The organism is Vibrio sp. SCSIO 43009, assembly GCF_023716525.1.
GTDB lineage: Bacteria > Pseudomonadota > Gammaproteobacteria > Enterobacterales > Vibrionaceae > Vibrio > Vibrio alginolyticus.
On sequence record NZ_CP071842.1, the window covers coordinates 3,110,326 to 3,225,668 of the forward strand.

A 115,343-nucleotide genomic window follows, 5' to 3' on the forward strand; every position below is an offset into this window, starting at 1 on the left:
TGATGGACATAACATCTTTAATCACCGCTTCAACTGAAGAAGTATTAAAGTAATGCGTAACGGCATCGTAGTCCGTGGGAGTAGCAATCACAACATATTCTGCGCCTTGATAAGCTTTCTGCTTATCTGTCGTTGCAATGAAGTCTAGTTCCCTGTTTTCAAGGAAATGTTCAATCTCAGCATCAACAATTGGAGATTGTTTTTTGTTAAGCAATTCAACCTTTTCAGGAACGATATCTAGTGCAACCACTTCGTGATTTTGAGCTAACAAAATCGCATTAGAAAGCCCAACGTAACCTGTACCAACGATAGCAATTTTCATAATTTTACCCTAGTTCTAAGAGTTATACTTATTAGAATTAAGCAACACAACTCTTAAGCAATCTAAAGATCTTTGTTATCAGTGACTAAGTGGCATCAGTCAATAAAAACAAACGGACACTAAGTGTCCATTTGAGTCTATTCGTTTACAACGAGTTCTGTATCAACCAGATTTAATTCCAACTGATTATGGCTCCAGACTAAATCGCCAATACCATCTGTAGGATTAAAACCAGTAGGAGCATTTAACAATAATGCACGGATATTCTCGTGATCCATATTATGGCAGGCAAAGTCGAGCTCGCTCAACAACAAATCATATTCTTCTAGAGGTAAATGAACCTCATGAGCAGTCATGATTCGCTCATGCGCTGTCTGCTTGACATTATCACCGATGAGTAATTCTTCATAAAGCTTTTCACCCGGACGAAGGCCCGAGAATTGAATCTCAATATCACCATGTGGATTGTTCTCAGATTTTACCTCAAGACCCGATAACTGAATAAGATTGCAGGCTAAATCAGTAATTTTTACTGATTCCCCCATATCCAAAACAAAAACATCACCACCTTTGCCCATCGCACCTGCCTGAATTACTAACTGCGCAGCTTCGGGGATCGTCATGAAGAAACGGGTGATTTCTGGATGAGTGACCGTTACCGGTCCACCAGACGCAATTTGCTTTTTAAAGACGGGGATCACTGAGCCTGAAGAACCGAGAACATTACCAAAGCGTACCATGCAGAATCGAGTGCCATTTGGTTTTGCATTTTCCTGATCAGCAAGAGCCTGTAAACCTAGTTCTGCCATTCGTTTAGTTGTGCCCATTACGTTAGTAGGGCGAACGGCTTTATCAGTAGAAATCAAAACAAATGATTCAACGCCGGCCTTAATTGCTGCGCATGCTGTATAATAAGTCCCATAAATATTATTACGCACACCTTCAATTACGTTAAACTCGACCAATGGAACGTGTTTATATGCTGCTGCGTGATACACCGTTTGGACTTTAAAAGAAGACATTGTCGTTTCTAGACGATGTTGACGCTGTACAGAACCCAATAAAGGAATAATGTCGCAAGTGAGCCCTTTTTCAATCTTTAGTTGATTTAGTTCGCGATCAATTTGATATAGACCAAATTCAGACAATTCAAATAATATGATAGACTTGGGTAATTGCTCCACTATTTGACGACACAATTCAGAACCAATAGAACCACCAGCACCTGTCACCATGACTACTTTGTCTTTGATGTTAGCTTCCAACAATACTTGCTGAGGAGCGACTGGGTCACGACCCAGCAAGTCCTCAATCGCGACATCCTTAAGCTCATCAATTTTGGCTTTACCAGAGACAATATCTGTCATATCGGGAACAGTAAGCACTTCAACAGGCAGCTTAGCCAATTCATCAAGAATTACTTTGCGACGAGAACGCTTAGCACTAGGTACCGCAAGTAAGACTTGAGAAACGTCATATTTATTGATGAGGGGCATTGCATCTTCAATAGCAATAACAGGTAAGCCTAAGATCATGGTATTACAGAGAGTGGAATCACCATCAATAAATGCTCTTACGCGGTAGTCTCCACTACTTCTCAATGCCATTGCGAGTTGTCGGCCACCTGAGCCAGCACCGTAAATAAGAACCTCTTTACTTTGTGTAGAATAGCTTTGTGCAATCAAGGAGCGGACTATAACGCGAGGGCCACCACAAAAAAGAGCAAGAAACGCAGCATAAATTATAGGAACAGTTCTTGGAAACGGGTCACTCATGTAGAAACTTAAAGCTGCAACAAGTGTTGCGGATATGATTGCACCAGCAGTAACTACAAACAGTGCTTGAAAAGTTAAGTAGCGAAGCACTGCTCTATAAAGCCCCAATCGAGCAAAGACTGCGATTGTAACAATTGCCACTCCAATTTGAATGCCCCAAACAGTAGGGTATGTGAAGTAGTTGGTTTCACCTGAGCGTACTAGTATCGCCAAATGGAAAGCCAAAGAGATCAGAACCACATCAATCAGTACACTGACAATCCTTTTGTACGTTCGAGAAAGCTGCCATATAAATTGTAGACGTTGCATAAAATATCTTTTTTAGTAAGTAGGCAGGGTTGAAACTAAAAACGTTTCGCTCCGAGTTAGGTTAGTATTGTAACGGAAATTTCTATATGACATACATACTCGTTACCTGCCGTTTATCACAATAGGTTGTATGTTAACGATCAAAATGAAAGTTAAACTACAATCCTCTGAACTCTTGCAGTCAACTGACTAAGAAGCTCGTAAACTGATTGACCGGATATATTAGAAACCGTACTTATGTCTAATCCATCTCCCCAAATTGTAACGAAGTCACCAACTTGAGCCTCATGATTCAAACCCAAGTCTATCATTAACATGTCCATGCAGATAAGTCCTATTATTTTACACAACCTACCCCCAACTAAAACATGACCGTCATGACCCATGCATCGCGGATAGCCATCACCATAACCAATAGAAACTGTGGCAATACAACTATTTTCCTTCGCCTTCCACGTGCCATTATAGCCCACTTTCTCTCCGGCCTGGAGTTCTCTAATAGCTATAATTGGAGCCTGCAAAGACATTACAGTGCGTAGTTGAGATTGATACTGTCCGCAATTAAATGGACTGATGCCATATAAAGACAACCCGGCTCTAATGTAGCTATACTCTGAGCTACTAACCTTTACAGGACTGTCTAATGCAGCTGCAGAATTGAAGATCGATGTTTTCAAATTGCATGGTAGGCTATTTTTAATAGCTTCAAATACTCGATATTGCTCTTTAGCATCACCAGCTCCTCCTTTTTCTGAATCAGAAAAATGCGAAATCAATCCGATTATGTTGATATTCCCCTGTATCTCTACTGAACGATATAGATTAAAGAAACTCTCTGAACTTACCCCTAACCTATTCATTCCAACATTGAGTTTTAACCAAACATCAATAGAAACTTCCAAGTTTAAATCACCAATAATTTCAACTTGAAAAGGGTTATGAATAACAACTTGCACATTGTTTTCGGAGCACCAAATTATATCTTCTTTTGAATAAACACCTTGGAGAACAACAATATCACCAAGTTTACTATATTCCCTTATATTTATTGCTTCTTCAACCCTAGCAACTGCGAAACATCGAACCCCATGTTCAAGCAATATGTCAAACACTTCCATCAACCCATGTCCGTAGGCATTCGCCTTTAGTACTGGGATCACTTTAGACGGAAAGTTTGCGTTTGTCAGAAAGTCGTAATTGTGAAGAAGCGATTTTTTATCAATCGTAATTCTAGGAGAGCTCATTTTTATCCAAAATCACATTCAGTATCAATTCAACGCAATTATCTGGCTGTTTTAACAAAGAATAGCCTTCTCCGAATTTTTGATCAGGTGACTCATCAACAAATGACATAATAGTGCTTTCTAAGCTATTATAATCATTAACTTTATCTGCTACTCCCATTTTTACATAATCGACAGGGAATTTATCGTTACCGTAATTGAGTACAATTAGTCGTTTATTTTGTATAATAGCCTCCATTCCAACACTAGAGTAAAAGGTAAAAACACCAATTGAATTTGATATTATCTCTTTACTTTCTGTAGATTTTGATAAAGAAAAGTTATTTGGGAATTTTTTAGTGAGCAACTCATATTTCTCAAATATCTCGTTAGGATGAGGCTTTAATAAAAACATTACATGCTTCATCTTTAATGATATTTTATGTAAGTCGTCCAGAATACTTTCTATATTGAAATTACCTGGTTGAGTAAAGATGGCGACTATTTTATTTTTTACTTTTTTATTACTCCCCATATTTTCATACATGAAGTTGGGATTACCAGTAATATTAATTTTTTTTAGGTGTTCATTGCTTTTTAACGCATAATTATATGCAAGTTCATTAGTAACACATAAGGTGCAATCATAAGGTATGGTTAGATTTTCTATGACTAAGTCCAACAATCTAATAACCTCAATTCCCAAGCTATTAGCAACTTTGGCGATAGATAATTCCATACGTTGACCACACGTAACAAAAACCTTGTCAGGTTTCATTTCTAAAAGTAACCTTCTAGAAAAATCTAATGGTTCAAATATTTTCCTGCCATAGGTATCAAATAAACTTTCCGTTTTTTCCAGACCAAATTCACTAATTAGCTCACAAATTGACACTCCGTAATAAAAAATTGTGTCTTTATCCGTTAAAGAAAAGTGTAAGGACGAAAATTTAGTTCCGTAAAAGTCTATCTTATCAAGTTCTTCAGGTGTATAAAGATTTCGATATTGAGAAATCTTTTTATATGGCAAACCAGATTTATCTAGTTCTATAGAACTACTCGTTAGAGCCAATATATCTACACAAACATTAGAATGAAATTTTTTCAGTGCGTCAGCAATTGGAACTATAGCTTTTACATGTCCGGCACCGTAAGTCGGAAAAAACACTTTCATATATTTTTCCTAGAAAGGATTGTAAGAGCAGTGTCGACCATAACTTCCGATATATCGATCCCTTTTTGAATAAAGAAAGGGTATGCACTACCATTAAAACCTGTAACAATGACAGAGTTCACTTCCAAAATATAAATAAGCTCATCTTTAACTATAAAGTCTACTCTCACTAGACTCGGGATATCAAATTCTTCAATAAGCTTCCTCGATAAATCACAGATTTCCTCTTCCTGTAACTGGCTCATTTTTACAGAGTCAGCACCAGAGAACCCCTTCAGGTTATACTCCTTTGCCTTGCTGTAATAGGTCACTCCAAAATCTTTCGTAGAACCACATGAGTTTCTTACAGCGACAGTACAATCATTTCCATCAATAAACTGTTCGACTAGCGCTTTAGCACCGCTGGAAAGAATATGTTCTACAATTTTTGAAAGTTCGGCAAAGTTAAAGATTTTCTCTGGTTGGGTTGTATCAATATGGGATTTCACAACCAAAGGATAAACTAGAGCTGCCTTAATCTTTACCAAATCTTCTTTTTTTTCTACTACATAATAGTCTGGAGTAAGGTAGCCCCGATCAAGCATCGCCTCTTTAAACTTCACTTTATCTTTCAAAAGCAAGCACTTTTCGTAACTCAGGTTAGTAATAATTCCATTCTCTTCCAATATCGGAATGAGGGATATAGCAAGTACATGCCCGGTTGCTATAACAACCATGTCTACACTACTCTCAATAAAGAACTGAGTAATTTCACTAGTATTAGACAAATCAGTAACTAGTTTTTTTGTATAACCTACATTACTGGTTTTATCGCCAAACCCAAATACGACTACAGTATCATAACCTCTTTCTGACAGTCTCTCTACTATAGAGTCACTACTACTACCTGCGATAACACCGATTGTTTTATTTTTCATTTTATATATCCTAATTTGCTGAAGAGCGAGTAATAACTTTGATCACTGTAAGTATCAGAATTTTACAATCGAGTTTAAATGAAATATTTTTCGCATACTCGAGCTCTAAAGCTCTCTTTTTCTCTGGAGTTAAATCACTGCGTCCTGATACCTGAGCAAGGCCTGTAATTCCAGGTTTGACCGTGAAAATATCAGACTTTAAGTCTCGACCTGTATAATACTTCTTAATCCCAGGTCGAAACCCTATTAAGCTCATATCCCCTTTAAGTACATTCACTAATTGAGGAATTTCATCTATGCTAGACTTTCTTAAGTACTTCCCAAAAGTCGTAATTCGACTATCACTTTTTGAAGTTCTTTCTAAACCAATCTTATCCGCATCTTTGACCATAGTTCGAAATTTAATAACATTAAACTCACTACCGTGTTTGCCAACTCTTTTTTGAAAATAAAAAATAGGGAAACCGCTATGTATATAAATTCCTAAGCTAACTAATAACAATATCGGAAATAAAATTAGCAGAATAGCGGCCGAAAGAACCCTATCTATAGATGGCTTCACGATTGAAGTATACACGCTCATTTTGGATTAACCTTGTTTAAAATCAATTTCCTAAAGTGCTCAGAATCATCATTAACCTGAGTATCAACAATTCTGTTCCAGTAATCCCTTAATCCCTGTACTTTTTTAGAGTATGAAATTAAGAATTCAGCTTCGTTATCGTATTTATCACGCTGAGAAAAACTGCGAGATAGGATACACATTCTAGAACCTAATTTAAAATGTTCGTTTAACACAAGTTCAGCGGGGATATCGCCTTTACCGATCTCTGCTACTCCACCAATACCAAACTTAATATCATTACTTCTAAACTTATTAACCAAATCATCAACGATACCATTAACAAAAGGCTCAAACATGAAATTAAGTTTATAGGATAAATGCAGATCATTAAGGCCAATATGAATTGCTTCATAAGAGTCCTTTAAGTCGATGATTCTGTCAATATCTTCAACTGCTTCTTTGTTTTCTAGCAATAGGATAATTTTGACTCTTCCTCTTACTAATTTAACAATAGCCTCTACATCTTCTTTGCTTTTAAAATAAGGAAGCATTATTATGTCTGCACCGTAATTAATTACCGATTCAATCTCATAAAGAGAGTCATCATTTATTGGATTAACTCTGACAAGTAATTTAGAGTTTGAAACAACTTTACGGATTTTTCCGACATCTTCAATTCCATGTTTAGAAATGACGGTATCTAAATGTCCCTGCCTTAATTCTTTGCCTAAAAGCTCCAAGTCAACAAATATATAGTCCACACCTGATTTATCGGCTTGTTTAGCTAACTTACAATCGTTAGTAATACACATCAACTCAAGCTTGCTCATTTAAAAACCTTTTTTTTTATAACTTTCAAATTAATCTCGCTAACTTCTCTAACTCTAACTAATCTCAGCAAAAGTAAATATGTACAGAGTAAAGTTATCGAACCTATCGAGAAGCCTGTAATGTCATTCGTAGATTCACTTAAAGACGGAATTAATTGTTCCCCTAGAAAGGCGCAACTTAATGAAACAAACAACACCTTACTAAACAATAAAAATATACCTTTCGTTTCCATTTCAAAATTATTTGACTTATAGCTATTGAACATCAAAATACAAATTAATGTACTAGATATCAATGTCGCCATTGCTAGCCCTTTAATTCCAAAGTATCTAGATAAAATTATATTTAAAACAATATTACAAAACACCCCAAACATAGCATTCCACATAGGTGTTTTTGTATCTTCCATAGCATAAAAGTACCGCGACACTATTTGTCTAAGAGCATTAAAAAATATAGTTAATGAATAAATAGAAAGTAATGATGAAGTGATAAAAACATCCTCTTTAGAAAACTCACCACGTCCATAAACTATATTCACAATCTCGTAAGAAAACGTTGAAAAAAACACTGATACCGGAAGGGAGATAATTATAACAACTCTAATTGATTTTTGAATGAACTCATTAGTTTCCACTTTACCTTTTTCCGAAAAAACTTGAGAAGCCTTACTGAAAACTACTAGTATAATCGGAGAAATTAGTATCCCTTCTACCAAGAGGACTAATCTTTCTGAGTAGTTAATAATTGATATACCCCCAGGCATTAGAGTTGAAGCTATATTTTTATCTACAACTCGGTTTACCTGCTCAACACAAGAACCTATTACTGCTGGGATTGCCAATAAAAATATGTTGCTTATTTCACCTAAATTTCTTTTGATCTTAAAGTCAATATTAATTCTGTTTTTTATAGAGAAAAATATTAGCATAGATACCTGCAATATTGATGCAGCAATCTTTCCTATCGCTAAGTATTCTACGCCATGTTTGACGGAAAAAAAGACTGAAGCGAGTAAAATTAAATTATATGGTACATTTGTAAAGGCAGTGAAAATAAATTTACTTTTTGCATTTAAATATGCATTAAATAGGAACGTTAACGTATATAGCACGATACCCAAACAACATATTTCCGTTAGTTCAATAGCCCATAGCTTTGCTTGCCCTTCTAATCCTGGAGCAAAAATAAAAACTACTGCTTCTGAGAAATAAATCAGAATAAATGTAATTAGTAAAGAAAGAAAACAAAAGTACAAGCTCAACGTACTAAAGAAACAATCTGCAGCTGCGCTATTCTTTGTCTCTTTTATCCTATTATATACTGGAATCAATGTAGTTGAGATCGATATTCCGAATAAAGTAAGAAAGAAGCCAGGTATCGACTGAGCAACATTGAAAGCATCAGTAACAGGTGATACGCCATAGTAGTAAGAGACAAACAACTCTTTTGTGAAGCCAACTATTTTAGAGAGTAAGCTAAAGATAAAAATAAGAATAACCGCCTTCTTCATATATCACCTTAAGAAGACTTGTTATAATACATTGCGTTCCTCATGGAATATATGATTTTTATTATATTCCTAAATTTCATAAGCGCCATAAAATAAGCTCTATATAAAAACTTACTTTTTATTTTATCTTTAAAATACTTGTTATTTCTAAATTCTGGGAATAGCTTAGTAAACTCTTCAATTATGTCACCAGCTTTTTCATGTTTAACAGGATAAAACTTTCTGTAGCAACCTATTGTGGTATTTATTAAGTATATGTTAATAATGTAAAACTCAAGTTCACTCCTATATCTATCGTAGAAACTATCATTTCTAACTTCATCTATTAACAATTTTGCTGTAATAATTCTCTCAAAAAACTTATCATTATTAAAAGTTCTTGTGACTGATATATTCTTCATATTGTAATTTATCAAAGACTTTTCAACTTTTGATATCTTATCTGCATTACAAATTATAACTGGAACTATAAAGTTATCTTCATAAAAAACTCTTTCAGGAAAGCGAATCTCTTTAACTTTAAATATTTCTGATGAGTATAGTGCAGTCCAAATTGGACTTGGAGCCAAAATTAATTTCCTTTTTATCTCATCTAGGTTATCTTTATCCCAATCAACATTATTTCGACAAACAACCCTGTCAAGCGCAGGATCATTGTTCCGTGTAGTATAATTACAGTAAACTATTTCATTCTTAATACCTGTTGTTCTAGATATAAGAGATTCAATTAACTCTGGCTCAACCCAATCATCACTATCTATAAAATATATATAGTCTCCTGATGCAAACTCAATCCCTGCATTTCTAGCACCTCCTTGTCTTACATTAACCTTCAAGTCGATTACTTTCACTCTTGGATCAACTTGCTGAAAGTCATATAACAACGACAGACTATTATCGGTAGAGCAATCATTAACACAAATGATTTCAATATTATGATATGATTGAGATAGAACACTATTTATACATTTTGTAAGATGCTCTTCCATGTTATAAACAGGAACAATAATACTTACTAACATTTTCCTTATATTCCTCATAATTTTTGAATAACCTGATAATTCCATATTTTTTCATTACTAAAGTTTACACTCAATATAAAAAAACAAAAAGAAATTATAAACAACAACATTAAAGTTCTACTAGAACCGGATTTAAAATAGAAAACTAAATTTGCTAGCAATATAACATCAAGAACTTTAAAAAAAAGGTTTATTCTAGTCGCAAGAAGGGAATTGTTAAAGAAGATACTATAGAAAAATATCGACAATACGTACAATTGCATTATCTTTTTTTCCTCTAGAGACATACGGTCATATACAAAAACAAGAAGCGAGATAACAAAAAGCCTTATTAGATAACTAACATAACTAACACTGCCTTCAAAAATATTACTATATGAAGCCATTTTATCTGCTATTGAAACTATAGGTAACTGTACAATCAAGGAAGATATTTGAGAGTTTAAGATCACCAAGAAGCAAGAAAGCGCAATAAAAGATATTAATCTAACCTTAGTTGCTTTTATATTCAAAAAGAAAAATGATATTATTATGAATATGCCTGATGAATGCATTAAAAATGCGACGGCCGATATCAAGCATGTTTTTAGCATTTCTCTATTCAAAATGTACTTCAGAGAACAAAGGTAAAAACCTATAGCTATCCCTTGACCTATTGCATTAAAGTTCATTGGTATCATATACAAGCAAAAGTATATTAACAGTGATAATCCAACGGCTCTACTATGATTTGATATACCTATATAAACCATAACTATGCTGACTAATCCAAATACTGCCATTATATATTCAGGGCTAATATCTAGAAGCCTTAAAAAGTAAACAACAATAGAGAAACCTGGTTCGAAATTAACGTCAAATATATTATCTCTTTCTCTTCCAAAAAAGTCATAATATGCAAAGTAGTCAGTACCTACATCATAGCGGAGAGCGACCATCAAAAATAGCCCAAACGCAACCAAAATATAATGAAATTTAAATTTAGGTTTTAGCGTGTCTATTACACTAATTAAGGAAAGCCAAATATATGTATATATATATATCAAAACGAATAAAACTCCGCTGTGCAATTAAAGGGATCTACATGGTTACATATATTGTAGCCCTATGCTTATATTTAGAAAATAACTAGCGTTGAGGCAGTTGATATCTATGACAATCGATTTAAGAAAAACTCTGCCATGTCGAAATCGATTTGATTATCAATATCAATCGATGCGTCATTTGGCATCTTGTAAGCATATGTATCTTCTCTATATGCCATTTCACCTATAGCTAATAGTCTATGAAGATCATATACGTATATCGCACCATTTAAGCGGAATGCTTCGCCAAGATCTTGAGAACGTTTTCCATCACCCAATCGAAGGAAGTCTTTCATCGAACCGTTGTCTGGTAGAGTGTTTGCCCATTGAGGTGGGTGCTCGCATGGTGTCACTGACACAACAGAAAAAGCGGACTTTTCAACCAAAGACTCTATAGCCTGATCGATATGGTCAGAGCTACGAAATGGTGATGTTGGCTGAAGTAAAACGACAATATCGGCTTCCTTGGCGTACTTCTCTACTGTATAGAAAAGAACGCTTTGAGTGGTTGCGGTATCTGTTGATAGCTCTTCTGGCCTTAGCTCAGGCACAGCTATGCCAAACTGACTCGCTACATCTGCAATTTCTTGGTCATCAGTACTGATAAAAACATCATCTACATAAGTACTATTTTGCGCAGCTTCAATTGTCCAACCGATCAGAGGTTTTCCTCCCAATGGAAGTATATTCTTCCTTGGCAGACGCTTGCTGCCCCCCCTAGCAGGGATTACAGCAATTACTTTTTTACCATCTAACATTACTCTAGCCCCAGAGACAGTATATCCATCTGCGCACGGTTAAAGTCATCCATACGGCCAATATCAAGCCAATATTCGTGAATTGGGAACATCAATACTTTTTGTCTCTCTTCCATGTGTTGCTCGAGCAACGTAGGCATGTCGATTTTCTGATTCTTTTCTACTGATTGAATCACTCGAGGAGACACAACATAGATACCAGCGTTAACAAAAAAGCGTTGAACTGGTTTTTCAACCATGCTGGTAATTTGATTACCGTCCCCATTAATAACACCATAAGGAATTTGGTAGTCGTACTCTCGAACACACATTGTTGCATCTGCATCATTTTCCATATGGAAATTTAACAAGCGCTGGAAATCTACTTTGGTCAACACATCGCCATTGATCATAATTAAAGGTAGGTCTCTTGGCATATCTTCAGGTAGCAAGCCGAGAGCACCACCGGTACCCAAAGGAGTCTCTTCGTGTACATATGAGATGCTAACCCCCAAATCAGTACCATCACCAAAGTGTTGGTGAATTTGTTCTGGCATGTAGTGCGTTGAAATGTAGAAATTGGTGAAGCCCGCTCTAATAAAACTCTTGATTACAGTTTCTAGAATAGGTTTATCACCAACTTTTAACATTGGTTTAGGGCAGTTGTCCGTCAGCGGTCGTAAGCGAGTACCAAAACCACCAGCCATAATGAATACTGGATTCTGATATTTATCTTTACTCAGCGCACTGTGAAGAGTTTCCAAACCTACGACTTTGTTGTCTTGGTCAAGTAATGGAACCGATAGAATTTGCTTTTTTTCCATTAACTCTACAAGATGCTCTTTTGATGCGCCTTGCTCTGCGGTAATTGGCGCAGAATTCATTACCTTGGCAACCGAGTCGGTTAACACCAGATCATTTAATAAGCCACGTCGAATATCACCATCAGTAATCATGCCTCGAAGCTTTTTATCTTGATCAACAACCACAGCTACACGCAATGCTTCGCTATTGATGATTTCTAATGCCTGCTTGATTGTACTTGATTCTAATATCAGCGTTTTTTGCCAACAATGACTCATATTCTACCTTTTGTTTTCTAAGAATTTGTTTTAATTACTGCCCTAGCAGGATATGCAATGGTATTTTCTTCTAAAGACTGAGTTAGACTAGTACCAGCCCCCACGATAGCGCCACTGCCAATAGATATCCCTTGGATAACCGTTGAACCAGCTCCAACATAGACACTTTCTTTTGTCTCGACTTGACCACATAACGTTGCTTTAGGAGCAATATGGTTATAAGCACCTATTTTACAATCGTGTTCAACCAAGGCACCCGTATTGATTATACTATGGCTCCCTACTGTAGCCCCAGTCTGAATCATCGCCATAGGTAAAATCTGAGCACCAATTTCAATTTTAGAAAAAGGTGAAACGAATGCACTGTCAGCGATGACCGTCTCAAATTGATAGCCTAATGATAGAAAGTATTCATTAATTTTTTTCTTAAAGCCGGATTTGGGCATCATTCCAATACCGTTGACCAAAAGAATCTTGTCTTTGTCAAACCTCAGAATATCTTTGTCCTTTTCAAGAATGGAAATTCCTTTAAATACAGAACGTTGACTGACATCTTCAGGGCTTATCACAGCAAGTATGTCTCTTCCCTGCGTAAGCAGTATTTCAGCAAGAACGGAGGCATGACCGCCTCCACCAATCATTACAATAGGAAGATTCACCTCATCACTCAATGATCAACTCTCCTGCTTTGTATCCTTTGGTTGCTTTAGTGCCAAGAAGTTCCCAATAGCGATAAGGGGACGAACCAATGCCTGGACGCTTAATTGTGAGGTTAGATTCTGTTAACGCTTCGCCCTTTTCAATATCCTTTGCTGCTACTAAGCTTTTGCGTGCTACGGATTTGTTTTTCACTTCAGAAACTGTAGGAGTTTTTACTTTAGAGCCTAATGCAATCTCAATCTGACGGATGGCTTTTACCATTGCCTCTAGCTCTTGTGGCTCTAGAGAGGCTTTGTGATCTGGACCTTCCATGTTTTTATCTAACGTAAAATGCTTCTCTATAAGAACAGCACCGCGAGCAACAGCCGCAATTGGAATCGTAATTCCTTCACTATGGTCCGAATAGCCTGCCGCCAAGTCAAATGCTCGCCCTAGCGTATCCATTGCTCTTAGGTTGATTTCTTCCATTGGAGCGGGATATTCCGTCGTACAATGAAGAATTGTTACTTTCTCTTTTAGCGCTTTTTGACCAGCTTCTGATGCATAAGCTTCTTGGAAACCTAGCATCGAAGGTTCTGCTTTTGCATCTGTTGTATAACCGAAAGCAATCACTCCAAGAGCTGTCTCAATTTCGGAAAGTGTTGCCATACCTGTTGATACAATAAGATCACAACCAGTACGAGCATGAGCCAATACAAGAGGAGCGTTCGTTAACTCACCGGAAGGCAACTTCAAGCGCGTTAAACCAAGATCATTGACTAAGAAATCTAAACTTTCTAAATCGAAAGCTGTTGATAGAAACTCAATACCAAGCGAACCACAGTATTTGACGAGATCATGGTGGGTCTCGTACGACAGTTCTAAACGGCTTAACATCGCTAACTGAGACTCTTGCTTTTGAGTATTTGTTACTTGATATTCAGCTTGCTTAGCCTCTTCGGTAACTAGGTTTTTTGCTTTAAAAGTTTGGAACTTTACTATATCCGCTCCAGCTTTGTGAGCAGCATCGACCAACGAAAATGCTAGTTCTTCTTGACCGTTATGGTTTACACCCGCTTCGGCAATAATCAAAGTCATTATTGTCTCACTCTACTTTCTTGTTTAAGTCAGGTTCAATGTTTACATCATAAAAAGACTTACAAGGATCAAAATCCAGTCCTTTAATCATCTCTATGACTTGTTTGCTACTATCACCTTGCCCGTAGGGGTTAGCAATATTTTCATCTTCAGCTTTATACTTTCGGCTCACAGCGAGGCCAATCGCGTTACTGATGGATTCTTTCGTAGCAGTGGTTTTTAAAACACTTTTTGCGGCCAAGCGTCCTTTTTGTCTAGCCCCTATATTCACTGTAGGGACATCAAAAGCTGGTACTTCAATAATACCACTCGACGAATTACCAATAACTGCAGCCGCATGCTTTACCGAGCTCAAATAACGCACTTGCCCTAGTGATGGGATTGCCAAGACACGTTTTGGTTGACTTGCCGCATAATCTTCTAGCATTGGGATAATGCGTCGACCACCGTCATCTGCGTTAGGGTAAGTTAATATAACTTGATGATCAGGGTATTCATCCAATGCGTCTAAAAGTGATTGAAAGCTTTCCTCTGGAGATTCATCACCCAGAGTAACAGGATGATAAGTAACAACAAAGTAAGGTTTTGTGAGCTCAAAACTTAGTGATTCACTCAACTCAGAAACCGTCATAAAAGACGCTCGGTTTAGGTGGTCTAAGCCAATTGCACCAATATTTCTTACACGGGCTGGTGATTCACCAAGTTGAATCACTCGGTTTCGGTATTCATCTGTCGATGTACCATGTAGGTAACTCAACTTGGTAATCGCATGACGAATTGCATCGTCATAAGCACCTTCTGTTATTTCACCACCATGAAGATGAATGATCGGAATACGAAGTATCATAGCCGTTTGCGCTGCAGCGAGCGCCTCAAAGCGATCCCCAAGAATGACAAGAACATCTGGCGCTAATCGCGACAAGGCATCGGCAAACCCTAAGACACCCAGCCCCATACTTTTCGCTGTACCTACAGCGGAATCAGAAGACAACAAAATCTCTATTTTCTCATCGATATTGAAGCCATCTTTTTCAATTTGTTTGTAAGTATCACCGAATTCCGGTGATAGGTGCATACCAGAAACAAGCAATTGAAGTGTTAGGTCAGGATCGCTTTGTATGTCCTTTAAAAGCCAAAAGAGCAGACCATACTCTGCTCTTGTACCAGTAAAGACCGCAACCTTTTTATGTGTCTGCGTCATGTATGAATTAAACCTACTTAGCTTTTGATTTCCACTGGGGTACTTGGAAGATTGATTAAGTGCGCCTCAATAAACTCTGAGTAAGTTAGATCACCACGTATTGCATTCTCAAACATAGGTAATCTGTGCATGAGCTGCCAAATCGGTCGAGTCATCACGCCTGAACCGTTTGTGCCTTTAAGTACCTCTTCGCGACTTTCTTTATCCGGACAAATGATCGCATTTAACCAATAGTTTGACTTCGCATACCCTGGCTCAGTGACAAAGTTAAAATCTGTACCTTTGAAGAAGTTTTTATAGCGTTCTGCAAGCAATCTCTTTTGCTTCAAATACTGCTCGATAACTTCCATCTGTGCACATCCCAGAGCAGCATTCAGGTTAGGCATGCGGTAGTTAAAGCCAGGTTCATCATGGAAGAACTCATAAGGATGAGGAACTTTTGCTGTCGTCGTGACATGCTTAGTACGCGCACCTAATTCTTGAGTCTTACATAACACCATGCCACCACCGCCTGTGGTGATGATCTTGTTGCCATTAAAGCTGACAGCACCAAAATCACCAATAGTGCCGGTGTGTTTGCCCTTATAGAACGAGCCTAGGCTTTCTGCGGCATCTTCAACCAACGTGATGTTCCATTTCAAGCAAACGGCAACCAGTTCATCAAGCTCTACAGGGTGACCAAACGTGTGCATTGGTACAACGGCTTTGATTCTTCTACCTGTTTTTTTATGGATACACCCCGCGTCTGTGACTTCAGCATTCTCTTCTAAAAATGCATCCACAGCCTTAGGGCACAACCCTAAACTCACTGGAGATACATCCAGAAAAATAGGCTCAGCCTCCATATGATAAAGGGCATTGCAGGTTGCAACAAAAGTCAAAGCTTGCGTGACGACCAAGTCGCCTCTTTGAACATCAGCCATGTACAATGCAGCATGCAATGCTGCTGTGCCATTCACTGTCGCTACAGCTTTAGCCGTACCAGTGTAAGCTTCAATTTTTCTCTCAAAATCATCAACAAATTTACCGACGCTAGATACAAATGTACTTTCAATCGTTTCCATTACGTACGCTTTTTCGTTGCCATCGAACGTCGGTGCATGTAAGGGAATAAATTCGTTTGTTTTGTAAGTATCTCTCACAAATTCAACAATAGATGTCGCTTTCATTGAATGCTCCACTTACATCTTGCTATCGAGGTATTTACCCGTTTCTTTGTGCCCAAAATCAGGGATCATGGTAAAGAACAGTTTCACAATCTGCTCTTTAGTCCAAGCTCGCTCACCTTTCATCTCAGAGATGCTGCTTTCAAACAAAGTAAGAAGCTCTTGCTCATAAAGAGGTTCATTTTTGATGATGCCCAGATTTTCGAATCGAGACATATCTAGCTCTTCTTTATCTGTGAAAAACTCTTCAAAATCTTTCTCGCCAGTAGTATCACTCGTCGTGAACAAGCATGGCCATTTCCCTTGCTCAGGAAGCGTATGTGCAAGTTGGCGAGCTTCTTCTTCTGTTTCACATAGGTGGGGTTCAAAACCAAGTTGCTCTAGGTATTTCACCGCAATATCTGCAAATGAAACAAGGTGCAGAGCTTCACTCAGTTTCGGGAAGAAAATGTCACGATTTTCACCAAAGACACAAGACATTAAACATAGTTCACCCGACTCTTGAGGAGTAACAAAATAACGCTTGATGTCGTTTGGTGCCACGATAGGTTGGCGCTTTTGGATACGTTGGTTAAATCCGTGTAGCAGCGAACCATCAGAGAATGCAACATTTGCAAAGCGAGCTGTTGAGATTGCCATTTGCTCACTTTTACGCATTAGGAACATTTCCATAATACGTTTTGACGCACCCATCATATTGACAGGGTTTGCAGCTTTGTCAGTTGAAACACAGAAGTACTTTTTCGCACCCGCATTAATAGACTGTTGGATCGTTTTATCGGTATTAAAAACGTTTACATCAATCATACGCATCAATGTATAAGGATCTTTTTCACTTCTAACATGCTTAAGCGCAGATAGGTTCAACACATAATCAAACTTACCATCGGCTTCAATGAATGCATCGTACTCTAAAGAACCAATGTCCAGAGCAAATGTTTGGAAGTCACCATCAATATAACCAAATGAGCTACGGATATCTCGAACAAGCTCCACCATATTGTTTTCGCTAATATCAACAACATGTAGCTTCTTAGGATTACGTTTGAAGATTTCTTTAGTTACAGCTTGTCCAATTGAGCCTGCACCACCCAAAACAAGGAAACTTGAATCGGAAACAATGCGTGACAGTTCTACTTCATGGTTTTCAATATCTTGTGTAAAAAGCGCTGCGGTGCGGCCAATCAGTGGCAAAATCTGACTCATTCTCGATACCTAACTTAAATTAATTACTTCTTCTAAAACTTTTCCACAAATTGAAATGCTTTTATTCAAAATGTGGTACCGCTTTCATTATCTCATTTTAACTTACTGGGCTTACCTATTACCCACTCCCGATTAGTGCGAACAGCTTGAAGCTAGTCCATACATTCTTCTTTACGGAAGGTAAAATTTACCAGAACAACTGCTATACCAAGCATGCCACCGAGTAAAGTACCTAACATACAGATCAGGGCACGTTTGGGTCCATCTTTAAGTTCAGAAACAACTGCTGGGTCAACAACTTTAAAGATGAATTCTTCCTGTACCTCGGCCAACATTAAACTTTTGGTTTGTTCTTCAATAAGCTTATAGAATGTACTTTGCATATCGGCTATTGCTGTTTTTTGCAATTGAGCATTAAGGTAGTTTAAGTTTTGCGATGTTTCGGAAATAGTACGTTCTCGCATAACTTTATTAATATCCTCAATTAACCAATCTACCCAATGTTTCGCAATGTATGGTGAATAATGCTTGACCGAAACTGTGTATAAACCACTTTCTTTGTCCTGGTTAATACTTAAAGTTTCATTTTTGAACACTTCATAAGCTTCTTGTGCCGTTGGTATTGCACCACGCATGCCATTAGGCTCACGTAACCATTCGCCTGTATTTGAGTTATATAGCTCCTCATCTAAGATCAGCTTGTTGTTTGCTAAATCCCAATCTTTTGCTGCCATTAGAGGCACTAGCAAATCATGTTCGTTGATAAATGCCTCTACAAACTGGCGAGACTTCATAACTTGTACTGCCAGATCTGTTTGCGAAGATTCTCCACCTCCAAGATTAACACCAGCCAATGCAGCCAAACCACCAAGCTGACCTGCCATTTTTGATAAGCCACCTCCATTAGAACTTTCTGCAGGCGCAAGTAATGCATCTGATTTATATATATTTGGCAGGCTAAGTGCGTATAGCACCGCACCGACTGCAAAAATAAATGTGATAGCAATGATGATCCACTTACCTTTCCACAAGGCTTTGAAAATTCCACGCAGATCGATTTCATTGTCACTATGTTGTGGGTTGGGTGGATATGGTAGGTAATTTGGGTTGGATTCTTTTTGTGGTTCCATTAGTCTTTAATCCTAATCTCTGAATTTCGCGCTATTAGATTCAGAGGTTGGTGAAATTTGATAGGTTATTCTCCGACTCTCAATACACAACCGCGTTTTGACAAGATTCCTAGTCTCGCTTCGGCTCGCTGAAATGACGGGCTACGGCTTAACAATGCCACTATTGGTGTTAAGAGTAGTATTTGCCGTTTTGATTAATAAAATTGAGCTTATGTAACTTCAATCGTTACATAGGCTCTTACTATTATTGTATTTCTAATCTTGTTTTAAGCTGATCGGAATAACCTTGTCGTTCCTTACTTCAACGCGTTGATCGCTACACCTGTTTGGTAAAGGATCTGCGTGGCAGCAGTCCAAGTACTTAATGCATCGCGGTAGTCGGTATCAATTGGTACAACAATAGTATCGCCTGCTTTTAGCTCTTCATGATTATTACCGAACCAGTAGCCTGATGTTGGTTTGTAAACCGACCCGTCTGCGCGTACAACGAAGATACGGTCTTCGTCTGCTTGTTTTTTAGCGCCCCCCGCTTTGTTCAGGTAATCATCCACATCTAGCTTGTTATCCAGCAGATATGTAATTGGAACTTGAACTTCACCCATAATCGAAACTGTATTTCGGAAGGTCGGTACAAATAGGAAGTCACCGTCTTCTAACATAAAGTCCGCAGAACGCTCGTCTTTTAGGATACGATTAAGCTGTACGACCATACGTCCAAGGGCTTTACTGCGGCTTGCTTCTTCAACAAACTTGAGTGTTTTATCAGGGTCTGAGATCACCGACCCCATATTGCTGTCTGCACGGAAGGTTTTCTTCGCGGTTTCTGCTCGCATATCTGCGGCATATTGGTTTAATAGCTTTTGCTCTTTAAGACGTAAAGCCTCACGAGTAAAGATAGCCCCTTGCGGGTGTGCAAATTCGGTTAGACCACCAGCACGTTCAAGCAACTCGCCTAAGGTCTCGCCTTGACGGACAGTATAAGTACCAGGGAAGCGAACTTCGCCTTGCAACGTTACTGTGCTTTGCAGTTTGACATTTGGCTTCTCAAGAATGTTTAGGCGATCACGACCAGCAATAACGACATCGTCAGCAGAGCTACCCTTGATAGCTTGGCGTAAATCAATACGCTCAACATCAATAGAAGCGCGCTCATCTCTACTGTTTATTACTGTACGAGCTAACTCGGCGTTAATGGTGAATGCGTTATAAGTTAGACCACCAGCAGCTTCAATCAAGGTAGAAATCGTCATACGTGAGGTAATTGGGTAACGCCCTGGGTGTTTTACCTCACCGAAGACTTCTGCAATCTGCGGAGCCAAACCCAAACGCGATTGCTGTTGAAGCTGTAGCAAAACAGGAGCAAGTAACGTGCGGCGCGTATTTTGTTTTAATGCTTCAAAATCTTCTTTGGTAATTTCTTTGCCACGGAATATGATTTTCGGCTGTTCTGATTCTTCAGTTGAAGATTGCCCCTTCGACATATTGTCTGTCGCTGAAGATATTGCTACAGAAGAGCTCATAACTTCTTGCTCTTTTTGTTGGTCCAGCTCGGCTTTAAATTGTGCTTGCTCAAGAGTTTTCGCTTTCGTAACCGTATCTTGATCTGCAAGGGTATCTAAATCTTCATTGTTGAAACGGTTAAATACCAGCACTCGGTCACGTGAGTTTAGCTTTAGGTTATCTTTGCTGCTCGGCGAAAGAATCGCGTTAGCAAGATTGACCTGATAAACCTCGATGTCACGTTGTGGGTTAACCTCACGAACAACGACAGCATAGTTTACATCTGCAGTAGAATTAAATGAGGTATCAACGGATTGGAATAAGTCTGCGATTCGCAGACCGTTCTTCCACTCAATAAAGCCCGGATGACGAACATCACCTTCAATTTGTACGTAACGGGTCAGTTCTTCATTTTTCTTAAGCACATTAACCGCATCGCCATCTTTGACTTTAGTTTGCTGGTCATTTAACTGGCTAAAGTTCAGTGTTAATACATCGCGAGCACCTTTAGCAGCGTAACGCTTCACTTCGATTTGATCGCTATAAGCGTTAGCCGTAAAACCGCCAGCCATTTGAATCGCTTGCTTATAGGTTTCACTTGGTTTGATTTCATAGATTGCGGGGCGGTTTACTTCACCATCAATCGAAATCGTGTTACCCAATGCGCCGATAAAGACCACATCACCTGGTAACAAGCGGATGTCGTTACGTGCATCGCCTTTCAACAATAGGTCGTACATATCAAGTTTACGAATAACCTGACCATTACGCTTAAGTTGCACGTTACGCAGGGCACCACTCTCACTAAAGCCACCACTGTAATAAATCGCTTGAGAGATTGTGGTTAGTGCACTAACTGTGTACGCACCTGGTTTGTACGCATCACCCATAACAAAAACTTGCATGGTGCGCATTTCACCTAGCGAAATGTCGCTGCGCACACCAATCATTTGCTCTTTTACTCGCTGGTTTAGAGAATCACGCACATTAGAGAATGTCATGCCGGCCACTTGAACAGGACCAAGGGAAGGGAAGTTGATGATGCCTGCACGATTAACACGAAGACGATGCGTTGTGTTCTCTTTACCAAAAAGTTGGATAACGATTTCATCACCAGCTCCTACCGTGTAGTCAGCCGGAACAGGCACGTCACTAATTGGTGCAAATGTCGTCGGTGAACCCGCAAATAAATCTAAACCAAAACGCTTTAGACCTTGTTCGTCTTTTTCTGAGTCGTTTACTTTTGCTTCAGTCGCGCTGCTAACAGCCGGACGTTGCTCAATCACTTGAGGGTTTTGGTAATTACTTGGCTGAGAAGATGCGCCGGATGGAATAGAGATGCCATACTTACTCGCCAGTGCTTGTTGCTGATCAGCTGGTAAGCTCTGAAACATCTGAATTTGTTCTGGGGTTGGAGTCTGCGCATGAGTAAGCGGCGCAAATAGGCTTGCTAGAATGCAAGCACCTATCGAGAAATATCCTTTGAGCATGATAATTCGCTATTTAAAGTCGGGGGTTAAAAATCCTAGCCACAAAACTAGGCGCTAGGTCTTTAATTAAAACCGGTGTTGAAAGCCAAGAGTAAGTGCGTTCAAGCGTGCCTGGTCTTCAGATATGCTATCAACAAACTCAAAAACAACTGCATTCTGCTTGTCCAAAGCATAATGCATACCCAAGCCAAAGCTAAAGCCTTGATCTTTATTAGGGCCTACATTTTGTTGGTCGATCTGGACACTAGAATAACCGGCAAGTCCGTAAAGTGCTACACGCTCGGAGACAGGCATATTCAACTTAATAAAACCACTCGCAAGACTATCTAGTGCAAGTCCGCTATCTCGTTGTACAGAAGTTCCGTAACGTGCTTCAAAAGCGAGGTAATCATTGAAGAAGTAACCAGCTTGCGCTTGAAGAAGGAAAGGGGTTCCCTCGGTTACTGGAGAAGAGGAATGATGAAATTCAGCGTTAGAGTAACTTACTAACGCACCAGCATAAAAATCTGCTGAGGCAGAAAATGAGCACAAGCCTAAGCTGATTGCACTCAACGCCCCTAGCCATGGTCGTTTATTAATCACGTAAGTGTTCCTTGGGTGTCGACTGACCGCTGCACATTATGAACGACGCGCGCAGTGAATGTCTGTTAACTTTTGTCAATTTTGCTTGTGCGTTTACACGCTACCGCCCGGCGGCATTACGCGTTAGCCACTGTTCGCTGATTCCCGATCCATTCGGTTTATTGATATAAATATTCTTTTTAAGCCTCACTTTTGCGACTAACCGTTCAAAAAAACAATCTTTTATAAACTCAACACAAAAGTTGGCAAATTATGCATGTATTAGCGCAAAACGGCAAGGGGGCAAAAACGTCTCAGATTTCCGTTTATGGTTCGTAAATTCTCACGAATGAGAAAAACACTGGCTGTCAGCCGCTTAAAATAGAACACCATTACGGATGCATTGAATAAAAATGTGAACGTTTGCGTAAACTCAGAGGTGGATTGAAGTAACACAGTAAAAATAAGCGTTTTGATTAAATACAACTATCAAACCTAAGCAATTCTCTATTCTCTATTCTCAGTCTTGCAACAATCTTTTCTTTAGCGTTAGGTAAATTCACATAGGAAACTGTTTACATGCTGCTTGTTTTTTAACTAAAATGAACGATGGTATGTTCTAAACAGACCAAACATCGATGTTTTAAAATCTGAAATACAAGGATTAATAATGAAGAACACAGCTCTAGCTATTCTTATGGCTCTAAGCGCATCAACTGCATTTGCAGCTGAAGAGGCAGGTTCTGCTGGTGCAGCATCTGCGTCTGCAACTGGTACAACTGCAGTAGCGGTAGGTGCAGCAGCAGCAGTAACTGTAGTAGCAGTTGCAGCGTCAGACAGCGATTCAACGTCTACTTCTACTTCTACTTCTACTTCTACTTCAGTAACTAAATAATTTTTTAGTTTTGTAGATATTGAAACAATCGCCCTGATCTATTCAGGGCGATTTTATTTGTAATGAGGGAATGATGAACACCTTTCTATCGCAAAAATGGATGCGCTTACTTATTGCCCTACCATTACTGAGCTCAATCTTTGGCTGTACACAGAAATTCAATGATGTCTCGGCGACTGTTCAAGAAGCTTATGGCAACTACATCGATGTCGAACTAACGCCAGAAGAGATTGAAGCGGTTCCTTATGCCAGCGCTTACCTGAAAATAGGCAACCAAAAACAGGTTTTTGTAGTGTTAGCCTTCGCCGAGCTAAATCCATTAACCGGCAATACACAACTAAAGTGGGTCAGTGCAGACAAAGCAATGGTGATAACAGAGAATGGCCATATTGTTAAAACCATTGGATTGCAAACCACTAACCTAGCTGGTATCTACGGTCATGTACCTGCTTACTCAAAATCATCTGTTCAATATGCGCTGTCTTACGATTGGTCTGAGCAATACCGTTACGGTTTTCAAGCTCAGGTAGAGCGATCACGTCAAGGTAAAGAAGCCGTCATAACCCCTATTTCATCTACCGATACTGATGTTTATACAGAGGTTGTAACGTTTACCAGCTTAGAAAAAAGTGTAGAGAACCAATACTGGGTAAACGGTAAAGGAGAAGTAGTGAAAACACGTCAACACTTAGGTCCAAATATGGTGCCTGTTGAATTGACGATTCTAAAAGGGTATAGCAAATCATGAATAAGCCACGACTATCTTTATTAAGCCTAAGTTTAACGGCAACGATTCTGGCGACACCTACTGCCGTTCAAGCTCAAAATCACACCTCATCACCGCTCAATATAGAAGTTGTCGGAACGGGCAAAGCATTGCAGTTCCAACAAGCGGCACGTTTAGAGAGCGTACTTAAGCATGCACAAGAACAACAAGTCGCCCTGCAATACCCTTTAGCTGTGACTCTATTTGATAATTCCGAAACAGCAGTGCAAGAAAGTACTGCCTTAAAGAATTCGGTGTTGAGTCAAATGATTCAACATAATTTAGTTGCGCACCCATTTTACAAGTTTATCCAACAAAGCCAGTTTGCACCTCGCGTACTGTCGTCCATTGATATTGATCGCATCCGTCTGGATAAATTTGATAACCCCCTTTTACAAGGTCAACTTGCGTTAAGTGCACCAAAACGCAAAGAGAAAGTGTTGTATGTGGGTAACTTGGAAAAAGTCTACGCAGTAGAAAACCAAGCGGGTATTCCTCTGCACGAACAGATCACTAATCTACGTTCAAGCGATATTGGTGAACTTGCTTATCCGCCAATCCTGATTTACCCAGATGGCAAGGTTGTTCATCCTCACCATGGCAGTTGGTTAACCACTCAATATTACTTACCACCACTTACCATGGTGTACATCCCATTTGATGAGTTCGAAAAATCACAAATGGATAAAGATATTGTTGCTCTGCTTGCACAACGTAAGCCAACCTCGTCGAAGAATTAAATATGAACCTGATCAGAACCAGTTTATCTCTTTCTTTAATGGGTCCAGCGTTGGTTTGGGCTCAAGATATGCCTTTTGAAGCACCACCATTGCAGCCATCACAGATGGACTTTGGTGGTGTCGGCTTAATGCAGATGCCAACCGGTCGTATGGCACCTGAAGGCGAGTTTAACTTTGCTGTTACAGGCAGCGATGAGTACCTTTTCTATAATGTCACACTACAAGTGATGCCCTGGCTAGAAACTACTATTCGCTACACAACAGTAAAAGACATTCTATACAATGATAACCCAGACTTTTCCGGTGATAACAAATACACTGACAAAGGCATCGATTTTAAGGTTAGACTTTTGCAAGAATCTGAGTACTTACCAGAACTTTCTGTTGGTGTACGTGACTTTGCAGGCACCGGCCTTTTTGATGGTGAATTTGTTGCCGCGACAAAACGCTACTCCAGCCCAAATCTTGGTACCTTTGATTTTACTTTAGGTATAGGCTGGGGTTACTTAGGAACGCGTGACAACATCAGCAACCCAGCCTGTAAATTATCAGACAAATTCTGTGAGCGCCCTTCAGACTACAAAGGTAATGGCGGTAGTGTAGATTTCGAGCGCTGGTTTAAAGGCCCCGCAGCTTTATTTGGTGGTATAGAATATCAAACTTTACATGCACCGCTGCGCTTTAAACTTGAATATGACAGCAACGATTACAGCGAAGATTTCCCTGTGGTACATGGTGGTGTAGACATGACACCTCATACGCCTTGGAACTTTGGTGTTCTATATCGTTTAGGGCATATGGCAGATTTGCGCTTGAGCTACGAGCGCGGTGATACGTTAGTTGCAGGCGTAAGCCTTTACACAAACTTCAATGATATGCCATCTTTCTGGCGTGATACACCAACACCAGAAGTTGAAGACAAGCAGCCAGAGCAACTGTCTGATGTAGATTGGGAACGTGTTACCGAGGAGCTGGATAAAATTGCTGGCTATCAAAATACCCAATTCTATGTTAAAGACAATACCATTTCGGTTGTCGGCGAGCAGAAAAAGTATCGTGATCGCAATGAAGCTCATGAAAAAGCGGCGGCAGTCCTTTATAACGAAATGCCAGACAACATCGATTCCTTTACTATCAATGAACGCAGTCGCGGTCTGATCGGCGCTCAAACGGTTATCTCCAAAGAGAAATACCGTGACTTTGCAGAAGTTAACTACATCAATCCAAATATCGAAGATGCAACATTAACCTCGAGCGATAAACCGCAAGATAAACCTGCTTACGATGGTTTTGAGCGCTTTGATTGGGGCTTCTCACCAAAACTGGCTCAGACCTTAGGCAACCCAGAAGAGTTCTATCTGTTCAGTGTCGGTTTAAGTGGCAGCGCGTCTTACTGGCTGACAGATAACCTAGAAATTGGTGGCTCGCTATACTGGGATTGGTACAACAACTACGACAAGTTTAACTACGTCACCCCACCAGACGGCACTTCGATTCCTCGTGTACGTACAATGTTCCGTGCTTATCAAAATGAACACGCGGTAACCATGTCCAACCTGCAGTTAACTTGGCTCCAAGAGTACTCAGATACCATGGATCAGCAATTCTACGCGGGTTATCTGGAGAGCATGTTTGCTGGAGTCGGTACCGAGTTTCTTTACCGTCCACAAGGAGCTAACTGGGCGATTGGCGCTGACGTCAACGTAATTTCTCAACGTGATCCACAAAGTTACTTCGGTGTTTACGATGAGAAATGGCAAAACGTGCCAGAATATGGACGTCCGTTCCAAGTTATTGATAAAGGCTTCACTGGTTTTGTATCTGGCTACTACTACCCTCAATGGGAATTCCTACAAGATTTGATGATCCAAGTCGATGTTGGTCAGTTCCTAGCTGGTGATGTTGGTACACAAATCAATGTTTCTAAGCAGTTCAAGAGTGGCGTAATTGCTGGTGCCTTTGCGTCATTTACAGACTTGTCTGCGGATGAATTTGGTGAAGGTAGCTTTACCAAAGGTTTCTACTTGTCGATTCCATTTGACATCATGACCGTTAAGCCAAGCAACAATCGTGCGAACTTTAGTTGGCAGCCTCTTACTCGTGACGGAGGACAGAAACTCGGACGTAAATACAGCTTGATTGAGTTGACCGATGAGCGAAACCCTTGGTATCAAAGGCCTAACCGTTCGGATGTGGAATAATAAAGTAACCAAGGGAGCTTCGGCTCCCTTTTTCATATCTAGATACTGAGTCATAGAAGACTCAAACCTATCTTCCTGCTTCCAATAGCGCTACTTTTCGTTTCTTGCTAGAATTCCTGAGAAAATTTTAATCTATGGTGGAAGTTCTATGATCATCGTAACTGGTGGCGCTGGCATGATCGGCAGCAACATTGTTAAAGCACTAAACGAAGCTGGTATTAACGATATCCTGGTTGTCGACAACCTAAAAAATGGCAAAAAGTTTAAGAACTTAGTTGATCTGGACATCACAGATTACATGGATCGTGACGACTTTCTGACCCAAATTATGGCGGGCGATGATTTTGGTCCGATTGAGGCAATTTTCCACGAAGGTGCTTGCTCTGCAACGACTGAGTGGGATGGTAAGTACATGATGCTAAACAATTACGAGTACTCTAAAGAGCTGCTGCATTACTGTTTAGATCGCGAGATTCCATTCCTATACGCTTCTTCCGCAGCCACTTACGGCGATACAGAGACTTTCGTTGAAGAACGCGAATACGAAGGCGCACTGAATGTATACGGTTACTCGAAACAGCAGTTTGATAACTACGTTCGTCGCCTATGGCAAGACGCTGAAGAGCATGGTGAGACCCTTTCTCAAATCACCGGCTTCCGCTACTTCAACGTATATGGCCCACGTGAAGACCACAAAGGTAGCATGGCATCAGTTGCGTTCCACCTAAACAACCAACTTAACGCAGGTGAAAATCCTAAATTGTTCGCGGGCAGCGAATCATTCAAACGCGACTTCGTTTACGTTGGTGATGTATGTAAAGTAAACCTGTGGTTCTTAGAAAACGGCGTATCAGGTATTTTTAACTGTGGTACTGGCCGTGCTGAATCTTTTGAAGAGGTAGCAAAAGCAGTTATCAAGCATCATGGCAAAGGCCAAATTGAAACCATCCCATTCCCTGAGCACCTAAAAGGCGCTTACCAAGAATTCACACAAGCGGATCTGACCAAACTGCGCACCGCAGGTTGTGATGTTGAATTCAAGACAGTTGCAGAAGGCGTTGCCGAATACTTGACTATCCAAAACAGTTAAGCACCATAAGGTGGTAGAACCATAACCTGCCACCTTTACTCAAGTGCAATAGCCTGTATCATTCCTAACTATCTTTTTCTCATTTAAACCACTTCGCCCGCACACGAATAGGTAACTAGACACGCCATGACCATAAAACGTGATGACTTCGACCCTAAAGCATATAACCCTGAGTTTAAGCGCCACTTTCTGTCGCCTAAGTACTGGGGCACGTGGTTAGGTGTTATCTTATTTTTACCGTTATCATTAATGCCTCTGGGTTTACAAAAGTGGTTAGCGAAAACCATAGCCAAAAAACTGTGTAAATCCCACAAAGGTCCAGCTCACCGAGCGAGGGTTAACTTTGAGCTGTGTTTTCCGGAAAAGTCGTTCCAAGAACGTGAAACTTTGATAGAAAAAACACTCTATACAGCAGCCATGTTCTTTTTTCGCTTCGGGTTACTAAGTTTACGCTCACCAAAATGGCTTCAGAACCGTTGCCAAATTCGCGGCCTAGACATTTTACGACAGCACATTGATAACAACGAAAATGTGATTTTAATGGTTCCCCATTCTTGGGCCATTGATGTGCCTGCTATCTTGCTCGCGTCAATGGGAATGCCAGTTTCTGCAATGGCGAAGAAACAAAAGAATGATATTGCTGACTGGCTAATGCACAAGCAAAGAGTCCAATACGGTGGCCGTGTTTATGAACGCTCAGGTGGCATTAAGCCTTTTCTGAAATCCATTCGAGATGGCTATGTAGGGTATTATCTACCCGATCAAGATCACGGCCCAGAGCATAGTGTGTTTGTAGATTTTTTTGCAACACGTAAAGCAACGCTACCTGGTTTAGGCAAAATTGCGAAACTATCACGCTCAAAAGTACTGCCTCTATTTGCGTCGATGAACACTGAAGATGGTACGTTTGACATTGAGATTTTACCAGCGTTTGAGCTGGATAAAGGCGAAGAGCAAGACGCTCGTACCTGTAATGAAGCCATTGAATATTTTGTCGGTGATAAACCCGAACAATATATGTGGGTACTACAGTTGCTGCACTCTCAAGAAGACGGCAATAACTATTACAATATCTTCAAGCCTAGATATGATACTGATTGGCAAGTAAATAAATGAAAAAGATTTTAGTTATTGGCCCTGCGTGGGTCGGCGATATGGTAATGTCGCAATCGTTATATATCGTATTAAAGCAACGCCATCCAGATAGCCAAATTGACGTTATCGCTCCAGGATGGTGTAAACCGATTCTTGAGCGTATGCCAGAAATCCACCAAGCGATTGAAATGCCTATCGGTCATGGTGAGTTTAACTTATTAGGCCGCAGGGAAATTGGTAAATCAATACGTGAAAAGCAATATGACCACGCCTATATATTGCCTAAGTCAGCGAAATCAGCACTGATCCCATGGTTTGCCAACATTCCTCTTCGTACTGGCTGGAAGGGAGAAATGCGCTTTGGTTTATTGAACGACTTACGCCCTAACATGAAGTCTTTTCAGTACATGGTAGAGCGCTATGTAGCGTTAGCTTATCCAAAAGCAGAAATGGTGGATTCTAACTCTCTCGGCGGGCTTGAAACCTTGCCTCGCCCACGCCTTGCAATCAACGCGGCAGAGCAACAAGCCACGCTCAAAAAGTTCAACTTAGCCCAAGACCAACCAACCATTGGACTATGCCCAGGAGCAGAGTTTGGTCCCGCCAAAAAATGGCCCGAAACACACTACGCTGAAGTTGCGACGCAAATGGCTCGATCTGGGCATCAAATCTGGTTGTTTGGTTCTCAAAAGGACTTAGAGACTTGTAACAATATTCGCGCACTTGTTCCGACGCAATTCCATGAGCACATTCACGTTCTAGCAGGCCAAACCAGCTTAATTGAAGCGGTCGACCTACTTGCTGCATGTAAGACTGTTGTCGCGAATGACTCAGGCTTAATGCATGTGGCAGCTGCGGTTGGTTGTAATGTTGTTGCAGTGTATGGCTCAACTTCACCGAAGTACACACCCCCACTCGCAGAAAAAGTGGAGATTGTTCATACCGATATTGATTGTCGCCCTTGTTTCCAGCGCGAATGTCAATACAAACACCTTAAGTGCTTGACAGAACTTTCGCCTAAGCAAGTGCTAGATAGCATCCAAAAACTTGACGCCATTACGATAAGCTCATGTTAGTTCGTATTGTTTATACCTTACTACTCGCTCTAGCGTCACCGCTGCTTTTATTTGGTTTGTACAAGAGCAAACCAAATAAGCCTAAGTTCGGCTCTCGCTGGAAAGAGCACTTTGGTATCACTCCCAAGCTAAAAAGCAACGACAAACCTATTTGGATACATGCCGTATCTGTTGGTGAAAGCATAGCAGCAACACCTTTAATTAAAGCCCTTAAGGAACAAAACCCCGAACAATCTATTCTAGTTACTACAACAACAAGTACCGGAGCTGAACAGATTGCTAAGTTGGGTGATTTAATTGAACACCGCTATATGCCAATTGACTTTGGTTTTGCTATCAAAGGTTTTCTTAAAGCAGTACAACCAAAACAGATGTTGATCATCGAGACTGAGCTGTGGCCAAACACGCTTCACAATGTTCACAAAGCGGGTATCCCTATAACTGTCGTGAATGCACGCCTATCTGAAAAATCGTGTCAGAACTACGCCAAAATACAGCGGCTTTTTAACCAGCTTCATCCATGCCTAACTCAAGTACTCTGCCAAACGGATTCAGATGCAGAGCGCTTCGAACGCTTAGGCGTTGAGAAAAAGAAACTATCCGTTACTGGCTCGATTAAGTTCGATATTCAAATATCAGAGCAAGTGAAACAGCAAGGACAGCAACTTCGAGCCCAACTTGGAAACGATCGTCCGATTTGGATTGCAGCTAGCACCCACAAAGGCGAGGACGAACAGGTATTAGATGCACATAGACAAGTTTTAAAATCTCATCCAAATGCATTACTTATTTTGGTTCCTCGCCATCCGGAACGATTTGATGATGTATTCACGCTTTGCCAACAGCAAGGATTTAAAACTGTGCGTCGTACTTCAACGCATGCAGTAGAGACGAATACTCAAGTATATCTCGGTGATACTATGGGTGAGATGCTAACTTTGATAGGCGCAGCGGATATCTGCTTTATGGGCGGAAGCCTAATTGGAGATAAGGTTGGTGGGCACAATGTATTAGAACCCGCAGCACTGGGAGTCCCTGTAATCACGGGACCTAGTTATTACAACTTTACAGAAATCGTTAATATTCTTAAAAAACATTCGTTCTGTGATGTCATTAAAGAAAAAAATGAAATTCACACATTGATAGAGAAACAGTTTTCATCTAGTGTAAATTCTAAAAAATCAGACAGTGAAAGATTTATCACTAATTATAAAAACATTGTAAACAAAATAGTAACAGTAATCTTTGAGAAAAAATAGTGAAAAGCATTATTACGTATAAGAGGATTCAATCTAATTATGAGAACGTATGTTACGTAAACTCAATTTTTGCACTTTTTTTATACTTATATATTAATAAAGGCAGCCATAATACACTGTTCATTAGTCATGTAGATTTCCAAGGCCTGTTAGCGAATAGTAAATTAGACAATGTAGTTATTATAAACACTAAACTTAATAAAAATTGGGACTCATTGCTTTACAAATTTGGAGTTCTAAAATATGACATCACGACTCTAGTTAAAAATAAAAAATTCTTTGGTCATGACCATCTCACTTATGCATTTCTATTTGATTTATCTCACGGTTCAGTACTAGAAGATGGCGCCGGAAACTATAATGGCCCAATATCATTCAAAAAAAGAGTAAAACGCGCTTTAAAAGGCAGAGTTATTTCTCCTTTAGGCTATAGTAATAAAATAACCAGTGTTTACTTATCTAAGCCAGAGCTTGTGGACTCTCAATTACAAAACAAAGCAAAAGCATTCGATGTAGTTGAAATGTTGGACTACACAAGAAGTTTTGGTTTAAAAATGATACTAACACATAACTTCGAATCTCTTAGTGGAAAAAACATCTTATTTACTCAACCTATCAGCGATCTAGTAACGGAAGATGGAAAAATAGAGCTGTACAAAGAAATTTATGAGAAATATAACATTACAGTAATAAAGCCACATCCTCGTGAATGTACAGATTATACTGAGCACTTTTCTTGTTTAGTTATAGATAAGTTCATACCAGCTGAAGTTATTATTTCCCCGAATGATAAGAACGTTCACCTTTATACTTTGAACTCAACCTCCGTACTAAACCTAAAAGAAGTCAATGACAATATACAGGTTGATTTACTTGCACTGGATCTACACGATTTCCTTACACAGTGGAAAAAAGAAAAAAAGAAAAAATATTAAAAATATTAAAAATATTAAAAATATTATGTCATATAATGCGTTGTTACAAGGCATTATATGACATAAGGAAATAACAAACTTGAGTGTTATCGTAGTTCTTGAGAATCAAGAATGTAGCGCTCCAAAGTAGTCTCATCTAAAATAAAACTTAGAGATTACTTTGTAGAACAACCTCATAATACCAATTACCGACAAACAATATCTCTCATATCTCAGCTGTATAATTAGCTGTATTGATGCTCTAAATATACAGTTTAGATAGTTCTTTAAGCGAGCGCCGCTCTTCTGCATTTATTTTAGAGGCATTAGCGCTAATATCAATATATTTACCTAAACTGCTCGCTAGTTCATCAAATGTAGAAAAACTACAGAGTTCAACATTTTGTGCATCTTTAAAAAACAGTTCATTGTGACTTCCTTTCGCCACATAAACCTTACCTTGCCCCCACTTCATCAGTTGACGGGCGGTACTAGCCCCACCTCTGGGTTGAAGCACAAGATGGGTGCACGACATCACAACAGCCGTGTAAGCTAGTGGGGGAAGTGAAGTTATGACAGACACATCGACTGTTTGCTTCTTTATCTTTTGCAAATAGGTTAAATAAAGATCTAAAAGAAGACGTTTTCGCCACTGCTTTACAGGCCACATCACAACAAACTTGTATTCCTTGTGCACTCCAGCTTTTATGAATGCACGCAACATCGCTTTAATGTTTTGATATTTAAATGCATTAGGTTTAGTACCTAAAAGGATACTTTTTTTCTTATTTTTTTCGTCTGCATAAACAGAAATCGCCAGAGTCTCAGCAGATTTAGTGGGTAATGTGTCGAAGACAACACTAGAATCAACAAGACAAAAATCACACCTTTCTAATACTTGGCTCAACTTCTCACGAAACGCACTATTTAAAGCAATAAACTGCTCTTGTTGACTTAAAACCCAAAGATCATTCTCTGTAATGTTAAGCTTAACATCTGTAACTAAGCGTCCATGTTTATCTTTGCACCAAAGCCATCTGTCAACCTCATCATCCGTGATAAACATATAACACTTGCTCTTCATTTGTGGACTAAGCTCGAGAACCTCTCGAATTTGAGCAGAGTTAAGTGCACTCAGAGAGAAATAAGTTATCGTTGAAGCGTTCAAAAAAATAGAGTTGTTCACCTTCTCGTAAGAAAAGTAAGTGACTCCATCAATTTTCTTAGGGTACTGAGATTCAATATCACCACATCCGAAAATGACGACACCTAACGTCTCGTGATTAATGCCAGCTTTCTCAATTAAGGCATCAATAAACAGAGGGGAAAAGTAGTCTGTGCTAGACACTAAAAAAATATGTTTAATCTCGTTGCTTTGCATTTTTACAATTCCATGCGCCCTAAAACATTTTTTATAGCATTAATAACATAAGACTGCTCACTATCACTCATATTGAAGTACAGTGGTAGTCTTACCAAGCGCTCACTTTCTTGTGTCGTATATATATCACTGCCGACAAACCGACCAAACTGTTGGCCAGCTGGTGAGCTATGCAATGGAATATAGTGAAACGCAGAAACTATGCCCTCTTCACGAAGCATTTCAATAAACTGGCTTCTCAATTCCAGATTTTCCAGTTTCAAGTAGAACATATGCGCATTGTGCTGACATTCAAAAGGAACAGTTGGCACTTCTATATTGTGTTTTGCGGCAAGAGGCGTAAGCTCATCTAGATATTTTCGCCAAATTTGTAGCCGTCTTTGGTTAATCCTTTCAGCTTCTTCAAGCTGTCCCCAAAGGTATGCTGCTTGTATCTCACTTGGAAGCAAACTACTACCAAGATCAACCCAAGTATATTTGTCTACCATGCCACGGAAGAACAAGCTTCGGTTCGTCCCCTTCTCTCTGACAATTTCTGCACGCTCCACAAAAGATTGGTCATTAATAAGAAGTAGTCCACCTTCACCACCGGACGTATAATTTTTCGTCTCATGAAAACTATATGCACCTAGATGGCCAATTGCCCCCAACGCTTTTCCTTTGTAAGTAGACATCACACCTTGAGCTGCATCTTCAATAACAATGAGTTTATACTTCTCTGCAATACTCATGATCGTGTCCATCTCACAAGCAACACCAGCATAATGTACAGGTACAATAGCAACCGTTTTTTCAGTGACTGCAGCCTCAATTTTGGTTTCATCAATGTTCATCGTATCTGGACGAATATCAACAAACACCACTTTTGCACCACGCAGTACAAATGCATTCGCAGTGCTAACAAAAGTGTAGCTTGGCATAATCACTTCATCACCAGGCTGAATATCGATCAGTAAAGCGGCGAGTTCAAGCGCATGGGTACATGAAGGCGTTAACAAAGTCTTAATACAGCTCGCTCTGTTTTCAAACCAACTCTCGCATCGTTCAGAAAGTGGCCCATCTCCCGAGAGTTTACTTCCTTGGATAGCTTGCTCAATAAAGCTAAGCTCTTTACCTACAACTGGGGGCTTATTAAATGGAATCATTAATCTATCTCTCTGGGGTTACAATCAATAGAATTTCATTCTAAATTTATTGATCGGCAAGAAATCTCGAGCTTGGTTTTCTTCCTTCACTACTGCTTTGGTGATTTTCAACAAGCCTTTACCACAAATTACAACGGGGCAGCCATTTTCAACAAATATCACTTTACCAACATGCCTATGCTCACAAACCACATCCTGTACTACTTCAGCATCCAAGACCACCACTTTATTCTCATCAACATTAGTAATAGCCCCAGAATATGGGTACCCTACAGAATCAATAAATCGTTTAATGTATGTAGAACTTTGATTCCAATCGATCTCATAATCAGATTCGTCTCGCCATATTGAATATGTCGCTAATGACTCATCTTGTTGTGAGGATTTTATTTCTCTTCCGGAATGTAAACTATTAAATATCAAATCTGCCAGTTTTATATAATTGAGGTTATTCACTTCAATTGCATCAGATAATTTCATTGGATAGTCAATAAATGAAGCAGCTTGTGCAATAATATCACCTTTATCATACTCATCTGAACCAAATAGAGCTGTAACACCAATTTCATGCTCACCATTAATTAAACTATTCACTAGCGGAGCAAAGCCTCTATATCGAGGTAAAATAGAGTCATGGAAAACAATTAACTTGCTATCTTCGATACTTCTAATCATCCAGCGCCATGACACTGCTAACACATAGGATTCTTGAGGTATTGTGTAAGTGTCATTATGATAATAATACTGAACACCGTTGTTGATAGCTAATTGTCTCAAATTTTCACTATAATCATCTTTAATATTTTTATCTTTTCCTATAACAAGGAAATCAACAATTTCTCGATATTTTTCAAATAAAAGGGTAGCAACTTCATACCCTTTTTTAGTCATCGCATGTAATACTATTTTTTTACACATAACAATACCTGAAGCTTGGACTCGTTTTGGGTAATCTCTATTTAGCTTGATGAGCAATCATCACAAATAATTTTATTTAAGTATTGTCCATAGTCATTTTTTAACATTGGTTGAGCAAATTGGATAACTTGAGAAGTAGATAACCACCCATTGCGCCACGCAATCTCTTCTAAACAGGCAACTTTAAGACCTTGAACATTTTCAATGGTTTGAACAAACGAAGAGGCTTCATGCAGGCTTTCATGTGTTCCAGTATCTAACCAAGCAAAGCCGCGCCCTAGTAATTGAACATTCAGGTCACCTTGCTCAAGGTACATTTGGTTTAGCGTCGAAATCTCTAACTCACCACGAGATGAAGGTTTGACTTTTTTTGCCAATTCGACGACTCGGTTATCATAAAAATACAGCCCAGTGACAGCATAATTGGATTTAGGCTTTACTGGTTTTTCTTCAATCGAAATCGCCTGCATATTGGCATCAAATTCTACAACGCCAAATCGCTCTGGATCTTTAACCTGATAACCGAATACCGTCGCACCACGGCTCTTCATCGCAGCTTGCTGAAGAATAGGAGTGAACCCTTGCCCATAAAAGATGTTGTCACCCAGCACCAAACATACTGAGTCATCGCCAATGAATTCTTCACCAATGATGAAGGCTTGAGCTAAGCCATCTGGGCTTGGTTGAATCGCGTATTGCAACTCAATGCCAAACTCTGAGCCATCACCTAACAAGCGCTGAAAACCTTCTTGGTCTTCTGGTGTGGTGATGATCAAGATTTCACGAATGCCAGCAAGCATAAGTACCGACAACGGATAGTAAATCATTGGTTTGTCATAAACCGGCAGTAACTGCTTAGAGACACCGCGTGTAATAGGGTAAAGGCGAGTGCCCGAGCCACCTGCTAAAATAATGCCTTTCATTATTCGCCCGCTCCTAATCGCTCTAAACTGTATGAACCATCAAGCACACGTTGCCACCATTGTGGGTTGTTTAGGTACCATTCGACGGTTTTGCGAATACCGCTTTCAAACGTTTCTTCTGGTGTCCAGCCAAGCTCTTGAGCGATCTTGGTGGCATCAATTGCGTAACGCACATCATGACCGGGGCGATCTTTCACATACGTGATCAAAGATTCATAAGACTCGACCCCGGCCGGCTTGTTTGGTTGCAGCTCTTCAAGCAAAGCACAAATGGTTTTCACCACTTCGATGTTGGCTTTTTCGTTATGGCCACCAATGTTGTAGGTTTCACCGACTTCACCTTCGTTGACCACTTTGTACAGCGCGCGAGCATGGTCTTCCACAAACAGCCAATCTCGGATTTGCATACCATCGCCATACACAGGCAACGGCTTGCCATCGAGGGCATTTAAAATCATCAGAGGGATCAACTTCTCTGGGAAGTGGTACGGGCCATAGTTGTTGGAGCAATTCGTGATAAGTGTTGGTAAACCATAAGTGCGTTGCCAAGCGCGAACCAGGTGATCGCTCGAAGCTTTAGATGCAGAATATGGGCTGCTCGGCGCGTATGAGGTGGTTTCGGTGAACAAATCATCCGTACCCTCTAGATCGCCATACACTTCATCCGTAGAAATATGATGAAAACGGAATGCCGATTGGCGCGCTTCATCTAAGCCCGACCAATATTGACGAGCCGCTTCAAGCAAATGGTAAGTGCCCATCACGTTAGTCTCAATAAAAGCAGCAGGACCATCAATAGAGCGATCGACATGAGACTCGGCGGCCAAATGCATCACCCTATCGGGTTGATGCTCTGAAAACACGCGATCTAGTTCAGCTCGGTCACAGATATCTACTTGCTCAAAATAGTAACGTTCACTCTCTGAGACATCAACCAGTGATTCTAGATTCCCTGCGTAGGTCAGTTTATCTAAATTGATGACGGTATCTTGGGTGTCACGAATGATATGTCGGACAACAGCTGACCCAATAAAGCCTGCTCCACCGGTTACTAATATTTTCATTACAAATGTTACCTACGTTAATTTTTGTGCCATCAGATACACATGAATACTTTATGATTATTGTAGTTTATAGACTCACTCGAGCATCGTTAGACTCAAGAAGGCTTACTTAGAGCAATCAACATAAAATGATAAAAAACTCAATTAAGATTGAGAAGCATAACCGTCCTGAAAATGTTCAAAATCGGATTCTTGCCAAATAATCTGTCGCTTTAAACGCTCTTTATTAAATGAACGCAGAAGTCTATTTAGATTTTGATGCTTCCAGTCACCAGAAGTTTCAAAACGACACTTATCAAAATCGATAATCCATACCTTATCTTTGTCGTCGATCAAGATATTGTGGATATTCAAATCAGTATGGTTAACGCCAACCTGATGCATCTTGGCAATTTCTTGCCCTATTTTATGATACATTTCTACCGATAAAGACTGTTCTTGCAAGATACTAACCAGATCTCTGGCGTTTGGGATTCGCTCACTTAATAAATCAGCTTGATAGAAGAGTCCTGACTTTACGGCTCTTGCTGCAATAGGACGAGGAACGTGCACCCCAGCCTCAATTAGCGCCAACAAAAGCTGAAACTCTTGCGCACAACGGGTGTTATCCCAGCCAGAGAACCAATAATGATCGTTAACTAACTTCCCAAACAAACCGCCACGACGGTAATGACGTAGTGCCGCTTGCATGTTCTCTAGTTGGATAAACCATGTCGTGCCTCGCCCCGTCGCACTGCCAACCACCTTGTCGGAGGACTGCCAGTATTCCTCATCAAATATCGGTTGGCTAGGGTCTGTAATGATCTCGTCATCAAACCAGATCACTTGGTTGTTGTTTTTATACTGTCGAGTCATACGCTCACCCTCTAGCCTAAATACCGGCTGGCTAATATATACAACCAAGTAAATGCGGCAAACGCCAAAGCAACCATAACGGCAGCAGAGCCTATATCTTTAGCTCGACCACTGAGTTCATGCCGTTCAATACCGATACGATCCACTACCGCCTCAATTGCTGAGTTTACAAGCTCTACAATCAAGATTAATACCACGACCCCGATCATTAAGATACGCTCAACCATGCCGACATCCACTAGCCAAGCCAAAATCACGGCGATACTCAACAGAGCCAACTCTTGTCGAATGGCAGCTTCATGCTTAAAAGCCGCTTTTAATCCTTGGATCGAATAACCCGTCGCTTTAACGATGCGCTTTAGTCCGGTATTACCCGGCTTGCCAGATTCTTGCGATTGATGTGGTGTTGTCTTTGACATTGCAGAACACTTATCAGTACTTAGCTATATTCGAGCCGTGTATTTTACATTTATTGGGGATGTCTGCATAATTTACCTGCCTCTATTCATCGAATCAGACAATAATTATGTTCACTTCTGCCCCATCGTCACTATGCGTCTTGCGTTTGTCCGCTATCGGAGACGTTTGCAATACTATCGCCACCATTCAAGCTATTCAGAAACACTGGCCTTCGACCCAGATTACTTGGATAACGGGTAAACTTGAAGCCCAGTTATTAGCCGCCATCGATGGTGTAGAAGTGATTGTTTTTGATAAAAAAGCGGGACTTGATGGCTACAAATCGCTTTGGCGACAGCTGAAAGGCAGAGAGTTTGATGCGCTATTGCATATGCAGTACGCGATTCGAGCGAGTGTCGCAACGTTGGGCATTAAAGCAAAATACAAACTTGGTTTCTCTTCTGATAGAAGCCAGGACTTTCAAACACTATTTACCAATGTCAAAGTGCCTTCCCCGCAATCTCTGCATGTCGCAGATGGCTTAATGGCCTTTGCCCATCAAATTGGGGTACCAAAGGCAGAACTAGACTGGGTACTTTCTTATTCAGACCGTGACCAAGCTTGGGCAGAGTCTCATATTTCTCGTAGTAAACCTAACCTGCTGATTGTGCCTGGTGCGAGCAAAGCTTATAAAAACTGGAACGCGGAAGGTTATGTGGATGTGATTCATCACGCCAGAGCAAAAGGCTGGAACGTGATTCTGGCAGGCAGCCCGGCTCAGGTAGAATTGGACCTGGCAGAGGCCATTCAATCTCGCTTGGAAGAACCGTGTCTAAATTTAGTTGGACAAAGTTCAATTCTGCAAATGCTTGCGTTAATAGATAAGGTTGAAATGGTCATCGCCCCCGATACCGGACCAGCACACATGGCGAATGCCATGAAAACGCCAATCATCGGGCTCTATGCACACCATAATCCGCTGCGAGTGGGACCTTACCGTTATCTAAAATACGTTGTCTCAGTGTATGAAGAAACGATCTTTGCGGAAACAGGTAAAAACAGTCACGAGTTAAGCTGGCGAACTCGCGCTAAAGATGAAACGGCAATGAACCGCATTACCAGCACTCAAGTAATGAGCATGTTCGATCAAGTCTTAGAAGATTTGTATCCTCAATACCAGTAAACTTACTGTCTTGATTTGTTAAGAAGGAAATGACCTTGTCCAAACCAACCTTAGCCGTTGCCTTAATTGTAAAAAATGAAGAGAAGCACTTACAAGCTTGTCTAGACACAGTAAAAGATTGGGTCGATGAGATTGTCCTTCTAGACTCGGGCAGCACTGATCGCACTGAAGAAATCGCCCGACAATACACAGATAAGTTTTACACCAACCTAGATTGGCCAGGATTCGGTAAACAGCGCCAACTGGCGCAGCAATACGTTACGGCAGACTACGTTTTATGGCTTGATGCGGACGAACAAGTCACTCCAGAGCTAAAAGAAAGTATCTTACACGCGGTATCAGCCAATAAGCCGAACGTTTTATACAAACTTAATCGACTAAGCTCAGCGTTTGGTAAGTTCATCTACCATTCTGGTTGGTCTCCAGACTGGATTGTGCGCTTATATCGCACCGAATATACGCAATATAATGATTCGCTCGTTCATGAAAAAGTTGATGAGAAAAACTATCAAACTGAAAAACTGGATGGTCGACTGCATCACTACACTTACGAGCACCTTCATCATTACATCAATAAAACCACTGGCTACCTCAAGGCCTGGACAGATGAACGGGAAGGTAAAAAGAAAGCGGGGTTAACGACCGCTATCGTTCACGCTCTTGCGAGCTTTGTGAAGATGTATGTGCTCAAACGAGGTTTCCTTGATGGCAAACATGGCTTCATTCTAGCTTGGCTAAGCATGCACTCTACTTTTGTAAAATACATCGATCTCTACTTACGTGAACAGGCAAAAAAATCATGAAAACGACTTTAATTATCACCACTTACAACTGGAAAGAAGCATTAAAAGCGGTGTTAGAAAGCGTGAAACGTCAAACCGTTTTGCCTGACGAAGTCATTGTTGCAGATGACGGTTCTCGAGACGATACCAAAGCAATGATCGACCAACTGCGTGACGGCTTTCCAGTACCACTTATTCATAGCTGGCACGAAGATAATGGCTTTCAACTTTCAATGAGCCGCAACCGTGCGATCGCAAAAGCATCAGGTGACTACCTCATCATGATTGATGGCGACATGGTGCTGTCCCAAACGTTTATTGAATCACATAAGCAAGTCGCAAAACCAAATTGGTTTGTGCAGGGGGGACGTGTGTTAACGGATGAAAGCTGCAGCAAGGCCATCATGGAAAACGGCTTAGTGCCTTCCATTTTCAGCAAAGGCATTCGCAATCGTAAAAACTGCATCACCAACGCCTTGCTATCGAAATGGTTCTCTTACGAGCGGAATAACGATAAAGCCACTCGCGGTTGCAACATGGCGTTTTGGCGACAAGATGTCATCGAGGTGAATGGCTTCAACCAAGATTTTGTTGGATGGGGACGCGAAGACAGCGAGTTTGTTCATCGCATGTTGAATGCGGGTAAGTCACGTCTTTACCTAAAATTCGCAGGTGTAGGCTACCACTTGTACCACGTAGAAAACTCTCGTGCGTCACTCGGACAAAATGACGAGATTTTAGAGAACACCATTAAAAACAAGCTTAAACGCTGTGAGAATGGTGTTGATCAGTTTATTTCAGAGGATTGCAGCTATGAATAAAAAAGTGATCTATCCTGGAACTTTTGATCCAATTACTAATGGCCATCTAGATTTAATCGAACGTACAGCAAAAATGTTCGACTCAGTAACAATTGGAGTTGCAGCTAGCCCTTCGAAAAACACCATGTTCTCGTTGGATGAGCGTGTAGACCTGGTCCACCAATGCTGTCAACACTTAAGCAATGTCAACGTTGTCGGCTTTAGTGGTTTACTTGTGGATTTCGCCAAAGAACAACAAGCCTCGATCCTAATCAGAGGGCTTCGCACAACAATGGACTTTGAGTACGAGTTTGGTTTGACGAGCATGTACCGTAAGTTACTACCCGGACTAGAAAGTATTTTTCTTACCCCTTCTGAAGAGTTCGCGTTCTTGTCCTCAACAATAGTAAGAGAAGTAGCGATTCATGGCGGAAATGTCGCCCAATTCGTTCCGAATCCTGTAAACACAGCCATCTTAGAAAAACTACGTTCAGCATGAAAAAGTTAAAGTATTACTTATCTAACGGAATACTCGCTTATTTACCTTCTTTTTTGTTTCGTTATTCCGCAAAAAAACTGTTAGTACGTGCTCCAAGCTATGATGAAGAGTACTTGCGTGAACGAGTTAATTACTACAATAAACATACCACGAGCTTCGAACTGACTCCTCCAGATCTTACGAAAGTAAAAGACTTTAAAAAAACGGGCGGCAGCGCTTATTACTATGATCTGTTGAAGGTTATTAAATGCTTCCCTAAAAAGGCCGTCTTCAAATATGTCAATGGCGATGTCATTGATGTACCAAACGAGCCGAGTTTTTTAAAAAGTCGACCTATTGAAGGAGAGAACACTAACTCGGTCCTACTAAAGCTAAACGCCGTTAGACACTACTTTTTTGTGGATAAAGACAAGCCGTACCAAACTAAAAAAGACATGATTGTATGGCGTGGGACGGGATTTCGACCAAATCGAAGAAAACTACTTTCTCGTCATTTCTATAATCCTCGCTGCAACATCGGTCGAGTGGATACGCAGGATAAAGATCCAGAACAACTGAGCTACGTGACCCCTTCAATGAGTATCTCAGAACAACTTGAGTACAAATTCATTCTGAGCTTGGAGGGAATGGACGTCGCAACCAATCTTAAGTGGATCATGTCCTCCAATTCTTTGTGCTTTACCCCTAAACTGCGCTACGAAACATGGTTTATGGAAGGGAAATTAAAAGCGGGTGTGCACTTTGTTCAAGTCAAAGATGATTTTTCTGACCTAGATGAAAAAATGGACTACTACTTGGAACACCCTGACAAGGCAGAAGAAATTATACAGAATGCTCATCAGTGGGTTGAGCAATTTAAAGATACTAAAAGAGAAAGGTTGATTTCTCTATTAGTCGCAGAGAAGTATTTTAATCTTGCAGAAACAAGAAGGGTTACCTAAATCTATTAGGTAACCCTGAAACAACTAGTAATCGTACTTAACTTTATTGATAACACGCTGAATCATATTAAGGGGATTAAAAGTCTTTTTCCCCTTACGTTTATTAGCAATGCTAGTCAGGTTATCTTCTCTTTTCGCTACCACTATTGGGCTGATGTAACCATAACAACCACTTAATTTTGGAATCGATAACCACTTGTCAATTGGCACCGCATAAGCCGTTTTTTTCATGCTGCTTAATAGATCTCTAGCTCTTAATGGTGTAATGCCATAGCACACAGTTGGAAACGGCTTCTTTTCTTTTACATCTGATATTTTAAACGGTTTTTCTGGGTCTAAAATGTAGCAGAAGTTAGTAAAGTTCACTAAGCCACAACTTTGGATATAAGCTAGTACGTCATCAGCAAGTAACCTTGATGCTTCACCGATGAACTCAATATTGTCTTCAATAACAATCGCAGGCGTTCCTGACGCAACAATCAATTCCCATGCTTGAGAGTGTGTCTTAAAGCAACCAATCTCTCCAGCCATGATCGCTTTTTGGCGAAACTTATGAGAGTAACTTTCATACTCTTTCTCTAGCTTAAGAAGATCATCATAAGAATCTGAGTAAACAAATTCAAAATCGATACCCTTTAGGTAATTTTGAATGCGATTTACTCGCTCTTCATTTCCAGTTGTAATAACAAACACTTTCAATGGTGTATTACTGCTTAGTTCCACCGTTAAACCCTCAGCTGATTTAGTGCAGCTCAGTATAGTATCTACCCCAATAATTATTAGCAAGGATACTCATTGTTGAGCGAGAGCTATCAATAACTCTGCAAGCCTATTACTTCTGACACTCACTACAAAAGAAGGTATTACGCTGGCCAATCTTTAGCTCTTGAAGTCGTTCGCCGCACTCTGGGCATGGCTCTCCGGCTTTTCCGTAAACTAGTAACTCTTGTGCAAAGTAACCCGGCTTTCCATCGGCTTGCGCAAAGTCTTTCAGCGTAGTCCCACCTTGCGTAATGGCAATCTCAAGTGTCATTTTGATATTTTCAACAAGTAACCCCCACTCTTGAGAAGTCAACTTACCTGCGGGCCTTGAAGGGTGAATTCGAGACTTAAACAACGACTCATTCGCGTAGATGTTCCCAACACCAACCACGACTTTGTTGTCCATGATGAACTGCTTGACGGCGACACGCTTATTTTTAGCTTTCTCCGCTACATATTCCGCATTGAACTCTTCAGTTAAAGGCTCAGGCCCCATGTTTGCTAGCACAGCATGTGACTCGCCAGGAGCACACCACAGCCATGCCCCAAAACGACGCGGATCGTTATAACGCAGTATTTTTCCACTGCTTAGTTTGAGATCCACATGATCGTGCTTTGCTGGCGGAAAGTCAGCATCTAGGACACGTAAAGACCCAGACATGCCCAAGTGAACAATGGCTGTACCTGTGTTTGTCTCGATCAGTAAGTATTTCGCACGACGGCTAATCGCACGGATCACCTGCCCTTCCAATTTTTTAAGCTCTGTAGGAATATCCCAGCGCAATTTAGGCGTTCGAAAAGTAAACGACTGGATCGTTTGTCCAACCATGTGGGGGCTAATCCCCATACGACTGACTTCAACTTCTGGCAACTCAGGCATTAGATTCTCCAATTCACCGGCTAATAGTTCTCGCTGCTAGCATAATCGAAAAGAAAAACGATAAATAGGGAAGCTTATTAGGGGTATAGACGCAAAAAGGCTTTACTCTGGCATAAGGTAGTTCCCATCAACGGAGATAGCTACCCATTTGTCTTGCCAGGTTTTAAATAGCCAAAAATCAGGTAAACGAAAGAAAGTCACCCGCTGCGGCTCTTCGAGATCCTGATACCAGACTTCTACCGTTTCAGGTACCCCTAGGTTAGGTTTTAAATGGTCGTACTGTTCTGAGGTAAGCTCGGTCCCTTCCAATGATTGCCAGCGTGATACAAGTTCACTGATCGGTGCATCAACTTTGATGTTGGATTGCCACCGTCCATCATGCAGCTCGAACTCCCAGCCACTATAGTACAAAGACTCCACCGTATAGTCGGAGCGAAGTACATTTGGGTAAGGGTCTGCTTGGTCTGTTAATAGGTAAGTTTTGATCCACATCGGCGCATTTAAGATCACTATAAACGCGATAATGCCCAGAATAAGAATATTGTTCCATCGGCGGCGACGAGCCGGACTCACACGCATAACCATCTCTACTCTCTTATCGTTATGAGTAAATTACCAAAGAGTATTGAGCTTGACTAGAACGACGGTGTCCAAGTGTGTAGGGAAGTGGTGACTAAGCGGCAGAGGCGATCAATCAAAAATTCGAGTATAGAGTGGGACCAGTAGAATAACTTCAGCAGTGCCTTATAACCCGATGACGTACTGAACCTTTTCTTCAGCACTTTTATTCACGTAATAAAAAACCCAACTCGAAAGTTGGGTTTTTTAATTCATCAAAGAGACTGAAACCAATTATTTGATTTTTGCTTCTTTGTACATAACGTGCTGGCGAACTACTGGATCAAACTTTTTGATCTCAAATTTGCCTGGCATGTTACGCTTGTTCTTATCAGTTGTGTAGAAGTGGCCTGTACCTGCAGAAGATACTAGACGGATTTTCTCACGAACGCCTTTCTTTGCCATTGCTTATTTCCTCTTAAACGTTTTCGCCACGTGCACGCATGTCTGCAAGAACAGTATCAATACCTTTCTTGTCGATGATGCGCATACCTTTAGCAGATAGACGTAGTTTAACAAAACGTTTTTCGCTCTCTACCCAGAAACGATGAGTTTGTAGGTTCGGCAGAAAACGACGCTTAGTAGCATTTCGTGCGTGTGAACGGTTGTTACCCGTTACTGGACGCTTACCAGTTACTTGGCATACTCGTGACATGAATGTCTTCTCCAAAATCGTTTCAGCTCGATATCAACCTTGGTGGCCGAACCTCTCTATCTCTCGAAAAGAAGTTAGAGGTTAAGAACCGCTATGGAAAATCCATACAAGGCTATCAAAGGTCGCGCATTATACTAACTTGATATGCATTGCTCAAGACCCGAACAGATCCTTTTTACAGGTTTTCGTGATCTTTTTTTAGACAGCAGATTTTTTTAGCAGTCCAAGCTGAATTCAGTTAAAAATTTAGTGGCGTGGATGATAGCAGATTTTTAGCAACTAACAACCTAAAAAACGCACAGTTATATCCAGCCTCTTTCAGCAAAAGAGACACTTTCCCCATCTCCGATGACGAAATGGTCCAAAATACGAATATCCACCAATGCTAATGCGTCGGTGAGACGCCTTGTAATCCTTCTGTCAGCTTGGCTCGGCTCAGCAACCCCTGAAGGATGATTGTGCGCCAAAATCAAAGCCGCCGCGTTATGATGCAGAGCACGCTTGACGACTTCTCTCGGATACACCGACGCTGCATCCAACGTTCCTTCAAATAAAATTTCATCTTTTATCACTCGGTGCTGGTTATCGAGAAAAAGAATATAAAAAGCCTCTCTTTGCCGATCCCTTAAAATAGAAGACAGATATAACTTAGTTTGGTCGGGGCTGGTTAAGGCATCACCACGCTTTAGCGTCTCCGCCAAGTAACGTTGTGTCATTTCTAGTACCGCTTGCAACTGAACATACTTGGCTTGCCCTAATCCTTTGTGACGACAAAACTCTTCTTCTGATGCTGAAAATAGTTGTCTGAGCGAACCAAAGTCTTGAATAAGGAAGTCTGCAAGCTCAATCACGTTCATTCCGCGGGTGCCTGTGCGCAAGAAGATGGCCAGCAGTTCGGCATCGGTCAAAGCTTGCGGCCCTCGTTGCAACAACTTCTCTCTGGGCATGGACTCAGTTGGCATAGCTTTCAGTATCATCTGATGTCTCTTTATATGGAAAGTGCCCCTATTCCACAAAACAAAAAGCGAAAGTCGAGTATGACTTTCGCTTTCTTCGTACCATCAGTGCTTTCCATGCAACTTAACAGTTCATCAGAGTTTAAAGTTGCCAACCAAGCCGTGAATTTCCGTTCCAGACTGTGATAGCTGCGTGCTGATTAACTCGGCATGCTGCAACGTCTCATTAATGTTGTTCACGATCTGTTGAATAGCCACTAAGTTTTGGTTGATGTCTTCTGCAACCGCACTTTGTTCTTCTGCGGCAGACGCGGTTTGAATACCCATATCTCGAATTGTTCCGATAGAATGATGAACACCAGAAAGAGATTGCTGAATGAGCGCGGACTCTTCCGCCGTTTTTACACCTCGTTTTTGGCTCACCGACATCGTACTGACCGCTCTTGATACACCATTTTGTAGCTGCTTGAGCATGTCGCCAATTTCATGAGTACTATTTTGTGTACGACTGGCTAACGAGCGCACTTCATCCGCAACGACGGCAAACCCTCGACCTTGCTCACCGGCTCTAGCCGCTTCAATCGCCGCATTTAGGGCCAACAAATTCGTTTGCTCGGCTATCTCGCCAATCACATCCAGCACTTTGGTTATTTTTTCGGTCTGTAAACTCAACTCAGAAATTGCATCTGACGTGCTGTCTATCTCCGTCACGAGTTCGGTAATGCCTTCTATTGCTTGCTCGACCTCATGCTGAGCAGCGGTGACTTGACTGTTGGCATCGTCAATTGCCTGCGCGGTCGCATTAGTATTGCTGGCTACTTCTTTGGCAGTCATGCTCATTTGCGTCACTGCCGTCACGACTTTGTCCGTCTCTAAACAGTGATCCTGCATTTGACCGCTCGCTTGGCTGGTCTGAGTGTTCAGGCTTTGGGAAACGGTCTGTACTGTCGTCGCAGAGCGATGAATGTCCTGCATCAGTGGGTGCAGCTTATCCATAAAATCATTAAACGCGGCCGCCACTTCACCGACTTCATCCTGACTTTCGACTTTTAAACGAGCCGTTAAGTCACCGCCGCCTGCGGCAACATCTTTTAATGAAGCCGCGACATGTTGTAATGGCTGAATACCTTTAGACACCACGATACTGGTGAGAACACTGGTAATGATCAATCCAATAGCGGAAATCAACACGGCAGATAACGTATGCTCTTTTAGCTCTTGAGTCTTTAACTCTCTGTGCATCGCAACTTGCTGGTCGATGTCATCAATATAAACGCCAGTACCTAAAACCCAGTCCCATTTCGATAGATATTCTGCATAGCCCAACTTAGGCGCTTGTGCGTCAATGGTCGGTTTGTGCCACGAGAAATAGAGGAACCCATCCCCTTTTTGAGAAGCGTCAATCAAGCCCGCAATAACTGCGACCCCATTTTCATCTTTTAAGTCGTAAAGGTTTTTACCCTCTAATGCAGGTTTGATGGCGTGCAACGTATTCACACCTTGAGAGTCGTAGGCAAAAAAGTAACCATCGCTTTCAAAGCGCATGGCTTTCAGAATTTCTTTTGCTGCCTCTTTATTACTTCCATTTACATCCGCGTCGTATAACGGTTTTATCGCCGTCACGCCCATCATCATATAGGCTTGTAACTCTTTCTTTTTCGTTTCGATGAGCTCTTGCCTGTCTCTTGCTAACTCCGCTTCCAAACTTTTACTGCTGTTGATGTAATACACCACTGAGATCAACGTAGTGATCAACAGCAGCGGAATTAGGGTTATCAGCAGCAATTTGTTTCGACTTTTCAACACCATGGTTTCCACTACCTCTTTTTCTTTTCAGACTTGCAAACTCCGCGCAACTTGTCTGTGAGGTAGGCGAGAATTTTCCCTTCCTCGGTCAGATTAATACTCTGGAGTTTGATGTGAATTATCTTCTCGTTATATATGCTCGGGCGGTCAGACTTTGAATTGTGTTAAAATCCGGTCATCAAATTGGAGATCTCACATGCAAACACTAGCAGGAAAGAAAATTCTACTCGGCATCAGTGGCGGTATTGCCGCGTATAAATGTGCGGAGCTAACCCGTCGCCTCATAGAGAGAGGAGCGCAAGTTCAAGTTGTAATGACGAAAGCCGCAAAAGAGTTCATTACCCCTTTAACCATGCAAGCCGTTTCGGGCCGTCCTGTCTCGGACAGTTTACTAGACCCAGCAGCGGAAGCCTCTATGGGCCATATTGAATTGGCCAAATGGGCAGATTTAGTGCTATTAGCGCCCGCGACCGCGGACTTAATCGCGCGCATGTCCGCAGGCATGGGGAACGATTTACTTACTACGCTCGTGCTCGCGACGGATTCCCCTGTTGCTGTTTCTCCGGCGATGAATCAACAGATGTATCGCAATATCGCAACCCAAGAGAACATCGCTACGTTAGCGCGTCGTGGTATGCACATCTGGGGCCCTGCGGCAGGAGAGCAAGCCTGTGGTGATGTAGGACCAGGTCGAATGCTGGAACCAATGCAGCTAGTACAGCTATGTGAACAGTTCTTTCAACCAAAATTGCTAGAAGGTAGGTCGATACTCATTACCGCCGGACCAACTCGCGAAGCGATTGATCCAGTGCGTTACATTACGAACCATAGCTCCGGGAAAATGGGCTATGCATTGGCGAGCGCCGCAGCGCAGATGGGAGCAAAAGTCACCCTCGTGAGCGGTCCTGTCAGTTTAAATACGCCCGTAGGTGTTGAGCGCATAAATGTTTCCAGTGCACAAGAGATGCACGAAGCCGTTATGACACATGCAAACCAGCATGATGCCTTTATTAGCTGCGCTGCCGTTGCCGACTACCGCCCACAAACGATCGCGTCTCAAAAGTTGAAAAAGACAGAAGACAACGACGAAATGGTCATTAATATGGTTAAAAATCCTGATATTGTTGCATCTGTGGCAGCAATGACGGAGAAGCGTCCGTTTACCGTCGGTTTTGCGGCTGAAACCAATGATGTAGAGACCTATGCTCGAGGCAAGTTAACAAAGAAAAACCTCGATATGATCTGTGCAAACGACGTTTCGGTTGCAGGGCAAGGATTTAACAGCAACGACAACGCAATTACCCTTTACTGGCCTGAAGGTGAACTTGCGCTCGCTTTGGAATCAAAAGAAGCATTGAGCTTTAAAATTCTCGAAAAAATGCATCAATTGATGTAACTAACGTTTGAAAACCCTGCCAATTTTTTACAAAAGCTGGCATAAATTTGGTACAAAAATGACAACTAAGGGTGTTAAATCTCCCATTCCACCCTTAGTGGTCTAGTTTGAGGCGAAATAGCGTCTTATAATCCCCTCCGCTCAACTTTGTATTTTGAAAGGAAGTAACTAATGGCCGGCAGTAAAAAATCCAACCGTCGTGAAGAAATCTTACAAGCATTGGCAGAAATGCTTGAATCAACAGATGGCGCTTCACGCATTACTACGGCAAAACTGGCCAAGCAAGTCGGCGTTTCAGAAGCCGCGCTGTATCGTCATTTCCCAAGTAAAGCGCGCATGTTCGAAGGGTTGATTGAGTTCATTGAAGAAGCCTTGATGACACGTATCAACCGTATTCTAGACGACGAAAAAGATACACTAGAGCGTATTCGTATGGTGATGCACCTTATTTTGGCGTTCTCTGAACGTAACCCAGGTCTGACACGCATTTTGTCGGGTCATGCTCTAATGTTTGAAAATGAACGTCTACGTGAACGCATCAATCAACTCTTTGAGCGTATAGAAACACAATTGCGCCAAATCCTGCGTGAACGTAAGATTCGTGAAGGGAAGTCTTTCCCTGTCGAAGAGCGCATCCTAGCCGCGCAAATTCTGGGACAAGTTGAGGGGAGCCTAAACCGCTTTGTGCGTAGCGACTTTAAATACCAGCCGACTGCAAACTTTGACGAGTACTGGGCGCTTTTGAGTGCACAAATAAAGTAAAAGACTATGAGTAAAGACAAATACACGCAGCCCGAGTTTTCTCTTTCACTTCTTCACCCTCGTAACTGGGGCGTATGGCTTGGTTTTGGTCTGTTGGCCATCCTCGTCAATATTCTTCCTTATCGGCTGCTGCTTTCATTAGGTCGTTCACTCGGTAAACTTGGCATGCGCTACGGTAAAAAGCGTGTCCACGTTGCTCAGCGTAACTTAGAATTGGCCTTTCCAGACAAAACACCTGAAGAGATTCAACATATTGTTGAAGAGAACTTCAAAAATACCGGTATGGCACTGATAGAAACCGGAATCACTTGGTTCTGGCCGACTTGGCGCTTTAAAAACCTGATCGTCGAGAAAGATCTCGGCGCACTGCGTGAAAAAGCCAAAGAAGGTAAAGGCGTCCTACTTTGTTGTGTCCATGCTCTAAATCTAGAGATCACTGCGCGTGCTTTCGCCGTGTTAGGCGTGGCCGGGTACGGCGCGTTTCGTCCGCATAATAATCCTGCTTATAACTTTATCCAGTATTGGGGACGGACACATAACGGCAATAAACTGATTGATCGTAAAGATGTAAAAAAGATGATTCGTGTTTTACGCAGCGGTGAGCGTCTGTTCTATTTACCGGATCACGATTACGGTCGCAAAAAATCAGTATTTGTGCCCTTCTTTGCCGTAGACGATGCGTGTACGACAACAGGCACGAGCATTCTGGCGTATACCTCAAAATGTGCGATCATCCCAGGCTCAGGGTTTCGCAATGACGAAGGAAAATACGACATCATCGCCGATAAGTGCATTGAAGCCGATTATCCACAAAAAGACGAAGTCGCCGCTGCCGCTTATATGAACAAGTATGTGGAAGAAGTCATTCTACGCGCTCCAGAGCAATGGATGTGGCTCCATAAACGCTATAAAACCATGCAAGATGAGCATGTCGAGAAAGGCATTCGCTATAAGTAAGTGGTCAAGGCGATGAATCCAAAAGTAAATTACCACCTTCTAAAGAAGGTGGCTTTGTGTGAGCCCCCTAAAAGGGGGCCTTTGTTTAGTCCAGCGCCAATTGCTGCTGCTCTACTCGCTCTTGCTTCTCTTGATGTCTTACATATCGGCGTATTATTTCTTCATTGATTCCAACACTATCGACAAAATAGCCTCTTTGCCAAAAGTGATTACCCCAAAGCCTGTTCTTCCTAAGGTGAGGAAACTTGCTAAATAGCTTTAAGGCTATTTTGCCTTTCAATACCCCCATCAACTTGGATATCGAAAGCTTTGGTGGGACCTTTACAACTAAATGTACGTGGTCAACTTGTACGTTTAGCTCTACGACTTCACATCCAAGTTGATTACAGTAAACATAAATACATCGATAAACTTCTTTACCTATATTGTTCTTCAAGATCCTAAATCGATACTTTGGCGTCCACACTATATGGTATTGACAACGCCAAAATACGTGGGAAGCTTGATTGTATCTACTCATGTTATTTGTCCTCTTTGACTTCTGGAAAAATCAAAGACGCATTTAGCATGAGTAGTTTTACAGGCAAAGCCGAAACGGATGATAACCACCTACTGAAGTAGGTGGTTTAGGGCTGAAAACAAAAAAGGGCAGATGAATATCCATCTGCCCTTTTTACTTTTTCAGAAAAAGTAACCAATTAAATGCCGTATTCTGCGCGGTATGCTTTGACTGCTTCTAGATGCTCTTTGTCTGTGCCTTTCTCTTCAAGGAAAGTCACAAGGTCAGTCAAGCTAACGATCGAGATGATTGCACAACCAAAGTCACGCTCCACTTCTTGAATCGCAGACAACTCACCTTTGCCTTTTTCTTGGCGGTCAATCGCAACCAACACACCAGCAAGGTCTGCGCCATTTGCTTGAATGATTTCCATCGATTCACGAATCGCAGTACCTGCTGTGATTACGTCATCCACTAGCATGATACGACCTTCAAGCGCAGAGCCTACAAGGTTACCGCCTTCGCCGTGATCTTTCGCTTCTTTACGGTTGAAGCAGTAAGGCGTGTCGACGTCATGATGATCCGCCAGCGCGACTGCTGTTGTCGTCGCGATTGGGATACCTTTGTACGCCGGGCCAAACAGCACATCAAACTCAATGCCAGAATCAGCAAGCGCTGCTGCGTAAAAACGACCAAGACGCGCTAGGTCACGACCAGTATTGAAAAGACCAGCGTTAAAGAAGTACGGGCTTTTACGGCCAGATTTCAAAGTAAACTCACCAAACTTAAGAACTTCTTTCTCAAGTGCAAACTCAATAAATTCACGCTGGTATGCTTTCATTATTTTCTCTCTATGTCCTTGGTTTCTTGTGTCTCTTCTCGACAATCATTCATTTCTCTATTGTCGAGATAAAAAAATAGCCCCCATAATGGGAGCTATTTAAATCAATTGGCTAACGCCGCCTTCTGCGCTGCGACAATTTCCGTAATGCCGACTTTCGCCGACTCTAGCAGAGCCATCAGCTGCTCGTGACTGAACGGTTCACCTTCTGCGGTGCCCTGAATTTCAATCATCTTGCCTTCTTCTGTCATTACCACGTTCATGTCTGTGTCTGCCGCTGAATCTTCAACGTACTCAAGGTCACACAGAACATCATCACCTAGCAAACCAACTGAAACTGCCGCTACGTGGCCTTTCATTGGGTTTGCTTTTAGCTTGCCGCTATCTACTAGGTGTTGGAATGCATCGGCCATTGCAACACTTGCGCCGCTGATGGATGCAGTACGCGTACCACCGTCAGCTTGGATAACGTCACAGTCAACGGTGATCATGAACTCACCCATGGCTTTTAGATCGACAACTGCACGTAGGCTTCGCGCGATAAGACGCTGAATTTCCATCGTACGGCCGCCTTGCTTTCCACTTGCCGCTTCACGACGAGTACGCGAATGTGTTGCTCGAGGTAGCATGCCGTATTCAGCTGTAACCCAGCCTTTACCTTGACCTTTTAGCCAACGTGGCACAGATTCTTCGACGGTCGCATTACACAACACTTTGGTGTTACCGAACTCAACTAGCACTGACCCTTCAGCGTAAGCTGTGTAGTTACGAGTAATTTTGATAGGGCGAACTTGATCCGCCTTGCGATCGTTTGGACGCATGGGCATCTACCTTAAATATGAGGAGAAGACGATTTGGTTGGGCGAAGATTATAACGGAATCGATTCCGGATTCATAGGTTACGCATCTGGCACAACATAAACAATCCATACATCCCGCGCACCTATCGACGCAGCGTGATACACTCTTGAAGTAATTTTCAAAAAATGAAGACAGGAAAATTCGATGATTTACAGTATGACAGCGTATGCACGCAAAGAAGTAAAAGGCGATTGGGGTTCTGCGGTATGGGAAATCCGCAGCGTGAACCAGCGTTATTTAGAAACATACTTCCGCATGCCAGAGCAATTTCGCGGGTTAGAGCCCGTTTTACGTGAGCGTTTTCGTAAGCGCTTAGCGCGAGGCAAAGTAGAATGTAATCTACGTTTTGAAGCAAACCCTGCCGCAAAAGGTGAGCTTAGCATCAATGAAGCGCTTGCTAGCCAGGTAATTAAAGCCGCTGAACAAGTCATGCACATGACTGGTGAACTGAGCCGAATCAATCCATTTCAAGTTATGCAATGGCCGGGGGTAATGGAAACGCCAGAGCAAGACATGGATGCGGTAAATAAAGTGCTACTAGAAGCGTTTGATGGCGCAATGGATGAATTTATTGAAGCGCGCGCTCGTGAAGGCGAGAACATGAAGGCGCTGATTGAGCAACGCCTCGAAGCGATCACATCAGAAGTTGTGAAAGTGCGCGCACGCATGCCAGAAATACTAGAGTGGCAACGTGAGCGTCTGTTCTCTAAATTTGAAGATGCAAAAGTAGAGCTAGACCCATCTCGCGTTGAGCAAGAGCTTATCCTTCTGGCACAGAAATCAGACGTAGCAGAAGAGCTAGACCGTCTTGATTCTCACGTAAAAGAAACCACGAACATTCTGAAAAAAGGCGGCGCAGTGGGTCGTCGTCTAGATTTCATGATGCAAGAGTTCAACCGTGAATCGAACACGCTAGCGTCGAAATCCATCAGCACCGACATCACCGCATCGGGCGTTGAACTGAAAGTTCTAATTGAACAGATGCGTGAGCAGATCCAAAACATTGAATGATCTAAAAGTCATCGAGTATTGAAACAAAAAAGCCCCGCTAATACGGGGTTTTCTTTTATTCGTCTTTTTCCAAGGTACTGTTATCAACGTAGGGCCAATAATGGTGCCCAATTCTGATCAGCAAAGTAGCCGCAGCCAAAATAAACGCAGCCAGAGATAACCACACAACCAAAACTGCATCCAGCTCTTTCATTCCGAGTGTGATGTAGCGGGCGATGGCCATCATCGCGATGTAGATAGGATAGCGTACCGGAATTTTACCGTTCATCACGAACTGCTGCACCATAGCGAGCACTTCCAGATAGATAAACATCAACAGAATATCCGTGAGTAAGACACGCTTCTCTACAAATACGTGCACAAACTCTTGCATCATGGCGTACAACGTCGCCAAGGTAATAGAGACTAATAACACCGCCTCCAAAATATGGAAGATTTTCAGGAAAGGTCGACTAAAGGATTTCGGTAAATTCGACGGCATGGTCCATTATCCAAACAAAGAAAATAGGCCTTGAGTTTAGCATGCAACGATCTTCAATCAATCAGAATAAACATCAGTGCAAATCGACTCCAAGTCCTGGCATTTGCTTATAAAAACGCTCCGCTTATTTGGCGGAGCGCTTTTGTGTTATAGGACCTGTGGCATCACTTACGCCACTTGCTGCTTTTTTTCAGCTACGCGCTTTTTCTTCCGATATTTAGGGTGAGTGATCGGAATCGCAGATAGGAGTTTTTTGGTGTATTCGTTTTGCGGGTTTGCATAAATTTCTTTAGCACTGCCTGCTTCTACCACTTTACCAAAATACATCACGGCAACTTTGTCAGAAACATGTTTCACCACCGAGAGATCGTGAGAGATAAATATGATCGCCAAGTTCATTTCTTGTTGCAGTTGTAGCAATAGGTTCAAGATTTGCGCCTGTACCGACACATCTAACGCAGATACCGATTCATCACAAATCAGCAGTTTAGGCTTCAATGCAATCGCGCGAGCGATACCGATACGCTGCCGTTGCCCGCCTGAAAATTCATGTGGATAACGGTTTACTGCCGTTTCTGGTAATCCCACTTTGATTAAAAGCTCTTTTACCCATTGTTTACGCTCTGTTGGCGTGCCAATTTTATGAATAACAAACGGTTCTTCCAGAATCATACCGATGGTATGACGCTGATTGAGTGACTCCATTGGGTCTTGAAAGACGATTTGCATGTCTTTACGCAGCGATCGCATCTCTTTCACAGACAATTTAGTGATGTCTTTACCTTCAAAGAAAATCTTACCTTCTGTTGGCTCGTATAACTTTAAGATCGTGCGACCAAGGGTGCTTTTACCACAACCTGACTCACCAACTAGCCCCAGTGTTTCACCTTCAGAAACAGACAGTGAAACCCCGTCTACCGCTTTGATGGTGTAGCCTTTCTTGAACAGCCCTTTACCAGAAACAAAGTGCTGCTTAAGATTTTCAATTCTTAATACTTCTTTTGCCATAACATCCTCTTTTATGACTGGTTCACTTTGCCCAGTTAACTGGCAAACATACTGGCATCAATAGGCTTGATATCGATCATCTGCTTCGGCTCATTATCTAAGCTCGGCATCAATCCCATTAAACGCTCTGTGTATGGGTGCTGCGGGTTATCAAACAACTCAAAAATTTCTGCTTTTTCGACAATACGTCCGCCATACATCACGGCAACATCATCACACACTTCTGCCACAACCCCGAGATCGTGAGTGATGAAGATCATCGCCATGCCCGTTTCTTCCTGAAGCTCGTTCATCAGTTCAAGGATAGACGCCTGAACCGTAACATCCAACGCTGTAGTCGGTTCATCACAAATCAGAATATCCGGCTTACAGGCCAATGCCATCGCGATCATGACACGCTGGCGCATACCACCAGATAGGTTATGGGGATACTCATTCAATCGCTTCTCTGGCATTGGAATTTTTACTTTTGCCAGCATTTCAATCGAGTACGCCTCCCGCTCCTTTTTGTCGAGCTCAGGTCGATGGAGCTCAAGCACTTCACATATTTGACGACCAATGGTGTGCACTGGGTTGAGCGCCGTCATCGGGTCTTGGAAGATGATCGAAATGCGATCGCCACGCATGGCGTACATCTCTTCCGCAGGCAAATCAACTAGGTTGGTGCCGCGATAATTCACTTCACCTTTGATAATGTTGCCATATGGCTTAGGTAATAGCCCCATGATCGACATTGAGGTTACGCTCTTACCACTACCTGACTCTCCTACCAGACCGAGTGTACGTCCGGCTCTCACATCAAAGTTCACACCATGCAGAACCTTCACTGGCCCATCATCGGTGGTAAATTCAACTTCGAGATCTTTAACACTTAGGATTACATCGTTTTCCATAACCAATCCTTACAGCTTATAAGTGTCATCTACGACAACAACAGGTTCAAAAGCTTTGCCTGACTTCATCGCTTGTTTCGTTTCTTTTTTGATATCACTATCAATCCAGTAAGTGCCATCGCCTATGATTGCACCACTGAACAGCGCCTCTGTCATGCGATTCATTGGCTTATCTGGAAACTTTAACCAGCGCCAGTGACCATAGCGGACATAAGGAACCATGTAGCCTGGGACGATAACGTGAGCATCAATGATGTCACGCTGAATCTCATGACCTAGCTGGATCTTTTTATCCATATCCATGCCAAAACGATACTCGATGATCTTTTCATCCAGTTCAGGCGTGCTGTAGTTTGTGAAAGAGTTAGTTTGCGGCTTGTTCGCATTGACTGAATGGAAGTACTCCCAATACGTTGGGATCTCAGACGTACCCATATCTAAGAAAGCCAAATCGTGCTTTTTCTCACGTACGTATTTGAACATGGATGAGCCATCAACTAACTTGAGCTCAATATCCAGCCCTGCTAGCTTGGCTTGCTCACGCAAAAATGCAATACGAGGAGTATGAACAGGTGTTCCGTAGGTCAGCTCGAAGCTTAAGCGCTCACCTTTATCATTAACACGAATACCATCAGAACCAATTTTGTTAAAGCCTGCGGCTTCGAATGCCTCGGCCGCTTTTGCGGGATCGAACTTCGGTGCCTTAGCATCTGGTAGGGTGTATTTACCATGACCATAACCGGTCGGGTTCGGTTTACGGGAGTAGTCGCCACGCATGACATTCTCTATCATGCCATCAAAGTCAATCGCGTAAGTAATGCCCTTGCGAATGTTTAAATCATCCAGCAAAGGCATCGCGGTGTTCATCCATACACCACCAGCCCCAACTGGGAATTGGTTGTAACCCCAGAACTTTTGAATGTATCCCTTTTGGTAAGGTTCCGTATTCGATTTATCATGCCATAAGCTTGGTAAAACAAGACCAAATGCGTCCAGCTTCCCTTTCTCAAAGTGCTTCATCGCGATATCACTGTCGCGAATCACTGTGATGCGGATTTTGTCGACATTATAACGATGTTGATAATACTTATTGCTGTAACCCCACCAGTCTTCACCGACATGTTTGAAGGTAACACTTTTACCTTTTTTAATGTCATCTAGGTAGTATGCACTGGTCGTTGGTTCACTTTTAAAATTGTAGTAGCGGACAAAGTTGTCATGTATACCGTCACCATTTTCATCTTTTGAAGGGTTAGCATAAAAATGTGCGGGACGTGGGCGCAGGGCCCCCATTCGTAACAGCAACTCTTCCGGATTAAACTCTTTCGCCGCCTTAACAGCAAACGTGTGAGTGTCGTACTTGATAACATCCGCAATCGTTTTGTTGTAGTAATCGTTGTACCAAGGCTCCAAGATGTCCTTGGAACGATAAAACTTCAGCATGAACACGAAATCGTCGGCAGTCACAGGTTTGCCGTCCGACCATTTGGCTTCAGGGTTGAGTTTGAAATAGACCGTTTTGTTGTCACCTGCTAACGCCCACTCGTTAGCAAGCTCAGGGATAAACTCTAAAGTATCTGGGTGGCGGACCACCAAGCCTGGTGTTTCATCTAAGATAAAAGAACGTAGCCCTGCATTAGCGTCTGGGCCAACACTACGTAACGTCTGCGGGAAACTTGACATAAAGGTGCGATAAGTCCCTCCACGTTTCGCTTCTGGCGAACCATATTGAGGCTCATCCCAGTTTGTTTGCCAGTTTAAGTCAGTCGGAAGCGTTGCTGACATTGCACCAAAACTCAGGGCGCTCAGCGTGGACGCTAAAAATAATTTCTTCATAAAACTTCCCTTTTTATGTTTTGCTCACAATGCTCGCTTAAACATAGCGTGTGAATTTTTTCGGGTCGAAAGCCGCTCGAATGGCTTCACCAATAAAGGTCACCATTACCAGAACCAGAACAATAGAAGTCACTACTGACGCAACAATCCATGGCGAATCTAAGTTTGACTTACCTTGTTGCAGTAGTTCACCCCAACTTGGCGTTGGTGGCATCAAGCCTAATCCTAGGTAATCGAGAGCAGTCAGTGCTGTGATGTTAGCTGCAATAGTGAAAGGCGCTAGGGTTACAATCATCACCATCGTATTTGGCAAGATGTGATTAAACAAGATACGTCCGGTCGATGCCCCTAAAGCACGAGCCGCCATTACATATTCTCGTGCCGCTTCTTTATAGGTCATGGTCCGCATGTACCATGTCATCCCCATCCAAGTGAAAAGCACGTTAATAGCGACAAAGAGAGCGAACGTCGGCTGAACGATTGAGACAAGAATCATAATGACGTACAAAAACGGGACCATTGACCAGATTTCGATAAGTCGCTGTACAAACAAGTCAAATTTACCGCCCCAAAAACCCATAGCACAACCGACTGCAGTACCGATCGCGTAGGAAATGGCCATCGTAAGCAACGCAAATCCCATCGCCGTTCTGAATCCGTAGACGAGTCGCGCCAAAATATCGCGACCTATCACATCTGTACCTAAATAATGCTTATTTTCGGCACTAGGCGCTGTTGGCGGGAAATCACCACTAAAATCTTGTTCGTATGGGTTCCACGGCACAAGCGGCAAAATAACAAAGTTGTCGCCCCCTTCAGCCTCAAACGCTTTTTGCAGTACACGATAATCGGCTTCACTGGATGACTCTTGGCCGAATTCGCTACCTAAACGTACGTCACTGACAACAGGAAAATAGTAGCTACCATCGTACTTGACGACTAGCGCTTTACTGTTGATCAAAAGTTCGGCGAATAGAGAAAGGATCAACATGATAGAAAGAGCAACAAACGACCAATAGCCTCGTTTGATCTCTTTAAAGTGACGAATTTTCTTTTGAGTTAATGGACTAACTTTAATCATGTTACGCTCCAAACTTCACACGTGGGTCGACTAAAGCAACACAAATATCTGAAATGATGTTACCAATGAGCAGTAACAACGCATTAATGGCGACAATACCCATAACAACAGGGTAATCACGCTCCATGATTGATTCGTAACCCAATAAGCCAATGCCATCAATATTGAAGATAACTTCAATCAGGAAGGCACCGGTCATGAAGAACAACAAAGAGTTACCAAAGTGACTCGCGATCGGAATTAAGCTGTTACGCAACGCGTGCTTACGAACTGCTTTTTTGAAAGGTAATCCTTTCGCAATTGCGGTGCGGATGTAATCTGAGGAAAGGTTTTCCATCAGGTTATTTTTCATTGTCATCGTCAGCGTGGCAAAATCACCAATGAGGTAACAGATCAAAGGCAACACCGCATGCCACATAATGTCTTTAGCGCGTTCAAAGAAGGTTTCGTAATCGTCGAAGTCATCGCCGACAAAGCCTCCCATCGGAAACCATTCCAAGTGATAACTAAATAACGTGATCAGCAATACACCCACCACATAACCTGGTAGCGCGTAGCCTACGAAAATGAGTACTGAAGAGGCGGAATCAAACACAGAACCGTGCTTGAGCGCCTTATAGTAACCAAGAGGAATCGAGATAAAATAACTAATAAAGAAGGTCATGCCGCCATAAAACAACGACACTGGCAAACGCTCTGCGATCATATCCGAGACAGGCTCGTAGTAACGCGTCGACTCGCCAAGATCTAGCATTACCAAACGACTTAACCACTCGACGTACGCTTCCGTTACAGGTTTATCCAGGCCATAAAACGCATTCAGCTCCGCGATTTGATCGTCAGAAAGGGCCGTATTACCACCCGCAGACGTCATTGATGCGGCGCCATCTCCCTGAGACTGCATTTGTGACAACATGCGTTCAACAGGTCCGCCAGGCACGAAACGAGTGATAGCAAAGATGAGAATAGTTATCCCGAGAAACGTTGGGATAACCAACGCCAAACGGCGTAAAAAGTACGACAGCATATACAACTTGCTCCTTGTCTACTGTCCAGTTCAAACGGAGTGAAAGAGGATATTTTCCGCCCAAAATGGTGCATATTTATCTCGTAGTAACTAAAACTGTTGAAGCACACTCCCTGCGCCTCAAGAGCTAGACTTTTCTACTACTGCAATAATTTCAGCGTCATATTTATCTTGAATCCACATCAGCTTCAAGTGTTTGAAACCAAAACATGACAAACTTCCTTCGATGTCGAAAAACAGAAATGTTTTTGTAAAAAATTATAAAAAACCACAAAAATAATTCATACAGAATATCAATCTAGGCTGTTTAGAGCCAAAACCCTACATAAAAATGCACCCTACACACATAAATAGACACATAATCCAAGGTTATATTTGACCTAAAAATACGAGTGAGCCCTTTAACAGCAATGGGTATCATATTTTGATACCACCTAATAAGTTCGAGCTAACAAAGTATGGATTCGATATAAAACTCATCTCAGAACAATTCACTGGAAAAATATCTTTTTCCAGATTCAATTACCCACTAAAAAACCATAGGCAAGATAAGTCATTAAAGTTTATAAGAAACACAAAATACGGTGTTTTATTGAAATTTAATATCGATTCATAAACCTTATTCGGTTTTTTATTCCGCCTTTTAAATAAAGCCTGGTTATTTACATCTTTTTTACATTTAAGCATCCCCGTTTACCACTGGTTTGACTTCCTTTTTTCATCTCGGTTATACATTGGCCGAACGTTAACGAAATATTAACGTCACATTTGGCCGCTATGCGGCCAGACATAGGAAATAATAATAATCGGAGCAACAAGGATGTATAAAAACACAACCGCTTTATCTGTTGCGATAAGCCTTGCTTTGGGGACAGCAGCAGTTGCAGCCCCAGCAACAGCACTGGCAGAAGAGCAGCAAGTTGAAAAACTTCAAAAGATGAAAGTTACTGGTTCGCGTATCTCCACGACGGATATGGAAGGTCCTTCACCAGTTACTGTTATTAATAGTAAAGACATTGAGTCTAAAGGCTTTAACAGCGCGCAAGACGTATTGAACAGTTTGACCCAAAACACAGGTGGTGTAATGGCTCAAACAGACTCTTTCTCGTTTACACCAGCAGCGCAGTCAGTCAACTTACGTGGCCTTGGCGCGTCACGCACATTGATTCTTATTGATGGCCGTCGTCTTCCTCAATACCCGCTAGCACAAGATGGTACATCTAACTTCCAAGATATCGGCCAAATCCCTGTCGCCGCTATTGAGCGTGTTGAAGTAATGACCGACTCAGGTTCTGCTATCTACGGCTCCGACGCAATCGGTGGTGTCGTAAACTTCATTTTAAAGAAAGACTTTGATGGCGTTTCTGTAAAAGTACGCGCGGGTGACGCGACGGATGGTGGTTACCAAAATGGTCGTTTAGACGTTGTAGCTGGCAAAAACTTTGACGACAAACGTATTCTCTTCGTTGGCCAATTTGCGGGCAACGAAATGCTAAAGCAATCTGACCGAGATGATTGGGCTGGCGATGACGGTTCTAGCCGTTCTCAGCTAAGTGGCTACTCTAGCTACGGTGCAAACTTTGAAGGCGCCAACGGAACACTTCTAACACCAGCTGATGCTGGTTCTTCATGTAAAGAAGTCGTTGGTGATGCCGCGATTGAACGAGCGGATGGAAAGTGTGGTGTTAACCGCTCTGCATACCGAACATTAAAACCAGAAAACAAACAAGTAGACCTACTTTTACGTGGTGAAATGGACATTAACGACAATGTCACTGCCATGGCAGAAGCCCGTTTTGGCTACAAGTCTACAGAATCTGAATTCGAACCTAACCCTTACAGCGTTGAAGTTGATGCCACTCACTTCCGCGGCGAAGGCGAATACACTCGCCGTATGGTCGAATTTGGACCACGCGAAAGTAACACTGAAGCCGATTCTTTTGGCTTAACCTTAGGCTTGAACGGCCTGCTTGCTGATACGTATGATTGGGACCTATCCGCTGGTTACTCTGAGCAAAGCGTTGAAACAAGCAACCCAGCAATCTTCCTAACTCTCGACCAAGCTGTACAAAATGGTGATGTCGATCTTCTAGGGCCTATCTCTCAAGACGTTGTAGACAAATACAGCGGCACTTCAAGCAAAGAAGCTTACTCAAAGCTTTACTCTGTTAACGGCTCACTGGCTGGTGATTTGGTTGAACTTCCTGCAGGTATGTCTGGCTTTGCTGTTTATGGTGAATGGAACCGTACTGACTACAATGAGACGATTGATGCTACAACAGCAGCTGGTGGTTTCTCTGGTCTAGGTGGAACGTCAGGCGGCGGTGACCGCGATCAGATTGGTCTTGGTGTTGAAGCTCTTATTCCTATCATTGAAGATTTAGAAATGACTGTCGCTGGTCGTTACGACCACTACTTCGACGACTCGGCAACTGGCGGCGCATTCACTCCTAAAGTAGCCCTAGCATACCGTCCTACTGACACCCTATTGCTGCGTGGTAGCTACGGTCTAGGCTTCCGAGCTCCAGACTTGAAGCGACTATTTGGTGATCAAACTCGAGGCTTTGGTTCTGGTTTTGACCCTGTGCTTTGTGCCAACGCTGGTGGTAGCGGCCCACAAGATAAAGATAAGTACCCAGAGTGTGATACTCAGTACTTCGATACGCTTAATGGCCCTAACTCTGAGCTGAAAGAAGAAACAAGTACAAACATTAACTTGGGCCTAGCGTGGGAGCCTGTGGATGATCTTGGTGTAACTGTTGACTGGTACCACATCAAGATGGAAGACGTCGTAACAGCACCAACTTACCAAGATGTAATTAACGATCCAGGTAAATACCCAGGTACTGAAGTCGTTCGTAACCCAGATGGCACCATCAAGTCGGTATCCTATGGTCCAGTGAACCAGTCGTATGAAGAGCGTTCTGGTATTGACCTAGCGATCAAATACGCATACGACACTAATGAGTTCGGTTCATTTAACACGCGTGTTGCTGTAACGAAGATCTTGATTGCTGAATATCAAGAAAACGACAGCGAGCCTGTAACGGATGAAAGAGATTTCATGCCTGAATACACCGCAACGTTAAATCTTGGCTGGGCATATGAAGATGTCGCTATCAACCTATTTGGTAAATACCGCGACCGTATGTGTTCAAGCTACGCAAACCGTTACTACTTTGATGACTGTGATTCTGCTAAAAAAGCGGGTTACAAAGCAGAAATCGCTAGTATGACAACGTGGAACCTAACGGCTTCTTACCAATTCAACGAGAGTGGTCGTGTAACTCTTGGTGCTATCAACATGTTTGACAAAGTACCGCCTGCAGATCCTCTAAGCGATACCTCTCCATTCTATGCAACTGGGTATGACGATCCAATCGGACGTCAGCTATACGTCGAGGCATCATACGACTTCTAAAAAATATTTGGCGCGGGTTTTCCGCGCCCTTTTCGACTGACTAAAACACTGACAAGGATGCAACCATGAAATTCAAGGAATTTGGTCTCAGTGCCATAGCTGCAGCATTGCTTACTATCAGTAGTAGCTCTATAGCGGCCAACTCTGGTGCTGTCGTTTCCACACAAGCAAAAGCAAATCAATCTTCAGAAGCTTCGCAACAAAAAATCGACAATTATGCCGAAAGTACTGAAGGCATGTTGGCAGAATACAAAGGCTTACTACGTCAAATCGACAGCATGAAAGTCTACAACGAGCAAATTAACCGTATGGTTCAATCACAGCAAGGTGAATTGGACTCATTAAATAACCAAATTGCTCAGATCGATCAAACGGCAACAGAAGTAGTGCCACTAACACTTAAAATGATCGATGCACTCGATGAGTTTGTGACTCTCGATCTACCTTTCCAGAAAAAAGAACGTAATAAACGTGTCCAAGAACTGCGTCGTCTCATGGATCGCGCCGACGTAACGACTTCTGAGAAATTCCGTAAAGTGATGGAAGCCTACCAAATTGAAGAAGGCTTCTCTCGCTCAATTGAATCTTACAAAGCTAGCCTAGATAGAAATGGGGAAACCGTGACTTACGACTTCCTACGTATTGGTCGCACGGCGCTTTTATTCCAATCTCCAGACGGTGGTGAGACAGGTATGTGGAACCAACAAACACGTCAATGGGAAACATTACCGGAAAGCTACCGCATAGCGGTACAGCAAGGCCTTCGTATCGCGAAGAAGCAAGCGCCACCAGCGCTAATCAAATTGCCTGTATATGCTGGGGAGGAATAAGAGATGAAAGGATTCAAAACTCTAGCCGCTGGTCTACTAGCGAGCTTATTTATGGCTTCAGGCGTACAAGCAGAAACGCCTAAAAACCTATCTGAACTACTCAAAAACGTAAAATCAGAAAGCATCGTTGAGTCAAAAGAGAACAAAGCCCGTGAAGCTGAGTTCAAGAACAACCGAGATAAGCAAGCAGCATTATTGCAACAGGCTCGTGAAGAGCTAGCTTCACAGCAAGCACTGGGCGATCAACTTAAAGCGACATTTGATGAAAACGATAAGCAGCTGACTGAACTAACAGAAACCTTACGTGTTCGCTCTGGTACTTTGGGCGAAATGTTTGGTGTGGTCCGCCAATATGCGGGCGAGTTTAAAGGCTTATTTGCAGCCTCTCAAAACGCAGTTCAGTTCCCAGAGCGTGACGCTCTACTAACGAAACTGGCTGAAAGTAAAGAACTGCCATCAACACAAGAGCTAGAAGCATTCTGGCATACCATTCTTCAACAAGTGGTTGCCTCAGGCGAGACAGCAACAACCCAAGCAACGGTTGTTTATGGCGAAGGTAAAGAAGCGGTTCGCGATGTTACTCTTGTCGGTGAATTTAACGCGATTGCCGATGGTAAGTACGTTACTTATGTACCTCAAACAGGTAAGTTCGAAGAACTCTCTCGACAGCCTCGCACCAATATTACACGTCATGTTGCGGGCTTTGAGTCAGCGTCAAACAGCTATGAGCCACTGTTTATTGACCCATCCCGTGGTGTAATTCTGTCTCTACTTGTACAAAGCCCTACCGTTCAAGAACGTATTGATCAAGGTGGCATTGTAGGTTACGTCATCCTTGGTATGGGTGCAGTTGGCGCTATCATTGCTCTAGTTTGCTTCCTACGCCTTCAAGTGATTGGCGGTAAAATGCGTAAGCAAGCGAAATCAGAAACCGTGATTCCTGGTAACCCTCTGGGTGAAGTTATCCAGGCTTACCAAGAGCACAAAGGTGACAACCTTGAAGATCTTGAAGCGAAACTGGACGAAATCATCCTACGTAACGCACCGAGCATTGAACGCTTTATCAGTTCAATCAAGCTATTTGCTTCTGTAGCACCTCTACTTGGTCTACTGGGTACGGTAATGGGCATGATCGGCACATTCCAAGCCATTACTCTGTTCGGTACCGGCGATCCTAAACTGATGGCTGGCGGTATCTCTGAAGCACTTGTTACTACGATGCTTGGTCTGGTTGTCGCAATTCCTCTACTGTTCCTGTACACCATCGTACACAGTAAAGGTCGTCGTTTGGTTCAAACTCTTGAAGAACAGAGTGCAGGCTTCATCGCTCGCTATCAGGAAAAACTACATAAAGCCGAAAGCTAAGGAGGCGTTATGTGGTGGTTAGTTGGAGAACTTGAATCAATTAGGCGCTTCTTGGGAATGGGTGGCGATGTACTCGTCGCCATCTTCATCCTCAGCTTTATGCTGTGGGCAGTATTGTTAGAACGTTGGTTCTATTTTGCTGCCGTCGCTCCAAAAGCCATGAAAAAAGCCGTTGGCTCATGGCAGGGGCGCTCAGAGCACCAGAGCTGGAACGCTAAGATGATCCGACAAGAAATTGTTTCTCGTCAGGACATTGAGAATAAAAAGGGCCTGCCAATCGTGAAAGTATTGATTGCGCTTTGTCCCTTACTGGGTTTGCTCGGCACCGTTGTTGGCATGATCCAAGTATTCGACATCTTAGCGGTAACAGGAACAGGAAGCCCTCGAGCAATGGCCTCGGGGATCTCAAAGGCAACAATCCCAACTTTAGCCGGGATGGTGGCTTCTCTATCAGGACTGTTCTTTAGTTCACGTCTTGATCATTTAGCCAAAGTCACAACGCAAAAGCTGGAAGATAAGCTAAAGCATATTGCCTGAGTAAATGGAATTAGAGGTATAGGTCATGAAAAGACGCTATAGCAGTGATAGCAGTGATGAAACCGCTATCGATATGACACCGATGCTCGACATCGTATTCATCATGTTGATCTTCTTTATCGTAACAACATCGTTCGTAAAAGAAGCTGGTCTAGAAGTAAACCGCCCGACGGCAAGCTCTGCGCAAACCGTGAAAAAAGGTAACATCATGGTCGCAGTTGGTGCGGCGGGTGATGTTTGGGTTGATAAACGCCGCATCGAAGTGGACGCGGTTCGCGCGAATATTGAACGTCTTCGTGCAGAAAGCCCTGATGGCGCAGTTGTTATCCAAGCCGACACAGAAGCAAATGCTGGCGTAGTCGTGAAGGTTATGGACCAGATCAAAATGGCAGGTGTAGAAAGCATCTCCATTGCCGCAACCAATAAGGATTAAGCTTATGCGGTATCTGGCCTCAATTGCACTGGCGCTCATTGTCTCCCTCGGGTTGTTCTGGGGGATGGACAAGCTAGTAAACAAAGAGCGCCACGAGTTAGTGTCGAATGATGACCTGCGTATGGTCGAGTTTATTCGCATTAAACCAGACGAAAAAATACAGGAGAAAAAACGCGAACTTCCAAAGCCACCACCGCCTAAGCGTCCGCCGCCGCCGCCAGAAATGAAAGTGACAGCGACAGTAAAACCGGTGATGGAGCAGACCCCAATGGATATGCCAAAGCTTGACCTACCCGTAAATGTTACAGGTGGTTCGGTGCTTGGACATTATAGCCAGGGTGGAGGTGCGCAACTCGCGGGTAGCGGAGGTCCAACACCTCTAGCGACATTCCAACCTCAAATGCCTAGGAAGGCTGCGAAAGCAGGAATAGAAAAAGGGGTCGTCTTATTAGAGTTTACTGTCAACGCACGTGGTGCTGTAGAGGACATCAAAGTTCTTAAAGAGCAACCACGACGCTTAGGCCTCGGTCGAGCGGCAAGAAAAACAGTCTCTAAATGGACATTTAAACCAAAATTGGTTGACGGGAAACCTGTTAGCTCGCGCCTATCGCAAGAAATAGAGTTCTCAACCAATTAAGGAGTCACGATGAAAAGTTTATGGAAAAGCAAAGTGGCTTCTTTAATTCTCTTCGCAGGAGTGGCAATGGCCGCTCCTACGATGGCAAAAGAAGCTCCTCAGTTATCAGATCGGACATTTCGAACCGTTAACAAAGTGCAAGAGTTGATCGCAACTGAAAAATATTCAGCAGCGAAAGAAAAACTAGCAAGCGCTTTAGAAAGCACAAGTTCGAAAAAATACGACCGAGCAGTTTTACTTCAGCAGACTGGCTTTTTGTATTCGCTACAAGACAATTATGTGCAAGCAGCAAAATACTTTGCCGAAGCATTACAGCTCGACGCACTTCCCGTTCCTGTTGCTCAACAAGTTCGCTACAGCTTGGCTCAGCTTTACCTAGCTGAAGAAAAGTATACGTTGTCTGTAAAAACGATGAAGGAATGGTTCAAGGTTGCAGAAACAACCAAAGAGAAGCCTCAAGCTCATGCTTATATCACGTTAGCGAGCGCTTATGTTCAGTTGGAAGATTACAAAAATGCAATCCCGCCAACCAAAAAAGCCATCGCGATGAGCAAGAGCCCAAGTGAGTCTTGGTACTTAATTCTCGTTGCATCTCACTACGAGTTAGGCCAGCTGAAAAGCGTTGCCAGTGTACTCAAAACTCTGACTTCAAAGTACCCTCAGAAAAAGCGTTACTGGATGCAACTTTCTGGTGTCTACATGGAGCTAGGTCAAGAACGCAACTCTCTAGCCACCCTAGAAATGGTTTACAAAATGGGGAAACTAGAAGGAGAGAAGGAATATTTACGCTTTGTAAACTTCTTGGCTTATCAAGGTATTCCATATAAAGCAGCCAAAACTCTTGACAAGGAAATGGCAGCTGGAAACATTGAAAAGACGAAGGAAAACTATGACCGCCTAGCCAGTTTCTGGCAGCAAGCTAAAGAGCTAGATAAATCAATTCTCGCTTATAAAAAGTCATATAACCTCGCTCCTTCTGCTAAAACGCAAATTCAGATTGCTCGCTTAATGATACAAGACAAGCAGTATTCTGAAGCAACTCGTTTTGTAGAAAGCGCGGCATCCAGTGCCTCTAAAGAGCAAAAGGCAGAACTTGAATACATTCGCGGGATGGCCTATTTCGAGCTTAAGCAACCACAAAAGGCCTTGCAGGCGATGAAAGGCGCTGCTCAATCGCCAAAATTCAGGTCAACCGTTAGCCCTTGGATAAATTTCCTAGAGTCTCAAGGATAATTCGAAGATTAAGTGTGAGTCAGTCGCACGCCTGGGGAAGTGAAAGCTTCCCCTTTTTTCCGTTTTATCTTTATTAACCCCTATTTTTAACCAGAGTCACTCACGCAAGCCAAATCGGGACTCTAAACCTAAAATCAGCACACTAAACGGTTGTAGAAATGGTTTTAATAACAGAGTGCGCGGATGGTAAGTCCTGTATCACGCTCCTTCTTCGCTGTTTAGGAACACTCTGGCGTAAGTAACTATTTCATCTGAGACGATCACAGACAGAAAGATCAACTGGTAACAAAATAGAGATCATGATACTCTTCGCCTCCATTTTTCTGGCGGGATTATCACCAATATCCACCCCTTTGGTGGTTGATTTCTCAATGCCAGTGCTATCGTTATAAGAATGTCGAACTTTCCTTCGGCACTCAATCAATCCAATCAAAAGTGGAACAGTACAATGGGCAAAGGTACTCTCTATATCGTATCTGCACCTAGCGGCGCAGGTAAATCTAGCTTGATCTCAGCGATGTTGGAACGCAACCCAACCTACGCAATGAAAGTGTCTGTGTCTCACACCACGCGCAACATGCGACCTGGTGAAGAAAATGGTGTCCACTACCATTTTGTAGCGAAAGATGAGTTTGAAGCCCTGATCGCTAAAGGTGACTTCCTAGAATACGCAGAAGTGTTTGGTAATTATTACGGCACATCTCGTGTATGGATTGAAGAAACACTAAATAAAGGTATCGACGTTTTTCTAGATATCGACTGGCAAGGCGCACGCCAAATCCGTGAACAAATGCCAGAAGCCAAAAGCATCTTCATCCTGCCACCATCAAACGGTGAGTTAGAGCGTCGCTTGAACACTCGTGGTCAAGATAGCGATGAAGTGATCGCAAAGCGTATGGCTGAAGCCAAGTCGGAAATCTCTCATTACAACGAGTACGACTACGTGATCGTAAACGACGATTTTGATACCGCTTTGATGGATTTTAAAGCTATCTTGCGTGCTGAAAGATTGAAGGAAGAAAAGCAAGCTGCTAAATATAAAGGTATGCTTGACGCGTTGTTAGCAGAGTAACTTCAAAAAAGTCACGCTGTAAAACATAAAGAATTTCCCGTTTTTTGCCCAGTGCGAAAAACACAATAAACTACCTGAGAAAGTCCACAAACGGTGGCTTGTCTAATTGCTAGTAAATAAAGTAGTTAGGTTGTATACTTTCTCGTCATTCTAAAATTTTAGTTAACTATTTGGAGTCCTCATGGCACGCGTAACTGTTCAAGACGCTGTTGAAAAAGTTGGCAACCGTTTCGACCTAGTACTGATTGCGGCTCGCCGCGCTCGTCAAATGCAAACTGGCGGTAAAGATGCACTAGTGCCAGAAGAGAACGATAAGCCAACGGTTATCGCTCTACGCGAAATCGAAGAAGGTTTAATTACTAAAGAAGTTCTAGACGCTCGTGAACGTCAAGAACAGCAAGAGCAAGAAGCGGCAGAGCTAGCGGCAGTAAGCAGCATCGCTCACAACCGTTAATTCTGACTTTAGAATTCAACAACCTCCCGGGCCTATAATTTGTATCTATTCGATAGCCTCAAAGACGTTGCCCAAGAATACCTAACAGAGCCTCAGATTGAGGCTCTGCGTCAATCTTATGTGGTAGCGAGAGATGCCCATGAAGGGCAAACCCGCTCTAGCGGTGAACCATACATCATCCACCCTGTCGCTGTGGCTCGTATCTTGGCCGAAATGCGCCTTGATATCGAAACCCTCCAAGCTGCTTTGCTGCATGACGTCATTGAAGACTGTGATGTAACTAAAGAAGATCTCGAAGAGAAATTCGGCAACACTGTCGCAGAATTGGTTGATGGTGTATCTAAACTGGACAAACTCAAATTCCGCGATAGGAAAGAGGCTCAGGCTGAGAACTTTCGTAAGATGGTTCTGGCCATGGTGCAAGATATCCGCGTCATTCTGATCAAACTGGCTGACCGCACGCATAACATGCGTACGCTTGGCGCGCTTCGACCAGATAAAAAGCGTCGTATTGCTCGTGAAACGTTAGAAATTTACGCGCCCCTCGCTCATCGTCTTGGTATTCACAATATCAAAACCGAACTCGAAGAGTTGGGCTTTGAGGCGCTATATCCCAACCGCTACCGCGTACTGAAAGAAGTGGTTAAAGCCGCACGTGGTAATCGTAAAGAGATGATCCAACGCATTCACAGCGAAATAGAAGGCCGTCTGCAAGATTTTGGCTTGAATGCTCGCGTCGTTGGTCGTGAGAAAAACCTGTTCTCTATCTATAACAAGATGAAAACCAAAGAACAGCGCTTTCATACCATCATGGATATCTATGCGTTCCGAGTCGTTGTTGATACCGCTGATACTTGTTATCGCGTTTTAGGCCAAGTACACAGCTTGTATAAGCCACGTCCTGGTCGCATGAAAGATTACATCGCGGTACCAAAGGCGAACGGCTATCAATCGCTACACACTTCCATGGTTGGCCCACACGGCGTACCTGTTGAAGTTCAGATCCGTACTGAAGATATGGATCAAATGGCGGACAAAGGTGTCGCGGCACACTGGTCTTACAAAGACAAAGGCGACAAGTCTGGCACCACTGCGCAAGTGAAAGCTCAGCGTTGGATGCAAAGCCTGTTAGAGCTACAACAAAGCGCGGGTAACTCATTCGAATTCATTGAAAACGTAAAATCCGATCTTTTCCCAGATGAGATTTACGTCTTCACACCAAAAGGTCGTATCGTTGAATTGCCTTTAGGCGCAACGGCTGTCGACTTTGCCTATGCCGTACATACCGATGTAGGCAACTCTTGTGTTGGTGCTCGTGTTGATCGTAACCCTTACCCATTGAGTAAGGCATTGAAAAACGGTCAGACGGTGGAAATTATCAGTGCCCCTGGTGCGCGTCCGAATGCGGCATGGCTAAACTATGTCGTGACTTCTCGTGCCCGCACTAAGATTCGACAAGTACTGAAAACGATGCGTCGTGAAGAGTCGATTACTTTAGGTCGTCGCCTACTTAATCACGCACTTGGCCGTCACTCGATTGATTCAATTTATCCAGAAAATATCCAAGAAGTCTTGAATGATCTTCGCCTAGAAAGCATCGATGATTTATTGGCTGCTATTGGATTGGGTGAGTTGATGAGCATTGTGATCGCACGTCGTCTCCTTGGTGACACCGAAGAGCTCACGACAACAAGTTCAATCCCAACGGACTCGAAGAAGAAGCTTCCGATTCGTGGCGCAGAAGGCTTATTGCTGACGTTTGCAAATTGTTGTCATCCTATCCCAGATGATCACATTATTGCTCACGTATCGCCTGGTCGTGGTTTGGTTGTTCACCGAGAAACATGTCCGAACGTTCGTGGTTATCAGAAAGAGCCAGACCGTTATATGGCTGTCGCTTGGTCTGAAGACTACGATAAAGAGTTCATTGCTGAACTTAAAGTCGACATGCTTAACAACCAAGGTGCTCTTGCAGAACTGACCAACGTGATCTCGAAAACAGGATCAAACATTCATGGCCTTTCAACGGAAGAACGTGATGGTCGTCTATACACTGTGACTGTGCTGTTGACGACGAAAGATCGTGTCCACCTTGCTGGTATCATGCGTAAGATTAAGGCAATGCCTCAAGCAACCCGAGTCAGACGCAGAAAGAACTAACCTCTATCGCCACCTACTCTGTTAGGTGGCGATTTTTTATACCTCAATAAATATGAACCTAGAACGTTACAACCGTATTCACCAAGTCCTAAAAACTCGCCAAACTGATCTGACACTTTGTCTCGAAGAAGTACATAAGCCAAACAACGTCTCTGCCGTGATCCGCACCGCTGACGCGACAGGCTTACACAAAGTTCACGCAATTTGGCCAGACAAAATGCGTACGCTGAGCCATACCTCAGCTGGCGCGCGTAACTGGGTTGAAGTGGATACTCACGATTCGATTGAAACTGCGATTACCGAACTCAAAGCGCAAGGTATGCAGGTTTTGGTGACCAATCTTTCGGACACCGCCGTCGATTTTCGCGAGATCGACTACACCAGACCAACGGCAATCATTTTAGGCAGTGAAAAAGTTGGCGCTTCGGAGCAAGCCAAACAGCTTGCCGATCAAGACATTATTATCCCAATGGTGGGCATGGTGCAGTCACTAAACGTATCGGTTGCCAGTGCCGTAATTTTGTATGAAGCGCAACGTCAACGTGAAGCCGCAGGCATGTACGACCGAGAAGAAAGCGCTCTGCCTAAAGAGACAATCAACCGTATTCTCTTTGAACGTGGTCACCCAGTGCTGGCAAAGGTCGCGAAACGAAAAGGGCTCGTTTACCCACCACTCGATGAAGAAGGTCAAATCATCGCCGATGACGCGTGGTGGCAAGAGATGCAAAGCAAGTAACAGACTTTCGTCATCCTGAACGGCGGCGAAGGAGCGTGGTTCAGGATCTAATTCTCAAATATACAGATGCTGATAGTGTTAACTTCAGCGACATACTTGTTGGAAATAGAATCCTGATGTCGCTAAAGCTCCTCGGAATGATAGGTTATCAGTCAAATCATGACACTAACTAAAGCATGACTATTTTTTCCTGTACAAAAACACAGCTCCATGGTTAACATACTGCTATGTTAACCATTTTCTTGAGCCCTCTATGTCCGCCCAAATGTTATCTGCCGTCCCATTAACCTCCCTTTCTGGAGTTGGCGCGAAAGTCGCAGAAAAACTCGCCAAAGTTGGCTTACATAGCGTTCAAGATTTGCTGTTTCACCTTCCGTTACGCTACGAAGATCGTACTCGTATTTACCCTATTGCCAAACTGCATGCTGGCCTTTGGGCGGCCGTGCAAGGTAAGGTCATGGCAGTCGACACCATCTTCGGTAAGCGCAAAATGCTAACGGTAAAAATCAGCGACGGTAATGGCACTATCACGCTGCGCTTTTTCAACTTTACCGCAGCCATGAAGAACAATTTCACGCAAGGTAAGTTAGTACATGCTTACGGTGAAATTAAGCGCGGTGGCGTGGGCTTGGAAATTGTTCATCCTGACTACAAGTTTTACGTCAGTGAGCAAAAGCCCGATGTAGAACAGAGCTTAACCCCTGTTTATCCCACCACCGATGGATTGCGTCAAATCACATTGCGCAACCTTACCGAACAAGCTTTAGCCCTGCTTGATAAAACCGCAGTGCAGGAATTACTTCCAGCGGGGTTGTATGACCATCAAATCACGATGTCGCAAGCGCTGCACACCATTCATCGCCCACCACCAACCATTAATTTAGATGAGTTTGACGAAGGCAAACATCCTGCCCAAATCCGCTTGATCATGGAAGAATTGCTCGCACAAAACTTATCGATGCTAGCGGTGCGTAGCAAAGGTCAGAAGGATTCAGCGCTACCTCTCGGTCCTTGTAATAAACTAAAAACGCAGCTTTTAGCCCAACTGCCTTTCTCTCCTACAAACGCTCAAACCCGAGTAGTACAAGAGATTGAAGCCGATCTAGAAAAACCGCACCCAATGATGCGATTAGTGCAAGGCGATGTTGGTTCGGGGAAAACGTTGGTTGCCGCTTTGGCCGCTGTTAGAGCCATTGAGCATGGCCATCAGGTGGCACTCATGGCGCCAACCGAACTATTGGCCGAGCAACACGCTATCAACTTCGCAAACTGGTTTGAAACAATGGGCATTCAAGTCGGTTGGTTAGCGGGCAAACTCAAAGGTAAGGCAAAGGAAGCCGAGTTGGCTCGTATTGCCAGTGGTGAAGCAAAAATGGTAGTGGGTACTCACGCGCTATTCCAAGAGCACGTTGAATTTCATCACCTTGCTTTGGTCATCATTGATGAACAGCACCGCTTCGGTGTCCATCAGCGATTAGAATTGCGTGAAAAAGGTGCAAAACAAGGCGCTTATCCACATCAGCTCATCATGACAGCAACGCCGATTCCGCGAACGTTAGCCATGACTGCTTATGCTGACTTAGAAACGTCGGTGATTGATGAGTTACCGCCAGGTCGAACACCAATCCAGACTGTCGCGATTCCAGACACCAAACGCAATGATATCGTCGAACGTGTCCGAAATGCCTGCTTAAACGAAGGCAAGCAGGCATATTGGGTGTGTACCCTGATTGATGAGTCGGAAGTATTAGAAGCGCAAGCCGCGGCAGATACCGCAGAAGAGCTTCAACGTAAGCTACCGGACGTAAAAATTGGTCTAGTACACGGACGAATGAAGCCGGCAGAGAAACAAGCGGTGATGCAAGATTTCAAAGACAACAAACTGCATTTGCTGGTCGCAACGACAGTGATTGAAGTTGGTGTGGATGTGCCAAACTCTAGCTTGATGATCATAGAAAACCCTGAACGTCTTGGTTTGGCACAATTACACCAGTTAAGAGGTCGCGTGGGCCGAGGTTCCGTTGCTAGCCATTGTGTGCTGCTGTACCACTCTCCGCTGTCAAAAACCGCGCAAAAACGTCTCGGAGTACTACGTGAAAGTAACGATGGCTTCGTCATTGCGCAGAAAGACCTAGAAATTCGTGGCCCTGGAGAACTATTGGGTACAAAGCAGACAGGTCTTGCTGATTTCAAAATCGCAGACTTAGTTCGAGATCAACGCCTGATTCCCGAAGTTCAGCGTATTGCGCGTCATATTCATGACAATTACCCGACTAACGCAACAGCGATTATCGATCGCTGGTTGGGTGAGCGGGATATTTACTCCAAAGCGTAATGATTGAAAGCGAGCCAAATGGCTCGTTTTTTAATACGCCAAAAACAAAGCAAACGTTTGCTTTTTGAGTAAATCTCTCTATAATCGCGCACAAATTTTTAAGTGTGTTAGATCACACTCCACCAACCTGAGTTGACTCTGATTAACAGCAATCACAGGTAACGACGTCAACTCCACCCTGCTCTCCCATTCAGCGAGAACTAGGGAAATATTGCGACTAGCGAGACAAACAATGACAACTTCAAACCGATCTTCGGAACTGGTCTATCAACTCAACGATCGACCACCTTTGCCTCAAACCATTTTTGCCGCACTTCAGCACTTATTGGCGATGTTCGTCGCGGTTATCACTCCGTCACTGATCATCTGTCAGTCTTTGGGTGTACCAGCAGACCAAACGAATACCATCATCAGCATGTCTTTGTTTGCGTCAGGCGTGTCTTCGTTTATTCAAATTCGCACCGTTGGCCCAATTGGCTCTGGTTTGCTCTCTGTTCAAGGCACCAGCTTTAACTTTTTAGGTCCTATTATTGGTGCAGGCCTATCGCTGAAAGCCGGTGGAGCAGACATCAGTACCATGATGGCTGCCATTTTTGGTACGATTTTAGTCGCATCATTTGCAGAAATTTTTCTATCTCGCGTGTTGGAGCATGCCCGCCGAATCATCACTCCGCTTGTTTCAGGCATCATCGTCACTCTTATCGGTCTCACACTGATTCAAGTCGGCTTAGTATCAATGGGCGGTGGCTACGCAGCATTAAATGAAGGAACCTTCGGCAGCTTAGACAAACTTGCTCTGGCTGGGACGGTACTTGGATTAATTGTGATTTTAAACCGCTCGAAAAACCCATACATCCGTGTGGCTTCAATCGTGATTGCGATGCTAGTGGGCTACATCATGGCGTATTTTATGGGGATGGTAGATACTTCTCAGCTAGGCGCAACCGAGATCGTAGCACTGCCCGTACCAATGCAATATGGCTTATCGTTTGACTGGTCTCTGTTCATTCCGCTGGTACTGATTTTCTTTATTACCGCACTAGAAGCCATCGGTGATATTACCGCAACATCTGAAGTGTCTGGTGAGCCAGTAAAAGGCCCAGTGTACATGAAACGCATTAAGGGCGGTGTGTTAGCAGACGGCTTAAACTCTGCAATCGCAGCCGTTTTCAACAGCTTCCCGAACTCAACGTTTAGCCAGAATAACGGCATCATCATGCTAACAGGAGTCGCGAGCCGCTACGTGGGTTACTTTATTTCTGGCATGTTAGTGATTCTTGGCTTGTTTCCTGGCGTCGCTAGCTTTGTTCAGCTGATTCCTGAGCCAGTACTTGGCGGCGCAACGATTGTCATGTTTGGTACGATTGCTGCCGCTGGTGTGCGTATTATCTCTCGTGTTGAGCTCGATCGCCGCGCAATTCTGATCATGGCCTTATCCTTCTCAATGGGACTTGGTATCGCACAAAAACCAGAGATCCTGCAATTTATGCCAGAATTTATTAAGAGTATTTTCTCAACTGGTGTTGCAGCAGGTGGCATCACAGCGATCATTTTAAATCTACTTCTGCCAGAGAAACTGGAAGACGAAGATGAACTTCCTCAGGAAGCGAAAGAGTCTTAAGATTATTGAGAATAAGAAAAGCCCAACCTATTTAGGTTGGGCTTTTTGTTTTAAAGGGTGCAGGCCATCGACTTACTTGGTAGGAAAACTGATTTGAGCGATTAAACCGCCTTCACTGCGATTACGTATCACCACAGAGCCTGAATGCTGGCTGATTATACGCTTCACAATCGCCAACCCTAGCCCAGTGCCTTCACTACCGCGAGCGGTGTCACCACGCGTAAAGGGTTCAAATAACCTCGCGATTTGAGAATGCTCGATACCCGGTCCGTTGTCCTCTACTGAAATCCACACTAGCTGCTTATCTGCTGTCACACCAGTGCTGACTTTGACCCAGCCATTACCATAACGTAACGCATTCACAACTAAATTACTGATCGCCCGCTTAATCGCAATCGCGCTTCCTTTGGCTGGTGGCAAGTTAAGATTAAGATCTGTTTCAATTTCAACCTCATAGCCACCTTCAGAACTGGCAACGTCACTGGCAATCGTACTGATATCAACCGCTTCAAACGATTCTTGGTTCACCGGTTTGAGATAATCCATAAACTGACTGATGATCTCATTACATTCTTCCGTATCGCTAATGATCCCCTCCGCAAGATAGCTGTCCTCAGGAGACATCATTTCTGTCGCTAGGCGAATACGCGTCAGAGGTGTTCGTAAGTCATGGCTAATCCCTGCCATTAATAAGGCTCGGTCTTCTTCTAGCTCTTGAATACCTTTCGACATTTGATTAAAGGCTCGAGTTACAGAGCGAATCTCCGATGCGCCTTTCTCTGCTAAGGGGGGCGGGATCTCACCTCGACCGACGTCTTTCGCGGCTCTCTCTAAAGCCAAAAGTGGACGGTTTTGCAAACGAATAAACAACCAACCACCTGCAATGATCAGCAGCGCCATAATCAAGCTGTTACGAAACAGCGGGGCAAAATCTTCTTCTTGCAGCTCAGATAACGGAATACGAATGATGGAGTTCGGCAACTTTTCGATGTGCATCCACAAAATGTAACTTTCATCGCCAAGCAATAAGCGCACTTCTGTGGGCGAACCCAGCTCTTGGCTCATTTCTTCAGACATCAAATCAATCGACATTGCGTGATGAAATTCAATCGCCTTATCGCTATCGAGACTATGAACCGTCACCCCTAATCTTTCTAACAATTGACGCCTTAACGGTGCATCAGACTTTAAAGGTCCTTCATCATCAAGCACCAAATTGAGCTCATGGGCGAGAATTTTATTGAACTGCTGCAAACTCGGCATCAACGCGTAGTTAAAAACGGCGTAGTAAGAGAAAACTTGGCTCGCGAGAAGCAAAGAGATGAACAGCAGAATAGATTGTGTCAGTGAACTTCGGATGCGCATGGAACGTTCCTAGTGGTCCTAATCGCGAAATTTCAGCCTTCAAAGGGAAGGTAATGAAGGCTGAAGTTGCTATAGCCAAGTGCTGGCTATGGAGTGAAGAGATTACACCTCTTTGCCGTCTGGGACGAAAACATAACCTAGGCCCCACACGGTTTGAATGTAGCGCGGCTTGCTCGGATCGTCTTCTAACATGCGACGTAAGCGTGAGATTTGTACGTCAATAGAGCGTTCCATTGCAGAATATTCACGGCCACGCGCCATGTTCATCAATTTATCTCGTGACATTGGCTCACGCGCATTCATCACGAGCGCCTTTAGGACAGCAAACTCTCCAGAGGTGAGTGGCATTGCCTCGTCACCGCGGAACATCTCGCGAGTGCCTAGATTGAGTCGGAACTCCCCGAACTCCACCACTTTTTCTTCCGTGCTTGGTGCACCCGGCAACTCTACAGTTTGGCGGCGTAATACTGCCTTGATGCGAGCCAACAATTCGCGTGGGTTAAACGGTTTTGGCAAATAATCATCCGCCCCTACCTCAAGACCTACGATGCGGTCCACTTCATCACCTTTCGCGGTGAGCATTAAGATTGGCAACATATTGTTCGCGTGGCGTAGACGACGACAAATTGACAAACCGTCTTCACCTGGCAACATTAGGTCCAGCACCATTAAGTGAAAGTTTTCGCGCGTTAGTAGGCGATCCATCTGTTCGCCATTGGCGACACTTCGTACCTGAAAACCTTGCTCAGAAAGGTAACGCTCCAATAGAGCACGTAAACGAGCATCGTCATCAACCACTAAAATTTTATGATTTTCTTGCATTGAAACATCCTTTCAGAAGCGTCTATTGTCGAAAATGTATCACTGTTTTTCCTAACGTGCTCAAGCAAATTGTTACTCTTTTTATCTTAAGCGCTTTATTCTCTCTCTAGCAGGTATTTTCAGCACCTACTATTGACCATAATTCCATTCCAGTTCACGTTTGGCCTCAAGCAGCTCTTGCTGTGCCTCAGCCAGCTTGTGACGTTTTTTCTCAATTTTGTCTGCTTTCCCTGAATGCTGAGCTTCGACTAATTCTTCCTCTCGCTCCTCAACTTCTTTAGTCTTTTCTTCCACTTCTGTTTGCAGCTCTTGGCGCAGCTCACCTTCCGAGCATTCATTCTGGATAGCGGAAAGTGCTTGCTCCAAGCCTTTAATTCGATGTTCATTACCTTGCGCTTTTGCATACTCGAGCTGCTGCTCTACCGCTAACTCTTTAGCGTCACAGCCTTTCACTTCATCTTGAGCAAAAACTGAAAGTGAGAAACCTATTGTTAGTGCAGCACTACACATGACTGCTTTGTTCATTTTACTTCTCCGAGAAAGGCACCATGCCTTTATACCAAATATTCTGACGTTGAGACCCAAGTCACTCCTAGTGAACTTCATGAGACTTGAATCGGTGATAAAGCCTCAGTCTTCCGAGGCCGGTTGAATATATTCAATTGAGTTGATGAACCACTCTTTTTCACCTTCTGGGGTGCGTACCGTGAACTCTTCATCCACTTGTTTTTTCAACATCGCTCGCGCCATAGGTGAATCGATAGAGATGTAGTCTTTCGCATCGCCATAAATCTCTTCAGGCCCGACAATACGAAACTTTTTCACTTCTCCTGCCTCATTTTCTATTTCCACCCATGCACCAAAAAAGACTTTGCCTTCTTGTTGTGGAGAATAGTCAACGATCGTGACTTCTGGCAGGAATTTACGAAGGAAGCGGACACGACGGTCGATCTGACGGAGTAAACGTTTATTGAAGGTGTAATCCGCATTTTCTGAGCGATCGCCCAGGCTCGCCGCCCAAGTGACGATCTTGGTGATTTCCGGGCGCTTTTCATTCCAAAGGTAATCATGCTCTTGTTTGAGTTTGTTGTAACCTTCTCGTGTAATCAGCTTAGTTTTCAAATTAACTCCTATCTCAACTAAAAAATGCTGCTCTTTGGCAGCATTAAGGAGATGATATACCCAAAGATCCAATGTTGTTCAGGCTTTGGGTATCAAGGTGATAAGGCGGCCAGAGTGTTACTTTTCGTAATCCGGTTTTTGCGTCACGATGTAATTCGTATCACTCGAAACAACCGCGCCATGTTTTAGGAAGTTTTTACCTAAAATCATGCTGTAATGGAAGCGACCTCGTTCCTGTAAGTTGACTCGGATCTTCTTCTCTAATTCGCCAAGCTTAACATGCATTTCAACCACAGGGCGTACGTTCGCTTTCTCGCCTTTCTTAGCTTTAATACGCATGACATCAACAACAGGCTTGGTAAACGCCTGTTTCATGCCAAGATCGTTCTCATAGGTAAAGCTCACCATGTCTTTGCCGTCTTTCTTAAACTGCTTGATGTTCTTAGCATTGATTGAGCTTACATCTGCACCCGTGTCTAACTTCACAGGGAAAGACATCCCCTCAACTTCAGCCACTTCGATATGGCCAGCTTTGAAAAGTGGCCTTGCATCTAGTAGATGGTCTGCGCGAGTGTTCAGCAACACACCACCCTTGGCTATGTCATGACCAAAGACGAAAAAGGGTTGAGTGTCACCCTCATCAAGCACATCGAGCGCAAACTTCATTGATGTGTCTTTTCTACCGAGAAGAAAGTCTCCTTCGACAACAGGGCGAACCGCGCTGCCAACCTTGAGCTTTTTCAACACTGGTTTGGTGATTTTTTCTTCTTTCCCCTCATCGTTCATTAAATAAAACGTGACGGATTCATCCTTACCTTTTTCTGTTACTTCAAACCCATTTACACGCAGTAATGGCGTTTTCACAGTAAAAGTGGGGTAAGCAGGGACGGTATAACCATCAATGGTGACCTGTTCTTCTGGTGAAACGACAAGAGGTTTTGATTTGAGTGCGCTTTTGAACGTTTTTTCTACGCCACCCAATAGATTTTCTCTGTCCGTATCAATAACAAAGTGCTGACTCGCGACGTCCCGACCTAAGCGAATTTGCGAACTGAACTTACTGCGATCACGCAGATACACCAACCAACGTTGAGTTTCGTTTTCGCCGACTTTGACGGGTAAATAGACTAAAGGACGCTCGCTTTTGGTCGTTTTCAGCATTCGTACCAAGGGTAATGTCATTGGATGACGCTTGCCATTCTCGCCCTCTAACATAAAAGAGACTTCGTTATGCTTTTTGTCTACCTTGATGTCCAGTGCATGGACGTTGGTATAACGGCTAGAAGTTGAAATGCTGATCTTATATGGCACACCTTCGACTTCAACCGTCTCTTTTTTGCCAATCATTTTTGCGCTTGGCTGTTCTTGAAGATAATCGTAACCAGCGAAGACCCATGCGTTATCATCGAGATAAGTTTTACCAATCAAGATAGGAGAAGAGAATTGCGTACGCTTGGTCAGGTTCACTTCCGTATCAACGGTGTGACCAGCGATTGTCATCGGCATTTTTATTGTCGGGCGTAGGATGGGCTTTTTGCTTGTTCGACTGCGAATCGCGCTCACTCTTTCCAGATCATCGGTAATCTGTATTTCCTTCCCTGTATAAGGGTGAGGAACCGTAAAGCTAACCTTTACTTGATATGGCTTAAAGCTGTCGGCGTCCCACTTTGCCTTCGTACCACCTAAGTCATCGACAATCGCCCAAAGTAACTCGTTATCTTTCAAATCTTGGTAATCTGGGTGTGAGCTACTGACATGGATATTCTCCGCATGCATCGATGTCGTATCTGCACCAGTATCAATCTTGCCAATAAATGGCACCGCTTTTAGTTCCGGAATGTCACTGTAGTAGACGCTCTCCACACGCCCTAGTACCAATTTGTTATCGAGCTGATAAACGGGAGCTTGTGTGGTTCCTGAGATAGACTGCGCCCAACTAAGCGGGGCGGCAAGTAAGGCACTCGTAAGCGCTAACGCCAAAGACATTTTTTTCATCATGATTATCCGTATAAGCCGAGGTACATTTAGTGATATCAACAACCGTGGAATTAGGTTAGTCGATAACTGCGGATATAAGTTCTCAATTTAATTACAGTTTTGACATAAATATGACTGATGTCCACCAGCGCCCGGTAAATTTTTGCCTCGTTAATTTAAAACATTGCAAATTCTTCGAACGACCCCAATGTTCTATACAACCAAAACTGAATTAAAAGAGAAAACACGGATGAGCCAAGCTATCTGTCGCATGATTGCTCAAGAACTGAATGTTCGCCCAGAGCAAGTCAACGCCGCTGTCACCCTAATTGATGATGGCAACACTGTCCCTTTTATTGCACGTTACCGCAAAGAGGTGACGGGGGGCCTTAATGATACCCAGCTTCGTACTTTGGACAGCCGTCTGTCTTACCTTCGTGAAATGGATGATCGCCGTCAAATCATCCTCAAATCAATCCAAGAGCAAGGCAAACTGACGCCAGAGCTAGAACAAGAGATCGCGCAGGCAGACAGCAAAACTCGTCTTGAAGACTTATACCTACCTTACAAACCCAAGCGTCGTACGAAAGGTCAGATCGCGATTGAAGCTGGTCTTGAACCACTCGCAGATCAGCTTTGGAATCATCCACAAACCGAGCCAGAAAGCGAAGCAAGCAAATACCTTGATGCAGACAAAGGCATCTCAGACACCAAAGCTGCATTGGATGGCGCTCGCGCGATCATCATGGAGCGCATCGCAGAAGACGCAAACTTACTGGAAAAAATTCGCAACCACTTAAATCGCAATGCGGAACTGGTTTCACGAGTCGTTGAAGGCAAAGAGCAAGAAGGCGAGAAGTTTAAAGATTACTTCAACCACAACGAGCCCCTAAGCAAAGTGCCATCGCACCGCGCACTGGCGATGCTACGCGGCCGTAACGAAGGCTTCCTGACATTGGCAATGAATGCTGATCCAGAACAGGAAGAAGGCGCTCGTCAGTCTTACTGCGAAACGATTATCGCCGACCATTATGGCGTGACGCTAAGCAGCGCACCGGCGGATACCTGGCGTAAGCAAGTGATCAGCTGGGCATGGCGCATCAAAGTATCGATGCACATGGAAACCGAGCTAATGGGCGCAATGAAAGAGCGCGCTGAAATCGAAGCGATTGAAGTATTCGCCACTAACCTAAAAGACTTGTTGATGGCAGCACCGGCTGGCCCTCGTGCAACACTTGGTCTAGATCCGGGTCTGCGTACAGGTTCAAAAATCGCGGTTGTCGACTCAACAGGTAAAGTGCTTGCCACCGAAACCATCTACCCTCACCCACCACAAAAACAATACGACAAGTCAGCACAAATCGTTGATCAGTTGGTGCGTAAGTACAACGTGGATTTGATTGCGATTGGTAACGGCACGGCTTCACGTGAAACCGACAGCTTTGTCGCAGACGTCATCAAACGTGGCAACCTGAAAGTTCAGAAAATCATCGTGAGTGAAGCGGGTGCATCGGTTTACTCAGCGTCTGAGCTTGCAGCAAAAGAGTTCCCGAATATGGACGTATCACTGCGTGGTGCAGTGTCGATTGCACGTCGTTTGCAAGATCCATTGGCTGAACTCGTGAAAATTGATCCTAAATCTATTGGTGTGGGTCAATACCAGCACGATGTAAGCCAATCTATGTTGGCAAAACGCCTAGATGCGATTGTGGAAGACTGTGTAAACGCGGTTGGTGTTGATGTGAACACTGCTTCTGCGGCGCTACTGACGCGCGTAGCAGGCTTATCAAGCACCATCGCGCAGAACATTGTCGACTTCCGCGATGAGAACGGCCGCTTCGAAGCACGTACAACCTTGAAGAAAGTACCTCGTTTAGGTCCTAAGGCGTTCGAGCAGTGTGCAGGCTTCCTACGAATCATGGATGGTAAGAACCCACTTGATGCGTCTGCGGTTCACCCAGAAGCGTACCCAGTGGTCAAAGCGATTTCTGAGAAGAACAACAAAGATATCAAAGCACTGATTGGTGATTCAAGCTTCCTTAAAGGTCTGCATGCGGTCGATTACACCGACGATAACTTCGGCGTTCCAACCATTACAGACATCATCAAAGAGCTGGATAAGCCGGGTCGTGACCCACGTCCAGAATTCAAAACGGCGACCTTTGCAGAAGGTGTAAACTCGGTATCTGACTTGGAACCGGGCATGATTCTAGAAGGCGTGGTGTCTAACGTAGCCAACTTCGGTGCCTTCGTTGATATCGGCGTTCACCAAGATGGTCTTGTGCATATTTCTGCACTGACAGATCGTTATGTGTCTGACCCACGTGAAGTGGTGAAAGCAGGCGACATCGTCAAAGTGAAAGTGATGGAAGTGGACGTGCAGCGTAAGCGCATTGGTCTATCGATGCGTATGAACGACGAACCGGGTCAAGACAACCGCAGCCAACGCTCATCAGCAGCGCCACGTCGTAATGACCAACCGCAGCGTCGTCAGCCTCGCCGTGATGCTTCGTCATCGAACAGCGCGATGGGCGGTGCGTTTGCTGCAGCGTTTGCTAAAGCGAAAAAGTAACCTTACCTAGGCTTCACCGCTAACGAGCTTTCATAACTAAAAAGAAAACGCTCCAATCAGTCAACCTGCTTGGAGCGTTTTTGTTTGAGTAGGATATTGAGTCGTCATAATACTGCTATCACTTCTGACGGGGTATGGGGAGCGACTGCATGACCATAATGAAACTTGATCACCTTCCTGCGCTTTTCCATTAATCCTTCATTGATCGCAGCATCCAAAATGCGCTTTGGTAAGCGAAAGCGGATCGCGTAGCCTTTCCCCTGGTCTTCACTATACGATTTGAGCGCAAGCAAACTAAAAAGCCGTTCTAGTGTATCTTCCGGCTCTTCTTGATAACGCGTGTCGACTTCCGTTTCCATATCATAATCAGGATGCTCTGAAGGATCCCAAGAAGACTGACGTCGGCGCTTGTCGTCACCTTTTACTTTTCGCTCTGCATTGGTTTTGGCCAATGCGACCGTTGGCGTTACAGGCTCTCGGACTTTATTGTCGCGAGCTGCTTGTTCCGTCTGCACATTCACGGATGGGGCGATCAGTGGCACACTTACGTTGGTCGGTGACACAATCATTGCGAACCCTCCTCAGAGTCGCCCAACTCGTCAATATGGCTTAGCTTTATTGGCTAATAAAACCTCACCAGCCTTTATATCGACCACTTTTTAAACAACTTGAGGTATTTCCGCTCGTACTTGCTCAATCGTGAGCAAACTCTCGGATTTGAACACAAAATTCGTCATGTTCGGTGATAAAAGGCGCATGAGAGGACTGATTAAAAACAAACTGCTGGGTATGAGGCAACTGTTCACTTAAATCGTTAGCTACTTTAATTGGCACCAACCCATCTAAACGGCCATAAAGACGCAACATTGGAACAGAAAGAGACGTCAACGCATCGCGCAGATCCACATCAGCAAGGATGTTTAGCCCAACCAACAGCGATTCAGGGTTTGGCTGAGGGCGCGATAGTACCGCTTGCTTGAGCTGTTTAACGTCTTTACGCGCTGATGGGCTGCCCATCGCTTGCAACGCCATAAAGCGCTCAATGGTCAGTGAGAAATCTTCTAGCAACTGAGAGGTGAACGCACTCAGTACATTCGGTTGAATGCCGCGCCACGGTTTTTCTGCGGCAAATTTTGGTGAGCTGGCAACCGTAATCAACTTAGCCACGCGCTCGGGCATATTTAACGCCACATGCGTCGCCACTAAACCTCCGAGGGACCAACCAAGCCAAATCGCTTTCTCTGGCGCACCTTGCACCACCAGGTTAGCAATATGGTCTAAATCTTCAGCATGAGATTCGGCGCTATGTCCGTACCCCGGAAGGTCAACCACATGAACTCGGAAATAAGGTTGAAGAGACTCGACTGTCTGCTGCCATACCGCACCATTCATGCCCCAACCATGCAGTAACACCAAATCTGGTCCCTGACCAAATGACTGCCAGTGTAATTTCGTGCTCATGCTCTCAATCTCTCCCACTTATTTTATTCCCTACGGCTTCAGCCAAGCGTTAGGCTGAGTAAAATATCACCATGAATAAACGCTATGTTATCTCATCACTGGCAAAACATCATGCATCGCGTATTGAGCAGTCAATGCGGCCTGTGTCGGTTCCCTATTCAAACACCAAGCCACACAAATACTCTGCGCTGGTGCGAGCACTGTTTAAAATACCTAACTCCGGTAAAACGATGTCAACGCTGCGGTTTATCATTACAGAAAGAAGAAATGAGTACGGATAGTATTTGTGGTGAATGTCTTTCAAAGCCACCGCCATGGCAAAGGCTATACACGTTAGGCGATTACGACTTTCCCCTTTCACGGGAAGTACAACGCTTTAAAGATCACGGAGAGTCTTGGCATGTAAAAGCATTAACCGAGCAACTGGCACAGCGCATCACCACGCCAGCTCCAATCATTACCAGTGTGCCATTGCACTGGCAGCGTTACCTGCGCCGGGGTTTTAATCAAAGTGATGTTTTAGCCCGACACCTCGCCAAGCAATTGCAGACTAATTTTGATGCGAAGGTCTTTCGTCGAGTAAGGCTCGCCCAATCACAGCGTGGTAATACCAAAACAAGCCGTGAACAAAACTTAAAAGGCGCGTTTATTCTCAATAAGCGCCCTCACTCTTCCCATGTTGCCATCGTCGATGATGTAGTCACCACAGGCAGTACCGTCCGACAATTATGTCATTTACTACTTGAAGTTGGCGTAGAAAGCATCGATATTTACTGCATCTGCAGAACACCTGCTCCTCGTTCTCTCTAGATCGCTTCGCCATGCCTTAGCATCAAAAAGACTAGACCCATACGTCAACAAGAGTAGAATAGCAGCAGTAACCTACAAATTTACTCGGGTATTCGTCGTGTCAAATATTACTATTACAGAAACTGCGCAAACGCATTTCGCTAACCTTTTAGGTCAACAACCTGAAGGCACTAACATTCGTATTTTCGTTGTGAACCCAGGTACACAAAACGCTGAGTGTGGCGTGTCTTACTGTCCACCAGAAGCAGTAGAATCGACCGACACTGAACTCTCTTACAGCGGTTTTTCAGCTTACGTTGATGAGCTAAGCCTGCCATTCCTTGAAGACGCTGAAATCGATTTTGTTACCGATAAAATGGGCTCTCAGTTAACGCTAAAAGCACCTAACGCTAAAATGCGTAAAGTTGCGGACGACGCACCACTGGTTGAGCGCGTTGAGTACGTTATCCAAACTCAAGTGAACCCACAACTTGCTGGCCACGGTGGTCACGTAAACTTGGTTGAGATCACTGAAGACGGTGTTGCGATTGTTGCATTTGGTGGCGGTTGTAATGGCTGTTCTATGGTTGACGTAACACTAAAAGAAGGCATCGAGAAAGAGCTGCTCAACCAGTTCATTGGTGAACTAACCGCAGTTCGTGATGCTACAGAACATGACCGTGGTGATCACTCTTACTACTAAGAGTAAACACTGTCAGAAAATGGGAGGCTTCGGTCTCCCATTTTTGTATCGATACTGAGGTGATGCTGAGATGCTTAGCTCGACTCGTAAAATCCGCTAGAAACTCAGGCGGAGTTCTCATATATTAAGAATCTTACGCATCTCGTAAACGCCAACGACACCAAGGAGCCAGCGTCATGCCGAAACGAACCCCACCAGAGATACTCTCATGCCAGACGGTTGCAAAATCCAAACTGTTTGCTGTGGAAGCGCTCGACCTTCGTTTTTCCAATGGTGAGCATCGTACTTATGAGCGTATGAAGCCAAGTGGACGAGATGCTGTAATGGTAGTCCCTGTAACAGAACAAGGCGATTTATTACTGGTGCGTGAATACGCCGCTGGAACTGAACGTTACGAGCTAGGTTTCCCAAAAGGGCTGATTGACCCAGGAGAAACACCACACCAAGCTGCGGATCGTGAGTTAAAAGAAGAAATCGGCTTTGGCTGTAATCAGTTAACCCCGTTGAAACAAGTTATCCTCGCGCCATCTTACTTTTCGAGCAAAATGACTCTATTTTTAGGACAGGCGCTTTATCCAGAGAAGCAAGAAGGCGATGAGCCTGAACCACTGGAAATTGTGCGTTGGCCACTTGCGCAAGCCGAAGAGTTATTAACTCACATGGATTTCTGTGAAGCACGAAGCATCACAGCGCTAATGTTGGCACTGAAACACTTACCAAACACCACTCACAAGCATAACCAATAACGGTCATTAGAACCGAATAACACTGTGAGTAAGGACTATCACTTATGCCAATGACAAAAGATCTATCTCACCTACTTCCTCAAGTCATCGAGATTGCCCGCAGTGCTGGGCAAATGATCCTCGAAATATATGAAAAGAAGCAATACGAGGCCTACACCAAAAGTGACGAAACTCCCGTAACAAGTGCAGATATTGCAGCTCACAAGTTCATCACTGAACGCTTGAGTGATCTGACGCCTGACATTCCCGTGTTGTCAGAAGAAGACGCAGACATAAGCTTAGAGCAACGCGCTCAGTGGGAACGTTATTGGTTAGTCGACCCTCTTGATGGTACTCAAGAATTCATCGCTCGCAGTGGTGACTTTGCCACTATTATTGCGTTGGTCGACAACAATCGACCAACCATGGGCGTCGTTTACGGCCCTGTATCTGGCGTGACTTACTACGCTTATAATGGCAAAGGCGCCTGGAAAATTCCCGACATGTCGGACAGCGTCAAAATCCATACACACAAACACGAACAGCCAGAGCAAAGCATCGCAATTGCTATTAGTCGTCGCCAAGACATCAATCGTATTACTAACCGTATGAGCAGCGCCTGGAATTACGACTTAATACCGCTCGGTTCTGCAGCATTGAAAGCATGCCTCGTCGCGGAAGGGGCGGTAGATTGCTATCTCCGACTAGGTCCAACAGGTGAGTGGGACACCGCTGCGACACAATGCATTGTTGAAGAAGCTGGCGGACGTATTCTCAGCACGCAATTAGAACCGCTGTCATATAACGAGCGGGAAACACTAGAAAACCCGAACTTTATTGTTCTTGGTGATGCGGATTTACCTTGGAATGAGATTTTACAACGCAAAGATTAAGCGCCTTATCGGTAAAATTTAGAGCACAAAATTCTAGCAATAGAAAGGCCACGAATATCTTCGTGGCCTTTTCTTTTTGACCTTCTGTACAGCACTTGGAGCATTTGGCCTACTATGTTCCAATTGCCTGCAAAGCTGAACGAAAGAAAACAAATCGATTAAAAATCATGGCTTTAAACTTTCACTCATTCCCAATCAAGATCGAATGTACAGCGAATAGAGGTTTTAGCTTACGATGATCCAAAAGCAAAAAGAGCTGCACAATAGCAGCTCTTTTAAGATATTGGATTTTGTCACGATAGGTTAGAAGCGCCCTTGGTAATTAAACTCATATTGACCTTGAGCATTCGGCTTACCCAGCCATTTCAGTTGCTCCCCCATGCTGGATGGGAACTCTGCACCAGGTTTGAACCACGCTTTGGTTGAGTACCGTTGATTAGGCATCAGTTCAGCGGAAAACGCCGCAGAGACTTGTTTGCTGCTCTGCTCACCAGTTGCCGTCAATACACTATCCTGACAGTTTATATCGGCAATCACAGGACCGAGATCTAAGCTGCCAACGGGGCTTTGAATACCACTGGCATTCCATACTAAAGTGCCTTCACCGTTCTTACACCAAGGCGCAGCATAAGTCGCATGACGAATATTCAGCTCAAGTTGCCCATCAACACCAACAGGCACAGGGAGGCGCGCTTGCTCAACAACTTTTACCGCCGGAATCGAGGCAACTAAGTTTTTGGCATAAGGGCCATCACTTAAGCTATAACCGACAAAACCGCGCCCACGAACGTCCATTTCACTACCACGACCAAAGCGCACAGCAAACTCAGCTTTACCTGTCAGTAGACTCGACCATTGGAAATCCCAATTAACTTCTCCAAGGTTCTGGCGCTGCCAACGAATACTAGAAGCTTGACCTTGCCATACCGAACCGTTGGCTCCTTGAATGTCCAGGCCTCTCACTGTTGGTGCTTGTTGTAACACCCAAGAGACTGGTAATCCCATTAAAAGACTGACTGAAAAAAAGACGATAAAGATAACAACGTAAAGTACTGCTCGCTTCACCTTAACCTCGCTTAAACTGAAGGCGGTTTACATCGATCATGCCCGCTTGCTCTGTTCGGTCGATATCTAAAAATTCGACTTCAATACCCTGTTGCTCTTTCAAGTAACGTAACCAATCCACTAGTTGATTAAACGCGAGTGGTTTGATCCACACTTGAACGCTCTCATTACGAGGTTGTACTCTAATCAACTCAACTTTATAACGACGAGCTGAAGAAGAAACCAACTGATTCAACGGTTGACTAGAGTAGCTCACACCGCTGCTTTTTCGCAGTGCAGTGATGCCATCCGCTTTATCTTGTACCCAAGCTAGCAACTGCTTTTCACTTTGAATACGTGACTGAGCTAGCTCCGCACGTTGACTCATTGGCTGTAATAAACCCCAATAAATAATACCGATAACGGCAATAGCGCCACATCCCATGACCAAACGCTGCTCACGCTGCGAGATGCTGCTCCACCAAACCTGAGCTTGAGAAATTAAATTTTTCATCATCACCTCACAAACGCTTCAAAACAAAGCTGCCAACCACAACGTTATCGCTACGGTTCAACTGACCTTGCTCAACATTAAACTTCTCTGCCAATTTCACACGAGCCTGCTCAAAAGGTTGGAAGTCTGAACTACGAGCCTGAATACGTACTTCGCCACGTTGTCCGTCGTATTTAAAGCTAGTGATCTCCAAGTCGCTGACCTGACCAAGCGTCGCGGGTAATGCCGCCAACCATGACAACATTGCCTGCTGGCCACTTCCACCAGATAAGCGGCGCTCTTCATCATCCATTTGTCGTTTGAGGTAACTAACGGTAGGAATGCGTCGTTTATTTGGGAACACCTGGCGGAAAATACGCTCACTCTCCTCACGATACGCTTGAGCTTGTGCTTCGTACTTGTGGACCACGAGCAACTGCTGCGCAACCATGACGACGATAAGCACCCCCGCAGCAATGGTGGCTTTTTGCCAGAGCTTCCAGTATTTACCCCAAGAAGATTTCGGCTTGAAGCTCCCAGTCAGCAAATTGACTTTGCTTTCTGTCACCCCCTTCGCCAGTAAAGCCATCGTCATTTCTTCTGGTTGCGGATCCCATATTTCAGGTAACGCAGATTCCGGGACCGAGCTAAAGCAATCGAGCTTCCAACCTTCATGATTTTGTAGATAAGAAGAGAGGTAAAGGTCTAACCAAGAAGCGTCGACAACCGCGCCCTCTGTCGCAGAGTGACGAATTAGCCATTGCTCGCCAATCATTGCAGCACTGCTGTGATCTCCACGAACCGGTAACGCAAGCACATCGGGTAAAATGCGTTTAATGGCGATACCTTGGCTTGAGAAACGTTGCAGTACAGTCTGAATCCAAGCACGTTCAACTGCGCAAATCTGCGCTTTATCCGCTTGTTTACCCAACACGCTAAAGTGCAGGCCATCAACGTCCTGAGCAACTTCGTCTTCCACTAAGTACGGTAACATAGCCTCGAATTGGCGTGTTGCACCAGGTGGTATATCCACTTGCGTCAGGACTACATCATTACTCGCCAACAGCGCCACAACTTGGCGCTGACCAGCATATGAGACCAATTCATCTAAGTGTTCCCACCCGGCGATTTCACCGCTAGCAATCACTTCCTGTTGATCTGTCGACCACACCACCCAAGGAATGGTACTTTGTTGTTCGCTACTCAGCCGAACGGTCAGAAACTCGCTCACTGATCCCTCCAAAACGACGGCGAACTACGGTCACCGTTTCTCTATTTGTACTTTGCAAAAGGCTTCGGATACGTACACGTGATTCATCCACCAACACTTGTGCATCCAATTCAAAAAAGGCGCTATCTACACCCAAATAGCCTTTGGCGTTTTTCTTTACATCTTCACTTAAGCCAGCCATTTCTGACTCTGCTAAAAATTCATCAATGCTATCCCACCCATCAAATGGGCGTTTTTCAATTAGCTGAATCGCATCACTACTGCTTAAGTTTGGTGAGAACATTGCCACCAAAATCGGAGCTTGCTCAACATCAATCGTATTCACGTTTAAACGCCAGTCATCACTTGGCAATGCACAGACCAACGGCTCCAATTTTTGGAAAATTTCACCACTCACCTGATAGACAGCCCGTAACTCGGAAGCATCTGCCATCCAACCATTTGATGCCAAATAGGAAGGTTTCATCGCTTCATATGTGCTGTCTTCAACCCCAGTAGTCGAACGGACAGAGTCATCAGCATCAATGTATTCCCAAGTAGAGTCTGCAATGATTTCTGCTTGATATGGCTCGACATCCAACTCTTCTAATAGGCGCTGCAATACATTCACTAAATATGGTCTTGTAATTTGCTGACCCGTTGGTTGCACACGACTCAATACATTTAGATTAAAGCACGCTTGCTTGTCTCTAATTCGTCCCGCCGCTTGACCATAATCTAACGGATAGACTTGCTCTTTTATCGCCCACGGTTGACTCATATTAATCGTGTCGGTGTCTTTATAACTTTGTTCGATACCCACTTTTGCTAGCGCCTCGACGCCAAGGCTGTACCAGTACGCTTGCTGGTAATTGATTTGATTAGCGCCTCGCTGAAACTGCAAGAACAAACGTTCCGACATGCTGGCGGCAACCGTCGCCATAATCGCCAGCAACATCAACACTATAATCAAAGCAACACCGCGCTGACGGTTAACCATTATTGCTGTCTCCTGAACTTTCCTCTTTCTGACTCAATGTGCCATCAGGAGTGAGATAAGTGCGGGTAATTTCTCCATAGTCTTTGAGAGTTAGAACAACAGAAACCGCTTTCGGCAGCGCTTTTTCTTCAGCCCACTCTTTTTTCCATTGCTTACCATCATAGAAACGCATATCAAATGACTCGACCTGCGTTAGCAATGGAGTAACAGTACCTTGTTGCCCAACCGGCGTATCAGGATAGCGCCACCATACTCGCTGCAGTGTTTCTTCTTTTAAGCGATAGCCAACCTTGGTTACTTCTCCACGAGGGAACTGCTGCTGAGGGTTGTGCCAACCTAAACGGGCAAACATCAGTCCTTTGGTATCGGAGTCCAACAGGTAATCGGACCAAAAAATTAGCCGGCTAGCAGGCTCTTCACCATTAGTACGTGTTTGACGCATCGCCATTTGACGAAAATCGTTATCCATCATCACCATGGCACGCTGAATTTCGTTTAAGCGTTGGGTTCGTTCTTGTGATAGCGCATTGCTACGCTGTACTTGCGATACCACTTGGTACGCAGCGACACTTAAACTGGCAAAGATGGCAATCGATACCAACACTTCAATAAGTGTAAAACCTTTTACCCTTTGGCGCGTATTTGCGCGGGGATGATTATTGCGCCACATAGCTTCGTACCGTTACTACAGGGCTCGCGCTTTTCTCTACCGAGACGCTCACATCAAATGCTTTCAGCAATGGCTGCGTCGTGGCGACTGGCGTGACTTTCCAGAACCAAGTGCGTCCTGCCAGCTCTTCTGTGCCGTTTTTCGCTTTGAGTTCTCCGGTATTCAACATCACATTTGCCATCTGATTATCCACAACCATGGCTGCAAACATTTTTTCTTCTAAATAACTGATTGTATTAATATGCTGGCTCACGGAGCGAATGACACTGATGGCAGCGGTGGCGAAAATTGCCAGTGCGACCAATACTTCCAGTAAGGTCATGCCTCTCATCCGGCGATGACTCAAATTTGGGCGAGCTTGCTTAAAATTGCGCATTCTCATCCTCTTTCACTTCTTCGCCCGGAGCTAATAACAAAATTTGTCCACTTTCTTTGCCAATGACTCGCCAACCGTCATTAAAGGCATCACCATTTTGCGGAAAAAAAGACAGGGTAAATGGCGTGACTTCGGCGCTGGAAAAGATAAACACTTGCGGTGGCTCAATTTTCTTTTCGTCCTCTTCTTCTGCGAACATGTCTTCATCAAAAAGAGAACCTGGTTTGAATAAGCGCTCATCATTATCCCAAGCACCACCGCCGAGTTCGAGTTGTAGCGTAATATCTTCTTCTAGCTTGGTTTTGCTCGGAATCTGCTTTAATTTCAGAGGCTGCCAACCTTCTGAGGTTAAACTCAGTAGAGCGTAGGTCGATTTGGCATCATCCACTCGAACGCCAAAATCTTTACCGCTCAGCACAGCTTCTTCATTGAGCAGCTGTAAACGCTGAAAAAAGCTTTGAGCATACTGTTTGGAAAGATCTTTTTGGCTAGTCGGTAACGTCGAGATCACGGCCACAGCCGTAAGAGATAGCAAAACCAGCACCAATAGAATTTCTATCAATGTAAAACCGTTATGTTTTCGCATTTGTTTCATTAGTGCTGGCTTAGGCTCAATTATTGGAAGTCTTGCATGTTCCAGTTGCCAATATCTGCAGCTGGACCTTCTCCACCCTCTTGGCCATCTGCGCCTAGAGTGAAGATATCGATTGTACCGTTATCACCTGGGCTTAAGTATTGGTACTGGTTGCCCCAAGGGTCATTAGGAAGACGTTTGATGTAACCACCATCACGGTAGTTGCGTGGCTCTGGGTTAGATGGCTTGCTAACCAATGCTTCTAGACCTTGGTCCGTTGTTGGGTAAACGCTGTTATCCAACTTGTACATATCTAGGGCATTTTCCAGCGCTACGATGTCCGTAATCGCTTTTTGTTGGTCAGCCTTCTCTTTGTTACCCAATAGGTTTGGAACAACGAAACTTGCCAAAATACCAAGGATAACGACAACAACCATCACTTCTAAAAGTGTAAAACCCTGTTGTTTACTACGCTTAAACTTCATTTTTTTCTCCGAAAGTTAGATTAAAGCCATGCCGTTAGTAGACACGTCTTAATTCGAAATTATCCGCTCATCAAGTTATTCATTTCTAGCATTGGCATCAAGGTCGCCATCACAATGAACAACACTAATCCAGCCATTAATGCAATCAGCGCAGGAGTAAACACACCCAGAGCAATATTGACTGTTGATTCAAAGTTTTGATCTTGGTTATCGGCTGCCCGCGTCAACATGCTCTCTAATTCACCACTTTGCTCACCACTGGCGATCATGTGTAGCATCATTGGTGGAAACAAGCGAGTTTGGTCCAACGCCTTACGCAAACTAGCGCCCTCTCGGACGTTATCCGCTGCAAGCAAGACTTGCTGCTTCACATAACGGTTAGACATAACATCTACCGCAACGCGCATACCCTCGAGAATTGGAATCGCACTGGAAGTACAGATCGAAAGTGTTCGTGCGAATCGTGCGGTATTCAAACCTCGAGAGATCTTACCTATTAGCGGTAAGCTCAAGATTTTTCTGTCCCAAGCTAAGCGAAAGTCTGGCTTTTGCAACGCCAGTTTGAGGCCATAGAAAAGCGCCACCAGCACAACGAAAATAATCAGCCCCCAATCTTGCACAAACTCACTGGCTGCCAGTAAAAATTGCGTCGATTGAGGTAACTCTTGGCCCATCTGAATGATGGGTTCAATGATTTTAGGAACCACTGTCGCCAATAAGAACGAAACGATGACAACCGCGAATACCACCAAAACTACAGGATAAATCATGGCTTGAAGCAATTTAGATCGCATCTTTTGGCGGTTTTCGACATAGTCTGCCAAACGCTCTAATACGGTATCGAGGTGACCTGATTTTTCGCCCGCCGCAACCATAGAGCGGTACAGTTCATCAAACACGTGTGGGTAATCGGCAAAACTGTCGGCAAGCGGATAACCCTCTGTTACTTTCGAGCGAACCGCAGCCAACATAGAACGAATCCTCGGCTTTTCAGCCTGCTCAGATACCGCACGCAAACACTCTTCCAAAGGCATTCCTGATTGGACTAGCGTAGACAATTGCCGTGTGATGAGTGCCAGCTCAGATGTTGAGATACCGCGCTTAAAGCTGACTGAACCTGAAGACTTAGCCGATTTAGCTTTCGTCTCGACCACTTCAATCGGGATCATCCCTTGCTCTTTGAGTCGCTGGCGCACTTGTCGGGCGTTGTCCCCTTCTATCGTGCCTTTTTTATGCTTGCCTTTTGCATCTAGCGCTTTGTACTCAAATGCCGCCATTAGGTTTCCTTCGTCACTCGCATCACTTCTTCAAGTGACGTAATACCACGACGTACTTTGCTTAAACCATCACTGCGAATACTTGGCGTATGGGCGCGAACGGCTCTCTCAATTTCTTGTTCACCAGACTCTCGATGAATCAACTCTTGCACTTGCTCATCAACCATAATGAGCTCGTGGATACCTGTTCGACCTCGGTAGCCTTTTTGGTTGCACGCTTCACAGCCTTTTGCTCGGTGCAGTTCTAACGGTTCATGCGCTTCCATACCAAACAGTTTTTTCTGTTCCGCATCGGCTTCATACGGCTCTTTACAGCTTGGACAAAGCGTTCGAACTAAGCGCTGCGCTAGCACCCCTAATAACGAAGAAGAAATAAGGAATGGCTCAATACCCATATCACGTAGACGCGTAATCGCACCCACTGCGGTGTTGGTGTGGAGAGTAGACATTACCAAGTGACCCGTTAAGGACGCTTGCACTGCAATTTGTGCGGTTTCTAAGTCACGGATCTCACCGACCATCACCACATCCGGGTCCTGACGCAGAATGGCACGCAAGCCGCGCGCAAACGTCATGTCGACCTTTGGGTTCACCTGAGTTTGACCGATGCCATCAATATCAAATTCGATCGGGTCTTCAACCGTTAGAATGTTGCGCTCGTTGCTATTGATCTCTTGCAAGCCAGCATACAAGGTGGTGGATTTACCAGAACCTGTCGGGCCCGTCACCAAGATGATACCGTGAGGGCGGCCAATCAAGTGACGGAAGTTGTCATGCACTGAAGGTGTCATGCCCAAACTATGTAAATCAAGACGAGTCGCGTTTTTATCCAACAAACGCATTACCACGCGCTCACCATGTGAGGACGGCATCGTAGATACACGCACGTCCACCGCACGACCACCGATACGCAACGAAATACGGCCATCTTGAGGCACACGCTTTTCTGCGATATCTAGTTTAGCCATAACCTTCACACGAGAAACTAGCAAAGGCGCTAGCTTACGGCTTGGAGTCAGGACTTCACGCAATACGCCATCGACACGGAAACGAATCGAAAGGGTTTTCTCGAACGTCTCAATATGAATATCCGAAGCACCTTCTTTGATCGCTTCGCCCAACATGGCGTTGATCAATTTGATGATTGGCGCATCGTCTTCCGATTCTAATAAGTCTTCATCGTGCGGCAGTTCTTCAGCCAAAGAGAAGAAATCATCGCTATCAGCACCAATATCTTCCATCAACTGACGCGCTTCAGACGAGTCACGTTGATATGCTTCGGTCAGCTTTTTATCAAAGGCTTCTTTATCGATAGGTTGTGGTACGAAGCTTTTCTTTAATACACGACGGACTTCAACCAGAGCCGCAGGGTTAAGCGGCTCGACATAGTAAAGAATAGGTGGACGCTCAGGATGCTCTGTCTCCAGCACCAGTTTAAAGCGGTTGGCAAAACTGAATGGCAGACGACGCATACTTGGCGCTGTGTCTAACATATCAACCATTAGTTGTTTTCCATTTGATCAATAAACGCTTGAATCTCTGTTGGGTGCTGACGCTCCTGGCCAAAGGCAGGCATAACCGGGATCTTCTCGTCAGCCATCAACTTCAACCCTTGATCCGCTTTGTAAAGCTGTTCTGCGCGAATAAAGTTGTATTTACGCTGCGTAATACCGTCGGCCGTCACACCATCGCGAATAATCGTCGGCTTGATGAACACCATCAAGTTACGTTTTTCTGTTTGCGTGCTAGTTGACTTGAACAGATGGCCAAGTACCGGAATGTCACCCAATAGCGGCACTTTGGACTCACTTTCAAGTGCGCGTTCATCGACCAAACCACCAAGAACCAACATCTGACCATCTTGGATCATGACAGAGGTGTTTAACTGTCGTTTAGCAAAGCGAACGTCAACCGCACCGTTTGCGCCTAATACGTTGGAAACTTCTTGTTCAATGTTTAACTGTACAGAGTCACCTTCGTTAATTTGTGGCACTACTTTGAGTTTGATACCGACTTCTTTACGGTCAACCGTTTGGAATGGGTTGTCGTTGTTTGAGCCAGCCGTAGAGCCCGTAATAACCGGAACCTCTTCACCCACAATAAATGATGCTTCGCCATTATCCATTACGGTAATACTCGGAGAAGATAGAATGTTTGAGTTGGAGTCAGAAGCAACAGCACTAATTAGCGCTGTCCAGTCACCCATGACAATACTCATTGCCGCACCATTTACTCCGCTAAGCGCTGACGCTAGCGTAGAGTAGTCACCTGATTCAGTAACATCATATGGCGTTCGTTCGCCATTAGAGTTGGTATAGTATTCAGTGCGGGTTTGATCTTTTGCTTCTTCTAGACCAACCATCACCTGACCAATCGGGGCTCCTGAGTTACCGTACTGAATTACAGCACCCGTTTCTAATGAACCCCACTGAACACCTAGGTTAATACCATCACCTTCAGACATTTCGACAATTAACGCTTCAATAAGAACCTGAGCACGACGAATATCGAGTTGAGAAATGACGTCTTGTAATGCCATCATAATATCTGGCGGCGCTGTTAAAACTAACGAGTTAGTTGCAGCGTGAGCAGCAATGACGACCTCACCACGCGATGCACCTGATGTTTTCTGACCAGCTTGCTTTTCAGCTTGCAGGTTATCGGAAACACCTTTCAATACATCCACCAAGTCTTCAGCTTTCGCATTTTTCAGGTACACAACTCGGTTGTTACCTTTTGTCGCCATTTCAACATCAAGTTGACGAATCAAACGTTTCAAGCGGGCTCTTACTTTTGGATCACCAGAAATTAAAATCGCGTTAGTACGTTCATCGGCCACAATTTTAGGTTCAAGGAACTCTGGCGTGCTTTTCTGATTCGCACTTTTATTCAGTGCTTCGACAATGCGTACCATTTCAGCAGCAGATGCATTACGCAGCTCCACCAATTCAATTTCTTTATCGCCGGCTTGGTCAACACGCTTGATGATCTCTGCTAAGCGATTCACTACTGCCGCACGACCAGTAATCAAGATAATATTCGCTGGATCATAATGAACCACGTTACCGGCACCGGCGTTATCAATCAGCTGACGAAGTAGAGGAGACAACTCACGGACCGACACATTACGCACCGCGACAACTCGAGTGATAACACTATCGCCTTGCGCGCTACCATCACCTAACACAGGGATTGCTGAGGTTTTTGAGTCTTTTGCTTTGATAACCTTAAGTACCCCATTGTCCATCTCTACGACTGCGTAACCGTATACTTCAAGGACATTAAGGAAAAAGCTGTAATATTGCTCTTCGTTAAGTACGTCATAGCTGCGGACATCGATCTTACCGCGTACTGAAGGATCAACAATGATGGTCTTTTCGAGGTTACGACCCACTATGTTGATGAATTCTTGAATATCAGTGCCTTTAAAGCTCGCACTAAATTCGTTTGCCATTGCACCTGGTACGCAGAGTAAACTTCCTGCTAGTAGCCAAGCACTTTTGCTGAACCAATGTTTCACGTATGTCTCCCTGAACTTACGCCGGTTGCCTAAGTCTTACAATTGGATATAGATATCGTACTGTTGGCCGTCTCGCTCAACAGTTAAATTTAATTCTTGCGGATCGCTCATCACTTGCATCAGTTGTACTGAAGAAGACGGATCACTTAAATCGATCCCGTTCAGTTGAACCGCAATATCACCAGGTTGTAGCCCTACATCATTAAATAATGCGGCATCACGACCAGGTGATACTCGATAACCAACAATGTCTCCGTCTTTTTTGACGGGTGAAATGGTGATGTATTTAAAAACGCTTTGTGGATCTTTCGCAATTTCTTCGCGGATTTGCTCTAATTTCTCTCCAACGTCAGACGTCGCTGCTTCTGCTCGCTGAGCTTGCGCCCTAGCTACCTGCGGCGATTCAGATAGCTTCTTATATTCTATACCTTGCATCATTAAGGTCTCGTCTCGACCTTGGTTATCAATGATGACGCGATCCACCAATACCGCTTTTAGCGTCGCACGTGTCCCTTCGATTTCTTCACCCAAACCGTACGTAGCTTGCTTACCTCGGTTAGCAATAACAGCAAGGCTGGTATTGGCATCACTGCTGGCAACCGCACCGACTAGGGTGAGGTTAAGGCGCGTCTTAGGGGCGTCTTTAACAATAGGCTGTTCTACAACCGCCGCTTTTTGCTCAGTGTATTTACCGAATAGGTTGGCATTCTGAAGGGCATTAAAATCTATCGCGTCGCCTTTATTGCTCGCAGCAACGCTACTCGCCGATGGACGCCATTGCGGCACTTCCGACGATTGAGGTATGGCTAACCACACAATTTTGCCAAGTATCCATCCGGTTATCGCAATAAACAGACAGGTAAGCAACAAGCTAAGTTTGGCTTGAATGGTATAATGATTGGACTTGATCTGAGCCAGTAGCGGTCTGCTTGATAATCCTGCACTTAGCTCTAAACGTTTCACTGAATGGATTCCTTTATTCTAACGTCCGTCATTTAAGCTATAACGATAGCTATCGACTTTAAATTGCTAAATTTGCAATAAAATTATTACTCAACAAAGAGCAGTGAACTATATCACAAGTTGTCTTTCATACCTTTTTCTTATGCAGTTTTTGCCAACTCCCTTGAAAAAAATACGCCTTGACTCCATCTGTAGGTGAATAATCCATCACTCATTGCCGTATTCGGGCAGTGATTAGATAGCGTAGTGTTCTATGAGTTCCCTAAATGAAGCCGTTAGGCTAGATAAATGGCTATGGGCCGCAAGATTTTACAAAACCCGCTCCATCGCGCGTAACATGGTCGATGGCGGTAAAGTCCACTATAATGGCCAACGAAGCAAGCCGAGTAAAATCGTTGAAGTGGGCGCTGAAGTCAGACTTCGTCAAGGCAACGAAGAAAAAATCGTGATCATCGAACAAATCTCAGATCAACGCCGAGGCGCTCCCATCGCACAAACCTTATATCGCGAAACCAATGAGAGTATCGCAAAACGTGAGGAACACGCGACTCAACGTAAGCTTAATGCCCACAACCCAAGTCCGGAACGCCGCCCAGATAAAAAGCAGCGCAGAGACATCATTAAGTTCAAACACCAATAAAAGCCGGAATTACCAACGAGGAAAGCACTCCATGGCAAATAATGTTTTAAACCGCTACCTATTCGAAGATCTTTCAGTACGTGGCGAGTTGGTACAATTGGATGAAGCGTACCAACGTGTTATCTCCAGCAAGGAATATCCGGCAGCAATAGAGAAACTGCTGGGTGAGCTACTCGTTTCAACTACTCTTTTAACTGCCACTCTTAAGTTCGAAGGTTCGATCACCATCCAGCTACAAGGCGACGGTCCTGTGTCTCTTGCCGTTATCAACGGTGACCATAACCAACGTGTTCGTGGCGTAGCTCGCTGGGAAGGCGATGTTGCCGATGACGCAAATATTCACGATCTAATGGGTAAGGGCTACCTTGTGATCACCATTGAACCGAAAAACGGCGAGCGTTACCAAGGCGTCGTTGGACTAGAAGGTGACACTTTAGCAGAAGTGCTAGAAGGCTACTTTGCAAACTCAGAGCAGTTAAAAACGCGCCTATGGATCCGCACTGGTGAGCATGAAGGCAAAGCACACGCAGCAGGTATGTTGATTCAAGTGATCCCTGACGGCACTGGCTCTCCAGATGATTTCGAACATCTAGAGCAGCTCACTGACACAGTAAAAGATGAAGAATTGTTTGGTTTAGAAGCGAACGAGTTATTGTATCGACTATATAACCAAGACAAAGTACGTCTGTACGAGCCGCAACCTGTCGAGTTCCATTGTGGCTGTTCTCGTGAGCGTAGCGGTGCCGCAATCATCACCGTTGAGAAAGCTGAAATTTATGACATTTTGGCAGAAGTTGGATCAGTTTCTTTACATTGTGATTACTGTGGCACAACTTATACGTTCGACGAATCTGAAGTCACTGAACTGTATGCACAAGCTTCTACAGACAAGAAAACCCTGCATTAATTTACATAGCTTATCAAGCACGTAATTTACCCTACAAAAGGCCAGCTTAATGCTGGCCTTTTTGTGATCAACCCCTCGTAATAACTAGCCTCAAGCGTAATAAAACAACTGCTTAATTTTAAACAATTAATAATGATTTTGCCCTAGCGCAAAGGATTGCGTGCACGATAGACTATTCCCACCAATATGTGACGGGTTACCTAAAACCTTATTGAAATCATGGGTAAATTTTGAGCTATCTCCCTGTTTTCTCCCCGCCCCGTTGCTAGCATGGTGAGCAGATTAAAATTAAAACATTCTTACAAAATCCCTACAAAATCCTTATAAGGAGCACCTATGACCGTTATGGAACATACTAAGGCTGCAACACTTGATCTAACCAAGCACGGACTGCATAACGTAAAAGAGGTTATTCGCAACCCAAGCTACGAAATGTTGTTTGAGGAAGAAACGCGTGAAGACCTAACCGGTTATGAGCGCGGCGTGGTTACTGAACTAGGTGCGGTTGCCGTTGACACTGGCATCTTTACTGGTCGCTCACCAAAAGATAAATACATCGTCAAAGACGCTACGACAGAAGAACATATGTGGTGGACGTCTGATCAAGTGAAAAATGATAACAAGCCAATCACTCCTGAAGTGTGGGACGAGCTAAAAGAACTGGTCACAAACCAGCTTTCTAACAAACGCTTGTTTGTTGTTGACGGTTACTGTGGTGCAAACCCAGATACACGTTTGAGCATTCGTGTTATCACAGAAGTCGCATGGCAAGCGCACTTCGTTAAAAACATGTTTATTCGCCCGACGGAAGAAGAGTTAGCGACATTTGAACCAGACTTCGTAGTAATGAATGGCGCAAAATGCACTAATCCAAAATGGGAAGAGCAAGGCCTGAACTCAGAAAACTTCACCGTATTTAACCTAACTGAGCGCATGCAACTTATCGGTGGTACTTGGTACGGTGGTGAAATGAAGAAAGGTATGTTCGCCATGATGAACTACTTCCTTCCACTAAAAGACATCGCATCAATGCACTGTAGCGCTAACATGGGCAAAGATGGCGATGTAGCGGTATTCTTCGGTCTATCTGGTACGGGTAAAACGACCCTGTCGACTGATCCTAAACGTGCGCTAATTGGTGATGATGAGCACGGCTGGGATGATGACGGTGTCTTCAACTTCGAAGGTGGTTGTTACGCAAAAACCATCAAACTTTCGAAAGAAGCGGAGCCGGACATCTACAACGCAATTCGTCGTGATGCACTGCTAGAAAACGTAACAGTACGTGGCGATGGCTCTATCGACTTTGATGATGGTTCGAAAACAGAAAACACACGTGTTTCTTACCCTATCTACCATATCGATAATATCGTTAAGCCAGTATCAAAAGGCGGTCACGCGAATAAAGTGATCTTCCTATCAGCCGATGCATTTGGCGTACTGCCTCCAGTATCTAAATTGACACCTGAGCAAACTAAGTACCACTTCCTGTCTGGCTTTACCGCCAAACTAGCGGGAACAGAGCGCGGTATTACTGAGCCAACACCAACTTTCTCTGCTTGTTTCGGCGCGGCGTTCCTAACGCTCCACCCAACAAAATACGCGGAAGTACTGGTAAAACGCATGGAAGCAGCAGGCGCTGAGGCTTACCTAGTGAATACAGGTTGGAACGGCACTGGCAAACGTATCTCTATTCAAGATACACGCGGAATTATTGATGCCATTCTTGATGGTTCGATTGAAGAAGCACCAACTAAGCACATTCCTATCTTCAATCTTGAAGTACCAACGTCACTACCAGGTGTGGATCCTAGCATTCTAGACCCTCGCGACACGTACGTTGACCCACTTCAGTGGGAAAGCAAAGCGAAAGATTTAGCAGCGCGCTTTATCAATAACTTTGATAAATACACAGACAACGCTGAAGGTAAATCCCTGGTTGCGGCTGGTCCTCAGATTGATTAAATCGAGTAACAGCGACGTCGCGTAAACGCAGTGAAAAGTTGGCATTAACTTATCACCTTTACGTAGGCCAAGTTACAAAAATTGCTTCAAGCCCCTCTTTTGAGGGGCTTTTTATTGAATACCACAGAATATTGATACAAGCTAAAGCCTATCTAGTTTTATTTCATAACACACGTAGGTTCTAGCAAAGATGAAAACAGCGCGTCGAGTTCTACTTCTGTTACTGGTTATCTTAGTTGCCATTCCAGCCGCTACGATTGCGCTGCTAACAACATCTTACGCGGACGCAACCTGGCGCTTGCTGTCAAACACCTTTTCTCTTCCCTTCCGGGCCGGAAGCGTGCGTTATGGCTTTCCCTATCACCTAACTTTACAACGCGTAAACACCAGCGGAGACGATGCGTCTTACATCGATCAAGTCGATTTATGGATGAATCCCGATGTTTATCGCGATGGTAAATGGATCGTTGATAGTTTATTGATTGATGGTATGAGCTTGCAGTATGGCGCACCAAAGCTCCCACCTTTAGAGAACGTTTTATTCCATCAAATCGCGCTCAAAAATATTGATTACGCCGACGAGCAGCTCTCTGCCAATGGCATTGACCTTCAAATTCAATCACCACAATGGAATGGTCAATTAATACCATATGGCGAAGTTCAACTTGCAGCTGACCAACTCTATTGGAATGGCGAAGCCTTTAATCAAGTCTTAGTCGATATAGACTACAAACCGCAAGACAGTACGCTTTATGGCACCTCTTTTAACTGGCGTAACAGTCAAATATCTGGGCAAGGGGAGCAGTATCCTCAAGGCTGGTCTTTAGTAAATGTGACCATCAACAAGCTGAAACTGAGTAATACGCAGCGCCAATCACTGCTTGCAAAACCTTGGCACGATCTACCATTTAACATTAATCATATTAATAGCTTAGATTTGCTTAACGCCGATATTGAATGGGGCGACTGGCACTGGCAGAACTTGGATCTTTCTGTGGAAAACGCCACACTGCCACTGTCTCTCTGGAAGACAAAAGCTCAAGTGTCATTGCAGGCGGATAGCGTTCGATTCCAGCAGCAAACCGCAATAGAGCCACGTTTGAGTGCCGCTATCGAGCCAGGAGTAATCCAGCTCAACGAGCTCAGCTTAGATTGGCAGCAAGGTCGAGTGCAAGTTTCTGGATTGTTCACGCCAACACAATGGAAGCTCAAAGAAGCCTCTATTCAAGGCCTCAAGTGGGCAACACAGCCAGAAGACAACCTAAATTGGTGGCACGCCGCCACCAGCGAGTTAGAGCATGTTGCAATCGAACGACTCGACATTGAGCGCAGCCAAATTATCCAGCTATCTCACGAACCTTATTGGCAACTTTCCGGTTTAAATATCGAAGGGCAACAGCTTGATATTAAACAGTCGGCTCAACGTTGGGGCCTTTGGCAAGGTGAATTGGAAGTCAGCGTTGTCAATGCCAGCTATGACCAAATACTCACGTCTCACGCAGCACTTGCCATGCAAAGCAAAGATGGCTTTTGGCAATTGACTCGCCTTTTTGCGCCACTCGAGCAAGGCTACGTAGAAGGCATCGGACAAATAGATTTGAGTACCCCGAGCCAACCTTGGGCGCTCAACGTCAATGCTGATGGTATTCCCTTATCGCTCTTCCACGATTATTTTTTACCCGACACACTGGCTATTGATGGTTTTTCCGATCTCAGCCTCGATCTACAAGGGTTATCAGGTGATCGCAACATGCTGGCCTACAGCTTATCGGGTGAAGTGGAAGCCAATCTCCGAGATACCCGCTTGAAGTCCCAAGCGGATCATTCGCTCAAAGCCATTACCTTAAGTCCACTGCGTTTAAGCGCGCAACGAGGGGAAGTAGCCATAAAGCCGGTCACAATCTCAGGAAAAGCCATAAGTGGTAAGGTTTGGGGAACATTTGATATGGCCAACAACCCGCTAAGTGGCATTACTTATCAATTGGAAGAGACGTGCGGAAACATTGAAGGCGATCTACTAAGTGGTGAAACCCACCGTAATGAGTGCGTGAACGCATCAAAACTGGCCGAGCCTACTGATATTGAGACTCCACAGAAAAATGAACCTTCCATCGAGCAGCCAACCGTAATTGATAACATCAACTTGGAGACTCAAGAGGAAGAGCTTTACGAAGAAGTTATCGAAGAAGATGAAGTACCCGACACGAATACCGCAGCAGAACAAACCCTCTCACCGACAGAGCAAGAAGGTGAAACAGATAAGCGCCCAGCAGATCAGTCGGCGCTTACCCCATCAGCAACTGAGTAACTGCGAGTAGTTCGGTATCAACATATAGGTACCGACAAAATCCACAGCTGGCGTGTCACCACTATAAATCACTACGTGAATAACGATGCGTGCTTTGCGTCCCGACTCCAATCGGTCTAGGTCACCACTGATCCCATCCAACGAAGTACTCGCCACGGGGTTTTGTTCGACTGGTTGACGATAACGAATAGAGCTGTCGGCCAACACAATATCACCGTGCAACCCACGCTCTTTAAGCAGCAACCACGTCATCCCCCACCCTGTAAGGGTTGCTAAGGTAAAAGCTGACCCAGCGAACATGGTATTATGCGGATTAAGGTTAGGATTAAGCTGCGCACAGCATTCAAACTGGTAACCCGTGTACTGGTTAATTTTGATCCCCATTTTGTCGCTAATTGGGATTTGTTGCTCCCAGCGCTGTTGAAGCTCAGTACACCATTCAGGGCGACGTAACACATTGGCCATCGGATCCAGTTGCTTCACCATTTGCTGATGGCGCACAGGGCCACGCTCATCGGTCAGCTCGCCTCGACGCTCAAAGCCATTTTTTTCATAAAAGGCGATGGCATCTTCACGGGCATTACACACCAAGCGTTTCGCTCCTTCTTGGCGCGCTAACGACTCTAGTGCAACCAAAACCAGCGAACCCATCCCCTTGCTACGGCGATTATTTTTAACCGCCATATAGCGGATCTGGCCATCATTGTCCGGCGTAATGTATAAACGGCCAATCGCCATAGGACGACCTCGACCATCAACAATCATCCGGTGATGACTCATTTCGTCGTATTCATCGCGCTCTGAGCCGATCGGCATACGCCATGGCTCACGAAGCAGTTGCCAGCGAAACTGATAATACTTGTTTATCTGATTATCGGTTTTGGGAGTAATGAGTTTGAACATATCAATCCTTTGAAAGCACAACACTAATCAGTGTCGGAAAAATTACTCCAAGCCAATTCCATGAGCTTGGAGTTAAAGCTTAGACTATGGCGCCTGTGTTACCAGATTAGACCTGCAACCAAAACGTCACAGGACCGTCATTCACCAAGGACACTTTCATATCGGCAGCGAAGCGGCCACGCTGTGTGGGTAAGACTTCTTCACACAAGTCAGAAAAGTAATCATACAAGCGCTCTGCATCAACAGGATGCGCACCGCGAGAAAAGCCAGCTCGCGTGCCTTTTTTTGTATCCGCAGGCAGCGTAAATTGAGAAACCACCAGCACTTTACCTTCCACCTGTTTAACGTTCAGGTTCATCTTGCCTTCGTCATCTTCGAACACACGGTAGGTTGTAACACGCTCCATTAAACGCTTTGCTTTAGCTTCATCGTCGTCCTTCTCTACGCCCAATAAGACCAGCAGACCACGATCAATTTCTCCTACGACTTCACCATCCACGCGGACGGCTGCTTCACTGACTCGTTGAATTAGCGCTATCACTACTCTCGCTTCCTTCATCTGTTAACTGAGATTCAGCGGTCGAGTGTATCATGTCTAAATCTTCACTCCAGTGCTCTCGCTCACCAAGCGCAGCCGTAACTTCCGCCCCCAATAACACGATCATCCAGCATAAATACACCCAAACAAATAAGATAGGAATCGCGGCTAACGCGCCGTAGATGAGCTGATAAGACGGAAACTGAGTAATGTAAAGCGCAAAGCCTTTTTTACTCAACTCGAACAGTATCGCGGCGACTGCTGCCCCCATGGCACCATGAGCGAGGTGTACTTTTTTATTCGGCACTAGAATATACAAGCCAAGAAAAGCAAAAAAGGACAGCAACAACGGTAGCCAACGCAGAAATAAATTAAACGCACCAGATAATGTCTCGTTCTCTAAAATTTGCAGCGAAGTCACGTACGACGTCGCCGCAATACTCGCACCGACCATGATCGGCCCTAACGTGAGTACCATCCAATACATAGAGAATGAAAAGACTAAACGGCGCTTGTCTTTAACTCGCCAAATGTAGTTTAAGTTCTTATCAATGTTGGAAATCAGCATGACCGCTGCGATGAATAAAAACCCACCGCCAACCGCGCTCATTTTGCCCGTATTCGCCACAAATTCCTGTAATGCCGTATGTACAGCTTCTCCAGAAGCTGGCACAAAATTCTCAATAATGTAGCCTTGCAGCACCTCACCAACGTTCGCAAAAACGGGAAATTTCGACAATATTGATAACAATACCGTCAGCATTGGCACGATGGATAACAAGGTAATGTAGGCAAGATAGCCCGCGTTCACATTCACACGGTCATGCGTTAATCGCTTAAGAAGATACTTAAAAAACGCGACGCAACTTGGCAGTAGATTGATTAATCTCGCCTTGTAACTCTCTGATAACTGGTTCATAGTTCATCCCATAATTAGCGCCGAGGACATAAGAATGCCTTATTTATTAGCAATTGTACTATCAATTTTCACTTTAACAGGGTGTCAATCTGCTTATTACTCAGCAATGGAGCAGGTTGGGTATCATAAACGAGATATTATGGTCGACCGCGTCGAAGATGCCAAAGAATCTCAACAAGATGCACAAGAAGAATTCACCAGTGCACTTGAAGCCTTGTCTGCGATCACCAACTTTGATGGTGGTGAGCTAGAAAATGTCTACAACAACATCAATGACAAATACGAAGATAGCGAAAAAGCGGCTCAAGACGTACGTGACCGTATTGCTGCGATTGAAGACGTATCTGGCGCACTGTTTGATGAGTGGCAAGATGAGCTAGAGCTGTACTCGAGTGCGAAACTGCGTCGTTCAAGCGAGCAAAAACTACGTGAAACCAAAGCCTCGTACAAAACCATGCTTAGCGCTATGAAGCGTGCAGAGAAAAAGATGACACCGGTACTGGATACGCTACGTGACAACACGTTGTACTTAAAACACAACCTTAACGCCAGTGCGATTGGTTCTTTGCAAGGTGAGTTCTCTAGCTTAGAGAAAGACATTCAGTTTGCGATCAAACAAATGAACGAAGCGATTGCAGAGTCCGATAAATTCCTACAAAAGCTCAATCAAAAGTAAATGATTTAGACCTCCTCCTAGTGAGGAGGTTTTAGTCGGCGACCTCACCGAGTAAACCGATGACTCTTCGAACAAAGCCTACCCTCTCTGGTACAGTTCCCCATGGCACTTCTACCACTTCATAACCCAACTCAGTATAGACACTCACTAACGACTGATGAATCTCCAATGCTTCTTCAAAGCTGTGCGGACGCACTTCATCTTGTACGTAAATGGATGCTTCAGGTCGACAAGTAAACACCTGACTATGGTACCCAGCGCTTTCGGTTAAGAAAGCTTGGTCAACCTTACAGCCGCCCACTTGTAGGTATGCAATGATGTCGGGGATGGCGCGATCAACAAACGCAACATCATGACAACGCGCATCCCTCTTTTGTTTGTCCATCAACCCAAGGCATAACTTGGCAAACTCAGGTAAATTCGTCCACGGCAAAACACCATTTTCTAACTGGCTTTGCTGCTCAATCAAGTCGCGAGAACCTTCAGGAAACGTGGCGTAACCACACGCGTCTAGCGCATTCAGCAGTGTTGTTTTTCCCGCACCTGGCCCACCGGTGATAATAATCGGGTTCATATTCAACTCCAGAAAACAAAAAGCCCCGAGCATAACTCGAGGCTTCTTCTTAATTGAATCGCTTAACGAAAATTATTTCGCGCCACGAGAAGCACGCTTACGGTCGCTTTCCGTTAGGAACTTCTTACGGATACGGATGCTTTCAGGCGTTACTTCTACTAGCTCGTCGTCATCGATGAATTCTAGTGCTTGCTCAAGAGTCATCTTGATAGGCGGGGTAAGAACCTGTGCGTCATCGGTACCAGATGCACGAACGTTGGTTAGCTGCTTACCTTTCAGTGCGTTTACCGTTAGGTCGTTGTCACGGCTGTGAATACCGATAACCATACCTTCGTAAACTTCAACACCGTGACCGATAAATAGACGACCACGCTCTTGAAGGTTGAACAGTGCGTTAGTTAGCGCTTTACCCATCGCGTTCGCGATTAGTACACCGTTTACACGTTGACCGATGTTACCGCCTTTGTGAGGGCCGTAGTGATCAAACGTATGGTAAAGAAGACCTGAACCTGAAGTCAGTGTCATGAATTCCGTTTGGAAACCGATCAGACCACGTGATGGCATAACGAAGTCCATACGCACACGACCTTTACCGTCTGGAGACATGTCTTTCAGCTCACCTTTACGTAGGCCGATGTTCTCCATGATGCCGCCTTGGTGCTCTTCCATTACGTCGATAGTTACCGTTTCGAACGGTTCCATCAACTGACCATCTTCTTCTTTGATGATTACTTCTGGACGAGATACTGCTAGCTCAAAGCCTTCACGACGCATGTTTTCGATCAGGATAGAAAGGTGAAGTTCACCACGACCTGATACGCGGAATTTATCTGGATCGTCTGTTTGCTCAACGCGTAGCGCAACGTTGTGTACCAATTCCTTCTCAAGACGCTCAAGGATGTTACGTGACGTTACGAACTTACCTTCTTTACCCGCGAATGGAGACGTGTTTACTTGGAACGTCATTGTTACTGTTGGTTCATCAACAGACAATGGTGGTAATGCTTCTACTGCGTTTTGTGCACAGATAGTGTCAGAAATTTTCAGCTCGCCAAGACCAGTGATTGCGATGATATCACCCGCGTTAGCTTGTTCCACTTCGTGACGCTCTAGGCCAAGGTAGCCCATTACTGTACCCACTTTACCGTTGCGAGTTTTACCGTCAGCACCAATAATGGTTACCTGCTGGTTTGGTTTAACGCTACCACGAGTTACGCGAGCCACGCCGATAACACCAACGTAAGAGCTGTAGTCTAGCTGAGAAACTTGCATCTGTAGTGGACCATCAAGGTCAACATTTGGCGCGTCAACAACATCAACGATAGTTTGGAATAGTGGTTCCATGTTCTCGCCAGTTTCGCCTTCTTCTAGAGAAGCCCAGCCGTTAAGTGCTGATGCGTAAACTACTTTAAAGTCTAGCTGGTCATCAGTTGCACCTAGGTTGTCGAATAGATCGAATACTTGGTCCATAACCCAATCAGGACGTGCACCAGGGCGGTCAATCTTGTTGATTACAACGATTGGTTTTAGACCGTGAGCAAACGCTTTTTGTGTTACGAAACGCGTTTGAGGCATTGGACCATCGACTGCGTCAACGATAAGTAGTACAGAGTCTACCATCGACATGATACGCTCAACTTCACCACCGAAGTCCGCGTGTCCCGGAGTATCTACGATGTTGATACGGTAATCGTTCCAGTCGATTGCTGTGTTTTTAGCAAGAATGGTAATACCGCGCTCTTTCTCGATGTCGTTCGAGTCCATGACTCGCTCTTCAGCTTCACCGCGAGACTCAAGCGTGCCTGATTGTTGTAGCAGCTTGTCAACCAACGTGGTTTTACCGTGGTCAACGTGCGCGATGATCGCGATATTTCTTAATTTATCAATCTGTGGAGTAGCCATGGATATTGATTCACTTAGATAGATGAAATGCCCCCACGCTGAGAACGGGTGCTCTCTGGCGACATTTGCTGATTAAAAAAACGGCCATAATGTACCAGATTTTAGCAAAAAGCCTAGAAATATGTGATCTACTCCCGAGCATTTCTGCGATTTTTACGCTTAATGCCCATTTTCTTCCTCAGAACGAATTGATTAAACGCAACTTTATTCTAATCGATGCATAATTCAAATTGACTCTTGCTCAAAAACTGGGCTGAATACGCAATGTACCTGTCACATTATGGTGCAACAATGATTTTTGGCACCATAATAGTGCAAGCAAAGATCATTTTGGTGCAAGCAAGTGCACCAAACTAGCATTCAAAAACACAATTGCTTGAAATTAATGGAATATTTTTTTTGGCACGGTTTTGGCTTTAGTTAAAACAGCATCGATTAATGAAAAGTCAAATTGATTAATCAATGCCAGGTTTCATGAATAATTCATAAATCGAGCTTTTACCGCTTATTAACACTGGAGGTTATCCAAGATGTCAGTAGAAAACGTTCTATCGCTGATCCAAGAAAACGAAGTTAAGTTTGTTGACCTACGCTTCACTGATACAAAAGGTAAAGAGCAGCACATTTCGATCCCTGCTCACCAAATCGACGCAGACTTCTTCGAAGAAGGTAAAATGTTCGATGGTTCATCAGTTGCTGGCTGGAAAGGTATCAACGAATCAGACATGGTAATGATGCCTGACGCATCTTCTGCTGTGCTTGACCCATTCACGGAAGACGCAACACTAAATATCCGTTGTGACATCTTAGAGCCTGCAACAATGCAAGGCTATGACCGTGACCCACGCTCTATCGCAAAACGCGCTGAAGACTTCATGCGTTCTACAGGTGTTGCAGATACTGTACTTATCGGTCCTGAGCCAGAATTCTTCCTATTTGATGACGTGAAGTTCTCGACGGACATGTCAGGCTCTTTCTTCAAGATCGACGACGTAGAAGCGGCATGGAACACAGGTTCTGACTACGAAGAAGGTAACAAAGGTCACCGTCCAGGCGTTAAAGGTGGTTACTTCCCAGTAGCTCCAGTAGATTCATCTCAAGACATCCGTTCTGCTATGTGTCTAGTAATGGAAGAAATGGGTCTTGTTGTTGAAGCGCACCACCACGAAGTGGCAACGGCGGGTCAAAACGAAATCGCAACTCGTTTCAACACGCTAACAACCAAAGCTGACGAAATCCAAATCTACAAGTACGTTGTACACAACGTTGCTCACGCGTTTGGTAAAACAGCGACGTTTATGCCTAAACCACTTGTTGGCGACAACGGCAGCGGT

General features: G+C 43.8%; 109 protein-coding genes (2 of these 109 only partly in view). 42 read left to right on the plus strand and 67 right to left on the minus strand.

Going from position 1 to position 115,343, the window contains the following annotated elements:
• The 20 genes from J4N43_RS14435 to J4N43_RS14525 all read right to left on the minus strand — a co-directional run.
• A protein-coding gene (locus J4N43_RS14435; protein WP_053349708.1) for a nucleotide sugar dehydrogenase crosses the window boundary here: on the minus strand, positions 1 to 322 show its 5' portion. Its footprint begins 845 nt before the window's first position; 322 of the gene's 1,167 nt are visible here — the first part of the coding sequence; its start codon is at positions 320 to 322; the stop codon falls past the left edge of the window.
• A 137-nt stretch (positions 323 to 459) separates the two neighbouring features.
• Positions 460 to 2,406 (minus strand): polysaccharide biosynthesis protein, encoded by a 1,947-nt coding sequence (locus J4N43_RS14440; RefSeq protein ID WP_053349709.1) that lies wholly within the window; start codon positions 2,404 to 2,406, stop codon positions 460 to 462.
• Between the two features lie 152 nt (positions 2,407 to 2,558).
• Positions 2,559 to 3,650, minus strand: coding sequence for an alanine racemase (alr, locus tag J4N43_RS14445; protein WP_053349710.1), 1,092 nt, complete (start codon positions 3,648 to 3,650; stop codon positions 2,559 to 2,561).
• A complete protein-coding gene (locus J4N43_RS14450) occupies positions 3,637 to 4,803 on the minus strand; it encodes a hypothetical protein (RefSeq protein ID WP_053349711.1) in 1,167 nt (388 codons plus the stop codon). Before J4N43_RS14450 ends, alr begins: the two co-directional genes overlap by 14 nt.
• Positions 4,800 to 5,720, minus strand: coding sequence for an ATP-grasp domain-containing protein (locus J4N43_RS14455; protein ID WP_053349712.1), 921 nt, complete (start codon positions 5,718 to 5,720; stop codon positions 4,800 to 4,802). The genes J4N43_RS14450 and J4N43_RS14455 overlap by 4 nt, the downstream gene beginning before the upstream one ends.
• A 10-nt stretch (positions 5,721 to 5,730) precedes the next feature.
• Positions 5,731 to 6,303, minus strand: coding sequence for a sugar transferase (locus J4N43_RS14460; protein WP_053349713.1), 573 nt, complete (start codon positions 6,301 to 6,303; stop codon positions 5,731 to 5,733).
• Positions 6,300 to 7,115, minus strand: a complete 816-nt coding sequence (locus J4N43_RS14465; RefSeq protein ID WP_053349714.1) for an aldolase/citrate lyase family protein — start codon at positions 7,113 to 7,115, stop codon at positions 6,300 to 6,302. Before J4N43_RS14465 ends, J4N43_RS14460 begins: the two co-directional genes overlap by 4 nt.
• The gene (murJ, locus tag J4N43_RS14470; protein ID WP_053349715.1) at positions 7,112 to 8,629 is read right to left on the minus strand and encodes a murein biosynthesis integral membrane protein MurJ; all 1,518 of its coding nucleotides are present in this window, start codon (positions 8,627 to 8,629) and stop codon (positions 7,112 to 7,114) included. Before murJ ends, J4N43_RS14465 begins: the two co-directional genes overlap by 4 nt.
• Before the next feature lie 8 nt (positions 8,630 to 8,637).
• The gene (locus tag J4N43_RS14475; RefSeq protein ID WP_158159542.1) at positions 8,638 to 9,651 is read right to left on the minus strand and encodes a glycosyltransferase family 2 protein; all 1,014 of its coding nucleotides are present in this window, start codon (positions 9,649 to 9,651) and stop codon (positions 8,638 to 8,640) included.
• 14 nt (positions 9,652 to 9,665) lie between these two features.
• Positions 9,666 to 10,721, minus strand: a complete 1,056-nt coding sequence (locus J4N43_RS24600; protein WP_353505859.1) for an EpsG family protein — start codon at positions 10,719 to 10,721, stop codon at positions 9,666 to 9,668.
• A gap of 80 nt (positions 10,722 to 10,801) precedes the next feature.
• Positions 10,802 to 11,494 carry an acylneuraminate cytidylyltransferase family protein gene (locus J4N43_RS14480; protein ID WP_053349718.1) on the minus strand — a complete coding sequence of 231 codons (693 nt, stop codon included), beginning with the start codon at positions 11,492 to 11,494 and terminating at the stop codon, positions 10,802 to 10,804.
• The gene (locus J4N43_RS14485) at positions 11,494 to 12,555 is read right to left on the minus strand and encodes a nucleotidyltransferase family protein (RefSeq protein ID WP_053349719.1); all 1,062 of its coding nucleotides are present in this window, start codon (positions 12,553 to 12,555) and stop codon (positions 11,494 to 11,496) included. Before J4N43_RS14485 ends, J4N43_RS14480 begins: the two co-directional genes overlap by 1 nt.
• Positions 12,556 to 12,572: 17 nt before the next feature.
• Positions 12,573 to 13,226 (minus strand): acetyltransferase, encoded by a 654-nt coding sequence (locus J4N43_RS14490; RefSeq protein WP_053349720.1) that lies wholly within the window; start codon positions 13,224 to 13,226, stop codon positions 12,573 to 12,575.
• Positions 13,219 to 14,292, minus strand: a complete 1,074-nt coding sequence (gene neuB / locus J4N43_RS14495; protein ID WP_053349721.1) for an N-acetylneuraminate synthase — start codon at positions 14,290 to 14,292, stop codon at positions 13,219 to 13,221. Before neuB ends, J4N43_RS14490 begins: the two co-directional genes overlap by 8 nt.
• Positions 14,293 to 14,299: 7 nt before the next feature.
• Positions 14,300 to 15,493 (minus strand): UDP-N-acetylglucosamine 2-epimerase, encoded by a 1,194-nt coding sequence (gene neuC / locus J4N43_RS14500; protein ID WP_053349722.1) that lies wholly within the window; start codon positions 15,491 to 15,493, stop codon positions 14,300 to 14,302.
• Positions 15,494 to 15,510: 17 nt separating this feature from the next.
• Entirely contained in the window at positions 15,511 to 16,662 is a 1,152-nt protein-coding gene (locus tag J4N43_RS14505; RefSeq protein ID WP_053349723.1) for a LegC family aminotransferase, read from the minus strand.
• 12 nt (positions 16,663 to 16,674) lie between these two features.
• Positions 16,675 to 17,865, minus strand: a complete 1,191-nt coding sequence (locus J4N43_RS14510) for a UDP-N-acetylglucosamine 4,6-dehydratase (RefSeq protein ID WP_053349724.1) — start codon at positions 17,863 to 17,865, stop codon at positions 16,675 to 16,677.
• A gap of 152 nt (positions 17,866 to 18,017) precedes the next feature.
• Positions 18,018 to 18,995 carry a Wzz/FepE/Etk N-terminal domain-containing protein gene (locus J4N43_RS14515; RefSeq protein WP_053349725.1) on the minus strand — a complete coding sequence of 326 codons (978 nt, stop codon included), beginning with the start codon at positions 18,993 to 18,995 and terminating at the stop codon, positions 18,018 to 18,020.
• Positions 18,996 to 19,291: 296 nt separating this feature from the next.
• Positions 19,292 to 21,985 carry an SLBB domain-containing protein gene (locus J4N43_RS14520; protein ID WP_053349726.1) on the minus strand — a complete coding sequence of 898 codons (2,694 nt, stop codon included), beginning with the start codon at positions 21,983 to 21,985 and terminating at the stop codon, positions 19,292 to 19,294.
• A gap of 66 nt (positions 21,986 to 22,051) precedes the next feature.
• Complete coding sequence (locus J4N43_RS14525; protein ID WP_053349727.1) at positions 22,052 to 22,567, minus strand: porin family protein; 516 nt, start codon at positions 22,565 to 22,567, stop codon at positions 22,052 to 22,054.
• Between the two features lie 649 nt (positions 22,568 to 23,216).
• On the opposite strand from J4N43_RS14525, the gene J4N43_RS14530 reads away from it, so the two are divergent.
• From J4N43_RS14530 to J4N43_RS14570, 9 genes are all read left to right on the plus strand, one after another.
• Positions 23,217 to 23,441, plus strand: a complete 225-nt coding sequence (locus tag J4N43_RS14530) for a hypothetical protein (protein ID WP_136976555.1) — start codon at positions 23,217 to 23,219, stop codon at positions 23,439 to 23,441.
• A gap of 73 nt (positions 23,442 to 23,514) precedes the next feature.
• Entirely contained in the window at positions 23,515 to 24,189 is a 675-nt protein-coding gene (locus J4N43_RS14535; protein WP_053349729.1) for a YjbF family lipoprotein, read from the plus strand.
• Positions 24,186 to 24,947: a capsule biosynthesis GfcC family protein gene (locus J4N43_RS14540; protein ID WP_053349730.1), complete on the plus strand. Its 762-nt coding sequence runs from the start codon at positions 24,186 to 24,188 to the stop codon at positions 24,945 to 24,947. The genes J4N43_RS14535 and J4N43_RS14540 overlap by 4 nt, the downstream gene beginning before the upstream one ends.
• A gap of 2 nt (positions 24,948 to 24,949) precedes the next feature.
• Entirely contained in the window at positions 24,950 to 27,148 is a 2,199-nt protein-coding gene (locus J4N43_RS14545; RefSeq protein ID WP_053349731.1) for a YjbH domain-containing protein, read from the plus strand.
• 148 nt (positions 27,149 to 27,296) lie between these two features.
• Positions 27,297 to 28,238, plus strand: a complete 942-nt coding sequence (gene rfaD / locus J4N43_RS14550) for an ADP-glyceromanno-heptose 6-epimerase (RefSeq protein ID WP_005379462.1) — start codon at positions 27,297 to 27,299, stop codon at positions 28,236 to 28,238.
• 126 nt (positions 28,239 to 28,364) lie between these two features.
• Positions 28,365 to 29,354, plus strand: a complete 990-nt coding sequence (gene lpxM / locus J4N43_RS14555; protein WP_053349732.1) for a lauroyl-Kdo(2)-lipid IV(A) myristoyltransferase — start codon at positions 28,365 to 28,367, stop codon at positions 29,352 to 29,354.
• Positions 29,351 to 30,409 (plus strand): lipopolysaccharide heptosyltransferase II, encoded by a 1,059-nt coding sequence (waaF, locus tag J4N43_RS14560; protein ID WP_062730768.1) that lies wholly within the window; start codon positions 29,351 to 29,353, stop codon positions 30,407 to 30,409. The genes lpxM and waaF overlap by 4 nt, the downstream gene beginning before the upstream one ends.
• The gene (gene waaA / locus J4N43_RS14565) at positions 30,403 to 31,668 is read left to right on the plus strand and encodes a lipid IV(A) 3-deoxy-D-manno-octulosonic acid transferase (protein WP_053349734.1); all 1,266 of its coding nucleotides are present in this window, start codon (positions 30,403 to 30,405) and stop codon (positions 31,666 to 31,668) included. Before waaF ends, waaA begins: the two co-directional genes overlap by 7 nt.
• Positions 31,668 to 32,603 carry a glycosyltransferase family 52 gene (locus tag J4N43_RS14570; RefSeq protein ID WP_053349735.1) on the plus strand — a complete coding sequence of 312 codons (936 nt, stop codon included), beginning with the start codon at positions 31,668 to 31,670 and terminating at the stop codon, positions 32,601 to 32,603. The genes waaA and J4N43_RS14570 overlap by 1 nt, the downstream gene beginning before the upstream one ends.
• A 241-nt stretch (positions 32,604 to 32,844) precedes the next feature.
• Here the strand turns inward: J4N43_RS14570 and J4N43_RS14575 are convergent, their stop codons facing one another.
• The 7 genes from J4N43_RS14575 to J4N43_RS14605 all read right to left on the minus strand — a co-directional run bounded on the left by J4N43_RS14575 (position 32,845) and on the right by J4N43_RS14605 (position 39,287).
• A complete protein-coding gene (locus J4N43_RS14575) occupies positions 32,845 to 33,963 on the minus strand; it encodes a hypothetical protein (RefSeq protein ID WP_053349736.1) in 1,119 nt (372 codons plus the stop codon).
• A gap of 2 nt (positions 33,964 to 33,965) precedes the next feature.
• Positions 33,966 to 35,108: a dTDP-4-amino-4,6-dideoxygalactose transaminase gene (gene rffA, locus J4N43_RS14580; RefSeq protein WP_053349737.1), complete on the minus strand. Its 1,143-nt coding sequence runs from the start codon at positions 35,106 to 35,108 to the stop codon at positions 33,966 to 33,968.
• A gap of 24 nt (positions 35,109 to 35,132) precedes the next feature.
• Complete coding sequence (locus J4N43_RS14585) at positions 35,133 to 36,026, minus strand: formyltransferase family protein (protein WP_053349738.1); 894 nt, start codon at positions 36,024 to 36,026, stop codon at positions 35,133 to 35,135.
• A gap of 41 nt (positions 36,027 to 36,067) precedes the next feature.
• Positions 36,068 to 36,949 (minus strand): glucose-1-phosphate thymidylyltransferase RfbA, encoded by an 882-nt coding sequence (gene rfbA / locus J4N43_RS14590; protein WP_006742522.1) that lies wholly within the window; start codon positions 36,947 to 36,949, stop codon positions 36,068 to 36,070.
• Positions 36,949 to 38,013, minus strand: a complete 1,065-nt coding sequence (gene rfbB / locus J4N43_RS14595; RefSeq protein ID WP_132936688.1) for a dTDP-glucose 4,6-dehydratase — start codon at positions 38,011 to 38,013, stop codon at positions 36,949 to 36,951. Before rfbB ends, rfbA begins: the two co-directional genes overlap by 1 nt.
• 144 nt (positions 38,014 to 38,157) lie before the next feature.
• Positions 38,158 to 38,868 (minus strand): 3-deoxy-D-manno-octulosonic acid kinase, encoded by a 711-nt coding sequence (locus J4N43_RS14600; protein ID WP_158159541.1) that lies wholly within the window; start codon positions 38,866 to 38,868, stop codon positions 38,158 to 38,160.
• Between the two features lie 11 nt (positions 38,869 to 38,879).
• On the minus strand, positions 38,880 to 39,287 hold the full coding sequence (locus J4N43_RS14605; protein ID WP_158159540.1) for a diacylglycerol kinase: 408 nt from the start codon (positions 39,285 to 39,287) through the stop codon (positions 38,880 to 38,882).
• Positions 39,288 to 39,394: 107 nt separating this feature from the next.
• On the opposite strand from J4N43_RS14605, the gene J4N43_RS14610 reads away from it, so the two are divergent.
• Genes J4N43_RS14610 through J4N43_RS14630 form a run of 5 tightly spaced genes read left to right on the plus strand, consistent with a single transcriptional unit; the run spans position 39,395 to position 43,472 of the window.
• On the plus strand, positions 39,395 to 40,450 hold the full coding sequence (locus tag J4N43_RS14610) for a glycosyltransferase family 9 protein (RefSeq protein WP_053349741.1): 1,056 nt from the start codon (positions 39,395 to 39,397) through the stop codon (positions 40,448 to 40,450).
• A 35-nt stretch (positions 40,451 to 40,485) separates the two neighbouring features.
• Positions 40,486 to 41,253, plus strand: a complete 768-nt coding sequence (locus tag J4N43_RS14615; RefSeq protein WP_053349782.1) for a glycosyltransferase family 2 protein — start codon at positions 40,486 to 40,488, stop codon at positions 41,251 to 41,253.
• Positions 41,250 to 42,053 (plus strand): glycosyltransferase family 2 protein, encoded by an 804-nt coding sequence (locus J4N43_RS14620; RefSeq protein WP_053349742.1) that lies wholly within the window; start codon positions 41,250 to 41,252, stop codon positions 42,051 to 42,053. The genes J4N43_RS14615 and J4N43_RS14620 overlap by 4 nt, the downstream gene beginning before the upstream one ends.
• Positions 42,046 to 42,531 (plus strand): pantetheine-phosphate adenylyltransferase, encoded by a 486-nt coding sequence (gene coaD, locus J4N43_RS14625; protein WP_017449082.1) that lies wholly within the window; start codon positions 42,046 to 42,048, stop codon positions 42,529 to 42,531. Before J4N43_RS14620 ends, coaD begins: the two co-directional genes overlap by 8 nt.
• The gene (locus J4N43_RS14630) at positions 42,528 to 43,472 is read left to right on the plus strand and encodes a glycosyl transferase family 90 (RefSeq protein ID WP_053349743.1); all 945 of its coding nucleotides are present in this window, start codon (positions 42,528 to 42,530) and stop codon (positions 43,470 to 43,472) included. Before coaD ends, J4N43_RS14630 begins: the two co-directional genes overlap by 4 nt.
• A gap of 24 nt (positions 43,473 to 43,496) precedes the next feature.
• Here the strand turns inward: J4N43_RS14630 and J4N43_RS14635 are convergent, their stop codons facing one another.
• The 7 genes from J4N43_RS14635 to J4N43_RS14665 form a co-directional block, all read right to left on the minus strand.
• Positions 43,497 to 44,258: a glycosyltransferase family 25 protein gene (locus tag J4N43_RS14635; RefSeq protein ID WP_029786883.1), complete on the minus strand. Its 762-nt coding sequence runs from the start codon at positions 44,256 to 44,258 to the stop codon at positions 43,497 to 43,499.
• Between the two features lie 46 nt (positions 44,259 to 44,304).
• Positions 44,305 to 45,114 (minus strand): bifunctional DNA-formamidopyrimidine glycosylase/DNA-(apurinic or apyrimidinic site) lyase, encoded by an 810-nt coding sequence (gene mutM, locus J4N43_RS14640; RefSeq protein ID WP_053349744.1) that lies wholly within the window; start codon positions 45,112 to 45,114, stop codon positions 44,305 to 44,307.
• A gap of 102 nt (positions 45,115 to 45,216) precedes the next feature.
• Entirely contained in the window at positions 45,217 to 45,693 is a 477-nt protein-coding gene (locus tag J4N43_RS14645; RefSeq protein WP_053349783.1) for a hypothetical protein, read from the minus strand.
• Between the two features lie 273 nt (positions 45,694 to 45,966).
• Complete coding sequence (gene rpmG, locus J4N43_RS14650; protein ID WP_004410866.1) at positions 45,967 to 46,137, minus strand: 50S ribosomal protein L33; 171 nt, start codon at positions 46,135 to 46,137, stop codon at positions 45,967 to 45,969.
• Between the two features lie 13 nt (positions 46,138 to 46,150).
• The gene (gene rpmB, locus J4N43_RS14655) at positions 46,151 to 46,387 is read right to left on the minus strand and encodes a 50S ribosomal protein L28 (protein ID WP_005384783.1); all 237 of its coding nucleotides are present in this window, start codon (positions 46,385 to 46,387) and stop codon (positions 46,151 to 46,153) included.
• 302 nt (positions 46,388 to 46,689) lie between these two features.
• Positions 46,690 to 47,364, minus strand: coding sequence for a RadC family protein (gene radC, locus J4N43_RS14660; protein WP_053349745.1), 675 nt, complete (start codon positions 47,362 to 47,364; stop codon positions 46,690 to 46,692).
• A 114-nt stretch (positions 47,365 to 47,478) separates the two neighbouring features.
• On the minus strand, positions 47,479 to 49,152 hold the full coding sequence (locus J4N43_RS14665) for a methyl-accepting chemotaxis protein (RefSeq protein WP_053349784.1): 1,674 nt from the start codon (positions 49,150 to 49,152) through the stop codon (positions 47,479 to 47,481).
• Between the two features lie 193 nt (positions 49,153 to 49,345).
• Between J4N43_RS14665 and coaBC the strand changes: the two genes are divergently transcribed.
• The 3 genes from coaBC (at position 49,346) to J4N43_RS14680 (ending at position 52,264) form a co-directional block, all read left to right on the plus strand.
• Positions 49,346 to 50,545, plus strand: coding sequence for a bifunctional phosphopantothenoylcysteine decarboxylase/phosphopantothenate--cysteine ligase CoaBC (gene coaBC, locus J4N43_RS14670; RefSeq protein WP_025768318.1), 1,200 nt, complete (start codon positions 49,346 to 49,348; stop codon positions 50,543 to 50,545).
• Between the two features lie 171 nt (positions 50,546 to 50,716).
• Entirely contained in the window at positions 50,717 to 51,307 is a 591-nt protein-coding gene (slmA, locus tag J4N43_RS14675) for a nucleoid occlusion factor SlmA (protein ID WP_005379386.1), read from the plus strand.
• 6 nt (positions 51,308 to 51,313) lie between these two features.
• Positions 51,314 to 52,264, plus strand: a complete 951-nt coding sequence (locus J4N43_RS14680; protein ID WP_033905948.1) for a Kdo(2)-lipid IV(A) acyltransferase — start codon at positions 51,314 to 51,316, stop codon at positions 52,262 to 52,264.
• An 85-nt stretch (positions 52,265 to 52,349) separates the two neighbouring features.
• Here J4N43_RS14680 and tnpA read toward each other — a convergent pair whose 3' ends face one another.
• The 3 genes from tnpA to rph form a co-directional block, all read right to left on the minus strand.
• Positions 52,350 to 52,784, minus strand: coding sequence for an IS200/IS605 family transposase (gene tnpA, locus J4N43_RS14685; protein ID WP_017633711.1), 435 nt, complete (start codon positions 52,782 to 52,784; stop codon positions 52,350 to 52,352).
• Positions 52,785 to 52,962: 178 nt separating this feature from the next.
• Entirely contained in the window at positions 52,963 to 53,604 is a 642-nt protein-coding gene (pyrE, locus tag J4N43_RS14690) for an orotate phosphoribosyltransferase (protein ID WP_026000307.1), read from the minus strand.
• 104 nt (positions 53,605 to 53,708) lie between these two features.
• Positions 53,709 to 54,425, minus strand: a complete 717-nt coding sequence (gene rph / locus J4N43_RS14695) for a ribonuclease PH (RefSeq protein ID WP_017634994.1) — start codon at positions 54,423 to 54,425, stop codon at positions 53,709 to 53,711.
• 184 nt (positions 54,426 to 54,609) lie between these two features.
• On the opposite strand from rph, the gene J4N43_RS14700 reads away from it, so the two are divergent.
• Positions 54,610 to 55,476, plus strand: a complete 867-nt coding sequence (locus tag J4N43_RS14700; RefSeq protein WP_005384776.1) for a YicC/YloC family endoribonuclease — start codon at positions 54,610 to 54,612, stop codon at positions 55,474 to 55,476.
• A gap of 55 nt (positions 55,477 to 55,531) precedes the next feature.
• On the opposite strand, the gene J4N43_RS14705 is transcribed toward J4N43_RS14700, so the two are convergent.
• The 6 genes from J4N43_RS14705 to J4N43_RS14730 all read right to left on the minus strand — a co-directional run bounded on the left by J4N43_RS14705 (position 55,532) and on the right by J4N43_RS14730 (position 61,802).
• Complete coding sequence (locus tag J4N43_RS14705) at positions 55,532 to 55,957, minus strand: phosphate-starvation-inducible protein PsiE (protein ID WP_025768316.1); 426 nt, start codon at positions 55,955 to 55,957, stop codon at positions 55,532 to 55,534.
• 168 nt (positions 55,958 to 56,125) lie between these two features.
• Positions 56,126 to 56,965, minus strand: a complete 840-nt coding sequence (locus J4N43_RS14710) for an ABC transporter ATP-binding protein (protein WP_005379372.1) — start codon at positions 56,963 to 56,965, stop codon at positions 56,126 to 56,128.
• Positions 56,966 to 57,000: 35 nt separating this feature from the next.
• Positions 57,001 to 57,858 (minus strand): ABC transporter ATP-binding protein, encoded by an 858-nt coding sequence (locus J4N43_RS14715; RefSeq protein WP_005379371.1) that lies wholly within the window; start codon positions 57,856 to 57,858, stop codon positions 57,001 to 57,003.
• Between the two features lie 9 nt (positions 57,859 to 57,867).
• Complete coding sequence (locus J4N43_RS14720; protein WP_017634997.1) at positions 57,868 to 59,694, minus strand: extracellular solute-binding protein; 1,827 nt, start codon at positions 59,692 to 59,694, stop codon at positions 57,868 to 57,870.
• Positions 59,695 to 59,731: 37 nt separating this feature from the next.
• Positions 59,732 to 60,775 (minus strand): ABC transporter permease, encoded by a 1,044-nt coding sequence (locus J4N43_RS14725; protein ID WP_005379369.1) that lies wholly within the window; start codon positions 60,773 to 60,775, stop codon positions 59,732 to 59,734.
• Between the two features lies 1 nt (position 60,776).
• A complete protein-coding gene (locus J4N43_RS14730; RefSeq protein WP_005384771.1) occupies positions 60,777 to 61,802 on the minus strand; it encodes an ABC transporter permease subunit in 1,026 nt (341 codons plus the stop codon).
• An 820-nt stretch (positions 61,803 to 62,622) separates the two neighbouring features.
• Between J4N43_RS14730 and J4N43_RS14735 the strand changes: the two genes are divergently transcribed.
• The 13 genes from J4N43_RS14735 to J4N43_RS14795 all read left to right on the plus strand — a co-directional run bounded on the left by J4N43_RS14735 (position 62,623) and on the right by J4N43_RS14795 (position 78,636).
• Complete coding sequence (locus tag J4N43_RS14735; RefSeq protein WP_017634998.1) at positions 62,623 to 65,223, plus strand: TonB-dependent receptor plug domain-containing protein; 2,601 nt, start codon at positions 62,623 to 62,625, stop codon at positions 65,221 to 65,223.
• Positions 65,224 to 65,288: 65 nt separating this feature from the next.
• Positions 65,289 to 66,053: a DUF3450 domain-containing protein gene (locus J4N43_RS14740; RefSeq protein ID WP_005379365.1), complete on the plus strand. Its 765-nt coding sequence runs from the start codon at positions 65,289 to 65,291 to the stop codon at positions 66,051 to 66,053.
• A gap of 3 nt (positions 66,054 to 66,056) precedes the next feature.
• Positions 66,057 to 67,418, plus strand: a complete 1,362-nt coding sequence (locus tag J4N43_RS14745) for a MotA/TolQ/ExbB proton channel family protein (protein ID WP_017634999.1) — start codon at positions 66,057 to 66,059, stop codon at positions 67,416 to 67,418.
• A gap of 9 nt (positions 67,419 to 67,427) precedes the next feature.
• A complete protein-coding gene (locus tag J4N43_RS14750; protein ID WP_005379363.1) occupies positions 67,428 to 67,955 on the plus strand; it encodes a MotA/TolQ/ExbB proton channel family protein in 528 nt (175 codons plus the stop codon).
• A gap of 25 nt (positions 67,956 to 67,980) precedes the next feature.
• A complete protein-coding gene (locus J4N43_RS14755; RefSeq protein ID WP_005379359.1) occupies positions 67,981 to 68,388 on the plus strand; it encodes an ExbD/TolR family protein in 408 nt (135 codons plus the stop codon).
• A gap of 4 nt (positions 68,389 to 68,392) precedes the next feature.
• On the plus strand, positions 68,393 to 69,025 hold the full coding sequence (locus J4N43_RS14760) for an energy transducer TonB (protein ID WP_005379353.1): 633 nt from the start codon (positions 68,393 to 68,395) through the stop codon (positions 69,023 to 69,025).
• Positions 69,026 to 69,034: 9 nt separating this feature from the next.
• Positions 69,035 to 70,258, plus strand: a complete 1,224-nt coding sequence (locus J4N43_RS14765; protein WP_025768315.1) for a tetratricopeptide repeat protein — start codon at positions 69,035 to 69,037, stop codon at positions 70,256 to 70,258.
• 448 nt (positions 70,259 to 70,706) lie between these two features.
• Positions 70,707 to 71,330, plus strand: a complete 624-nt coding sequence (gene gmk, locus J4N43_RS14770; protein WP_005379347.1) for a guanylate kinase — start codon at positions 70,707 to 70,709, stop codon at positions 71,328 to 71,330.
• Positions 71,331 to 71,511: 181 nt separating this feature from the next.
• A complete protein-coding gene (rpoZ, locus tag J4N43_RS14775) occupies positions 71,512 to 71,784 on the plus strand; it encodes a DNA-directed RNA polymerase subunit omega (RefSeq protein WP_005379346.1) in 273 nt (90 codons plus the stop codon).
• A 39-nt stretch (positions 71,785 to 71,823) separates the two neighbouring features.
• Positions 71,824 to 73,944: a bifunctional GTP diphosphokinase/guanosine-3',5'-bis pyrophosphate 3'-pyrophosphohydrolase gene (gene spoT / locus J4N43_RS14780; RefSeq protein ID WP_005379340.1), complete on the plus strand. Its 2,121-nt coding sequence runs from the start codon at positions 71,824 to 71,826 to the stop codon at positions 73,942 to 73,944.
• Positions 73,945 to 73,996: 52 nt separating this feature from the next.
• Entirely contained in the window at positions 73,997 to 74,680 is a 684-nt protein-coding gene (gene trmH, locus J4N43_RS14785; RefSeq protein WP_017635001.1) for a tRNA (guanosine(18)-2'-O)-methyltransferase TrmH, read from the plus strand.
• A gap of 253 nt (positions 74,681 to 74,933) precedes the next feature.
• Complete coding sequence (gene recG / locus J4N43_RS14790) at positions 74,934 to 77,015, plus strand: ATP-dependent DNA helicase RecG (RefSeq protein WP_053349748.1); 2,082 nt, start codon at positions 74,934 to 74,936, stop codon at positions 77,013 to 77,015.
• A 232-nt stretch (positions 77,016 to 77,247) separates the two neighbouring features.
• Positions 77,248 to 78,636, plus strand: coding sequence for a uracil-xanthine permease family protein (locus tag J4N43_RS14795; RefSeq protein ID WP_053349749.1), 1,389 nt, complete (start codon positions 77,248 to 77,250; stop codon positions 78,634 to 78,636).
• Between the two features lie 72 nt (positions 78,637 to 78,708).
• Here the strand turns inward: J4N43_RS14795 and envZ are convergent, their stop codons facing one another.
• From envZ to J4N43_RS14820, 5 genes are all read right to left on the minus strand, one after another.
• Positions 78,709 to 80,001, minus strand: coding sequence for a two-component system sensor histidine kinase EnvZ (gene envZ, locus J4N43_RS14800; protein WP_025768312.1), 1,293 nt, complete (start codon positions 79,999 to 80,001; stop codon positions 78,709 to 78,711).
• Positions 80,002 to 80,103: 102 nt separating this feature from the next.
• The gene (ompR, locus tag J4N43_RS14805; protein ID WP_005379333.1) at positions 80,104 to 80,823 is read right to left on the minus strand and encodes an osmolarity response regulator transcription factor OmpR; all 720 of its coding nucleotides are present in this window, start codon (positions 80,821 to 80,823) and stop codon (positions 80,104 to 80,106) included.
• Positions 80,824 to 80,952: 129 nt separating this feature from the next.
• Positions 80,953 to 81,348, minus strand: coding sequence for a DUF1090 domain-containing protein (locus J4N43_RS14810; RefSeq protein WP_005379332.1), 396 nt, complete (start codon positions 81,346 to 81,348; stop codon positions 80,953 to 80,955).
• A 105-nt stretch (positions 81,349 to 81,453) separates the two neighbouring features.
• Positions 81,454 to 81,945, minus strand: coding sequence for a transcription elongation factor GreB (greB, locus tag J4N43_RS14815; protein ID WP_053307281.1), 492 nt, complete (start codon positions 81,943 to 81,945; stop codon positions 81,454 to 81,456).
• Between the two features lie 117 nt (positions 81,946 to 82,062).
• Positions 82,063 to 83,943, minus strand: coding sequence for a putative ATP-dependent zinc protease (locus J4N43_RS14820; protein WP_158159538.1), 1,881 nt, complete (start codon positions 83,941 to 83,943; stop codon positions 82,063 to 82,065).
• A 229-nt stretch (positions 83,944 to 84,172) separates the two neighbouring features.
• On the opposite strand from J4N43_RS14820, the gene J4N43_RS14825 reads away from it, so the two are divergent.
• Entirely contained in the window at positions 84,173 to 86,494 is a 2,322-nt protein-coding gene (locus J4N43_RS14825; RefSeq protein ID WP_158159537.1) for a Tex family protein, read from the plus strand.
• A 104-nt stretch (positions 86,495 to 86,598) separates the two neighbouring features.
• Here J4N43_RS14825 and J4N43_RS14830 read toward each other — a convergent pair whose 3' ends face one another.
• Complete coding sequence (locus J4N43_RS14830; RefSeq protein WP_005379316.1) at positions 86,599 to 87,063, minus strand: hypothetical protein; 465 nt, start codon at positions 87,061 to 87,063, stop codon at positions 86,599 to 86,601.
• Positions 87,064 to 87,187: 124 nt separating this feature from the next.
• On the minus strand, positions 87,188 to 87,955 hold the full coding sequence (gene bioH, locus J4N43_RS14835; protein ID WP_005384724.1) for a pimeloyl-ACP methyl ester esterase BioH: 768 nt from the start codon (positions 87,953 to 87,955) through the stop codon (positions 87,188 to 87,190).
• An 84-nt stretch (positions 87,956 to 88,039) separates the two neighbouring features.
• Here bioH and J4N43_RS14840 point away from each other — a divergent pair, with 84 nt between their 5' ends.
• From J4N43_RS14840 to cysQ, 4 genes are all read left to right on the plus strand, one after another.
• Positions 88,040 to 88,765: an amidophosphoribosyltransferase gene (locus J4N43_RS14840; RefSeq protein WP_033905914.1), complete on the plus strand. Its 726-nt coding sequence runs from the start codon at positions 88,040 to 88,042 to the stop codon at positions 88,763 to 88,765.
• A 97-nt stretch (positions 88,766 to 88,862) separates the two neighbouring features.
• Entirely contained in the window at positions 88,863 to 89,447 is a 585-nt protein-coding gene (gene nfuA, locus J4N43_RS14845) for a Fe-S biogenesis protein NfuA (protein ID WP_005379313.1), read from the plus strand.
• A gap of 176 nt (positions 89,448 to 89,623) precedes the next feature.
• Positions 89,624 to 90,193 carry an ADP compounds hydrolase NudE gene (gene nudE / locus J4N43_RS14850; protein WP_005379309.1) on the plus strand — a complete coding sequence of 190 codons (570 nt, stop codon included), beginning with the start codon at positions 89,624 to 89,626 and terminating at the stop codon, positions 90,191 to 90,193.
• Positions 90,194 to 90,237: 44 nt separating this feature from the next.
• Positions 90,238 to 91,065, plus strand: a complete 828-nt coding sequence (gene cysQ, locus J4N43_RS14855) for a 3'(2'),5'-bisphosphate nucleotidase CysQ (protein ID WP_005379308.1) — start codon at positions 90,238 to 90,240, stop codon at positions 91,063 to 91,065.
• A gap of 303 nt (positions 91,066 to 91,368) precedes the next feature.
• On the opposite strand, the gene J4N43_RS14860 is transcribed toward cysQ, so the two are convergent.
• Genes J4N43_RS14860 through gspC form a run of 12 tightly spaced genes read right to left on the minus strand, consistent with a single transcriptional unit; the run spans position 91,369 to position 102,677 of the window.
• On the minus strand, positions 91,369 to 92,130 hold the full coding sequence (locus tag J4N43_RS14860; protein ID WP_062730773.1) for a type II secretion system protein N: 762 nt from the start codon (positions 92,128 to 92,130) through the stop codon (positions 91,369 to 91,371).
• Between the two features lies 1 nt (position 92,131).
• Positions 92,132 to 92,623 (minus strand): type II secretion system protein M, encoded by a 492-nt coding sequence (locus J4N43_RS14865; protein ID WP_005383002.1) that lies wholly within the window; start codon positions 92,621 to 92,623, stop codon positions 92,132 to 92,134.
• A 7-nt stretch (positions 92,624 to 92,630) separates the two neighbouring features.
• Entirely contained in the window at positions 92,631 to 93,833 is a 1,203-nt protein-coding gene (gene gspL, locus J4N43_RS14870; protein ID WP_033905912.1) for a type II secretion system protein GspL, read from the minus strand.
• Entirely contained in the window at positions 93,802 to 94,812 is a 1,011-nt protein-coding gene (gene gspK / locus J4N43_RS14875; protein ID WP_005379302.1) for a type II secretion system minor pseudopilin GspK, read from the minus strand. The genes gspL and gspK overlap by 32 nt, the downstream gene beginning before the upstream one ends.
• The gene (gene gspJ / locus J4N43_RS14880) at positions 94,805 to 95,482 is read right to left on the minus strand and encodes a type II secretion system minor pseudopilin GspJ (RefSeq protein WP_054574181.1); all 678 of its coding nucleotides are present in this window, start codon (positions 95,480 to 95,482) and stop codon (positions 94,805 to 94,807) included. The genes gspK and gspJ overlap by 8 nt, the downstream gene beginning before the upstream one ends.
• Positions 95,469 to 95,858: a type II secretion system minor pseudopilin GspI gene (gene gspI, locus J4N43_RS14885; protein WP_169644340.1), complete on the minus strand. Its 390-nt coding sequence runs from the start codon at positions 95,856 to 95,858 to the stop codon at positions 95,469 to 95,471. Before gspI ends, gspJ begins: the two co-directional genes overlap by 14 nt.
• On the minus strand, positions 95,845 to 96,444 hold the full coding sequence (locus J4N43_RS14890; RefSeq protein WP_017635010.1) for a prepilin-type N-terminal cleavage/methylation domain-containing protein: 600 nt from the start codon (positions 96,442 to 96,444) through the stop codon (positions 95,845 to 95,847). Before J4N43_RS14890 ends, gspI begins: the two co-directional genes overlap by 14 nt.
• A gap of 29 nt (positions 96,445 to 96,473) precedes the next feature.
• Complete coding sequence (gene gspG, locus J4N43_RS14895) at positions 96,474 to 96,917, minus strand: type II secretion system major pseudopilin GspG (protein WP_005379298.1); 444 nt, start codon at positions 96,915 to 96,917, stop codon at positions 96,474 to 96,476.
• Between the two features lie 59 nt (positions 96,918 to 96,976).
• Positions 96,977 to 98,194 (minus strand): type II secretion system inner membrane protein GspF, encoded by a 1,218-nt coding sequence (gspF, locus tag J4N43_RS14900; protein WP_005382993.1) that lies wholly within the window; start codon positions 98,192 to 98,194, stop codon positions 96,977 to 96,979.
• Positions 98,194 to 99,696 (minus strand): type II secretion system ATPase GspE, encoded by a 1,503-nt coding sequence (gene gspE / locus J4N43_RS14905; protein WP_005379296.1) that lies wholly within the window; start codon positions 99,694 to 99,696, stop codon positions 98,194 to 98,196. The genes gspF and gspE overlap by 1 nt, the downstream gene beginning before the upstream one ends.
• Complete coding sequence (gene gspD, locus J4N43_RS14910) at positions 99,696 to 101,714, minus strand: type II secretion system secretin GspD (RefSeq protein ID WP_005379295.1); 2,019 nt, start codon at positions 101,712 to 101,714, stop codon at positions 99,696 to 99,698. The genes gspE and gspD overlap by 1 nt, the downstream gene beginning before the upstream one ends.
• A gap of 36 nt (positions 101,715 to 101,750) precedes the next feature.
• Positions 101,751 to 102,677, minus strand: coding sequence for a type II secretion system protein GspC (gene gspC, locus J4N43_RS14915; protein ID WP_053303408.1), 927 nt, complete (start codon positions 102,675 to 102,677; stop codon positions 101,751 to 101,753).
• 253 nt (positions 102,678 to 102,930) lie between these two features.
• On the opposite strand from gspC, the gene hslR reads away from it, so the two are divergent.
• The 4 genes from hslR to J4N43_RS14935 all read left to right on the plus strand — a co-directional run bounded on the left by hslR (position 102,931) and on the right by J4N43_RS14935 (position 108,497).
• Positions 102,931 to 103,317: a ribosome-associated heat shock protein Hsp15 gene (hslR, locus tag J4N43_RS14920; RefSeq protein WP_005379292.1), complete on the plus strand. Its 387-nt coding sequence runs from the start codon at positions 102,931 to 102,933 to the stop codon at positions 103,315 to 103,317.
• A gap of 31 nt (positions 103,318 to 103,348) precedes the next feature.
• Positions 103,349 to 104,224: an Hsp33 family molecular chaperone HslO gene (hslO, locus tag J4N43_RS14925; RefSeq protein ID WP_005379290.1), complete on the plus strand. Its 876-nt coding sequence runs from the start codon at positions 103,349 to 103,351 to the stop codon at positions 104,222 to 104,224.
• 336 nt (positions 104,225 to 104,560) lie between these two features.
• Complete coding sequence (pckA, locus tag J4N43_RS14930) at positions 104,561 to 106,189, plus strand: phosphoenolpyruvate carboxykinase (ATP) (protein WP_005379288.1); 1,629 nt, start codon at positions 104,561 to 104,563, stop codon at positions 106,187 to 106,189.
• Positions 106,190 to 106,379: 190 nt separating this feature from the next.
• Positions 106,380 to 108,497, plus strand: coding sequence for an AsmA family protein (locus tag J4N43_RS14935; RefSeq protein WP_053349755.1), 2,118 nt, complete (start codon positions 106,380 to 106,382; stop codon positions 108,495 to 108,497).
• On the opposite strand, the gene J4N43_RS14940 is transcribed toward J4N43_RS14935, so the two are convergent.
• From J4N43_RS14940 to J4N43_RS14950, 3 genes are all read right to left on the minus strand, one after another.
• On the minus strand, positions 108,483 to 109,400 hold the full coding sequence (locus J4N43_RS14940) for a bifunctional GNAT family N-acetyltransferase/hotdog fold thioesterase (protein WP_005379283.1): 918 nt from the start codon (positions 109,398 to 109,400) through the stop codon (positions 108,483 to 108,485). The two genes, J4N43_RS14935 and J4N43_RS14940, sit on opposite strands and share 15 nt — an antisense overlap.
• Positions 109,401 to 109,506: 106 nt before the next feature.
• Positions 109,507 to 109,941, minus strand: a complete 435-nt coding sequence (dtd, locus tag J4N43_RS14945; protein WP_005379282.1) for a D-aminoacyl-tRNA deacylase — start codon at positions 109,939 to 109,941, stop codon at positions 109,507 to 109,509.
• Positions 109,913 to 110,857: a virulence factor BrkB family protein gene (locus tag J4N43_RS14950; protein ID WP_005379281.1), complete on the minus strand. Its 945-nt coding sequence runs from the start codon at positions 110,855 to 110,857 to the stop codon at positions 109,913 to 109,915. The genes dtd and J4N43_RS14950 overlap by 29 nt, the downstream gene beginning before the upstream one ends.
• A gap of 34 nt (positions 110,858 to 110,891) precedes the next feature.
• Between J4N43_RS14950 and J4N43_RS14955 the strand changes: the two genes are divergently transcribed.
• Positions 110,892 to 111,533, plus strand: coding sequence for a DUF2959 domain-containing protein (locus J4N43_RS14955; protein ID WP_005382972.1), 642 nt, complete (start codon positions 110,892 to 110,894; stop codon positions 111,531 to 111,533).
• Between the two features lie 31 nt (positions 111,534 to 111,564).
• On the opposite strand, the gene J4N43_RS14960 is transcribed toward J4N43_RS14955, so the two are convergent.
• Both J4N43_RS14960 and typA read right to left on the minus strand, forming a co-directional pair.
• On the minus strand, positions 111,565 to 112,107 hold the full coding sequence (locus tag J4N43_RS14960) for an AAA family ATPase (protein WP_252094119.1): 543 nt from the start codon (positions 112,105 to 112,107) through the stop codon (positions 111,565 to 111,567).
• 72 nt (positions 112,108 to 112,179) lie between these two features.
• Entirely contained in the window at positions 112,180 to 114,009 is a 1,830-nt protein-coding gene (gene typA / locus J4N43_RS14965; RefSeq protein ID WP_005379276.1) for a translational GTPase TypA, read from the minus strand.
• Positions 114,010 to 114,539: 530 nt separating this feature from the next.
• Here typA and glnA point away from each other — a divergent pair.
• A protein-coding gene (glnA, locus tag J4N43_RS14970; protein ID WP_005379275.1) for a glutamate--ammonia ligase crosses the window boundary here: on the plus strand, positions 114,540 to 115,343 show its 5' portion. 606 nt of this gene lie beyond the right edge of the window; the window shows 804 of its 1,410 coding nt (coding positions 1–804); the start codon lies at positions 114,540 to 114,542; its stop codon lies beyond the right edge, outside the window.

Bases quoted from the DNA above. Each gene is read 5' to 3' on its own strand.
- J4N43_RS14890 (WP_017635010.1), bottom strand. From the start codon at position 96,444: ATGCGAAAACATAACGGTTTTACATTGATAGAAATTCTATTGGTGCTG.
- J4N43_RS14750 (WP_005379363.1), top strand. From the start codon at position 67,428: ATGTGGTGGTTAGTTGGAGAACTTGAATCAATTAGGCGCTTCTTGGGA.
- typA (WP_005379276.1), bottom strand. From the start codon at position 114,009: ATGGCTACTCCACAGATTGATAAATTAAGAAATATCGCGATCATCGCG.
- rpmG (WP_004410866.1), bottom strand. From the start codon at position 46,137: ATGGCAAAGAAAGGCGTTCGTGAGAAAATCCGTCTAGTATCTTCTGCA.
- J4N43_RS14795 (WP_053349749.1), top strand. From the start codon at position 77,248: ATGACAACTTCAAACCGATCTTCGGAACTGGTCTATCAACTCAACGAT.
- J4N43_RS14610 (WP_053349741.1), top strand. From the start codon at position 39,395: ATGTTCACTTCTGCCCCATCGTCACTATGCGTCTTGCGTTTGTCCGCT.
- gspG (WP_005379298.1), bottom strand. From the start codon at position 96,917: ATGAAGTTTAAGCGTAGTAAACAACAGGGTTTTACACTTTTAGAAGTG.
- tnpA (WP_017633711.1), bottom strand. From the start codon at position 52,784: ATGAGTAGATACAATCAAGCTTCCCACGTATTTTGGCGTTGTCAATAC.
- gspE (WP_005379296.1), bottom strand. From the start codon at position 99,696: ATGGTTGATATGTTAGACACAGCGCCAAGTATGCGTCGTCTGCCATTC.
- J4N43_RS14735 (WP_017634998.1), top strand. From the start codon at position 62,623: ATGTATAAAAACACAACCGCTTTATCTGTTGCGATAAGCCTTGCTTTG.
- coaD (WP_017449082.1), top strand. From the start codon at position 42,046: ATGAATAAAAAAGTGATCTATCCTGGAACTTTTGATCCAATTACTAAT.
- J4N43_RS14600 (WP_158159541.1), bottom strand. From the start codon at position 38,868: ATGACTCGACAGTATAAAAACAACAACCAAGTGATCTGGTTTGATGAC.
- J4N43_RS14865 (WP_005383002.1), bottom strand. From the start codon at position 92,623: ATGAAAAATTTAATTTCTCAAGCTCAGGTTTGGTGGAGCAGCATCTCG.
- J4N43_RS14810 (WP_005379332.1), bottom strand. From the start codon at position 81,348: ATGAACAAAGCAGTCATGTGTAGTGCTGCACTAACAATAGGTTTCTCA.
- J4N43_RS14455 (WP_053349712.1), bottom strand. From the start codon at position 5,720: ATGAAAAATAAAACAATCGGTGTTATCGCAGGTAGTAGTAGTGACTCT.
- waaF (WP_062730768.1), top strand. From the start codon at position 29,351: ATGAAAAAGATTTTAGTTATTGGCCCTGCGTGGGTCGGCGATATGGTA.
- gmk (WP_005379347.1), top strand. From the start codon at position 70,707: ATGGGCAAAGGTACTCTCTATATCGTATCTGCACCTAGCGGCGCAGGT.
- lpxM (WP_053349732.1), top strand. From the start codon at position 28,365: ATGACCATAAAACGTGATGACTTCGACCCTAAAGCATATAACCCTGAG.
- J4N43_RS14720 (WP_017634997.1), bottom strand. From the start codon at position 59,694: ATGAAGAAATTATTTTTAGCGTCCACGCTGAGCGCCCTGAGTTTTGGT.
- J4N43_RS14535 (WP_053349729.1), top strand. From the start codon at position 23,515: ATGAACACCTTTCTATCGCAAAAATGGATGCGCTTACTTATTGCCCTA.
- J4N43_RS14765 (WP_025768315.1), top strand. From the start codon at position 69,035: ATGAAAAGTTTATGGAAAAGCAAAGTGGCTTCTTTAATTCTCTTCGCA.
- rfbB (WP_132936688.1), bottom strand. From the start codon at position 38,013: ATGAAAATATTAGTAACCGGTGGAGCAGGCTTTATTGGGTCAGCTGTT.
- rph (WP_017634994.1), bottom strand. From the start codon at position 54,425: ATGCGTCCAAACGATCGCAAGGCGGATCAAGTTCGCCCTATCAAAATT.
- J4N43_RS14840 (WP_033905914.1), top strand. From the start codon at position 88,040: ATGTTATCTCATCACTGGCAAAACATCATGCATCGCGTATTGAGCAGT.
- gspF (WP_005382993.1), bottom strand. From the start codon at position 98,194: ATGGCGGCATTTGAGTACAAAGCGCTAGATGCAAAAGGCAAGCATAAA.
- gspJ (WP_054574181.1), bottom strand. From the start codon at position 95,482: ATGTGGCGCAATAATCATCCCCGCGCAAATACGCGCCAAAGGGTAAAA.
- J4N43_RS14545 (WP_053349731.1), top strand. From the start codon at position 24,950: ATGAACCTGATCAGAACCAGTTTATCTCTTTCTTTAATGGGTCCAGCG.
- J4N43_RS14935 (WP_053349755.1), top strand. From the start codon at position 106,380: ATGAAAACAGCGCGTCGAGTTCTACTTCTGTTACTGGTTATCTTAGTT.
- pckA (WP_005379288.1), top strand. From the start codon at position 104,561: ATGACCGTTATGGAACATACTAAGGCTGCAACACTTGATCTAACCAAG.
- J4N43_RS14955 (WP_005382972.1), top strand. From the start codon at position 110,892: ATGCCTTATTTATTAGCAATTGTACTATCAATTTTCACTTTAACAGGG.
- J4N43_RS14820 (WP_158159538.1), bottom strand. From the start codon at position 83,943: ATGATGAAAAAAATGTCTTTGGCGTTAGCGCTTACGAGTGCCTTACTT.
- gspK (WP_005379302.1), bottom strand. From the start codon at position 94,812: ATGGTTAACCGTCAGCGCGGTGTTGCTTTGATTATAGTGTTGATGTTG.
- rpmB (WP_005384783.1), bottom strand. From the start codon at position 46,387: ATGTCACGAGTATGCCAAGTAACTGGTAAGCGTCCAGTAACGGGTAAC.
- J4N43_RS14665 (WP_053349784.1), bottom strand. From the start codon at position 49,152: ATGGTGTTGAAAAGTCGAAACAAATTGCTGCTGATAACCCTAATTCCG.
- J4N43_RS14520 (WP_053349726.1), bottom strand. From the start codon at position 21,985: ATGCTCAAAGGATATTTCTCGATAGGTGCTTGCATTCTAGCAAGCCTA.
- ompR (WP_005379333.1), bottom strand. From the start codon at position 80,823: ATGCAAGAAAATCATAAAATTTTAGTGGTTGATGACGATGCTCGTTTA.
- J4N43_RS14715 (WP_005379371.1), bottom strand. From the start codon at position 57,858: ATGGAAAACGATGTAATCCTAAGTGTTAAAGATCTCGAAGTTGAATTT.
- J4N43_RS14440 (WP_053349709.1), bottom strand. From the start codon at position 2,406: ATGCAACGTCTACAATTTATATGGCAGCTTTCTCGAACGTACAAAAGG.
- rpoZ (WP_005379346.1), top strand. From the start codon at position 71,512: ATGGCACGCGTAACTGTTCAAGACGCTGTTGAAAAAGTTGGCAACCGT.
- coaBC (WP_025768318.1), top strand. From the start codon at position 49,346: ATGCAAACACTAGCAGGAAAGAAAATTCTACTCGGCATCAGTGGCGGT.
- alr (WP_053349710.1), bottom strand. From the start codon at position 3,650: ATGAGCTCTCCTAGAATTACGATTGATAAAAAATCGCTTCTTCACAAT.
- J4N43_RS14940 (WP_005379283.1), bottom strand. From the start codon at position 109,400: ATGTTCAAACTCATTACTCCCAAAACCGATAATCAGATAAACAAGTAT.
- J4N43_RS14605 (WP_158159540.1), bottom strand. From the start codon at position 39,287: ATGTCAAAGACAACACCACATCAATCGCAAGAATCTGGCAAGCCGGGT.
- J4N43_RS14465 (WP_053349714.1), bottom strand. From the start codon at position 7,115: ATGAGCAAGCTTGAGTTGATGTGTATTACTAACGATTGTAAGTTAGCT.
- waaA (WP_053349734.1), top strand. From the start codon at position 30,403: ATGTTAGTTCGTATTGTTTATACCTTACTACTCGCTCTAGCGTCACCG.
- J4N43_RS14710 (WP_005379372.1), bottom strand. From the start codon at position 56,965: ATGGCAAAAGAAGTATTAAGAATTGAAAATCTTAAGCAGCACTTTGTT.
- hslR (WP_005379292.1), top strand. From the start codon at position 102,931: ATGAGTTCCCTAAATGAAGCCGTTAGGCTAGATAAATGGCTATGGGCC.
- J4N43_RS14530 (WP_136976555.1), top strand. From the start codon at position 23,217: ATGAAGAACACAGCTCTAGCTATTCTTATGGCTCTAAGCGCATCAACT.
- J4N43_RS14510 (WP_053349724.1), bottom strand. From the start codon at position 17,865: ATGAGTCAGATTTTGCCACTGATTGGCCGCACCGCAGCGCTTTTTACA.
- J4N43_RS14730 (WP_005384771.1), bottom strand. From the start codon at position 61,802: ATGCTGTCGTACTTTTTACGCCGTTTGGCGTTGGTTATCCCAACGTTT.
- J4N43_RS14450 (WP_053349711.1), bottom strand. From the start codon at position 4,803: ATGAAAGTGTTTTTTCCGACTTACGGTGCCGGACATGTAAAAGCTATA.
- J4N43_RS14755 (WP_005379359.1), top strand. From the start codon at position 67,981: ATGAAAAGACGCTATAGCAGTGATAGCAGTGATGAAACCGCTATCGAT.
- rfbA (WP_006742522.1), bottom strand. From the start codon at position 36,949: ATGAAAGGCATTATTTTAGCAGGTGGCTCGGGCACTCGCCTTTACCCT.
- bioH (WP_005384724.1), bottom strand. From the start codon at position 87,955: ATGAGCACGAAATTACACTGGCAGTCATTTGGTCAGGGACCAGATTTG.
- J4N43_RS14620 (WP_053349742.1), top strand. From the start codon at position 41,250: ATGAAAACGACTTTAATTATCACCACTTACAACTGGAAAGAAGCATTA.
- J4N43_RS14960 (WP_252094119.1), bottom strand. From the start codon at position 112,107: ATGAACCCGATTATTATCACCGGTGGGCCAGGTGCGGGAAAAACAACA.
- J4N43_RS14645 (WP_053349783.1), bottom strand. From the start codon at position 45,693: ATGCGTGTGAGTCCGGCTCGTCGCCGCCGATGGAACAATATTCTTATT.
- J4N43_RS14485 (WP_053349719.1), bottom strand. From the start codon at position 12,555: ATGAGTCATTGTTGGCAAAAAACGCTGATATTAGAATCAAGTACAATC.
- trmH (WP_017635001.1), top strand. From the start codon at position 73,997: ATGAACCTAGAACGTTACAACCGTATTCACCAAGTCCTAAAAACTCGC.
- J4N43_RS14575 (WP_053349736.1), bottom strand. From the start codon at position 33,963: ATGCAAAGCAACGAGATTAAACATATTTTTTTAGTGTCTAGCACAGAC.
- neuB (WP_053349721.1), bottom strand. From the start codon at position 14,292: ATGACTTTGATTATTGCCGAAGCGGGTGTAAACCATAACGGTCAAGAA.
- radC (WP_053349745.1), bottom strand. From the start codon at position 47,364: ATGATACTGAAAGCTATGCCAACTGAGTCCATGCCCAGAGAGAAGTTG.
- J4N43_RS14515 (WP_053349725.1), bottom strand. From the start codon at position 18,995: ATGGAACCACAAAAAGAATCCAACCCAAATTACCTACCATATCCACCC.
- neuC (WP_053349722.1), bottom strand. From the start codon at position 15,493: ATGACGCAGACACATAAAAAGGTTGCGGTCTTTACTGGTACAAGAGCA.
- J4N43_RS14585 (WP_053349738.1), bottom strand. From the start codon at position 36,026: ATGTGTAAAAAAATAGTATTACATGCGATGACTAAAAAAGGGTATGAA.
- envZ (WP_025768312.1), bottom strand. From the start codon at position 80,001: ATGCGCATCCGAAGTTCACTGACACAATCTATTCTGCTGTTCATCTCT.
- J4N43_RS14680 (WP_033905948.1), top strand. From the start codon at position 51,314: ATGAGTAAAGACAAATACACGCAGCCCGAGTTTTCTCTTTCACTTCTT.
- hslO (WP_005379290.1), top strand. From the start codon at position 103,349: ATGGCAAATAATGTTTTAAACCGCTACCTATTCGAAGATCTTTCAGTA.
- J4N43_RS14630 (WP_053349743.1), top strand. From the start codon at position 42,528: ATGAAAAAGTTAAAGTATTACTTATCTAACGGAATACTCGCTTATTTA.
- murJ (WP_053349715.1), bottom strand. From the start codon at position 8,629: ATGAAGAAGGCGGTTATTCTTATTTTTATCTTTAGCTTACTCTCTAAA.
- J4N43_RS14830 (WP_005379316.1), bottom strand. From the start codon at position 87,063: ATGATTGTGTCACCGACCAACGTAAGTGTGCCACTGATCGCCCCATCC.
- mutM (WP_053349744.1), bottom strand. From the start codon at position 45,114: ATGCCTGAGTTGCCAGAAGTTGAAGTCAGTCGTATGGGGATTAGCCCC.
- rffA (WP_053349737.1), bottom strand. From the start codon at position 35,108: ATGATTCCATTTAATAAGCCCCCAGTTGTAGGTAAAGAGCTTAGCTTT.
- J4N43_RS14540 (WP_053349730.1), top strand. From the start codon at position 24,186: ATGAATAAGCCACGACTATCTTTATTAAGCCTAAGTTTAACGGCAACG.
- J4N43_RS14760 (WP_005379353.1), top strand. From the start codon at position 68,393: ATGCGGTATCTGGCCTCAATTGCACTGGCGCTCATTGTCTCCCTCGGG.
- rfaD (WP_005379462.1), top strand. From the start codon at position 27,297: ATGATCATCGTAACTGGTGGCGCTGGCATGATCGGCAGCAACATTGTT.
- cysQ (WP_005379308.1), top strand. From the start codon at position 90,238: ATGCCAATGACAAAAGATCTATCTCACCTACTTCCTCAAGTCATCGAG.
- recG (WP_053349748.1), top strand. From the start codon at position 74,934: ATGTCCGCCCAAATGTTATCTGCCGTCCCATTAACCTCCCTTTCTGGA.
- J4N43_RS14705 (WP_025768316.1), bottom strand. From the start codon at position 55,957: ATGCCGTCGAATTTACCGAAATCCTTTAGTCGACCTTTCCTGAAAATC.
- J4N43_RS14475 (WP_158159542.1), bottom strand. From the start codon at position 9,651: ATGTTAGTAAGTATTATTGTTCCTGTTTATAACATGGAAGAGCATCTT.
- J4N43_RS14505 (WP_053349723.1), bottom strand. From the start codon at position 16,662: ATGAAAGCGACATCTATTGTTGAATTTGTGAGAGATACTTACAAAACA.
- J4N43_RS14725 (WP_005379369.1), bottom strand. From the start codon at position 60,775: ATGATTAAAGTTAGTCCATTAACTCAAAAGAAAATTCGTCACTTTAAA.
- pyrE (WP_026000307.1), bottom strand. From the start codon at position 53,604: ATGAAAGCATACCAGCGTGAATTTATTGAGTTTGCACTTGAGAAAGAA.
- J4N43_RS14740 (WP_005379365.1), top strand. From the start codon at position 65,289: ATGAAATTCAAGGAATTTGGTCTCAGTGCCATAGCTGCAGCATTGCTT.
- slmA (WP_005379386.1), top strand. From the start codon at position 50,717: ATGGCCGGCAGTAAAAAATCCAACCGTCGTGAAGAAATCTTACAAGCA.
- gspI (WP_169644340.1), bottom strand. From the start codon at position 95,858: ATGCGCAATTTTAAGCAAGCTCGCCCAAATTTGAGTCATCGCCGGATG.
- J4N43_RS14950 (WP_005379281.1), bottom strand. From the start codon at position 110,857: ATGAACCAGTTATCAGAGAGTTACAAGGCGAGATTAATCAATCTACTG.
- J4N43_RS14480 (WP_053349718.1), bottom strand. From the start codon at position 11,494: ATGTTAGATGGTAAAAAAGTAATTGCTGTAATCCCTGCTAGGGGGGGC.
- J4N43_RS14745 (WP_017634999.1), top strand. From the start codon at position 66,057: ATGAAAGGATTCAAAACTCTAGCCGCTGGTCTACTAGCGAGCTTATTT.
- J4N43_RS14460 (WP_053349713.1), bottom strand. From the start codon at position 6,303: ATGAGCGTGTATACTTCAATCGTGAAGCCATCTATAGATAGGGTTCTT.
- nudE (WP_005379309.1), top strand. From the start codon at position 89,624: ATGCCGAAACGAACCCCACCAGAGATACTCTCATGCCAGACGGTTGCA.
- J4N43_RS14700 (WP_005384776.1), top strand. From the start codon at position 54,610: ATGATTTACAGTATGACAGCGTATGCACGCAAAGAAGTAAAAGGCGAT.
- J4N43_RS14825 (WP_158159537.1), top strand. From the start codon at position 84,173: ATGAGCCAAGCTATCTGTCGCATGATTGCTCAAGAACTGAATGTTCGC.